Genomic DNA, 113269 nt, shown 5'->3' with positions numbered 1-113269 from the left:
CATGGGACGACCGCTATAACACTGACGAATACGTTTACGGTACGACACCAAACGACTTTTTAGTCGAACACGCAACAGATTTATTAGCTGGCAGAGAAACCGCACATGTGTTGTGTGTTGCCGACGGCGAAGGTCGTAATTCAGTTTATTTGGCTGAGCTAGGTGCTCAAGTCTGTGCCATGGATATTTCGGCAGTAGGCCTAGCCAAGGCTGAAAAGCTCGCTGCGCAGCGCGGCGTCTCTATTCAAACTGAAGTGGTCGACCTAACTCAAGTTGAGTTACCCAAAGCACACTACGATGGTGTTGTTGCGATTTTTTGTCACCTGCCAAGCCAAGGCCGAGCGCACCTCTACGAACAAGTTTTAGCAAGTCTCAAGCCCGGCGGTTTTTTCTTGGTTGAGGGATATACGCCCGCTCAGATCGGACGTGGCACAGGCGGTCCTGATAGCGCCGATTTAATGCTCAGCAAAGCCGAGCTCGAAAAAGTATTTAAGAGCTTTGAGCTACAAGTGAGTCAAGAAACCGAACGCGACATCCATGAGGGCGATCGCCATAACGGCGTCGGGGCAGTGTGTCAGTTCATCGCGCAAAAACCACAGGTGCGCCAGCAGAGCTATCAATTTAGTGCCAACCGTGACAAAGCCTCCCACCGCATGCGCTACGTGGAAGGCTCGTCCGCAAATGATGGCGAATGCACCCTATGTAAAGGACCACTCACCAGCGACGATTAACTCTGCTTAGCTGCACCAAGGGTGTAGCGGTCGTAGCTGCGCAGGTAAAACAAAGCAAAGCAAGCTGCCCACATCGGCCATGCAGCAAAAAACAATAAATTATTAAACGCATCAACGTATTGCGGCATTGACGACAGCGTTGAGACGCCATGTAAGACAAATATAAGTCCGTAGGTGATGGTTTTCCAAAGGCCTAAAACAAATGCCACGCATAGAGCAATCTGTAAACCACCGAGCACGGCAGCAAGGGGAGCGGACAGATCGCCAATCCCGTAAAAGTTCTCAAACACTGCGGCGGTATGCCCAGGATTCACAAACTTATCGAGCGCCCACACGAACATCACAATAAAAATACCAACCCGCAGCGCGAGTAGGCTCAGTGCCAACTTTTTGGTTAAATCAGTTGCTGTCGTCATAACCACCTCAGGCAAAGTCTTGAAACGCGTTATCGATTGGCGTTTCAGCGACATGGTTGGTGTAATTACTCATGGTCTTTTGCGCAATACCTAGGATCACTGCCAATACATGCTTTGGTTCGTAACCCGCCTCGGCAAAAGCTTTAAAGTCGTCTTGATTTACGGCGCCGCGTGCATCCAACATCCGTTCGGTAAAGGTTCGTAACGCTTGCAGTTTGTCGTCATCAAGTGACTCACCGGCTTTGATTTGGGTGGTAATTGCATCATCCGCACCCATTTGCTTAGCAATGGCAGTATGCGCAGGTACGCAATAATGACAGTCGTGATAGACATTGATGGTCTGCCAAACGACCGTTAATTCGTTCTTATCAAAACCAGACTTTTGGAACAGACCATCAAGTGTTTGGTAGCCCTCTAGCAGCTGAGGTGAAGTCGCCATCACCGCGAACAGATTAGGGATCATGCCCATGTTGTCTTGCGCAGCTTGCAGGATTTGCTTACTACCATCAGGAGCCGACTCAATTGTGTGAAGCTTAAATTTCTGCATAAAACCTCCGTTACATTTGCGATAACAGAAGCCTACTGCACATCATCTATGGACGCGATAAGCACCGACCATTATCGGTGATTTGGTGGTGAGGAGCGTTGATTTAGTTGGTTAATGCTGATCACGATAGGCTTGTGCGCTACACTCGAGGTAACGCTTGAAGAATCGACCAAACGCTGTGACCGATTGATAACCTACCTGCCAAGCGATGCTCTCTATTGGCAAAGCGGTGCTGCGTAGCAAGTATTTGGCGCGTTGTAAGCGTAGCGCATCGAGCAACTTTTTCGGACTTAGCTCGGTTTTTTTGACGCATCGCTCGGCAAAAGCGCTGACCGATAAATGCGCGTGTTCGGCCATAACTTCTACACTCCAGTCTTTCGCCGGATCCGCCAGGATTCCCACTACCACCGGCGCTAAAGCACGATCTTGCACTGCTGCAAATAGGCCTATTGGCGCCTTTGACGATGCTAAAACTTCACGTAACAACTGTACCGCAATCACTTCACTCAAGCGTTGCAGCACCGACCGATAACCCGGCTGTTGTGCTTGTGTTTCACTGCGCACCATCTGCAACAGCTGCGCCAATTGGGTCGACTGCTGGCTAGCGGGTATGACTAGCCAGGGCGGCAATAAACGAAACAGCAGGTCACTTGCTTCACCACGATCTTGCATTTCATAGCAGACAATTCCTTGTTGCGAATGATCGGCGATGCAGTGTTGTGCCAGCTGCTCAAAATCCATATCCGTAGGCAACTGTTGTTCACTTAAAAAGTGCGAGACGCCTTGATTGACAAAGACAATGTCACCGCCCCGCAGGGCCTGACTGCTCGGTTCGACACCAGTGACACCAAACCAACAATGGCCCTGGGTCAGCACATGAAAGCCCACCTTTTGTGGGTCGCGCGCCTGAATTGACCAAGCACCACACAATCCCGACTCGAAGTGCAGTTCGGTGCCCAGCGCCACACTATTGAGTAATGACTCTAGGGATTCCGGTGTTTCGATGGACTGCTTCGGCGTTTCGGTCATTTACCTATTACTCTTAAATCACTGATACTATGCACGATACTAGTAAACTTAATCGAGCGTCTACTCGTAGTCTAAACCTAATCATCATCGTTGGAGAGTTTTCGTTGAAAATACAGCCATTATCCGCCGCTATTCTTATCGCCTTGAGCTCCTCAGCGAGTGCGCAACAGCAGCATCAGCCTGATGAGATTATTGAAGTGCGCGGCGAACAACGCGAAATCGTGTTACCGAGTGAGCAAGCGGTTGCAGGACTTTTTGGTGCCAACGACCAACTGCAAGATATTCCGCGCGCCGCGACAGTCATTACCGAATCACTGCTGCGCGATGCCAACATCGACGATCTCCATGACATTGCCAAGTTTGCGCCTAACAGCCACGCCGCTGCTGGGTTTGGCAACCCGTCACTGCCGAGTATGCGCGGCCAACTGGGCGAGCTCTTTAGCGGTGGTATGCGCCGCCAAGCGGGCAATAACGGGTTAGGCATTCCACTCTCATTAAATGCGTATGACAGTATTGCGGTGGTCAAAGGTGCGCCGCCGGTGATGCTGGGCACCACGCAACGCGTTGGCGGCTTCGTCAATTTACTGCCGAAGCGCGCGCGTACGGACGAAGATCGCACCGAATTACGGGCGCGCTTGGGTGAATGGCAGCAGTACCGCTGGCAAGCCGACCACAACGCCGTCATTGTCGAAGGCGAGCAGGCCTTTCGCGCCAGTGTTGAAGTGATTGACGAAGACAGCTTTTACGACTACACCCATTTGCGCAGCGATGACTTAACACTGGCCTATGAGTGGACGCCCTCAGCAAGCACGCGTTGGTCACTCAACTTTGAGTATTACAATGTCGATTGGACCGATAACGCCGGCATCAACCGACCCACTCAAGCCTTGATTGATGATAACTTGTACATCACTGGTCAAGGACAACAACCCAACGGCTCATTCGTGCCGGGAGCAGGTGCTGTCATCAGCCCTACGGGACAAGTTGAAATCGACCGCAGCACCGTGTTGACCGATCCACTCGATACCAATACGGCCGAAACCTACCTTATTCATTCAGTTGTGGAGCAGCAGTTAGCAAGTGACTGGCTGCTGGTGAACCGTAGTTACTATCAGTACCTTGAGCGCGAAGGCATCAATCAAAACAGCTTTGTCGAAATTGTCGATGGTGCGCATACCTTTGAGCATCGCGTTGAACTGCATTACCAAGATCACACTACTGTCGGCGTCAACTTGCGCTACAACGATGTGCTTGGCTACAGCCAATTTACCACTGAAGCCGACAATCCTATCGATTTAACGGGCACTTTGGCGCAGCGCCGGATTCCTTTGACGCCCGAACAACAAGCGCGCTTGGTGGAATTACGTCCGGGCGTATTTGTCTCGCCGGGTGCACAGTACGATCTGAATAACGACGGAGTCGGCGACTTTAACTTATCCGACACCACCGACTCGACCAGCTATCAATGGGGAATATTTGCGCAACAACAGTGGGCCGCAACTGAGCAGTTGCGCTTTACTGTTGGGGTGCGGGCCGACTACTACGATGTTGAAGCGCGTGATCCTATTGCGCCTGCAGGTCAGACGGCGAAACAAGATAGTCATAGCGATTGGCTTACCGCGGCCAATGTTGCCGTGCAGTATTACTGGTCGCCTGATTTGACCTTCTTTGCCACAGCCTACGAAAGCGATTCGACGTCAAATTCGATGGCGGGAGGCAACGTTCTCAATGCTGCGGGTGTCATCGATCCACAGAATTTTGCGACCGAGAACAGTCTTTACGAAGTAGGCGTGAAGTACGCACCCGCTGGCGCGCGTTGGTATGCCGATGCGGTCTGGTTTGATCAAACGCGCAGTTTGCGTAATCGCGATGGTTCGAATAGCGGTATTGCCAGTGAAGGCATCGAACTGCAATGGCACTATCGCCACGAACAGGGCTTTTGGGCGACGTTAGCAGCAAGCTATATTGATGCGTATTGGGATAACTCTGTTGCCTCACAAGGTACAGGCCAAATCGCCGACGCTTTTGATAATTCACGTCCCGATATTATCAACGGTACCGGTGTTGGCTCGCCTAATTTCACTGCGTTTGCCGCCTCGAATCAGCAGCTGCAGGGAGTTCCCGAGGTACAGGCCAGCGCGGTCGTTGGCTGGCAGGTTGCTGAAAGCTGGTCGATAGGTGGAGATCTTAACTACACCAAGGCGTATCCGTTAGATTTTTTGCAGACGGTGATGATTCGCGATCAGCATCACCTCAACCTGCATGCGCAGTATCAGATTACTCCGCGGTTGCAAGCGCGGCTTGATGTTATCAATGTGACCGACCAAGATAACTGGGCACCGGTATTTGAAGGTGGCTATTTTGGCGCAACCTTGGCGTTTCCATCGTTGCCACGTCACGCTCAGCTCAGCTTCAGCTATCGCTTCTAATAGGACGGATTCATGTCGTTGAAAAAACTACTGTTTGTGGTTGTGCTGGCAGCATTGATTGCTAGCGTCTTTATATTTGACTTGACCCAATATTTGACCTTGGAGCAACTCAAGCAACAACGCGAACAGCTGGTGACCCTGGTTGCTGAACAGCCATTGCTAATGTTTGGTGGCTACTTTTTGCTCTACGTACTCTGTACCGCGCTGTCGATTCCAGGTGCGACCGTCTTGACCCTTGGCGCAGGGGCGATTTTTGGTCTTGGCTGGGGTTTACTGCTGGCATCATTCGCCAGCTCAGTCGGCGCTTTGTTAGCCTTTTTAAGTGCGCGCTGGTTGTTACATGATTGGGTGCAACAGAAATTCGGCAAACGTTTGCAAACCATTAACGAGGGCGTTCAACGCGACGGCGCTTTTTACCTGTTGAGCCTCCGCTTAGTTCCATTATTCCCGTTCTTCGTCATTAACTTGGTGATGGGTCTGACCAAAATCAAAGCTTGGACTTACTACTGGGTCAGCCAACTGGGGATGTTTTTGGCGACAGCGGTGTACGTCAATGCTGGCACCCAGTTAGCTGAAATTAGCCGCTTGCGTGATGTATTCTCGGCTGACTTACTCGGCGCCTTGGTGCTGCTGGGCATTGTTCCTATTGTTGCCAAGATCCTTTTAAAGGTGCTGAAGAAACGCCGCGCCTACCGTGGTTTTGATAAGCCTAAATCCTTCGATAACAACTTGATTGTCATCGGTGGCGGCTCAGCTGGGTTAGTGAGCGCTTACATTGCTGCAGCCGTAAAAGCGAAAGTGACACTGATTGAAAAAGCTGAGATGGGTGGGGACTGTCTGAACACTGGTTGTGTGCCATCGAAAGCCCTGTTGCATGTCGCCAAAACCATTCGACAAACGCAGCACGCACGCGAGCTTGGTGTCCACACCACTATTGAGAAGGTTGATTTCGCGCGGGTCATGGATGAAGTACAGAAAGTCATTCAACGCATCGCTCCACACGACTCTGTCGAGCGTTACACCGATTTAGGTGTTGACGTCATCCAAGGCGAGGCTACGATTGAAAGCCCTTGGCAAGTGCGAGTCAAAACCCTAGATGGTGAACAACGTCTTAGTACCCGTAGTATTGTGATTGCCACAGGGGCAAAGCCGCTGGTGCCAAAGTTCGAAGGCCTCGAACACATCGATTATTTGACCTCTGACTCATTATGGCACTTGCGCACCTTACCCAAACGTTTGTTGGTATTAGGTGGCGGGCCGATTGGTTGCGAGTTAGCGCAAGCGTTCCAATTGCTTGGTAGTCAGGTCACTATTGTCGAAATGGGCCCGCGCTTGCTCGCCAATGAAGATCCCGACACCAGTGCTTTGTTACAAAACCAACTACGTGCAGACGGGGTCGACTTACGCCTTAATCATAAAGCTGAGCGTTTTAGCGTCAACGCAGACGGCGAAAGCCAATTGCATACAGATCATGAAGGCGAAGCTGTGGCGTTGGCCTTTGATCGCGTGTTGATAGCGCTTGGGCGACAACCGAATACGCAAGGCTTTGGGTTAGAAGAAATTGGCATCGAAGTGGATAAAACAGTACAGGTGAATGCCTTGCTGCAAACCAACTTTCCCAACATCTATGCCTGTGGCGATGTTGCCGGTCCTTACCAATTTACCCATGTGGCGTCGCATCAAGCGTGGTATGCCGCCGTGAATGCCTTATTTGACCCGTTTAAGACCTTTAAGGCCGATTATTCGGTGATCCCTTGGGTCACCTATACCACCCCCGAAATAGCCAACGTGGGGCTCACTGAGCAAGCCGCACAGCAGCAAAACACTGATTATAAAGTAATTGAGTATGACATCAGCGATATGGACCGAGCGATTGCCGATCAACAGGCCTATGGCCGCATTAAAGTGCTTACGGCGCCGGGTAAAGACACAATTCTCGGCGTCAATATTGTTGCTGCTCAAGCGGGTGAATTGTTGGCTGAATATGTATTAGCAATGAAGCATGGTATTGGTTTAAATAAAATCCTAGGCACTATTCACAGCTATCCGACCATGTCAGAGGCGAATAAATATGTCGCTGGACAATGGAAGCAAGCACACAAGCCGGAAAAGTTGTTGGCATGGGTGGCGAAATTTCACCGTTGGCGCCGCCGTTAACGAGGACTTACAACAGGGTGTGGGTGATGTGCTCGATCTGGCCTTGCCACACTGGCGCGAGACGGTTGTTGACGTACCAACCGACTTCGCCGAAAAATGGCACGTGCACAGCGCCCTCGGTGCGATAATCACTAAATCGACCTTCCCAAGGTAACAACCGATAACCTTTGCCCTGCTTGGCATAGCGGCCTTCGGTGAACGCCTTAGTGATCGCGCCGTTGGCAGCAAAGGTGAAAGTGATGGATGCTGCATTGGCGCCATCTCGCAATGTCGCCACTGCATGATCGTCATCTATCGGCGACCATTCCACCCCCGCTTCCGGCGTCAGCACCCAAGGATTCCACGGCCCTTCGGCGAGATAGCGTTGTAATGCTGCAGTATTGAGTTCGTGGCCACCCACTTGTGACGCCAGCGACACTACATTAAATAACTTAATGCTGCCACTGCCTTGTTCATGGTGATAGCTATCTTTCACCGTCAGACGCACGCCCAAGCCCATCAGCACTGATGCCTGCCAAACAAAGTGACGCGTAGTGATCAGCTGCCGCGCAGTAAAAGGTAACCAGCGTTTGGCTGTGGTCGATGTTCGTAGGGTACCCGTTTGGTTTAGCTTTGCCTGCATAGGCGCGGGCTCAGAGTCGGCAAAAACGAACTCAAAATAACGATTTACAGGGGTGGGTAATGTCATAGCGATCACCAATACCAAGACCAGCTCAACGCGAGCGTGGACGCGTTTTGATGGGCTAAGCTTAGGCGAAAATCTTGATTTTTGCCAAGATGAAAAGCAATTTCACAACCAATAAACCATTGTTTATCAAGTCGTTGAGAAACATCCCATTCGTAACGCGTTCGACATTGGCTGCGCGCGCCTGACCAATCAGCAAGCCACGTCAGCTGAGGACTCAACACCATACTACCCACGTCAGCGGTGGGATCACGCAACTCCGCACGCAACGCAGCATCGAACCAATGTGCGTCACTCGCCTTGAACGCTTTGCCATAACTGCCTAGCAACTGCGGACTTAAATCATCGACCGTTTGCCGAAGGCGGTCCCGTTGCCAACCCAGATTGAGCCCCCATGAGGCGCCGCCATCTCCCGGCATGCCCGATGAGCTGTAATTCAGGGTATGCAAGCGCAGTAGCCAGGCATGCTCAAGTTTTACCTCGTGCTCATTCAAGCTGACACCCACTTCCGCCATCGTCAGCGTAGCGTTCTTGAGACGGCCTTGCTGGCGCTGTAAGACATCGTAATAAGCTGGGCGAAAGCTCAGGGTTAACGCGTTGTCATGCGCAGCATTCAGGTCTGACTGTTGCCAACCCAAGCGCAACATACTCGGCTCTTGTCCGGTTTCCGGCGCTGAACTCTCACGCTGTTGCCACTCGGGATTCGCTCCCATTGGCATCACCATTCGCGCCCTTAGCAGTGCCGTTTTCTCGGCCTCCAATTGCTGCTTAACTTCAGGCGCGTTGTGCTCCTGGCTCACTCGATAGGCATAAAAGTCGGCCAAGGTTGCGATAACACGTAACTGCGCGGCTGGCGCAGCCGCTGCTAGGGTGGTCGGTTGCGGACTGCGCAGCCAAGCTCTTGCCAAAGCTTGCTCATCGGCATGCAACTGCTGCCACTTTTGTTGAAAACGATGCAACCGTGAGGGCTGCAACGTTCGCTTTTGCACCGCTGGCCGCCCCTCAATCGTCGCCCCACTTAAACGCTTAATAATATCTGCCGGCAATACAAATGGATCGCCACTAGCGACCAATGGCAGGTCCGTCACCAACTCCAAAGCGCGTGCCATGTGATAAGCGCAGTTGCGGCTACTGAAAAAATAGGTGTAATCGGTTTCTAGCAATTCCCACAAATGCCAAATCAATAATTGGCTCTGCTGTGCGTCAGTGGCTAAGTCGTAACTCCACAAGTCGCGGAGCTCTGCTTCAGCGTAGTTAATGTCGTAGCGATAGTAATGACTGGTTGAAAATGCGGCCTGATAGCCACCAAACAGGCCCTTAGTAATGTAAACAACTGGATTCTCATCGTCCGGCACGCGCGCACCGAAATTAAAGCTATTTGCGAGTAACTTTTGCGTATCATCAGCGCTGCGATCGCCGACTCGGATCAGCATATGACCGTAGAAGCTAGCGGGGTTATCGAGAAAACCGTCGGCAAAAATAACACTGACGTGATCGGCCGCTTGACCATTCAGCCATTTTTGCAGCGCCTCGCATTGCTGTGGCTCAAAACCACTGACGAAGCCTTGTTGCTGCAACCAGGCCGCGCGGGCAGGGTAGCGACACATTTGTTGAGGCTGTTGGGCGAACGTCGCGACCGTCGCTTGAAGTTCAGCCAATGGTTGCGATGCACCGTTTTCGGCAAGAAAAAATGCTGCTGTTTCAATTTCGCTGTGACCAGTTCCGGCGGGCACATGCAGCAACGCACGCCAAGTCTTACTTGCCGCTAACGACTCGGGCGTGGCGCCGTGAGCAACAGAGCTCAAGGCAGTAACGATTAGCAGTAAAAGCCAAGGATACATAGGCAAATAAAAAGCCCCGCATACTTGGCGGGGCTCTTCCCTTCAGTCTTTACGCGTTAGCTTGCTGAGCAAGCAGTTACAGCATCAGCTGCTGTGTAGTAAAGCGACTCAGCTTTTTGCGCTTGGTCTTTTGCCGCAAAATCCGCCGCAGCCATGTTCTGTGCGTAATCTGCACGCAATTTTGCGATTGCCGCTGGACGTTGCTCAGCTGCACAGCCCATCAGTTGCAGCATGGCATTCAGGTGTTCACCCTCGCCATAAGCAAGCTGCTCTTCGATTTGTGCGTAAGATTCAGTAACAAAGATTGCGGTGAATTGACCAGAACCTTCACAAGTCTCGGCAGAAACGGTTGCCGAGGTCACAGCAGTTGTACCCAAATCCCAAATAATGTTTGAGATGGCTGCCGCAAGACCGTGATTTGGGAAAATCATGGCACCGATACCACACTGTTGCCAAGGATTCAGACCATTGAAAGCTTCTGCTTTCGCTGCAGGCGCAGCCACCATGTTCGCTGCTAACAAAGTACCAGCCGCTGCTAAAATAAGTTTACGTGCCATCTCATGATTCCTTTTTGTTGTTATTAACACTTCATTGTTTAGCTTGCGTCATAGCTATTTCACCATGACTTTTCCGCCGACAATTTTGTAGGCAGGCGCGCCGCGTATCATAGTCTCTCGAGCGAACTCCTGTCCACAACTAGGACACACACCGACAACATTGGTGTGATCCTCAACGATACGTTCTAGGCTTTCTTCAGTGCGCGTACGATAACTAATAACACGACCGCACCTATCGTCGCGACAACGATACTCCAAATGATGCCACCGCCGCTGTTGACGCCGAGTAAGTCAAACAAAAAACCACCCAACATCGCGCCGATAATACCGATAACGATATTTCTGAGAATCCCAAAACCACCGCCTTTCACTAGCGTTCCTGCTAACCAACCGGCGACCAAACCTACCAACAAAAACCATAAAAAGCTCATTGGATGTTCCTTCTTATTATGAATTGAGAGTGCGATAACGCACTCTTAAACATAGCAAAGAACTGCATTTTTGATAGGCGTTGATAGATTCTTAACGTTTCAGAGTGATAACTTTTGCGAGCAACTGATCGCCTTCATCAGTGTTGATTGCGTAAAGTGTCCAAACAAATGCCAATCCCCACACAATGGCATGGGTCTGCCAAGCATCGAAGGAGATACTGAAAGCAAAGCTCAACAACCACGCGATGACGTAAACAAATAGGGCTGAAGGAAGGCAAATAAACGCAAAGCCAAGCAAAAAAATAGCTGCGGCAAGCGGCTTTTGAAAAATAGGATGCATTAAAAACTCACTCATCGGTGTTTCGCTAACCACCTTGGGCCGCGAAAAAATCATTGATGCGTTGAATGTCAGCCTGCAGTGTAGCCTGAGTACGCTCGATTTGCAGCCGTTCTTCGTCGCTTAATTCGGCATGGAGCAGCAATAGATCGATTTGTTTCAAGCGTTGCTCGTGCAAAGCGATAATGTTGCGTTGCAACATCGCTCGTTGCTCGGGCTTGCTCCGCTCATAAAAATCTCGCAAGCTCTCATCTGTGAGACTTTTGTTACCGATAACCCCTTCTTTGATGCGCTCGGCCGTAGCACCAGAAAAGGTTAGCTGATCGAATTTGCCGCCTTTGGTTTCCAGAATAAAATCCACAAACGCCATATTGCCGGCTTGCAAGGCTTCGTTGAACAACTGCTGATGATGTTCGGGCCCCAAGCCAGTCGCCTCATACCACGTTTCCAAGACGGCAAGGTCAGATTGGCGCGCCATCACGCGCCGCCATTCGTCATTACTTTCCATGCGCGAACCCAAATCAAGAAAACGATTGAGCATCTCCGCATCCATGTTTTCTGATGCCATCAGCGCAAAAAACAAAGGTGAAAAACCTTCAAATCCACGCCGCGTGACAAAAGAATCATTGGCTTCTAAATAGCCTTGTTCCAACATGACCAACAGAATGTCAGCGATTATATCTTGTGCGAGAGGGTCATTCGACAATGCCAGCAACAAGTCTCGATCGCGTAAATCTTTGAACTTTTCAACCGCTTCAAGCACGCGTTGTTCGCGTTCCGTCAGCGCTTCTCCTTCAGGTGTCAAAGTTGCTTTCGGCTCGCTCGCAGGTGGATACCCAACTGCGACAGAAGCCTTAACGGCGCGTGCGTCAGGCTCAGTTTTATTGGGGAGAGCAGGTGTTCTGGGAGTAGCTACTGGCTGGGGTGTGGCCTCGTTCTGCGCTGCCCAATACTGCAGCCCCAAGAAAGCAAAAAAAAGTGCAACTAACCCAGCAATCGCCCACTTCATTCGCGTACCGTGACTCGCATAGTGAGTTGACCGATACTGACCTCTGCAGGTTGATTCGCTTCGACCACAAGTGTCGGGCTCATATTCGCCCCTGCAGTCGACACCTCACTTACTAAGCGATAGCGACCTGGCGTATTCTCTGCTGTTACCGTAAGCGCCAACGAATAGCCTTCGACACCACTCACTTCGACCGATGCTGGCTCAGCATCGCGCACCTGAAGCACGGGTTCGCCGACCACTTTGCCGTTACTCAATAATGTGGCATGCACTGTATAGCTGTTTTCGGCAGCAGCTGCTGCAAAGGTGATTAGAGCCATCATTGCAATCATCAATGTTTTCATAAGCTTTCCCATTCATCTTGTTTTTGTAAACGGACGCTATTAGTGGTGTTGGTTTTATGTGAATGATTTACGTTTTACGGGCTTCTAAAGCGCTTGTCAAACCTACAAATAGTTACGAAATCACCTCATTGACGAATTCGCGATGTGTATCTATCATCTATTTTATACACATCACAACATTATCGCGGGAGATCCTCTGATGCGAACAAATATTGAAATCGATGACGACCTTATGAATGAAGCGCTCAAGATTGCCGACGTAACAACCAAAAAAGAAGCCGTTGAACTGGGCCTACGCGCGCTCATCAAGATGAAAAAGCAAGCCTCGATTAAATCCTATCGCGGTAAACTCTCATGGTCTGGTGACTTAGACGATATGAGAACCGCATCGTGATCATGGTAGATTCGAGTGTGTGGATTGATTACTTCATTGGCAAAGTGAATAGCGCCACCAACAAACTCGATGCCTTATTAGGCGAGCAGGAAGTCGTTATAGGCGATCTTATTTTGACCGAAATACTTCAAGGCTTTCGCTCAGACAAAGACTACGAAACAGCTAAACGCTTGCTAGAAAACGTCACCACCTTTGAGCTCATTGGCAGAGAGCAAGCTTTAACCAGCGCAGAGAACTATCGTACTTTGAGGAAGAAGGGCGTCACCGTGCGCAAAACTGCCGATGTCATCATCGCGTCCTTCTGCCTGAGCCACAACCTCCCTTTACTGTTCACTGACAGAGACTTTTTACCTTTTGTTGAACACCTTGGTCTGCGCGACGCAAGCCTCTCAGAGTGACGCTACTGCGGCGTAATCTTTGTTACGCGTGTTGATACGTTCACCAACGTGGATCTTGACTGCCCGCGCTCCACACCCCAACGCCAGCTCACGAAATACCCGCAGTTCAATATCCGTAAGACCACCTTCGAGCTTCTCCAACGGGTGCATTATCAGTCGTGGCGCAGGGCGGATACGACTGTTACTTAGTTCTTTTACCCCCCACAACAGCAGTTTTTCGGCGAGCTGAAAGTTGGCAACCAACACGCGAGGGTGCGCAAAGGGATTGACGATTTCCACTCCTTCGCTTGCAAAGCTGCGAGCCTGCGCGCCAACCGCTTTGATCACCTGTTGACCGCGCTCCGTGGCGAGCGCCAACAAGGGTTCATACTCGAGTACCTCGTGCGTCTCGAATTTACGCAAGGAAATGCGATGCTCGGCAAGCTCAACCACCGCATCATAGGAAAAGAGACTTTGCAGCGCTTTGAACACCGTTAGCCCTGCTCGGCTTCAAGCTGTTGCTGCGGTGGATTGCTCGGATCAACTGGGGTTAACTTAAACTTAATGCCGCCGGTTTTACGTGCGATTAAGTTGTAGACCCACGCCAAAATCAATACGCCGATATATGTCATGATGAAATAAACCAATGGTGCAAATACGAATGCCACTAATGAAAGACTAAAAGTAATCATCACCGACTCTCCGGTACCATCAGCCAGGGTCGCTAAGTACATCAACGCCGCCAGGGGTATAAAGAAAATCGCAGTGGCAACTGCCACAACTAAGCCACAAACAACGGCTGTTCTGTGCGGTGCGATATAGGAAAGTTGGTTCATAGGTTGCATGTCCTTATTGCAGTTTGTAGATGACATTGATGGTTTTCTGAATCTCGATAAATTTCGGAATAAAAATTGAGTTTCCGCGCGACCCGGTCACGCTTATGCCGGCCATATTCCCGTAACCATTGCTTAAACCAAAAGTCGCGAAAAACGAACTAAATGATCCTGAGTCATTGAATGCAAATACTGAACCAAGCTCAACGTTTAGACCTTTCGCCATAATTGCAGCTTTTTCACGCGCCTTATTCGCCGCCTCAGCAATCAGTTCAGCCTCAACTTCACTGCGTTTTGCTGAAGAGAATTCCGTGCCGATACCTTCGACATGATCCATGGTCAGCAATTTTTCCATTAATTGCACGTAGCGATCGAGATCACTCAATTTGATGCTAACGCTGCGACTGAACTCATAACCCAAGATCTCGAGCTCGTTATAATCGTCATCGCGTTGCCGTTTGGCACGTTTATCGACCTCATAGGCGGTGATGGCCTCAGGCGCTATTCCCAGCTGTTCAGTGAGCGCTACCACGGCGTTCATCGTCGCCACCATGGTCGCATTCGCTGGCTCGGCTCGCTGCGCAAAGGCGACAATTTCAAAACTGACTAATGCTTCGTCCGGGCGCACATTCCTCGACGCGCTTTCTTCGACGGTGACAAACGGAAAATCGGGTAACGACGACGCCTGACTTGAGTTACTAGACACCGTGAGTAATAGCAATGCGATAACGACCTGATACATCGCTTTCATTTTGTAACACCTTCGGCAGTAGGGGATGTGTGTTTTTGTGTGTAAGTTTGCTCAAACGACACCACCGCCGCGCAAATACCGCTGATCACCAGCAGCACGATTGAACCTACGATGCTCCACACGCCGCCAATGACCGCCAACAAGCGCGCCACGTAAAGTAAAACTATCAGATTTTCAGACTGTAGACGCGAGTAAGGTATAAATTTCATAGGTGAATCGCTTTGTTGTAATTGTGTAAACAACTTAACGACTCTAGCAGTGAATTGCAATGAAAAAAGGGCGCCGTAGCGCCCTTGATATTTCATTTGAGTTTGACCTTTTCGTGCTTCTATACCAACATATATTAATTATTGGTATTTTAGCGGCGAGCAGCGAGGCGAGTATGGCTAAGAACACTAGCGTCAGCTTGGGACATCATTTTGAACAGTTCGTCGATGAACTCATCGCTAGTGGTCGCTATGCGTCGGCGAGTGAAGTGGTGCGGGCAGGTTTACGCAAACTTGAAGAAGAGCGCGACCGTATGGTCTTAGGTGAAGGTTTAGCTTGCGGCACAGCAATTTACAATTACCAAGTCCTGTTAAGAAAGCTCGATAACGAACGTGAACAATGGCTACAAGACAACGCTAAGGCAATTGAAGCTTATAACGAAAAGGTAGCTGCAAAGGGTGCATTTAGCGATGGCGTAAGGAAGTTCTAATGTCTCAATTTTGGGCATATCATAATCCGAACTCTCGAACATGCGCTGAATACCCTTTTTTACTCGAGGTTCAAAGTGACTTATTGAGCGACTTGAGAACAACCGTGGTGATGCCTCTAACCGCAATGCAAAATGCCGCTACAAGTCGAATGGCAAAACTGAATCCACTCTTCATTATCGACGGAAAACACTACATTGGGCTGGTACAAGAGATAGCTGGGCTGGAGCGCAAGCACTTAGGGGAGCCGGCAGTAGATTTAACCGACTACCATGCCGATATTGTTGCCGCGCTTGATTTCTTGATCAGTGGTATTTAACTCCACAGATGCAATGAAAAAAGGGCGCCGTAGCAAGTTGTGTCATCGTTTCACTTATCTCATTTGTGATAACCAGCCAACCTAACAGTGCCACATGACGTTTTTATGACGGAAGATGCGTTAGCGCTTCAACGTTAACATTTTGGAGAGTTCTTCGCTGCCTTCTTTGCTATTGATGGTAGCTAATGTCCAAATAGCCGCAAGAACCAAGAGCACACCGTGAGTGATCGCACTGTCGAAATTGATATCAAACAGGAAACTTAGCAGCCATGCCAATAAATACGTAAAGCCAATAGCCGGTAAGCTGAGCATTGCAAAAGCTAGCATAACTATTACAAACGCACCCACATGCTGCAGTAATTTTTTAAGCATCAATACTCCAATGATTAAATGATTAACTTATACGTTTTTGTGTCCACCTAACCTCCCCCAAGTAAGGAGCGACAAGGTTCATGGGGTACCTATACATAACGCAGAGCGCAGCGGTGACCTTGACGTAGCGAAGCGGAGACAAGGGCGTCCGAGTGCCGTGTTTGGTTAAATTGCTATCGTTCACCCTCAAGACCATGCCACACTCGGAGAATAATGATGGCACTGGCATGAACTGAATATCGAACGACGTATTTTCCGAAAACCATATCTCGAACAGAGTCAGGCACCGGTGCCATTTCAACTGGCGCGCCCATTTTGGGGAAGTCTGGAAGTAATTCGACTTTGCCAACCAGTTCGGCGGCAATCCTGACTGCCGACGACGGGCTGTGCACCGCAATGAACTCCCTGAGGCGTTTCAAATCATCAATGGCTTCGTCCGTGTAAACCAGCTTCACTTACCTGACCTCGGCGCATCTTGCTCGTTTTCGGTTCCCCAGCTATTAAGCCAACTGTGGACCTCGCTGGCATCAACAACCTTGCCTTGGGCAGCAGACTCCATTGCCTCTAACGTTTGTTTCCACCGCTCTTGCTCAAGCTGCTGCTTTTCTATGTATTCCGACAATGCTTGGTTAATTACCCAGCCTTTGCTACGGTGTAGCCTGTTGGCGATTGCTTCCAGATGCTGTTCAATTTCTGCTTGAAGGCGAACTGTGGTGACGCTCATGACTATACCCCTCATACCTAGTGACTACAACGTATTACAGCATAGTCTGCGAGGTTAGGCAAAAAATTTTACGCTGAAATAAGCGGCGGCCCGACAGGGGCGTCGGGTGGAGGCCGCCGGCCGGAACGAACTTAATTGACTGGTTAACTGGCGCTGCCACCATAATAAGACCTTAGCACCTGATGACGGTGCTTAAAGATGAACCGGTAAACAGGTGCCAGAACATATGCCAACACGGGCAACCTAAACTGAAATTCGACGGTATCGGTGACCCGGCATGATGTCCCGTTTCTACTAATGTCCCGTCGATGGTGCCAGAGCCTATTGGTTAAAGAGCTCGACGCCTCCGCAAAACCACTTTGGCGATCAATGGATTGAAAGAAGAACGTGTGCCGATCAATGGGAAGAATGCCGAAAAGGAGTATCCAGCTAGAGAAGAGCACGTTACCCGTAGGCCATTCAAAGATTGGCTTGCTTGACCATTCTGAGGGAACCGTCATGCGGATGAAAGGGTTCAACTCCGTATTCACGCCCTTCATGGTGAGCAATCCATCGATATCTTCCGGACTGATTTTAAGATTACTCGATACTTCAAATTTCACTGGTGCCTTCCGTGACAGTTAACGACCGCCATAAGCAGCCGAGTGAAACGAGGTCCGGTGCACGAAGTGTGTGAACTTAATGGCTTGGTTATACATGTCAGAGATCTCCTGCTTGATGAATTACTTCAGACCAAGATTTACCTGAGTGCCAGTCTCTGTATTTTGCCATCATGGGTAGGTAATGCTCAGGAATATCTGATTCCGGCGCGCCACTGTACACATACGCCATGCCTTCTCTAAACCAGTTCGGTTTCATCATGGTCGAAACTGCCCCAATTTCGGAAAACTGAAACCAATGAATCAATTCATGCTGAGTGATATAACTTTGCCAAGACTCGGGAGCTATTACCGTACCAAGAAAAGGATATGAAATGGCCCGCTCACTGCCTCCTCCGAATGACTCATAGCACTCTGCAGTAGAGCAGTAAATGAAGTTGGGGCTCGCGCTGAGAGAAATGCGTACAGCAGCTAGATTTGCTACGGCGGACTCATACAGGTCAGCTGCTTTATCTATTTTCTTGGGATCCTCGACGCAAATAGCGCCGTTACATTGCATCCCATTTAAATTGGGTAAAAGCAACCTAATCGGCTTTGCATACGACCAAGCCAGTGCAGGTATTAGAACAACGACAAAAATCAAAACTACCTTCTTAACCACATCGAGTCCTTTTTGCATAACGCTTTGCTAATTGGCTGCCGCAGCGTAGCGTAGGCAGTCCAGTGGAGGCCACGCTTTTTGTGGCCGGAACGAAATTAAGCAATTTGTTATATTTCATAAACTACTGACAAAATAAAGACCAAAACCAAGGTGAAAATTATTGAATACAAGGGCATTTTCCTAAGAACATAATTTCTTGCATCACCTGGTCGAGTCATCCAAGTTAATAACTTTGCGATGAATGAAATTCTCTTTCTCTCTACTTTGTCGCCTTTCGCGACGAAGTGGTACTTCTTACTTACGAACACGCCACCATAATTCCGCAAATCTGTTTCTAACTCGCGTTGCTCGTGATCAATTGCGGCTTCGTTATCGGCGATTATTTTTGTTATGCGCAGTAATACTTTGCCGTCATCGGTTTCCTTCATTGAGCATTCTACTGGGTTTGCCCTTTCATGAACGTACCTGAAACCACCCCGCGCCGACCAGTCAGATTGAAATAGGAATATAAACATTATCGGCACTTTGTTTGTTTTAACGCTTTTCAATCAGTTGTACTCATGAACTCTCAAGAAATATAACGCCCGCCACAAACGCGAGCAACTTGTTGTGAGTCGAGCCGCGAAGCGGCGTTTTGATGGCGATTGTTAGAGCTCACAGCTTGATGATTGCCAACATATCTTCACCATCTTCATCCAACCCCACTTCCTGAAAGCCAAAACTCGAATAAAAATCTTTGGCCACTGGGTTTTCAGGGTCATAGCAAATTTCGATTTCTTTTACTTTGTCACTGGCTTTGATTTCATTGAGTGCCAAATTTAGCGCAGCTCTACCAATACCAGCTTTTTGAAAACGTTGATCCACCATAAAGCGCCAGATAGACACTTTTTCAGGTGTTTCAGATACCCACATGAAAAAACCGACAGGTTTATCGTTTTGATAGATCGCTCTGCAGGTATGCCCTTGGCAGTAATGTGACTCAACCAAAGACCACATATTACTCGCAACATATTCCTGTTGCTCATCCGTGACATCTAAGTCACATACAGCTTCATAATTTGAACTTGTTATTTCTTCCAGTGTGATACTCATGACTTTCCTTAGCTCTAACGCCGTGCTAAGCCGGCCGAACCGAGAGTGTAGCACAGCGCGTACAATGGCGAAGCCATGCGCTGGGCGGAGCGTAGGTGAAGGTTCAGCTTGAGCGTCTTGTTGGGTGCCTGCCAGTTAGAACCTACCCACTTCCAGCGAACTAACTTAGCCTTGCAAAGACTGGCACGCTTTTAGGCTGCTTGCGATGTGAAACCCCAAGGACAGCTAAAGTATAGAACACCGTTTTTTGCGGGAACACCACTGTTTTGCAAATGAAAATAAACACGGCTTGTGAACTGGTACGACGACGATATTCGCCGCTCTAACTTAGGTTAACCCTGTTCCCCAACCTGCAGGAAAGATAGCTTTGGCCCTCTGACTTCCGTTATTAAAAACGTTCTCGCCTCGAACCACCACGATTAATAATGCCAGGCTTCTGCACATTTAGAACCAAGATGTTTTTTTACACCCAACGCCGTGCTAAGCCGGCCGAATCGAGAGTGTAGCACGGCGAGATATAATGAGCGAAGCGAACCAGCCTGCGCAACGTAGGTGAAGGTTCGGCTTGAGCACCTTGTTGGGTGCATACCACTAACGCTGATCCCAGTGACGCTGCATTTCGAGATAGAGAAACGAAGCTGTCCAAGTAATAAGTACCAACCCTGCTATTGACTCAATGCCTGTAAGATAGCGAATATACCCTAAAGGCTCAATATCACCAAAGCCGACTGTTGTGTAAACCGTAAACGAAAAATATACGCAGTCCAACAACGTACCATCAAAATTGCCTTCTAAACTACCCCAACCCGAACCTTGAGATTTAAAATAGTAACCTAAAGCAAAAATCCATATTTCTATAACATGAGCAATCAAGGCGCCAAAGACTCCGAAAACTATCCGTAGGCTATGAGCGAAAGTAAAACGTGGTAGGATTTTAACGATCTGGTGCAATATGCCGTAATGCACCATGACCACTACGGCGACAAGCAAACTATTGATTACAAACGCGAGAAGCAACTGCATTACAAATTTACCCAGAAATTACTGTGATCTACTTTAGCACCCAACGCAAAGCACACGGGCGACGAGCCGCGCAGCGGGTTGGCGTCCCAGCGACCAACGGGAGCGAGTGATGCGCATTGTTAGCCGCCCAACTCCGTAATGTGTAGTAGTTCACCAACTGGCCCCCACAAATAAAATACCTTACCCCACGACTCACTCTGAACTGGAGTGATTTTTGTTTTGTGCTTTGATTGAGAGCAAAGGCTGTATGCTGTATCGATATCTGAAACGCAAACCTGAAGCATAAAATTATTAGCCAAGTCTTCGTTGAAAAAGCGCTGCAAGAAGAAAAGACAATCTCCGTTTTGAAAAAGGGTTAAGTCCTCAGAAACGAACTCTGATTCAAATCCGATCTCTGAATAGAAAGCCTTTGAAATTTCATAGTCTTTACTCGGAACAAAAGCTTTTATATCGACAACATCCATTGTTTTCTCCTGAACATGGGAAACTCAAGCGGCTAACATTTGTATATTGTGCGTGCGCATTTAGGAACTCGTCCAATTGATAGCTTCCATACATTAATTTACTGATAAATAAGTAATCTTTACTTTATGGGTCCCAGGTTGGCAATGGCAATTTGAGCATGCACAGTTACACTCTACCGAGCGCACAATATCTAACCTTTATTTTTTTGTTATATTATTGACAGTAAACGACTTCAATAAACAACACAACCACAAAACGCGCAATATTGCCGAAGTTAACGTGCCGTGACTCATTTTCATCACTCACACATACTAGCTAGGGGACGGCAGTCATTCGTTGAAGCAGACCGAAAAGCCAAAAGGTCCGCTTATCGCTCTTAGCAGACCACAAAATTATCCTATCAGGCGGCTTCGTGCCAATTGCGGACGTTAACGCTTCGCGTAACCGGCGGCCGGAAGTGGCAGAGCGAAGCGGCGCCACTTTTGGCTGTCCGTGTTCACGCGATTGTTAGCCAGTGTTCAGCCATTTGACGGTCGCACCTCCACAAGCTCTATGTATAGCAGCGGCCTACTTGAAGCCAACGTATCCACTTTGGTGGCCGCGATTTTACCGGTGTATTTTACTTGCTGCCCTATTGAAACGTCCTGCCATTCTTCGGCATCCGCTGGCGTGGAATAGTACATAACCCGGGCAGCCTTCATGCCTGGTTCAATCAACGCAAAGCTTTCATTGAAATAAAGTCGCTCATCTCGAACAGCTCGAACGGTGCCTACCCATTCGACCTCACCTGCCAAGGCGTCCGACAATTGACTAAGATACGATGCGCGATCCTGAGCAGCCGCTAGTTCGGCAGAGGCGCAGTCCATTAAAGACATAAACACGTGAAAGTCAGAGCGCCATGCTTTGTGCGCGTTCAAGCACGAGTCGCTTGCGCTCGCCAGGGAGCAGAATAGGAGCGCAAAAATCACGAATAATGTCCGCATCGGTTTCTCCTGGACGGCTAACATTTGTGTAGTGTGCTGACACGTGTCGTAATCGTTCGTTTAAATTGGTAACTCACCAAAAACAATACAAAAACCATCTAAAAAGTCGCCTTTTACTGTCAGCAAAGTAAGCACGCACACTTTGCTGTTCGACTACGCCTGGTAACACTATTTTTGTTTAAATTATGTAATTGAAAATAGGACATATTTATCCTACATGCAAGCTTTAAGTGTGCGACTTTGAGCCGTGAAGCGTGCCGATTGATCGATTATGCTTAACTCACGATTATCAAAAATCATGGATGTTAATGATGGCGAGCCCTTTTATTGAAAAACTTCGCGCTGATATGCGATTACGTGGCTATAGCTTAAAAACTGAGAAATCTTATTTAGGTTGGATACGGCAGTTTATCTATTTTCATAATAAACGACATCCTATTGATATGGGAGCGGAAGAAGTGAAGGCCTTTTTAAGTTGGTTGGCGAATGAGCGCCATGTTGCTGTTAATACGCAAAAAGTTGCTCTAAATGCTTTGGTGTATCTTTATCACAAAGCGCTGAATCAAGAACTAGGTGATCTTAATTTTAGCCTTGCTACTAAACAGCGTCAGTTGCCTGTAGTGCTCACACCTGAGGAAGTTCAGCGCATTTTAAACCAGCTTAGTGGTCGAAATAAGCTGATTATTGAACTCCTATACGGTAGTGGTTTAAGAGTAAGTGAGGCGCTTCGTTTGCGGGTTCAAGATATCAATTTTAGTCATTCTGCACTTACGATTCGTGACGGTAAAGGCAGGAAAGATCGGCAAACCCTTCTCAGCCAAAGACTCATTGAACCATTACAACAAGCCATTGAAACGGCTTTAACTGTTCAGATCGAGGATAACAAGAATGGACTTGGCCCATCGATGCCTAATGCGCTCGATAGAAAATATCCAAATGCTTATAAACAACCGGGATGGATGTTTGTCTTTCCGGCAACGAGCCTATGTAAGCACCCATATTCTGGGGTTCTTTGCCGTCATCATTTGCATGACAGCGTGGTTCGCAAGGCGCTACAACCTGCTGTGAAGGCAGCGAAAATATTTAAAAAGGTGAATTGTCATACGTTTCGACATTCGTTTGCCACCCACTTATTACAAGCGGGATGCGACATTAGAACAGTGCAAGAACTACTAGGGCACAACGACGTGAGTACAACTCAAATTTATACACACGTCATTGGTCAACATTATGCGGGCACAGCTAGCCCACTTGATAGGCTTATCAACAACCAATAGAACGGTGGAATTACTCCACCGTTACCGATTTAGCAAGGTTGCGCGGCTGATCGACGTCGGTGCCTTTGATGATGGCAACGTAGTACGACAGCAACTGCAATGGGATGGTGTAAACGATTGGGGCGATGAGTTCATCGCAGTGGCCAACGTTCATCACGCGCATGGTGTCGTCACTCTTGAAGTGGGCATCGCGATCGGCGAATACATACATGATACCGCCACGGGCGCGCACTTCTTCGACATTTGATTTGAGCTTCTCGAGCAGCTCGTCATTCGGTGCAACCACGATAACCGGCATCTCGGCGTCAATCAGTGCCAATGGACCGTGCTTAAGCTCGCCTGCGGCATACGCTTCGGCATGAATGTACGAGATCTCTTTCAGCTTCAACGCACCTTCCATTGCAATCGGGTATTGCGAACCACGACCAAGGAATAAGCTGTGATATTTGTCAGCAAATTCTGGCGCTAAAGCTTCAATGTCATCACTCAGCAGTAGCGCTTCTTCGAGTTTCGCCGGTAGCGTTTTCAGACTCGCTACGATTTGTTGTTGTTTATCACCGCTCAGGCCGCGTGATTGGCCCAGCGCTAACACCAACATCAGTAAACCTACCAATTGGGTGGTGAAGGCTTTCGTTGAAGCGACGCCAATTTCAGTACCTGCGCGGGTCATGTAGGCTAAGTCTGACTCACGCACCATGGAAGACGTAGCAACGTTACAGATGGTTAATGAGCCTTTATAGCCAAGCTCTTTCGACAAGCGCAATGCCGCTAAGGTATCTGCCGTTTCGCCTGACTGCGAAATGGTCACCAACAAACTGTTGGCATGCACGTGCGACTGGCGATAGCGGAATTCAGAAGCAATTTCGACATTGCACGACACTCCCGCTAACGATTCGAGCCAATAACGCGCCACCATGCCCGCATGGTAAGAAGTACCACAGGCGACAATTTGCACGTGTTCAATGTCTTTCAGCAACTGCATCGAACCTTCGCCAAAAGCATTCTCGGCCACACGTCCTTCGACCAAACGGCCTTCGAGGGCGTTACGTACCGCCGCTGGTTGTTCGTGGATCTCTTTCAGCATGAAGTGGCGATAATTACCTTTACCACCAGCATCGTATTGACCGTCTGACTCGTGGATCGCTCGCTCAACGCGTTGACCTTTGGCGTCATAGACTTTCACGTCAGTACGCGTAATGTCCGCCATGTCACCTTCTTCGAGGTACATGAAGGTGTGCGTGACCGGTAACAGCGCCAATTGGTCAGAAGCGATGAAGTTCTCGCCAATACCCAGGCCAATCACCAGTGGACTGCCTGAACGGGCGACCACCAGACGGCCCGGCTCACGGCAATCCATCACCACGGTGCCATAGGCACCTTCAAGCTGCTTCACGGCAGCCTGTACCGCTGCAAATAAATCACTGTGCGATTTCTGCTCGTGATGCACCAAGTGGCAGATCACTTCAGTATCGGTATCCGATTGGAATTGGTAACCCAACGCGCGCAGTTGCTCGCGTAACTTGTCGTGATTCTCAATAATGCCGTTATGCACCACGGCAATACAGTTATTCGAAACATGCGGGTGGGCGTTGGCTTCGGTAACCCCACCATGCGTCGCCCAACGGGTATGAGCAATACCCGTGGTGCCCGCTAGCGGATGTTCACCCACGGCGTCTTTCAATGCTTGCACCTTGCCCGTGCGACGAACAGTTTCAATGCGGCCGTCTTCGCTCAATACCGCTAAACCGGCAGAGTCATAACCACGGTACTCAAGGCGTTTGAGGCCCTCTAATAGAATTTCGCTGATACGGCGCTCAGAAGTTGCACCTACAATCCCACACATACTGCTTATCCCTTTTTCTGTGGCCGTTGCCAGCCCGTAATGTTGCGTTGCTTACCGCGCGCAATGCCCAATTCGTCATCCTCGACGTTTTTGGTAATAGTTGAGCCAGCACCGACGGTGGCTTGTTTACCTACGCGTACGGGCGCGACTAATGAACTGTTTGAACCTATGAATGCGCCATCGTCGATTTCAGTTACCGATTTATTGACGCCATCGTAGTTGCACGTGATAGTGCCAGCGCCAATATTGACGCCATCACCGACAATTGCATCGCCCAGATAGGTCAAATGATTGGCCTTTGAACCTTTGCCTAGGCGGGTCTTTTTCATTTCGACAAAATTACCGACTTTCGCACCCTCGGCAAGCACTGACCCTGGGCGCAAACGCGCGTAAGGGCCAACCTCACAACGCTCAGCCACGTCCGCTTGCTCAACAATGCTGTGTGACTTAATTTGGGTATGCGCGCCAATGCGGCAATTTCGCAAGATACAGTTGCTTTCGATCACAACCCCTTCGCCCAGTTCCACTTCACCTTCAAAAATAACGTTTACGTCGATGACCACATCATTGGCAATTTTTACTGAGCCACGCACGTCCACACGCGCAGGGTCGAGCAGGGTGGCACCGTCAACCATCAATTGCTGGGCTTGGCGTAACTGATAAGCCCGCTCTAACATTGCCAGCTGCTGACGATTGTTCACCCCTTGCACCTCAGCAAACTCCTGCGGCTGAGCGTAAGCAATCTCCACGTTTTCCGCGGCCGCCATTTGCACGATGTCAGTGAGGTAATATTCACCTTGCGCATTATCATTGGAGAGCTGACTCAACCAACGTTTTAACGCTTTACCACTGGCCATCATGATGCCGGTATTAATTTCGGTAATTTGGAGTTGCTCGGCTGACGCGTCTTTATGTTCAACAATGCCGACGATGGCATTTTTGCTGTCGCGAATCATGCGGCCGTAGCCAGTCGGGTCGGGGACATCCACGGTAAGAATGGCAAAATCAGTGGCTTTTCCCACCTCAACGAGCTTTTGTAAGGTTTCAACACGCGTAAGTGGTACGTCGCCACACAAAATCAATACGTGTTCATCGTCGTTCAGATACGGCAATACTTGCTGCACGGCGTGGCCGGTACCCAATTGCTCTGCTTGTTCGACGAAATTAAGTTGCTGCCCACCAAGCCGCTCAAGAAGCGCCTCGGCACCATGGCCGTAAATCACATGAATGGCATTCGCATCAAGCTGACGAGCGCTATCGATCACATGTTGCACCATGGGTTTATGGGCAACAGGATGCAACACTTTTGGCAATGCTGAACGCATGCGGGTGCCCTTGCCGGCGGCAAGTACCACTACACTCAAAGACATGAATCCTTCCATTTGTTGGTGGTTAATAGTTAGTGCTCTATTTTAACGCCATTACAGTAAATTAACAGGCGAAAAATAGCGTTGTAGCGCCTAAGCTTAGCGACTTTGCAGAATATTTGCACAAACAAAAAGCCCAGCACAAGGCTGGGCTTTATCATGTACTCGGCTGGAGCAAATTATTTGCGGATTTTGCGAATAATCTGCAATTGTGCCAACGCCCGCGCAAGTTCGGCAGCCGCTTCTGCGTAGCTGAGGTCCGAACTTGAATCGGCGATTGCTGCTTCAGCGCGTTTTTTCGCTTCAAGCGCTTGTTGTTCATCAAGCTCTTCACCGCGAACCGCTGTATCAGCCAGAACCGTGACGTTGTGAGGCTGCACTTCCAGCACACCACCCGCAACGTAGATGATTTCTTCATCACCGCCTTGCTTCACGACCCGCACCATACCTGGTTTGATTTTCGTGATTAACGGCGCGTGACCAGGGTAAATACCCAACTCACCTTCGCTACCGGTCACTTGCACGGTCTCAACGGCGCCAGTAAACAAACTGTCTTCAGCGCTGACCACGTCAAGGTGTACAGTTTTTGCTGCCATTTAAACCTCCCGGTTCTTACATTTTCTTGGCTTTTTCGACCGCTTCTTCGATGCTGCCAACCATGTAGAACGCTTGTTCTGGAAGGTCGTCGTAATCACCGTTTAAGATGCCTTTAAAGCCAGCAATGGTGTCTTTCAATGCAACGTATTTACCAGGTGAACCGGTGAATACTTCGGCAACGAAGAACGGCTGCGACAAGAAACGTTGAATCTTACGCGCACGTGATACGGTCATCTTGTCTTCTTCTGACAATTCGTCCATACCCAAGATCGCGATGATGTCTTTCAGTTCTTTGTAACGCTGCAACACCGACTGTACGCCACGGGCTGTCTCGTAGTGTTCTTTACCGATCACTAACGGGTCCAACTGACGTGAAGTTGAATCGAGTGGGTCAACCGCTGGGTAGATACCCAAAGACGCGATATCACGTGACAATACAACTGTCGCATCCAAGTGCGCGAAAGTGGTCGCTGGTGAAGGGTCAGTCAAGTCATCCGCAGGTACGTATACCGCTTGGATTGAGGTGATTGAACCGGTCTTGGTTGAAGTAATACGTTCTTGCAATACACCCATCTCTTCAGCAAGTGTAGGCTGATAACCTACCGCTGATGGCATACGACCCAACAATGCAGATACCTCAGTACCGGCTAGGGTGTAACGATAGATGTTATCTACGAAGAACAAGACGTCACGACCTTCGTCACGGAACTTCTCTGCCATGGTCAAACCGGTCAACGCGACGCGCAAACGGTTACCTGGAGGCTCGTTCATCTGACCGTAGACCAATGCTACTTTGTCGAGGACGTTTGAATCTTTCATCTCGTGATAGAAGTCGTTACCTTCACGGGTACGCTCACCAACACCTGCGAATACTGAGTAGCCGCTGTGTTCGATTGCGATGTTCCGGATCAACTCCATCATGTTTACGGTTTTACCTACACCGGCACCACCGAACAGACCGACCTTACCACCTTTGGCGAACGGGCAAATCAAGTCGATAACTTTGATACCTGTTTCCAAAAGTTCAGTCGCGTTTGACTGTTCTTCATACGAAGGTGCAGCGCGGTGAATTGACATGCGCTCTTCTTCGCCGATGTCACCCGCTTCATCAATCGGGTCACCTAATACGTTCATGATACGACCGAGGGTCTGTTTACCCACTGGTACCATGATAGGTTCACCGGTATTTTCAACGCTAGTGCTACGACGCAATCCGTCGGTAGTACCAAGTGCGATTGCGCGCACGATACCGCCGCCTAACTGCTGCTGTACTTCCAGGGTCAGACCCTTGAGGTCACCGTCGGTCACCTTCAGCGCGTCGTAGACCTTTGGCACTGACGATTGTGGAAATTCGATATCCACAACGGCGCCAATTATTTGCACGACCTTACCTTGACTCATGACATTTCCTCTAACTCTAAAATTCTTGCAAGCTTCGCCTTAAACCGCTTCGGCGCCCGATACAATTTCCGAAATTTCCTGCGTAATCGCTGCCTGGCGTGCTTTGTTGTACACCAATTGCAACTGATCGATGAGGTCTTCGGCGTTGTCGGTAGCGGCTTTCATTGCCACCATCCGCGCTGCCTGCTCACTCGCAATGTTGTCCACTACACCTTGGTACACGGTTGATTCAACGAAACGACGAATCAAGGTATCAAGAATTGACTGTGGATCTGGCTCGTACAAGTAGTCCCAGCTACCTGACTGTACGCGTTCACGCTCTTCACCGTCAGCTTTTGGCAACGGTAGCATTTGCGCTATCGTTGGCTCTTGCTTCATGGTGTTGACAAACTTGTTGTACACCACGTAAAGACGGTCGATGCTGCCCTTATCGAACGCATCTAGCATGACTTGTACCGTACCGAGCACATCATTCACGCTAGGCTTGTCACCAAGTCCTGACGTTTGTGCGAGTAAACGGCCTCCAAAGCGTTTAAAGAAACCCGTTGCCTTGCTGCCAATAGCTGCAAAATCAACTTCGACGCCGTTATCTTGTTGTGCTTTAGCATGCTTCACCACCGCTTTAAATTCGTTGGTGTTCAAGCCGCCACACAAACCGCGGTCAGTTGAAATCACAATGTAGCCAACTCGTTTCACTTCGCGTTCTTCTAGGAACGGATGCTTGTATTCCAAGTTAGCGTGGGCAACATGGCCGATCACCTTGCGAATGCTGTCGGCATACGGGCGGCTTGAAGCCATCCGTTCCTGCGCCTTTTTCATTTTTGACGCAGCAACCATCTCCATTGCGCTGGTGATCTTCTGAGTATTGTTAATACTCCCGATCTTGGTTTTTATCTCTTTACCGCCGGCCATGATAATCTCCTGTTAACTCAACGACGTGTGGCCACTCTTTCGATGTGGCCACTTCGGTTTACCAAGTTTGCGTTTGTTTGAAGGTTTTTAAGCCTTCATGCAACTTGGCTTCGATGTCGTCGTTATAGTTGCCAGTTTTATCAATATCAGCCATCAGATCGGCGTGCTCGCTACGCATGTAGCCGATTAATGCACGTTCGAAGTCGAGGATCTTGTCTTGTGCCACATCTTTCAAATAGCCTTTTTCAGCCGAGAAGATAGACACAGCCATGTCCGCAACGCTCATTGGCTCATATTGGTTCTGTTTCATCAGCTCAGTGACGCGCTGACCGTGTTCTAGCTGTGCGCGTGTTGCTTCATCAAGGTCAGAAGCAAACTGGGCGAACGCCGCAAGTTCACGATACTGGGCCAAGGCCAAACGAATACCACCACCAAGTTTCTTAATGATCTTGGTCTGTGCAGCACCACCTACACGCGATACCGAGATACCTGCGTTAACAGCAGGGCGGATACCGGCGTTGAACAAGTCAGTTTCTAGGAAGATCTGACCGTCGGTGATGGAGATAACGTTGGTCGGTACGAATGCCGATACGTCACCTGCTTGGGTTTCGATGATTGGCAACGCGGTCAACGAACCGGTTTGGCCTTTCACTTCACCGTTGGTGTATTTTTCAACGTAGTCAGCATTCACTCGTGCTGCACGCTCAAGTAGGCGTGAGTGGAGGTAGAATACGTCACCAGGGTAAGCTTCACGACCTGGCGGACGACGTAGCAACAATGAAATTTGACGATAAGCAACAGCTTGCTTCGACAAGTCATCGTAGACGATCAACGCGTCTTCACCGCGGTCACGGAAGAATTCACCCATGGTACAACCAGAGTAGGCTGCCAAGTATTGCAACGCTGCTGATTCAGAAGCAGATGCTGCAACTACGATGGTGTTTTCTAACGCACCGTGCTCTTCAAGTTTGCGAACCACCGCAGCGATGGTCGATGCTTTCTGACCGATAGCAACGTACACACACTTGATGCCAGTGTTTTTCTGGTTAATGATGGCGTCAACGGCCAACGCGGTCTTACCGGTTTGGCGGTCACCGATCACCAACTCACGCTGGCCACGACCGATTGGAATCATCGCGTCAATTGATTTGTAACCAGTTTGAACTGGCTGATCAACCGATTGACGTTCGATAACGCCAGGTGCGATTTTCTCAACAGGTTCAAAACCTTCCGCATCAATTGGACCTTTACCATCGATTGGCTCACCTAGGGTGTTTACGACACGACCTAACAGAGCGCGACCTACTGGTACTTCCAAGATACGGCCAGTTGATTTTACTTTTACGCCTTCTTGCAGGTCCGCATATGGACCCATAACAACGGCGCCTACAGAATCACGTTCTAAGTTCAACGCGATAGCGTAACGATTGCCAGGAAGCTCAATCATTTCACCTTGCATACAATCAGCAAGGCCATGAATGCGGATGATACCGTCGGTTACAGAAACGATAGTACCTTCGTTACGAGCTTCACTGACCACTTCGAACTGTTCAATTCGTTTTTTGATCAGCTCTGCGATTTCATTTGAATTCAGTTGCATGCTCAAGTCCCCAATTAGGATTGCAGTGCGTGGGCAAGCCGTTCGAGCTTACCGCGCACCGTACCGTCAATAACGGTGTCACCAGCTTTAATGTATAAGCCACTGACAATCGCTGCATCGACACTGCAATTCAGCTTAACTTTGCGTGAAAAACGTTTTTCCAACGTTTGCGCTAGATTGTCCTGCTGTTGCTGCGTCAATTCAGTCGCAGCGGTCACCTCTACTGTCACTTCCTTCTCGTATTCGGCGCGAAGGTCAGCGTAGAGCTGTACCACAGCTGGTAATGCCTTTAAGCGTTCGTTTTCTGCCATTAAGCGGACAAAATTCTGGCCGTTTTGGTCCAGTTGTTCACCACAGACATTAATGAAAACGTCGACTTTTTTCTCTAGCGTTTCGGCGCTACTCAAAAAGGCTGACATTACTTCGTCTTCTGCTACCGCAGCAGCAAAAGCGATCATCTCATGCCATTTTTCGATAGCGCCTTTCTCTAATGCAAAATCAAAAGCTGCTTTTGCATAGGGGCGAGCAACCGTAGTCAATTCTGACATTTGCACAAACCCCTTTGGTTAGAGTTCAGCGACCAGTTTTTCAACGATGTCACTGTGAGCGTCTTTATCAATTTCACGCTCAATGATTTTGCTTGCACCAGCAACGGCAAGTACCGCCACTTGCTTGCGCAATTCTTCACGTAAACGGTTACGCTCTGCGTCGACTTCGGCGTGACCAGCAGCAACGATTTTCTCGCGCTCTTGCTCACCACGCTTTTTGCCTTCTTCAATCGTTTCGTCCGCGCGTTTTTTCGCTTGGGCGATGATTTCAGCAGCTTGCGCTTTCGCGTCTTTAAGTTCGTCAGCTACTTTAGCCTGCGCTTCTTCAAGACGCTTCTCAGCTTTTTCACCAGCAGCAAGGCCGTCGGCAATTTTCTTCTGACGAGCTTCAATCGCATTGTTCAGCGGTGGCCAAACAAACTTCATGCAGAACAGCACGAAGACGATAAACGCGATTAATTCACCGATCAGGGTCATATTTAAACTCATAGACCCACCCTCCTATTCGTTCAGTTGTTCGAAATGATGTAACGAGCCTTACAGAACGAACAACAGAACCATGGCGATACCAACACCGATCATTGCTACCGCATCGATCAGACCCGCCAAGATGAACATTTTAACTTGCAGAGAAGGCGCTAATTCTGGCTGACGTGCACACGCTTCCAAGAATTTACCACCCATGTTACCGAAACCAACTGCAGTACCGATTGCACCGAAACCGATCAAAAGTGCTACAGCGATATATTTAAGACCTAACATTAGTTCCATTGTTTTCTCCGATATTTCAAAGGTTGAAGTTAAAAATAAAAGTTAATACCAAAACTAGTGACTTTCTGAGCTAGCCATACTTAAGTAAACGATGGTCAGCATCATAAATACGAACGCTTGCAGCACGATTACCAGAATATGGAATACCGCCCAAACGAAGTGCAATGGCAACTGCAATAGGCCAATGGCACCAATCAAGATGAAGATCAATTCACCCGCATACAAGTTACCGAACAGACGCAGCGCGAGCGAGAATGGCTTCGCTACTAACGCGATGGTTTCAAGCAACAAGTTGAACGGAATCAATAAGATTTGTACAAAGGTGTTGCTAGAGTTGAACGGATGCAAAGTAAGCTCTTTGATGAACCCACCGATACCTTTCATGCGGATACCGTAGCCAATCATCAATAAGAATACACCCAGTGCCAATGCCGCTGTCATGTTGATATCGGTAGTTGGTACGATCTTCATGTACACGTCGTGAGAGTCGACGCCGAAGAAGGTTTCTCCGGTCCAACCGGCAAACGCAGGTAAGAAGTCGACCGGAATCAAGTCCATCAGGTTCATCAGGAAGACCCAGACGAAGATGGTCAACGCCAATGGCGCGATCAATTTACTCTTGCCGTGGAAGGTATCGCGCACGTTGTCAGATACGAATTCAACGATCATTTCGATGAAACACTGGAGCTTGCCAGGTACACCGGTGTTCGCTTTTTTCGCCGCGCTACGGAATATCATCAAGAACAGAATGCCCAGTCCGATAGACCAAGCGAGTGTGTCAATATGCCACGTCCAGAACCCGGCTTCACTACACGCTTTATTAAAGGCAAAACCGTCATCGGTCATGCACATTTTAGCGTTCGTCAAGTGGTGCTGAATGTGGCTTTGGAGCGTTAACTCTTCTGCAGCCATCTTAATTCCCACAATTTTAAGTTGATTTTAAAAACAAAATCGGTGCTAGCCATTGCACGATCAGAACTGCGATGTAGCCGCTACAAACCGCTACTAGCGGGAGCGTTGTAAACACCAACAGTGCTACGAGCAACACTACGGTAAAGATTATTTTTAATGCTTCACCGGCAAAAAAATTGCTGACGACTTGCGTTGCCGCCCGCGCGCCGCCTGCAGCAAAAGCGCGCCATGCAAAGAGTGCGGTTGGAATCATCACGGCCATGCCGCCGCCAACAACACCCCAAAAATATTCGTATGAGGTCGCCATGGAAAAGAAACAGGCCAGCAGAAAAATTGTTCCTGCTTGGGCTCGCAATAGCTTTATCGCTAGTTGTTTTCCGGCGCTATTTAACGTCACACTCACGGGCTAAGAACCTCAAGGTAAAAGCCCGCGATAGTATAAAGATTTGCGCTCTAATTGCAACAAAATGCAAACTGCTTTAGGCGTCTTCACTTAATTGAAAGTGCGTAAGGATGCCATCGAGTTCGTCTAAACTACTGTAATTAATCACCACTTTACCTTTACCTTTGCGGCCGTGATTAATCGCAACAGCTGCACCTAAGCGCTCACTTAAACGTTGCTCAAGGCGCTGAATATCAGCGTCTGGCTGTTTCGGAGCGGTCGGTTTTTTCGGCTCTAAGGTCAAACGGACGAGCTTCTCAGCTTCCCGCACGGTCATTGCTTTAGCGGCAATAGTGCGCGCGATCTCGCTTTGTTGTTCGCCTTGCAGTGCAAGCAGAAGTTTGGCGTGGCCATGTTCAATATCGCCACGTTCAAGGAGAGTTTTGGTTTCTTGTTCTAAATTATTCAAACGCAACAGGTTGGTGACGGTCGCGCGTGATTTACCAACAGCATCCGCTACTTCTTGATGGGTAAGTTGGAATTCATCGAGCAAACGCTGCAACGCCGTTGCTTCTTCCATTGCATTTAAATCTTCACGCTGAATGTTTTCAATCAGCGCAATGGCTACTGCGGCTTCATCAGGCACGCTTTTCACTAAGCAAGGAACTTCGCTTAGACGCGCCATTTGAGCTGCACGCCAACGGCGCTCACCGGCAATGATCTCGTATTTATCGGTTTCTAACTCACGCACCACTATCGGTTGAATGATGCCTTGCGCTTTCACCGAGGCGGCGAGATCTTCAAGCGCCTCAGGCGACATATCTTTGCGTGGTTGGTATTTACCTGGTTGCAAAAATTCGATGGGCAGTTTCTGCAGTTCACCTTTGGTCAGGTCAACATCCTTGACTGCGTCATCACTGCTTTGTTCTTGATCACGTGCATGCTTGCTAGTGGTCAGTAACGCATCTAATCCGCGTCCAAGTCCTCGTTTTTTGGCAGACATAGTGCTTGCTTCCCTCAGGCTTCAGCCGCTGATTCGGCTTTTTTTAATTGTTCTGCGCGGCGAATGAGTTCACCAGCTAGCGAAAGATAGGCTTTGGCGCCTGTCGACGACTTGTCATAATACATGGCAGGCGCGCCGAAGCTTGGTGCTTCAGCTAAGCGCACATTGCGTGGAATCACGGTACGATAGACTTTCGCACCAAAGTGCGCCTTCAACTGCTCGGAAACGTCATTGGCCAGACGGTTACGCGGATCGTACATGGTGCGCAGAATGCCTTCGATTTGTAATCGTGGATTCACCGCTTCAGCAAGGCGTTCAATGGTGTCCATGAGCGCTGTGAGGCCTTCAAGGGCGTAATATTCACACTGCATCGGCACCAATACAGAGTCGGCAGCCGCCATCGCATTGACGGTCAACATACTGAGTGAAGGCGGGCAATCGATAAAAATAAAATCGTAGTTGTCTTGCACCGGTTTCAGCGCATTGGCTAAGCGTTGCTCACGTGCAAAGGTTTCCATGAGCTTGACGTCAGCGGCGGTGACGTCGCCATTGGCGGCAACAAGGTCATATTTACCATTGGTTTCGGTAACGATAACTTCGCTCGCTGGCTTCTGATCGACTAACAGTTCGTAAGCTGTATTCTCGACTTCATACTTGTCGACACCACTCCCCATAGTGGCGTTACCTTGCGGATCTAAGTCGATGAGCAATACTTTGCGTCGGGTTGCCGCCATCGAGGCAGCCAAATTCACTGCAGTGGTCGTCTTACCGACGCCGCCTTTTTGATTTGCGATTGCAATGATTCTACCCACGTGACGCTAACCTCTTGTTTTTATAATAAGTAAATGACGCTCGGCAGCGACGTCTGGCACTTTAAGTGGAATGACGTCGGTCACAGTATAGTTGGCTGGTAAAGCCGCTATTTCTGCTTCGGGATAGATGCCTTTCAAGGCATAAAATGCGCCTTCAGCAGAAGGTAAGTGCGCACACCAAGTGAGCATATCACTAAGCGAGGCGAAGGCTCTACTTATCACACCATCAAATTTAGTCGGGTCTTGGTAATCTTCCACTCGACTTTGCACCGCTTTAACATTCTTAAGCCCCAGCTCGTGACAGACCTGGCGGATAAAACGAATGCGCTTGCCTAAGCTATCTAACAATACAAATTCGCGATCAGGACAGACGATGGCCAGCGGTAATCCTGGTAAACCAGGCCCGGTGCCGACATCGATAAAGCGTTTACCCTGTAGATGCGGTAACACTACCAAACTATCGACAATATGGCGACTGAGCATTTGCTGCGGATCGCGCACTGAAGTTAAATTGTAAGCCTTATTCCATTTGTCGAGCAAGGCGACCAATTGCAACAGTTGTTGCTGTTGCACTGCCGGGATATCAAGACCAGCAGCATCAATAAGTTGAGCTAATTTTGCTTGCATGCTTATGCGCTTTTCCGTAGCAACCCTTGTTTTTTCAAATGCACCAACAGCATCGAAATAGCCGCCGGTGTGATCCCCGAAATACGTGCCGCTTTGCCGACAGTCTCGGGCTGATGCGCGTTCAATTTGGCGATAACTTCGTTCGACAAGCCCTTGATGCTGGCATAGTCGAAGTTCAACGGTAACTTGGTGTTTTCGTGACGTAATTGTTTCGCAATTTCATCTTGCTGACGCGCAATATAACCAGCGTATTTGGTTTGAATTTCAACTTGTTCAGCGGCTTCTTGGTCGCTCAAGCCGGGGCCTAAATCGCTAATTTGCATCATCGCAGCGTAAGTGATTTCTGGCCGACGGAGTAAATCTTCTCCGTTGACCTCTTTGGTGATTGGCGTTTTCACCAACTCGTTTACCGCCGTTACAGCTGGATGATCTTTGTGGATCCAAGTGCTGCGCAACCGTTGTTGCTCTTGTGCGATGGCTTCCATTTTTTCGTTGAATCGTGCCCAGCGTGCATCATCGACTAAGCCCAAGTTACGACCTTGTTCGGTCAAACGCATATCGGCATTGTCTTCGCGTAGCAACAAGCGGTATTCAGCACGTGAAGTGAACATCCGATAGGGCTCTTTGGTGCCTAAGGTTGAAAGATCGTCGATCAATACGCCCATGTATGAATTATCACGACGTGGTGCCCATGGTTCTTTGTCTTGCGCTTGCAAAGCAGCATTGAGACCTGCAACCAAACCCTGTGCACCGGCTTCTTCGTAGCCCGTGGTACCGTTAATTTGCCCAGCAAAGAACAAACCTTGAATGTATTTGGTTTCCAGCGTCTGCTGCAGATCACGAGGATCAAAATAATCGTATTCGATGGCGTAACCAGGGCGCGTAATATGCGCATTTTCGAAGCCTTTGATCGAACGCACCAATTCTACTTGCACGTCAAACGGCAAACTGGTTGAGATACCATTTGGATAGACTTCATGAGTATTCAATCCTTCAGGTTCAACGAAGATCTGATGCGAGTTCTTGTCGGCAAAGCGCATGACTTTGTCTTCGATCGACGGACAATAGCGCGGACCGACACCCTCAATAACACCGGAATACATCGGCGAACGATCCAGACCACCACGAATAACATCGTGGGTACGTTCGTTAGTGTGCGTGATGTAGCAACTAATTTGCTGCGGATGATCTTCAGGTTTGCCCATAAACGAGAACAACGGCGTGGGTGTGTCACCAGGCTGTTCTTGCATCACTGAAAAATCGATCGATTTGGCGTCAATCCGCGGCGGTGTACCGGTTTTTAACCGGTCCACTCGTAGTGGTAACTCACGTAAGCGTTTGGCCAAAGCATTGGCTGGAGGATCGCCTGCACGTCCGCCTTGATAATTATTCAAACCAATGTGAATTTGTCCGCCTAAAAACGTCCCTACGGTCAAAACAACGGTTTTCGCACTGAATTTCAAACCCATTTGAGTGACCACACCAACGACACGATCATTTTCGACGATCAAGTCATCGCAGGCTTGCTGGAACAAACTTAGGTTTTCTTGATTTTCAAGTAGATTACGAATGGCAGCTTTGTACAGCACGCGATCAGCTTGGGCACGTGTGGCTCGAACTGCTGGGCCTTTCGATGAATTGAGCGTGCGAAATTGAATCCCTGCACGATCAGCAGCTATTGCCATGGCACCGCCTAGGGCATCAATTTCTTTCACCAAATGACCTTTACCAATACCACCAATGGCTGGGTTACATGACATTTGTCCCAGTGTCTCGATATTGTGCGTCAGCAACAATGTTTGACAGCCCATGCGAGCTGCAGCAAGCGCTGCTTCGGTGCCGGCATGTCCTCCACCAACGACAATAACGTCGTAATGCTGATGGTAAGAAGCGTGGTTTGACATAAAGCTTTCCAGATAACCTAAGTGAAAAAATGTAGCCGTATAGTTTAACGCTAAATGGCTTAGATCGAAACGGTTAAATTTCGTTCACTAGTGCTTTTTCATTTTTGACGAAAAGGCTTTAAAGATCATTAAAAAAAGAAAAGGATCTTTTGTTTAGATCTTTTATTGCTATTACTACTAGCATTGAGAATTCTGTGGATAACCGACTGCAAGTCAATTGGATCAAGGATCAAAACGATCCATTAAACTGTGATCAATACCTGATCCTTGTTCTGATCAACCGGTGGATAACTTAGGTGTTTATCCACAGCTAGAGTTATACACATAGTTGTACAGTGAGTATCTACAGATCTCAGATGATCTTATACAGGCTTTACTCACAGATGCGTCAGTATAGATCCTAACCATGTTGATGCTTTTTTCTCCGGATCGTCTTGCGACATATCAATTTCAAGGGTTGGAATCAGCCGTTTGGCACCACATTTTTCCAGTAATTGATCAAAATCACGGCCTGCTGCGCAGTAGGTATCGTAGCAACTGTCACCTACGGCAATAACGGCATAACGGAGATCAACCAGTGACGGCAGTTTACGGTGCAGATCGGCAGCAAAATCAAGCATGCTATCGGCGTATTCACCAGCACCATGGCTAGCGACACAGCCTAACCAGATACTCTCAGCGTCGAGTGCGCCGATTAATTCACCGTAATCAGGTTCGTAATGCATGCGGGTTTGGAAACCTGCGTTTTGTAGTTGTTCGCTGAGTTGATCAGCTAAATACTCAGTGTTGCCAGAGGTGGTTGCAACAAGGATGTCGATAGTTGGCATAAGACTTACTCTGTCGATATTTGAAGACGTTAATGATGCTTATGATACCACTTGATTGCGGCCTTTGCGTTTAGCTTGTAACAAGGCGCTATCGGCACGTTGTAAGGCGTCTTGTAAGGTCTCGTTGTGGCTAATTTCGACAATGCCGAAGCTCGCATAGAGTTGCACCGATCCTTTGGGTGTAGCTACCGCAGGTAAGCTTTGGCGGAGGCGATCAACGGTCTCATGGGCTTGTTGCAGATCTTGATCGTGCAATAACAGCAGGAATTCGTCACCGCCAAAGCGCCCGAGTAAATCGCTTTGGCGGATCAAGGCACGAATGGTTTGTGCCGCCAACACTAAGGCTTGGTCGCCAACAAGATGCCCATACTGGTCGTTAATCGCTTTAAATGCGTCGAGATCGAAAACCACTAAAGCGAGTGGAAAATCTGAGTCACGCCGGCCCTGTAATTGACGTTCGGCGAGTTTAAAGAAGTGTGCGCGACTGGCAACTTGGGTTAGGTTGTCGATTCTAGTTTGTTGTTCAAGATCGCGATTTTGCTGCAATAATGATGGAACAGATAGTCCAAAGTAGGCATTTGCAGCAATCACACATAGGGCAAATTGGTAGGTGAGTGCATGTTCGTCGACGCCGTAAAAGCCGAACCAAAGGGCAATCACTAAGCTAATTATCGCAAGACTCACCAAGGTTCGTTCGAGTGACTCGGTAAAAACAATCCACATTTGCGGCAAGCTGACAAAAAAGATGAAGTAGGCCACGGCCGGATGGTTGTAGTAGTAATCAGAGGTAATCACCAGGCCGACAATTGCGATCATGATAAATAGCTTACGGTGCCATAGATGTTGCCATAAAGGCATATGGCTGCGCTTGACGGTCAGTGGCCGTAACCAACTTGAGTCGTAATCCCAGATCCGTGATAACACTAGGATGAAAAAGGGTGTTAACACCAACGCCCCGGCTAAGTCGCCAATCCACCAGAGGAGCCAGCTACTGGCAATATTGTCGGCGCTCATGCCGCCGATTAAATAGAAACCGGTAAGCCCAGACCAAGTGCCGAGCAGGGTTGTCAGAATGATAATTGAGAGAAAAGACAACACCCGTTGAGGAGCTTGGTGAAGCTCCCATTTGCCAATGGTGGCATGAAAATAGAAACCACCGATGGCGTAGGCAAGGGTATGCGCAGAGCCAAGAATGAGGCTATTCCAGAGTTGTGTACCGAGCGGCGGCGGTTGTGATTGCTCTAAATACATCCACATGCCAGCGCACAGGGTTGCAGCAAGTATCGGTAGAAAACCGCGGCGACCAATGAGTATAAAAGTAGCGAGTGACAAACCAGCAGGCGGATACCAAAGGCTAATATAGGGTTGGTATTCGAGTAGTCGAGCAGCCCACCAAACCAGTAGCCACAGGCATATCAAGGAAAAATAGCGAAATGAGCTACTGGCAAATGAATGTAGAGGTCTCGTGTGCAACTTCAGGATCCACTATTGTTCTTATTTTTCCGTGTTACTTTAATGTAAAGCACAAGAAGCGACAAAAGGAAACTTTTTACGACCAATGCGATGGTGATGATGCCTGAAGTTTGATACTTTTCATTCATTATTTCAGCAAAAAGAGAATTACTATGCAGCGTTCGAGTATTTGGCTTTCGGTAGCAGCTGTTGCCGTAGTCAGTTTTGGTATGGGTGATGTCTATGCTTCGGCGATCAAACAGACCAAAGGCGACTACGAAGACAAGTTTCGTCAACTTGATGAAGTGCTTCCAACCCCCAACGTTTATCGCAGTGCGGCCGGTGAACCAGGTGAAAACTATTGGCAACAGCGCGCTGATTATGAAATCAACGTTCGCTTAGATGAAGAGAAGCGTCGTCTCGATGCCTCTGAAACTATTACTTATCACAACAATTCTCCGTACACGCTGAAATACATTTGGTTTCATTTAGATCAAAACATCTTTCGCAATGATTCTATAGCTGAGCGTACCGATACCTTTGGCAGCCGCCCTGACGTCGATTTGAACGGTATTGATAAACCGGCACGATTATCGCTTGGACAATTGCGTCGACAGCAGTTCATGAGTGATAACGAACTTGGTTTTGAAATCAAGAAAGTTGCAGCTGATGGTGGTGACGCGTTGAGCTTCACTATTGTCGGCACCAACATGCGGGTTGATTTACCGGAGCCTTTGGCACCAGGTGAAAAGACCGAAATCGCCATCGACTTCGGTTATAACATCGTTGAAGAAGACGCGGTTGGCGCTCGTGCGGGTTATGAGCACTTCCCTGACGATGCCCGCGAAGGTGGTAACGATATCTTCCTAATCGCGCAGTGGTACCCACGCGTGACAGCATTTACTGACTACGAAGCCTGGACTAATAAAGAATTCTTAGGCAGCGGCGAATTCACCATGGAATTTGGTGATTTTGAGGTCAGCATCGATGTTCCAGCAGATCATATTGTGTCTGCCAGTGGTGTCTTGCAGAACCCGCGGCAAGTGCTTACAGCTGAGCAACGTGAGCGTTTAGAGCAAGCCCGTACGGCTGATGCGCCAGTGTTTGTTGTTACCGAAGAGGAAGCATTGGAGAACGAGAAAGCCGGTACCGATGAGCGTAAAGTGTGGCGATTCAAAGCCGACAACGTGCGTGATTTTGCGTGGGCGTCCTCGCGTAAGTTCATCTGGGATGCGCAAGGCTATCAGCAAGGTGGTGACGTACAGCCAGAAGTCATGGCCATGTCATTTTATCCGAAAGAGGGTGGCGACTTGTGGAAGAAATATTCGACCGCATCGGTCATTCACACTATGGAAGTTTATAGTCGTTTCTCGTTCGATTATCCGTATCCAACTGCGCAATCGGTGAATGGTCCGGTTGGTGGCATGGAATACCCGATGATCACCTTTAATGGTCCGCGTACAGAGCTGCAAGATGATGGTACACGCACTTATTCACTGGCGGAGAAGCGCTTTTTGATCGGAGTGGTGATTCATGAGATTGGTCACATTTACTTCCCGATGATTGTGAACTCTGACGAGCGCCAATGGACCTGGATGGATGAGGGCCTTAATAGTTTCCTCGACGGCGTTGCAGGGCGTGAATGGGATCCCCAGATTCCATGGGGTGTTGAGCCTCGCGGCATCATTGATTATATGAAGTCATCGGTACAAGTACCGATTATGACCCAGTCGGACAGTGTGTTGCGCTTAGGTCCAAATGCATACACGAAGCCAGCTGCAGCATTGAATATCTTGCGCGAAGTAGTCATGGGTCGTGAACTCTTTGACTTCGCTTTCCGCGAATTTGCGCAGCGTTGGATGTTCAAGCGTCCAACGCCAGCTGACTTTTTCCGCACTATGGAAGAAGCTTCAGGGGTAGATCTTGACTGGTTCTGGCGCGGTTGGTTCTACACTACCGATCATGTCGATTTGAGCCTGGATCGGGTTTATAAATTGCGCTTAGACACAGAAGACCCAGATATTGATTGGCAGCGTCATCGTGAAGCTGAAGCTGAAAAGCCAGTCTCGTACTTTGTGCAGCGTAATGAAGCCGAAGGTCGCAAAACGTGGGTAGAAATGAACCCAGATGTACGCGATTTCCACGACGACAACGATCGCTTTACGGTGACGAACAAGCAACGCAACGCCTATCAGTCGTTCCTCGAAAAGCTTGAGCCTTGGGAGCGTCGCGTGTTTGATCGTGCGGTGGCCGAAGACAAAAACTACTATGTGCTCGACTTCTCGAACGTCGGTGGTTTGGTGATGCCGATTTTGTTGGAAATGACCTATGCTGATGGCAGTACTGACAGTTATCACATTCCAGCTGAGATTTGGCGTCGTAACGCCAAGCAGGTGAGTAAGTTGATTGTGACCGATAAAGAAGTGGTGAGCTTTGCGGTAGACCCGAACTGGGAAACTGCAGACGTGGATATCGCCAACAACTATTATCCGCGCCGCTTTATCGAATCACGGATTGAAGCGTTTAAAGCAACCCGTGGCACCGATCACATCAGTCGTGACTTGATGCAAGAAGCCAAAACTAAATTGAAATCTGAAGCGGCTGAAGACGAGGAGAGCGATGAGAACTAAGTTCTTTTTGCTGGCCGTCGCCTTGTGTTGGGTGGGTAGCTTAGCTGCCCACCAACTCAAGTCTGGGGTTACGACCATTCTATTTAACGAGCGTACAGGCAATATTGAGATTATGCATCGCTTTGTGTTGCATGATGCTGAGCACGCCGTTGGCGAATTGTTTAATAAAAAGCAGGCCGATATTCACACCGATGAAGAAACCCGCGCACTGTTTGCTGCGTATGTGTTGGAAGCCTTTGCCTTGCAAACCGCAGATGGGCAGCCGTTAACGTTAGAGAGCGTGGGCTATCAGGTTGAAGGACGCGATTTTTGGGTTTATCAGGAGGTCGCCATGCCAACCGCACTAAACGGTCTGCGCGTGAAACAAAAAGCACTGCAAGAATTGTGGACGGAGCAACAGAATTTGGTCAATATTGAGCGTGATGACCAAGTGCAAAGCCTGCAGTTCAATGCACAGGACGATTGGCTAAGCGTTTCTTTTTAATTAATCCCACGCCGGAGGTGGCATGCTGCGTACTTTAATCGCCTTTGTGATAGCCGTAGTAGGAGCCGCCATTGTTGGCAGCATTATTCAAACCCAATTCAATTTGGCCGCGCTTGTTGCGCTATCTGTTCCTGTTCCGTTCGATGTCAGAATTTCGACGATAATTCACGATATTACTCATTTTTCGCCAATTTTCGCTGCAATTGTTGCTGCTGTTATGATTGTTGCTTTACCGCTTGCAGCCGCGCTTGCGCGTTGGCGCAGTGCCGCCGAACGCTGGTGGTTCGTGGTGGCCGGATTTGTCGGTTTATTGGTGGCATTCACATTGGTCAACAGTATTGCGCCAATGCCAACATTGATCGCGGCAACTCGTGAGTGGACGGGATTATTAGCGATGGCCGCAACGGGTGCACTGGCCGGCTGGTTGTTTGATCGGCTGTGGCGACCAACGCCCCGTGAATTAGAGGAGCCGATGGTATGAGTATGCTGCTATTGCTAGGCCTAGCCCTGAACGAAGTGGTGTTGGCGAATGACTTGAACTATCCGTGGGACCTCACTGAACTACCGGAACAACCGGGTAGCTTTTTGGTGACTGAGCGCAACGGGGGCTTTAAACATATTTCTGAACTTGGCTTTGTCGATGACATCCCCTTAGCATTGCCGGAGCTGTTCGTATCGGGGCAAAGCGGTTTATTTGCGGTAACTTTGGCTCCTGACTTTGCCGAAAGTCGCGCAATCTACTTCAGTTATTCTTGCGGAACGGTGAAAGCTAATACCACCTGTGTAGCGCGTGGTGAGCTATCTCGAACCCGCCCCTTACGAGTGACGGAGCTGCAACAAATTTTCGCCGCAGATGCGCAGCGTGAGGGGGCAGCGCACTATGGTGGACGCATGGCTTGGCTTGCGGATAATACCTTGATACTAACTCTCGGTGATGGCTTTGACTGGCGTGAACAGGCGCAAGTGCTCAGTAACCACTTTGGCAAGACAGTGCGGATGAACGCCGATGGCAGCGCCGCTGCTGACAACCCGTTCCCAGACAAAGCCGGTGGGTATATTTTTAGCTACGGCCATCGCAACAGTCAGGGCATCGTCTACGACGCGCAAACGGATACACTCTGGCAGCATGAACATGGTCCTAAAGGTGGAGATGAAATTAACCGATTGCAGGCGGGCAAAAATTACGGCTGGCCAATCGTCAGTTACGGCATTGATTACACTGGGGCTATGGTGACGCCTTATCAGCAACTGCCCGGCGTTGTCGAGCCGGTCTATCAATGGACGCCATCGCTGGCACCATCGGATATGGCGCTGTATCAACACAGTTTGCTAGCGCAGTGGCAAGGGCACTTATTGGTCACGCAGTTGGCCGGTAAACGCTTACAAGTGTTTGCACCAACGCCCGAGGGCTGGCGCTTAGCTGATGAAATTGAGGTCGCCGACGGCAGTCGTTTGCGCGCGGTCACAGTGAGTGCAGACGGTCATGTGTACGTGTTAACCGACAGCGAAAGCGGCCAACTGATTCGGCTGGAGCCTTAATTTTTGGTAAAGGGCATACGCTAATCTTACACATATGCTACTTTGTAAAGACACTCATTTGCTTAATTAAGAGGTTGTGTCATGAACAAATGGATTCCAGTTATTGCCGCAACAGCTGTTTTTGTAGCTGGTTGTCAAACACCAATGACCAATACGCAAAAAGGCGCAGCCATTGGTGCTGTAGCGGGTGCATTGCTTGGTAAAGGCACCGGTGATCATGACAAGAGTCGCTATGTTTGGGGTGCTGCAGTAGGAGCGCTGGCTGGCAGTGCAATTGGCTCGTACATGGACCGTCAAGAAGAGCAATTCCGCGAAGAACTATCGGGTAGCGGCGTACAGGTTATTCGAGATGGCGATACCATTCGCTTGCAATTGCCGAGTAACATTACCTTTGCCACCGACAGTGCGGTCATCGCGTCGAACTTCAATCCAGTGCTGAACGATGTGGCACGGGTTTTGAACCAGTACGAAAAAACCACGATGATCGTTGAAGGTCACACCGATAGCACCGGCTCAGCGGAATACAACCAACAATTGTCGCTGAACCGTGCCAATGCGGTGCGCAACCATTTGGTGGGTAATGCGGTGGATTCACGTCGCGTAACCACTATGGGCTTTGGTGAGACGCAACCGGTGGCCACCAACGAAACCGAAACAGGGCGTCAGCTAAACCGTCGCGTTGAGTTGCGGATTGTGCCGAATACAGTGGAATAAGAGCACGTCTTTAGAACGCCAAGCGCACTCTCTTGAGTGCGCTTTTTTTATGTCTGTTGATCAAGTGCCTGCTGCACCCGAATGAGCCAGCGAGCAGCCGTTAGTTTGGCGTTGAAGTCGAGCTTGTCAGCGATTTGATAGAGTTTAAACAAGCGATGATAGAAGCGCGCACGATAGCGCAGCAATTGTTGTTCCGAAAGTTTACGTTCGTTCAGTTCGTTTAACTCACGCTCCAGCGCTTGCAGCAAATGTCGCTGGCGGCTTCGCAAATTGGTCGGAAATACCAACCGATAACTGGCCATGGCCAACAGTGGTGCCGCGATAACTGCAAGCGCAATACTGACCGATTGAAAAGCGTCAAATTCATAATGCAAATTGGGCTGCATTAACAGTAGAAATACTAAGATAGCGTCCATCGAACCCGGTGCGGTGCGGTTATGCGCCATGGGGATTCCCGCCAACAGCACTACCGGTAATAAACACAGCAGCATGGTGAAAATGCTGTCGGTATGCGGCCATAAGAAAGCTTGAATCAACAATGCCAAGCTGGCGCCTGCCGTTTGTCCCAAGAACACGTAATACATGGTCTTCGCCGGATTTTCTGCGGTCGAAAATAGGGTCAGCATTACGGATGCACCCAGTAGCAAAAAGCCAATTTGCGGCCAGCCGGTGATCGCCCAAAACATGCTTATGAGTCCCATCACCGCAAAAGTGCGTAGCGCAGTCTCTTTGGCGCCACGCCAGTCACGATGCAACAACACCGAAGGAGCACGCACCGATTGCGCGGCGGCGCCACTTTCACGGAAGGCTAGACGTTCCGTTGCCGCTTGCTCAAACTCGGCGAAAGCGGCGGCCAGCGGTGTTTCGACAACCAAAGGCTGTAATGCTGCGATACTTGTGCGCATGGCGTTGATGTCATTATCAATAATGGCTTGCGCGCAGGTGTTCAGGGCCTCACTGAGGGGTTCTGACGCAGTTAAACCTTCGCCGCTAAAATAGCGCGTCTCCAGTTGTGCAAAAATACCTAATTGCGCGTTCAGTAAGCGTCGAAACAAACGCGCCGATAAATGCGCCGAAGGCGAACCAGTGCCGTGCTCGGCAAGCTGGGTTTCTAAGTGCGCCAGTTGGGTGATCTGCTCGTGGATCGGTAACTTATCAATACTGCCTTGGGCAAAGGCTTTAGCAAGTAGTTGCAAGTTCGCCGCAGTGTGTCGACGCACACGGTTGACGAGGGTTTGTTCAGCACGTTTATAAGTGAACAAATAGCCGATGATAAGGGCAGTAAAGATACCCAGCATCACGGTGATCATGCGGTCGATGCCGAGCGGGAGTAACGCATCGGTGGTGCGCGTTAGCAGTACCACCATGGAAGCTGAGTAGCCAGCCAGCACGGCACCATAGGAAATCAAACCATGCAGCAAGGTCGAGGTGTAGACGCAACCCACGACCCACAGCGTCAGTAATAATCCAGCGTAAAAGGTCGCATCAAGCGTCAGCGTTACGATGAGGATGCCGACAGTGGTACCAATAATGGTACCTAGCGCTCGATAGCCGGCCTTTTCTAGCAGTAAGCCTCGGGTAGGCTGTGATACCGACCAAACGGTCATAGCAGCCCATTGTGGATGTTCTAGGCCAAGTGCCCAGGCCAAGAATAACGCCAAACAGGCAGCGCTTCCGGTTCGAATACCGAACCGGAAACGGGTGTAGTCAAAACCAAATTGCGCGAACTTAGTTGTTGTTGCGGTCATCCACTAATAACGCGATTGCGCCGTCTCCTGTGACGTTACATGCGGTACCAAAGCTATCTTGCGCCATATACAAGGCGATCATCAGCGCGACAGCGGTTTCACCAAAGCCTAGCATAGAACCGAGTAGACCTACTGCAGACATCACCGCGCCACCAGGCACACCTGGCGCTGCCAGCATGACCACACCTAACATCATGATAAACGGCAAAATAGTGAAAAACGAGGGAATCGCTAGCGAATCATGGAGAAACATGACCGCCAGCGCGCAACTGACAATAGTAATGGTTGAGCCAGCTAAGTGAGTCGTTGCGCAAAGTGGAATGACAAAATCCGCGACGTCGTCGTTCACCTTGTTCTCGCGCGCGCAGCGCAGCGTTACAGGAATGGTTGCAGCGCTCGACATGGTGCCTAAGGCAGTAAAGTAGGCCGGTAGCATGTTCTTGATCAGCATTAGCGGGCTACGGCCTTGACGCAAGCCAGCGAGCACGTACATAGCGCTGAGATACACCCAGTGTAATGCGACTGCCATCAGCAGCACGACACCGAAGGTTTGCAGGGTTTGGAACACAGTTCCGGCATGCGCCATCCCGGCAAAGACACCGGCAATGTAGAACGGCAATAGCGGAATAATTACTTTCGCCAGCAAGCGCTCGATGATATCTCGCCCTTGGTCAGACAGCTGCTTAAGCGCGGTTGCCTGAGTGGCGGCGATGCCTAAGCCAAAAATAAAGGCCAAAACCAGTGCCGTCATGATGCCGAACACTGGCGGAATATCCATAGTAATGAAGGGCTCAAGCACTTGTGTAGCGGTACTAGCATCGGTGCCAGCGGCGGTTAGCATGGGGACCACTAAACTCGCGATGAAATAAGCTGCGATGCCCGCCACAATGGTCGAGAGATAAGCAATCACCAGCGTGCGGCCCAACAATTTGCCGGAATTCTGCGGCAGCCCAGCAATACCGCTGGTGATAAAGAACAGAATTAATAGTGGAATGGTGAAAAATAGTAACTCACCAAACAGACTTTTAAAGGTGAGCAATAATTGCGTGAACCACTCCGGCATGTACAAGCCGATTAAAATACCAAAAACAATACCTAGGACTAGCTTAACGATAAGACCCATGTTGTTACTCTCGTTGTAGGGTGTGAGGGTGAGGCTTAGTCAACAGAGACCTGCAGGCGTTTTCCCATGACCTCTAGTGCTCTGTTCAACGTGTCGATTTTGGTATTATGCCCTAAATTGATCACGCGTTGCATTTCCTGTTTACGTGTTCCCATTCGTTTAGCGAGTTCAGCTTGGCTAATCCGTTGCTCCAACATTGTATTTAGCACTAGCACCTTAACCCAAACACTTGCCGGTACATTTACCGTATCTCGACCCTGTGCGGGTGAAGGTAAAGGCACACTACGTTGATCTTCAAAGTAAAACTCAAAGGCAGTAAGTAACGCGTCTTGGGCTTGAAGCAAGGCGTCTTGATAAGTTTTGCCACAGGTCAATGCCTCCGGAATATCCGGAAAGCTTGCCATGTAATTGTTACCATCGGGCTCAATTATGACTGGGTATTGCATTTATCTAGCCCCAATTGTTTGATAATGGCTTGGCGTAAAGCAGTGCCGATTTCCTTGCTCGGGTGTTGTGGCATCACACTTTGTTTTCCTCTGAAATAAAGTTTTAAGTGATTTTTGCCCTGTCGTATTTCGACACCCTGTCGTTGAAGCCAACGTTGAAATTCACGTTGTTTCATTTCACATCCTTGTGATGAAGTTAAAATGTAATCAAAAATGTTTACTTTGGCAAGTGACGAGTCTAATAAGTATAGCTCTTGGCAAACCTACCGAGAGCTCCGAAAGTCATATTTTAAGGCGAGGTTAAACGTCATTTCATGTGCGAATTGTGTGCAACTGAAATTGTCGCTCGAGTGCAGCATGATGGCAGTGTCTAAGCCCAAGGAGAGAAAGTTATGGAATGGCGCGCTTTGTTTGGTTTACCGACGAAGGAACAAGAGATCATCGCCGAAGGAGAGGCTGCAATTCAAAATGAGTTAAGCATGTTGAGGCTAGGATCACTATGCATGCAACAGGATGACGAATGGCTCACCGAGTTTCTTCAAGTTTTAGGTAAGTCAGTTACGGGTGAACTAACGATTGGAATGGCCTGTGTTTTAATAGAGGACGGTAAAGTTACGGACGTCGAGACTTACTAGTCTCGATGGGGGGCGGTTATTTACCGATGCAAAAGGAGCTAAAGATCTTACCTAGCAAATCATCGGAGGTGAATTCTCCGGTGATTTCATTCAAATGTTGCTGCGCTAAGCGTAGCTCTTCAGCCAGAATTTCACCAGCAACATGCTGCTCTAATGCTTCTTGTCCAGTAAGTAAGTGCTCACGTGCTTTTTCTAGCGCGGTTAGATGACGACGGCGCGCCATGAAGCTGCCTTCGCTGGTGGCTTGGTAGCCAACGCATTGTTTCAAGTGCTCGCGGAGCAGTTCAATACCGTGGCCGGTTTTGGCTGACAAATGCAGCACAGGGATGCCAGCAATGGTTTCAATTTGCACTGGTTCGGCATTTAAATCGACTTTGTTGCGAATCACTGTAAAGGGCAATTCGGCCGGCAACTGCTCAAAAAACTCAGGCCAAATATCGGCTGGATGGACGGCGTCTGTTTCGGTGGCGTCGACCATAAAGAGTACCCGGTCAGCGCCTCGGATCTCGTCCCACGCGCGTTGAATACCAATGCGTTCGACTTCATCAGGGCTTTCACGCAAGCCGGCGGTATCAATGATATGCAGTGGCATACCGTCAATTTGAATATGCTCGCGTAAGACATCACGCGTGGTGCCGGCAATGGCGGTCACGATTGCGGATTCACGTCCAGCGAGGGCATTCAATAAGCTGGATTTGCCAGCGTTGGGGCGTCCAGCAATGACCACCTTCATGCCTTCTCGCAGCAACGAGCCTTGCTTGGCTTGCACCATGACGCTGTGCATATTGTCGAGAATGGCTTCCAAGTCTGCAGCGACTTTGCCGTCACTAAGAAAGTCGATTTCCTCGTCGGGAAAGTCGATGGCGGCTTCAACGAACATGCGCAGCGCAATCACCGCATCGACCAACTGGTCGATCTCGTGTGAGAAACCGCCCTGTAAGCTTTGTAGGGCAGCTTTGGCAGCTTGTTCCGAGGTAGTGTCGATAAGATCGGCAATGGCTTCAGCTTGGGTTAAATCAAGCTTGTCGTTTAAAAAGGCGCGTTCGCTAAACTCACCCGGGCGTGCGGGGCGCACATCGGGTAAGTCGAGGATCGCTTTAATAATCATATCAATAAGTACAGGGCCGCCGTGTCCCTGCAGCTCAAGGACATCTTCACCGGTAAAAGAATTGGGGCCAGCAAAAAACAGCGCGATGCCTTCGTCTAGCAATTGACCTTGGCTATCACGAAATGGCGTGTATTCGGCTTTACGCGGGGTAGGGCAATGGCCGAGCAGAGTTTCGGCGACGCGCCGTGCTGCTGGGCCACTGACGCGAACGATACCGACGCCACCACGCCCGGGAGGCGTGGCTTGCGCAACAATGGTATCGTTCGAGAGTTCTAGACTCATTTTTTCTTACGGCGCTCCATGATGCCTTTCTTCTCAAGGCCACGGTAGATCCATTGCATCTGGCCGATAGTGATCAAGTTGTTGCTTAACCAGTACAGTACCAGACCTGATGGGAACCACAGGAAGAACACCGTAAAGATAACCGGCATATACTGCATGATCTTCTGTTGCATCGGATCTGTGGCCGGCGTCGGCTGTAGTTTTTGCATGAACCACATCGACACACCCATCAACAATGGCAAGATGTAGTACGGGTCTTTCGCCGATAAATCTTCAATCCACAGGAACAGCGGCGCGTGACGTAATTCGACACTCTCCAACAAGACCCAGTACAAGGCCAGGAAGATTGGTAATTGCAGTAGCATCGGCAAACAGCCGCCGAGTGGGTTTACTTTCTCTTCTTTGTAGAGCTTCATCATGGCTTGCGACATTTTTTGACGGTCGTCGCCATAGCGCTCTTTCAAAGCCTGCATTTTCGGCTGCACCATGCGCATTTTTGCCATAGAGACATATTGTGCTTTGGTCAGCGGGTAGAGTACGGCTTTGATGATCACGGTGACTGCGATAATCGACAGACCCCAGTTGATCAGGAAGCTCTGCAGAATTTGCAGTAATTTAAAGATCGGCTGGGCCAACCACCACAAGAAACCATAATCGACGGTTAAGTCGAGGTTCTCGGCAACATTGGCCATCGCGTCTTGGTCTTTAGGTCCAACAAACAAGGTGGCGCGAATATCAGCGCTGCTGTTTGGCGCAACGGTCGCGGTAGGATACATGACACGCATCAGCGCCTGATTGTTCGACAGAATACTTGAAGAAAGTTGTTTGGTTCCTTCTACACGAGGAATCCAAGCACTGACAAAGTAGTGTTCCAGCATCGCTACCCAGCCGGTTTCAGTGGCACGGTTCAGCGGCGAATCTTTCATGTCATCGAAAGCATATTTTTCATAGCGATCTTCGTCCCATGAGTAAGCACCACCTAAGTAGGTAGGCATCATCATGTTACCGCCACCTTGAATCATAACTTGCTTCAATTGTGCGTAGAACTGCACTTCTTTATGTTGGGCGCCGGCGTTTTGCACGGTGTAAATCACGTCAATCGCATAAGAGCCTTTGTTGAAAACGAAGGTTTTAGTGATTTTCGAACCGTCTTCTAAAGTGTAGGTCATTGGCACACGAAGGCTATCACCCGACATCTCGTAGCTGTCACGTTCCACGTAGAACAGCGGACGACCAGCGGCAGAGTCTGTGCCATCGCGTCCGACTAGGCCTGATTGTGCAATGTACAGGCGCGCTGGGTCATCGTGGAGGAGTTCGAAACGCTCTTCTGAGTCTTGAGTTCGCGCGAATTCAAGTAGTTGCGCGTTGACGATATCACCACCGCGAAGCGCGATAGATACCTCAAGAACGTCAGTTTTAACATTGACTCGAGCACTTTGTGGAGCTTCAGCCGTTGGTGTTGCACCAGGTGTCGCTGATGGAATGCTTTCATCGGCGTGTAGTTCACTGTTGCTGTTTGGCACTGCACTTTCGGCTTGACCTCCCGGAGTCGGTTGGCTCGCTTGTTGTGTGGCTTTTTGAGTTCCAGCTGGCGGGGTGTCTGCCACCCACGTTTGGAAGAGGAAAAAGCTGACCACCAAAAAGGCGATAAACAATATAGAACGTGGCGAATTCATAAGTCCTTCGTCTCTGTTTTACTTTCGTTCGTTGATTCCGATGCATTATTGTTTGGCACCGGGTCGTAGCCGCCCGGGTGCCCGGGATGACATTTACTAATGCGTTTACTGGCAAGCCAGAAGCCCCGCATCATACCATGCTTTTGTATCGCCTCGATGGCGTATTGCGAACAGGTTGGGTGGAACCTACAGCGCGGTCCTAACAGTGGGCTTATGAACCACTGGTAGAGTCGGATGCAGCCGATAGGAATTGCACGCAACGCTTTGTTAATGTTCGCCATAAGTAATCGAGCCGTTGTTGTAGAACATCACTTTCGAGATCGACGATACCGCTCTTGGCTATAACGATAATATCGAATGGCGGTATTTTATGCTGTTTTAGGCGAAAATTCTCGCGAATCTTGCGTTTTATGCGATTTCGATCAACAGCTCGTTTAGCACGTTTCTTAGAAATCGTGACACCGATGCGAGGATGGTCTAACTGATTGGGTACTGCGAGCATGGTGAGTTCAGCTGTGACAGCTTTCACCGGGGGATGATTGAAGACTTGCTGAAATTGAGCGGGAGTTAACAGGCGTAACTCCCGACCATATGAAAACTGCTTCAATTACGCAGACAGGACTTTACGGCCCTTGGCACGACGACGCGCCAAAACTTGACGACCGTTTTTTGTTGCCATACGAGCACGGAAACCGTGAGTGCGCTTGCGCTTCAATACGCTTGGTTGAAATGTTCTTTTCATGACGTTACTTCCGTAATCGAGTTACCTAAAAATTTAGAGCGAGAATTCTACCTATTAAAAGGATCAAAGTCAACGTGAAAAGGTATCCACAATTAGCAAAAGCGAATCATTTTTATTGTGGATAACTTTTCCGCAATTGGTCGCATAATTTGCCCCCGAGGCTAGCCTATTCGGTGTGACTTCAGTACAATCAATGGAATCAAATTATACAAAATAATCCGTACAAAACTCGTTGTTTTGGTGCAAAAGTGGGTGCGCCAATGAGGATCGTGCGAGCTATAAGAATAAGCAGGGGTGAAGGGTGAGCAAATCGCTCTGGCAACAATGTACTGATCGGCTACAGGGTGAATTGTCGACACAGCACTTTAACACATGGATCAGGCCATTACAGGCGGATCAAAAAGATGGCACGCTTACGTTGTACGCGCCCAATATGTATGTGGTGGACTGGGTCAAAGACAAGTACCTGAGTGTGATCAACGACTATCTAGCCGACGCGGCAAAAGAAAAAGGAGCGCAAGCGCCCAATGTTTCTTTTGTCGTTGGGGGTCTTGAGCAAGCAAAAAATGGCAGTGATCGACCAGCGGCACGCTCAGAGATTCGTCGTCAGGCGGTTGAGCGTCCAGCACGTCGGCAAAGTCCCTGGGATGAAGATACCCCCGCGCCGGCGTTCGAATGTAATATCCATCCCGAATACACGTTTGATAATTTCGTTGAAGGTAAATCGAACCAGCTAGCGCGCGCTGCTGCTTTGCAAGTTGCCGAAAACCCGGGTGGGGTCTACAACCCATTGTTTGTCTATGGTGGGACAGGTTTAGGTAAAACACACTTGCTACATGCAGTGGGCAACGCCATCATGGCCAACAAAAAAGGCGCAAAAGTGTTTTATATGCGCGCTGAGCGTTTTGTCCAGGACATGGTGAATGCGCTCAAGAATAACTCCATCAACGAGTTTAAGCGCTATTATCGGTCAGTCGATGCATTACTGATTGACGATATTCACTTTTTTGCCAATAAGAAGGGTTCACAAGAAGAATTCTTCCATACTTTCAATGCCTTACTTGAAGGTAATCAGCAAATTATTATGACCAGTGATCTTTATCCGAAAGAAATCGAAGGGGTAGAGGATCGCTTACGTTCGCGCTTTGGTTGGGGACTCACCATTGCGATTGAGCCACCGGAACTGGAAACCCGAGTCGCGATTTTGATTCGCAAAGCGCAAGAGCGTGGTATTACCTTGCCGCATGAGGTTGCATTTTTTATTGCTAAACGCCTGCGCTCAAACGTTCGTGAACTTGAAGGTGCATTGAATCGTTTAGCCGCAAACGTCAATCTAACAGGACGTCAAATTACCATCGACTTTGTCCGCGAGGCGTTGCGCGATTTGATTGCAGCGCAAGAAAAACTGGTAACCGTTGATAACATACAGAAAACCGTTGCTGAGTATTACAATATTAAGGTTGCTGACTTATTGTCTAAGCGCCGCACGCGTTCGGTAACGCGGCCACGACAGCTAGCCATGGCATTAGCGAAAGAGCTGACAAATCACAGCTTGCCAGAAATCGGTGATGCCTTCGGTGGTCGTGATCACACAACGGTTTTACATGCTTGTCGCAAAATACAAAAACTTAAAGACGAGCAGCATGATATAAAAGAAGACTATCGAAACTTAATCCGCACGTTGTCAGCCTAAAAGCGTTTGGTTACAGGCCGGTGCTGTATATAAAAAGAAAAGGGGAATGACGGGATGAAATTCATCATCAATCGCGACGCGTTTTTAAAACCTCTTCAGGTCGTAAGTGGGGCAGTGGAACGCCGCCATACGATTCCAATTTTGTCGAACGTGCTGATTCAAGTTGCCAGCGATCACATTCGACTCACTGGCACTGACTTGGAAGTCGAGTTGGTATCTGTTTGTCCAATTGAGAACGGCGAAGAAGGTCAGGTAACGGTGCCGGCGAAGAAGTTGGTCGATATCGTTCGCAGTCTGCCGGAAGGTGCACAAGTTGAAGTAAGTGCCAGCGCTGAGAAAGCGACCATTCGTTCGGGGCGGAGTAAATTTACGTTAGCGACCTTGTCAGCCGATGACTTCCCTAATATTGATGATTGGGATAGCGACATCCAGTTGGTAACGACGCAAGGTGTCCTTCGTGAGTTGATGGAGCGCACCCACTTTTCGATGGCTAACCAAGACGTGCGTTATTACCTTAACGGCATGCTATTTGAAACCGATGCGAATATTTTGCGCACGGTTGCCACCGATGGGCATCGCCTCGCTATGAGCTCAGTTGAAGTGCCGCAACCGAATCTAGCCGGACGCCAAGTGATTGTCCCGCGTAAGGGTATTCTTGAATTGATGCGGCTACTTGATCATGCCGACAACGAAGCCAAAGTCGCGATTGGCGCGAATCACATTCGTGTCGAGACGAACGGTATGTCGTTTACCAGTAAGTTAGTAGACGGCCGCTTCCCGGACTACCGACGTGTATTGCCACAAGGCGGTGACAAGTTTGTGGTTGCAGAGCGTGATGTGCTTAAGCAAGCCTGCTCACGTGCTGCGATTCTTTCTAATGAAAAATATCGAGGCGTGCGCGTTACCTTGAGCAATGGGGAAATGTGCTTAACGGCAAATAACCCAGAGCAAGAAACAGCCGAAGAAGTTGTGGAAGTCGAGTATCAAGGCGAACCTTTAGAAATTGGCTTCAACGTTAGCTACTTGATTGACGTGCTGAACACCGTACATGGTGAGAAAGTAAAAATTACCCTTTCGGGTCCAGATGCGAGCGGACTTATTGAAGATAACGAAGACGATTCATCACTCTATGTGGTGATGCCGATGCGTCTTTAGTTCGCGGTTGGCTGTTTAGTTAAGTATGTATATTGACGCTCTTGCGCTGACGAATTTTAGAAATTTTGCCGAAGCAAAGATAACGCCGGAGCGTCGCATCAATTTGTTTATTGGTGCCAATGGCAGCGGGAAAACAAGTCTACTTGAATCGATTTACTGTCTGGGAGCAGGGCGCTCTTTTCGCCCAGGGAACTACAAGCAGCTCATCAAACACGACATCAATGACTTCGTTATTTTCGCAAAAGTAACCGCACAAGATGACTCAAAGCACACTGTTGGGTTTCAACGCAGCCAACAAGGCGATGTCAAAATTAGAGTCGATGGTGAGTTATCACGAACCTTTGGTCCAATGGCGCGTTTAGTGCCTGTTCAGCTGATGACGCCGGAAACCATCGAACTCATTTTAGGGGGACCGCGCATTCGGCGACAGTTCATCGATTGGGGAGTGTTCCACGTGGAACATTCATTTATCGAATACTGGACACGCTTTATGCACGTACTTAAACAACGAAACAGTTTACTGAAACGTAGGCAGCGTTCCAGTGAAAATGCGTATTGGGATAAGCAGTTTGTCGACTATGGCGAGAATGTGGCGGCCGCAAGAGCTCGCTACATTGAAAATTTCGAGCCTGTGGTACAACAACGACTTGCACACTTCTTACCCCAATACTCATTTAGCATTCAACTTAAGCAGGGCTGGGAAGCCGGTTTGCCCCTGGAAGAGGCGCTCGAAAAACATCAGGAAAGTGATTTTCGTTATGGGCACTCAACAGTTGGTCCTCATAAAGCTGAGTTGAAAATGACAGCTAATGGCGAGGACGTTAAGAACGTCTTATCACGGGGGCAGATGAAACTTTTGGTGGCAGCGCTAAAGGTTGTGCAAGGGGAATACTTGCGTACCCAAACGGGTGTACAATGTATCTATCTCGTTGACGACATCACTGCTGAATTGGATGTACAGAGTAAGGAAAAATTTTGCGAAGCGTTGTTAGCAACCGAGTCGCAGATATTCGTCTCAGCGATACATAAGGGCGAGTTGCCCGATATAATAACAAACGCTGAAACAAAAATGTTCCACGTGGAACATGGAACCGTCAAGGAACTATAGAGAAGCTTGTTATGGCAGAAAATAATTACGATTCGTCCAGTATCAAAGTCCTAAAAGGACTCGATGCCGTTCGTAAACGACCAGGCATGTATATCGGTGATACCGATGACGGCACAGGTTTGCACCACATGGTTTTCGAGGTCGTAGATAACTCGATCGATGAAGCCTTAGCTGGCCACTGTAAGGATATTATCGTCACTATCCATACCGATAACTCGGTATCGGTTAAAGACGACGGCCGTGGTATTCCTGTCGATTTACATCCCGAAGAGGGCGTTTCGGCCGCACAGGTCATCATGACCGTATTGCACGCCGGCGGTAAGTTCGACGACAATTCATACAAAGTTTCGGGCGGTTTGCACGGCGTAGGTGTATCGGTAGTGAACGCGTTATCTGACAAATTGCAGATGACGATTCGCCGACAAGGACACGTTTATGAGCAGTTTTACAATCTCGGTGATCCAGTAGAACCGCTCAAGCAAATCGGTGACACCGACAGAACCGGAACCGAAATTCGCTTTTGGCCAAGCCCGACCATTTTTACCGGTATTGAATTTCATTACGATATTCTCGCAAAACGCTTGCGCGAATTGTCGTTCTTGAACTCTGGCGTATCTATTATCTTGCAAGATGAGCGCTCAGACAGAAGAGACCACTTCAAATATGAAGGTGGTATTGCCGCCTTTGTTCAGTATCTAAATGATAAGAAAACTCCAATTCATCAGGGCGTATTCCACTTCTCAACTGAGCGTGAAGATGGCATTACTGTAGAAGTCTCGATGCAATGGAACGATACTTTCCAAGAGAATATCTACTGCTATACCAACAATATTCCACAACGCGATGGCGGCACTCACTTAGCCGGTTTCCGTGCAGCGCTTACGCGTACGCTCAACTCTTACATGGACAAAGAGGGGCTAAGCAAGAAGTTCAAAATGACAGCAACGGGTGATGATGCTCGTGAAGGTCTTGTGGCGGTCGTCTCAGTAAAAGTTCCAGATCCAAAATTCTCTTCGCAGACCAAAGAAAAGCTTGTGTCTTCAGAAGTGAAAACTGCAGTAGAGCAGTCAATGAACGAAAAGTTCAGCGACTTCCTACTTGAGCACCCGAACGACGCTAAGATTATCGTCGGCAAGATTATTGATGCGGCGCGTGCGCGTGAAGCTGCGCGTAAAGCTCGTGATATGACCCGTCGTAAAGGTGCGCTGGACCTTGCGGGATTACCAGGCAAACTTGCTGATTGCCAAGAGAAAGACCCTGCGCTTTCTGAACTCTACATCGTGGAGGGTGATTCTGCGGGTGGTTCTGCGAAGCAGGGCCGCAACCGCAAGTTCCAAGCGATTCTACCTTTGAAAGGTAAGATCCTGAACGTTGAGAAAGCTCGTTTTGACAAGATGCTTGCATCGCAAGAAGTGGCAACGCTCATCACTGCATTGGGTTGTGGCATTGGTCGCGACGAATATAATCCAGACAAGACGCGCTATCATCGCATTATTATCATGACCGATGCTGACGTCGACGGCTCGCACATTCGTACGCTGCTGTTGACCTTCTTCTATCGTCAAATGCCAGAATTGATTGAGCGTGGTTATATGTACATTGCGCAACCGCCACTGTACAAGGTTAAAAAGGGTAAGCAAGAAACCTATATCAAAGATGATCCAGGTTTGATTGCCTACTTGACCAGCTTGGCACTTGAAAACGCGTCTTTGCATGTGAATGCCGACGCCCCGGGTATCAGCGGTGCTCATTTAGAAACTCTGGTTAATGAATACCAACTGGTACAAAACGCGATTAAGAATCGCTTATCGCGTCGTATGCCAGAAACCTTCTTGCAGCGTTTGCTCTATGCACCGCGCTTGAGCGACGAACTCTTGAAAGATGGCGCTGCTATGCAAGCATGGGCGGAGCAGTTGCAGGGCGACCTGACGTCACGTGAAATCAACTCAGCAACCTACACTGTGAGTGTCGTATTTGATGAAGAGCGCAAGATGCACTTGCCAGTTGTAACTGTGCGGATGCACGGTATCGACACCGATTACCCGCTGAACTATGAGTTCTTGATGTCTCGCGATTATGACCAACTGGTCAGCATTGGTGAGAAGATCAATGGTCTCGTCGAAGAGGGTGGCTATGTGCGGCGTGGTGACAAAGAGAAACCTGTAGACGACTTTGTTGATGCAGTTGAATGGTTGATTAATGAGTCGAAGCGCGGAGTCTATATTCAGCGTTACAAAGGTCTTGGTGAAATGAATCCTGATCAATTGTGGGAAACCACTATGGATCCAGAAACTCGCCGCATGCTGCGTGTAACCATAGAAGATGCAATTGCAGCGGACCAGCTCTTCACTACCCTGATGGGTGACGAAGTTGAACCGCGTCGTGACTTTATCGAAACGAACGCATTGAAAGTTGCGAATCTCGACGTCTAGTCTAGAGCGATCCAAAAAAAAGGAGCCAAAAGGCTCCTTTTTGTTTTAAAATCAATAACTTAATCAGTTTAAAACTGATATGTCCGCAATCTGTAAGAAGAGGTTTCGTAGACGTTGCAAAATCGCTTGGCGATTGCCACGTACTGCGACATCGTCAGCGTTGACCATCACATTATCAAAGAACGCATCTACAGGCTTCTGTAACGCTGCTAGCGCCTTTAACGCACCAGTGTAGTCGTTCTGCTTTAATGCAGCAGTCGAACGTAGCTCAGCTTCCTCAAGCGCTTTAACTAAGCTAATTTCTTCGCCAGCATTGAGTAAACCACTATCGATTTTATTTGGAATGGTCTCTTCAACCTTCGCCAGAATGTTTGCGACGCGTTTGTTGGCGGCCGCAAGCGCCTCTGCTTCGGGTAAATTACGGAATGCCGCGACCGCATGCACGCGCTGGTTGAAATCTACTGGTCGTGTAGGACGGCGGGCGAGTACCGCTTGAATCACATCAACACTCACACCTTGCTCTTGGTACATTGGACGATACCGACCTAGCAAGAATTCAAGCACCTCGTCCGCGACATTGTCATTGGTCAACAGTGCACCGAAGCTTTGCTTTGACAAGTCGATAAGGTCGGCTAAATCAAGCGGCAAATCTTTCTCGACAATGATACGCAGTAAACCAATGGCCGCACGGCGCAAAGCAAATGGGTCGCGGTCACCTTTGGGTGTTTGCCCAATACCAAAAATACCCACTAACGAATCTAGCTTATCGGCAATCGCCACCGCACAGCCGGCAATCGACTGTGGTAATTGGTCACCGCTAAAGCGTGGCAGGTAATGCTCGAAAATGGCTTCTGCAACGCCGGTGGGTTCGTTGTCGTTACGCGCATAATGCATCCCCATCACGCCCTGAGTTTCTGGAAACTCCGAGACCATCTGCGAAACTAAGTCAGCTTTACAGAGATAACCGGCGCGGGCGGCGACGCTTCCGTCCTTGCCAAGTAATTTGGCGATACCTTCTGCGACTTGTGCAATCCGGTCTGACTTATCTTTGATGCTTCCCAACTGCTTTTGGAACAATACATTTGCGAGCGCCGGTACACGGTCGGCAAGACTGGTTTTTTTATCCGTATCGAAGAAGAACTGCGCATCCGCCAGACGAGGGCGAACCACACGTTCGTTACCACCGATGATCTGCTCAGGGTCCTTGCTTTCGATATTGGTCACGAAGACGAATTTCGGCAACAGGTTGCCATCGGCATCTTCTAACGGGAAGTACCGCTGATCGTCCTTCATAGTGACAATCAGAGGTTCTTTGGGCACGTTCAAAAAGGCTTTGTCGAAGCTCGCCGTAAGCGCTACAGGCCACTCCACTAATGCAGTGACTTCATCAAGCAGTGCTTCATCTTTACGTATGGTGCCATTGGCGGCTTTTGCAGCGGCGGTGATACCATCGACAATTCGCTGACGGCGTTTGGCGAAATCGGCAACGACCCAAGCTTCTTCTAGGGTTTTCTCATAGCTATCGGCGTGGGTTAGTGTTGCACCTTGCGGGCAATGGAAGCGATGGCCTAGCAAGTGATTCGACGAAGCAACGCCCAACACTCTACCTGGAATCAACTGATCGCCGTGCAGCATAGTGATGGTATGCACCGGACGAATAAATTGAACGTTGCTTGCGCCCCAGCGCATCGGCTTAGGAATCGGCAATTTAGCTAACGCCTTCTCGACAAAATCGGGCAGCAATTTAGTCAGCGGTTGGCCTTTTACTTCGGCCTTGAAGAGTAGCCATTCACCTTTATCGGTCTTCAAGCGTTCGGCGTCGGCAACCGTAATGCCGTTGCCACGGGCCCAGCCTTCTGCTGCTTTGGTTGGGTTGCCGTCGGCGTCAAATGCGACATCAACCGAAGGTCCGCGTTTTTCAACCACTTGGTCGGCCTGTTGCGCTGCAACATCGGCGATTTGTACTGCAAGGCGACGTGGGCTGGCGAACAAACGTGCGGCACCGGCGCTGATGTTGTGCTCTTGCAACAGTTGCTCAAGCGCACTCCCGAACGCTTCACTTAAGCTTTTCAGCGCCTTCGGTGGTAGTTCTTCGGTACCAATTTCTACGAGTAGGGTAGCTGTATGCACGACTTAGGCTCCTTGCTCTGCCAGTGGAAATCCAAGCGCTTCTCGCGCTGCATAGTAGGCCTCAGCACAACCTTTGGCCATAGTGCGGACGCGCAAAATATAACGTTGCCGTTCAGTGACCGAGATAGCATGACGCGCATCTAGCAAATTAAAGGCGTGTGAGGCGCGCATGACTTGTTCGTAAGCAGGGAGCGGCAAATTCTGCTCGAGCAAATGCTGACATTCTTTCTCACAGGCATCAAAGCGCGCGAACAGCACATCGACATCGGCATGTTCAAAATTGTAGGTTGACTGTTCGACTTCGTTTTGGTGGAACACGTCACCGTAAAGTATTTTACCGCGTGGGCCGTCCGTCCAGACTAAGTCATAAATGCTGTCAACGCCTTGAATGTACATAGCTAAGCGTTCTAAGCCGTAGGTGATCTCGCCGGCAACCGGTTTGCACTCGAGTCCGCCAACTTGCTGAAAGTAAGTAAATTGGGTCACTTCCATCCCGTTCAGCCAAACTTCCCAACCTAGACCCCAAGCGCCCAGCGTTGGCGACTCCCAGTTATCTTCAACGAAGCGAATGTCGTGTACGAGCGGGTCAAAACCAAGCATTTGCAACGAGCCTAGATAGAGCTCTTGAATGTCTTTTGGCGATGGCTTCAAAATGACCTGAAACTGATAGTAGTGCTGTAAGCGGTTTGGATTCTCACCGTAGCGGCCATCGGTAGGTCGACGACAAGGTTGTACATAGGCGAAATTCGCTGGCTCAGGGCCAACGGCACGAATAAAGGTCATGGGGTGGAAGGTACCTGCACCCACTTCCATATCCAACGGCTGCACAATCGCGCAGCCTTGTTGCGCCCAGTAATCTTGCAGCGCGAGGATGAGCCCCTGAAAGGTTTTTACATCATAGCTAGCCATGCGTTGGTCTCGTACTTAGATCTTTACGGAAAATTGGCGTAAATTATAACCTTTATTCAGCCTTGGTGACAGGGCATGGCGTAGGAGCCGATGGAAAAATGCAAGCTTCACTGAATCGTTGCAGTTGGTGTGGGACTGACCCACAATACGTGCAATATCACGATGAGGTCTGGGGACGTCCCGTGACCGACAGTCGGGAGTTGTTTGCCAAGCTGTGTTTAGATGGCCAGCAGGCGGGGCTAAGCTGGATCACGATTTTGCGTAAGCAGGCAAATTATGAACAGGCTTACTGTGATTTCGACCCGGAGCAGATCGTGCAGCTGCCTGAGAGTTATAAAGCTAAGTTGATGCAAAATGCAGGCATCATTCGCAATCGTCTGAAAATTGAGTCGATATTTAAGAATGCACGGGCATTTTTGGCGTTGCGTGAGCAAGGTATCGAGTTTAACCAATTTCTTTGGCAATTTAGCGATGGAACGCCGCGGATCTTCGCTCGGCAGGGGGGGGATATACCGACTTCCGATGCGGTTTCTGATACTATGGCGAAGGCTCTGAAAAAAGCGGGTTTTAGCTTTGTTGGCACGACTATTTGTTACGCATTTATGCAGGCGGTGGGCATGGTTAATGATCATGTGGTGAGCTGCCATTGTTATGACGACGTTTGTCGTGAGATGCGTGATTTTTCCTTAACGGTACGAGAGCATCATGGTTGAAATTACTTTAGCTGATTATCAAAATCCGAAGCATCGCCAAGCGGTGGTCGCTATGTTAGATGACTACGCACGCGATCCTATGGGTGGTGGCGAGCCATTGCCTGAGGAAACGAGGGAAAACTTAGTGGACGAGATGGCGAAGCGCGACTATGTGTTTTCGCTGTTAGCATTTGTGGATGATCAGCCGGTGGGTTTGGCGAACTGCGTTGAAGGCTTTTCGACCTTTGCGGCAAAGCCCGTGATGAATATTCACGATATTGCGGTGATCAAGGAGTTCCGTGGTAAAGGTATTGCGAAACGCTTGTTGCAAGAGGTAGAAACACTAGCTCAATTTCGTGGTTGTGTAAAACTAACGCTGGAAGTACTGCAAGGCAACGAGCCGGCCAAAATCGCCTACGATAAATTTGGCTTCAAGCCCTACCAACTTGACGCGGGCAACGGCATCGCCGAATTCTGGCAAAAATACATCTAACACCCGCGTGGCTCCGGTGTTGCGGCCTTTGTGCGGGGGGCGCGTTTGTGTATCACGGGACGCCGTGAACCCTTCCCTGGGGGCTTGGCTGCCGCATCCATGCGGCAGACACCCGTGCTCCACAAACGCAACCCCCACACTCGGCCTCCGCCCCTCGAACAGCGAAGCGCACGAATCCCGAATCCCGAATCCCGACTAACCGCCTTTCCGAATCACATACCGATAGGGCACCGCAGCCGTTTCCGCGACTACCAACTCATGATCCATAAACCGACAGAAGCTCGGAATATCACGCGTGGTAGCTGGATCGTCAGCGAGCACTTCGAGTAAGTCGCCATCGTTGAGTTTGCGAATGGCGGCACGGATCAGCATGACCGGCTCGGGGCAGCGCAGGCCAAGGGTATCGAGGGATTGGGTGATAGTGTCTGCCACAGTTATTCCTTTTAAATCCGCTATCCAAACAAAAACGCCGCTCCGGTTAAGGAACGGCGTTTAGTTTACGGCAAAACCGTGAAGCTCAAAAGCGCTGCTTAGTCGAGGCGCTCGAACACGGTGGCGATGCCTTGACCGAGGCCGATACACATGGTGGCGAGGCCGAGGGTAGCGCCTTTGTCTTCCATCAGGTTGATCAGGGTGGTGGAGATGCGCGCGCCTGAACAGCCGAGTGGGTGACCGAGGGCGATGGCGCCGCCGTTCAAGTTGACTTTTTCGTCCATCTTGTCGAGTAAACCAAGGCCTTTGAGGACTGGCAACGATTGGGCGGCGAAGGCTTCGTTGAGCTCGAATAAATCGATGTCGTCGATGCTGAGGCCGGCACGTTGCAAGGCTTTTTTGGTCGCTGGCACGGGGCCGAAGCCCATAATTGATGGATCGCAACCGGCAACTGCCATGGCGCGGATTTTTGCGCGTGGCTTTAAGCCAAGTGCTTTGGCTTTGTCAGCTGACATGACGAGCATGGCCGCAGCGCCGTCAGACAATGCTGACGAGGTGCCCGCGGTCACGGTGCCGTTAGCCGGATCGAATACCGGACGCAACTGCGCGAGGCCTTCGACGGTGGTTTCTGGACGAATGACTTCGTCATCTTTAATAAGGCGCAAAATACCATCGGCATCGTGGCCCTCGATCGGCAAGATTTCTTTGGCAAAGCGGCCGTCAAGGGTGGCTTGGTGGGCGCGTTGATGTGAGCGCGCACCGAAGGCATCTTGGGCGGCACGGTCAATCTCAAACTTACGTGCGAGCAATTCAGCGGTCATGCCCATTGAGCCAGAGGCGCGAGCAACTGACTTGTTCATGCCTGGGTGAAAATCGATGCCGTGGGTCATGGGGACGTGACCCATATGCTCGACGCCACCGGCGATAAAGATATCGCCGTCGCCGGCCATGATGGCGCGGGCGGCGTCGTGCAATGCTTGCATGGACGAGCCACACAAGCGATTCACGGTGACGGCTGCAACGTGGTGCGGTATGCCGGCGATTAAAGCGGCGTTGCGGGCAACGTTAAAGCCTTGTTCGAGGGTTTGTTGGACGCAACCCCAATAGATGTCTTCGAGTTCGTTGACGTCCACTTGAGGGTTACGTTCGAGCAAGCCTTTCATTAGGTGTGCAGAGAGGTCTTCGGCGCGAACATTACGGAACACGCCATTTTTCGAGCGCCCCATTGGGGTGCGAATACAGTCGACAATTACTACGTCTTTCATAATATCCTCCGTTAGCCTGCGAAGTAAGATTTACCGGCTTTAGCCATTTCACGCAGACCGTCGGTAACTTGGTACATTTCGCCTAGATGTGCGTACTTGTCAGCAAGTTCGACGAAGTTCTGCAATCCGACGGTTTCTAGGTAGCGGAAAGGCCCGCCACGGAACGGCGGGAAGCCGAGGCCGTACAGGAGTGCAATATCACATTCAGCGGCACTGTTAACGATGCCTTCTTCGAGGCAGCGTACGCATTCATTCACCATTGGCACCATGGTACGTGCGATGATTTCATCAGCGCTGATTTCTTTACCTGTGATGCCAAGCATGTCGTAAACTTCCGGTGCCTTTTCTTTGCTCGGGCGACCTTTCTTGTCAACGCCGTAATTGTAGAAGCCTTTGCCATTTTTCTGGCCGTAACGTTCGGCTGCGGCAAGTTTGGCAATGGCGCTACTCGTATCACGCGGCATGCGTGATGGGAAACCATCAGCCATGACGACGGTGCAGTGGTCCGCGGTATCGATACCGACCACATCCGACAGGTACGCCGGACCCATCGGCCAGCCGAACTGACGTTCCATCACTTTGTCGATAACAGCGAAGTCTGCGCCTTCGTCGACCATGCCTGCAAAGCCGGCAAGATAAGGGAACAAGACGCGGTTCACTAGAAAGCCCGGGCAATCGTTGACAACAATCGCGGTTTTGCCCATGCGAGAGGCATAAGCCACCACTGCGGCAATGGTTTCATCGGAGGTTTTTTCACCACGAATCACTTCAACCAGCGGCATTTTGTGCACTGGGTTAAAGAAGTGCATGCCACAGAAGCGTGATGGATCTTTTAAATTCTTCGCGAGGCGATCGATAGAGATGGTCGACGTGTTTGAGACGATAATGGCATCGTCAGCAACGACTTGCTCCATTTGCGCAAGCACCTTGCCCTTAACGTCTGGGTTTTCAACTACGGCTTCCACTACGATATCGACGTTCTTAACTGCCTCATCGAGTAAGGTTGGGGTAATGGCTGACAAAATTTTCGCCATTTTCTTGTGGTCAATTTTGCCGCGCTCGACGAGTTTGCCTAATATTTTGCTAGCCTCGCCCATGCCTTGATCAAGTGCTTCTTGACGGATGTCTTTCATAACGACCGGCACGCCCTTGTAGGCTGATTGATAGGCGATACCACCACCCATGATGCCAGCGCCAAGTACAGCGGCAGTTTTGATTTCTTTGCTGGCTTGTTTCGCGGCTTTTTTCGCTTTGCCTTTGACCAGTTGGTCAGCCATAAAGATGCCAACTTGCGCATGGCAAGCGTCCGTTTGAGTTAGGCCAACGAAAGCTTTGTTTTCGGCATTGAGCGCTTCTTCACGCGCATGGCGAGCGCCTTTTTCAATGGCTTCAATGGCTGCATGCGGTGCTGGGTAATGCTTGCCTGCTTTGGCTGCGACCATGCCTTTGGCGGTGACCAAGGTCATCGTTAATTCGGTGTCGTTGGCTTTCAGTGCTTCTAGTTTAGGCTGGCGCTTGGCCTGCCAGTTGAGGTCGCCAGCGATGGCTTGCTTGACCATTTCGAGTGCGGCATCGCGCAGTTTCTCAGGTGCGACAACGGCATCTACGAGACCAACTTTTTGCGCATCAACAGCGGAATTGTTCTTACCTGTGGTAATCCATTCCAGGGCGTTGTCTGGGCCGATGATACGTGGCAGACGCATGGTGCCACCGAAACCTGGAATCAGTCCAAGCTTCACTTCTGGTAAGCCGATGGTCGCGGTGGTATCAGCAACGCGGTAGTCACAGGCGAGGGTAGCTTCACAGCCGCCGCCGAGGGCAAAGCCGGTGATGGCTGCAACGGTCGGCACTGGCAAATCTTCAAGTTGGTCGAAAACGCGTGATGCTTTGTGCACCCATTTTTTCGTTTGTTCGAGATCTGCGAATAAGGTTTGGAATTCGGTGATGTCGGCGCCTACAATAAAAGTAGGTTTGCTGCTGGTGACGATAACGCCACGAAGGCCATCGGTGGTCGCGAGTTGCGACAAGGCTGCACTGAATTCTTCCAAGGTTTTCTGGTCGAATTTGTTGACGGAGCCGGCTGCAGCAAACTGCAATTCGGCAATGCCGTCGGTGACAAATTCGACCCGAATGCTTTCACCCTGATAAATCATATATGGTCTCCTGATTTCCAGATTGCTTTCGGTTAGCGTATGATTCTTAGTCACTAGAGTTTCGCCCGATTGGGGCGATTTTTCAATGTTTTTTAAACGTGCGTTTGAAATTATGCGGTTCTTACGAACAACAGTCTGTGCACTCAGCTTGACACTGCTTCCACTTGGGAATGCAGTTGCCGAGCCGAAAATCTTCGATCCTCAATTAGCTGGGGGCGATAGTCGTGAATTGCAACGGCAAGCATTCCGCAAAGCGGAATATGCGGCTAAGCGAGGACGGCTGGTGGAATACAATCAGCTACTCGGGCAGCTACAAGATTATCCATTGCTACCCTACCTCGAACTTGAACGGTTGCTGCAAGTCGGCTATCTCGCCAACGAAGACCGCGTGCTTACTTTTTTGGAAGTACTCGATGACACGCCTTTAGATTGGCAATTACGCGGACCGTGGCTTGACTATTTGGCGCGGAATAACGAACAGCAGCGCTTCATTCGCGATTTCCAACATCCAGGACGTATCAGTCATCGTTGCTATTTTTGGCGCTTTTCGCTCGAACAAGCCACCCAGCCGCGTGACGCAGTGCTGCGGGCGGTTGATCAGCTCTGGTTAACGGGGGAGTCGCTACCGAGCGAATGTGATCCGCTCCTCGAAACTTGGGCCGACGCTGGTAAACGCACTGAGCAAATGGTCTGGCGCCGCGCGCAGCTAGCGGCGGAAGAAGGTAAGCACTCGTTGTTGCCTTATCTGTCACGGCTAGTAGATAGTCCAACTAAAGAGCTCATTCTAAGTTATCGGCAAGTACGGCGTAACCCTGCCAATTTGGTCCGCGAATTGCCAAGTCTTGCGAATCAACAAGGTCGTGCTGCGAGTCGTGCAGCTGATATTGTGAGCTATGGGCTAGGGCGATTGATTTGGCGTGATCCTGATCTGGCGATACGAACGATGCAGCAATTACCGGCAAGTATTCCGTTAACGGCTTCACAGATTACCGAAATCGAGCAGAAATTTGCGGTGGCGCTAAGCGCCAAAGACCATCCTGCTGCGCATACCTGGCTGCAGCGATTAACGGTTGCCGAGCATGACGTGCAAACTATGCAGTGGCAATTGGCTGAATGGGTACGTGAGGGGCAATGGCAAGCATTTATTGAGCATCCACTGGCGCAAATGGCGGTGGCCGCTGAGCAAGCGCAATGGCAATACTGGCAGGCGCGCGCTCACGAGGAACTTGGCAATCATGAACAAGCGCAAGCAGGCTTTGAGGCGATAGCCGAGCAGCGCAGCTATTACGGATATCTGGCCGCAAGTAAGGTCGATAAGCCGCTGTCGCTGAACCGTGACCCCATTGTCTACACGGCTGAAGAGTTAGCTGATATTCGCGCGTTGCCCGGCGTGCAAAGAGCGTACGAATTCCTGCAACTGCAGCGCTATATCGATGCGCGACGTGAATGGTTTCAGTTGTTGCAAATCACTGATGCGCGACAACAAGAATTGATGGCGGTGCTGGCTTCCCAGTGGGGTTGGCATGACCAAGCAATTTACACATTGGGGCAGTTGGGCGAATTCGGTGCGATTGAGCAACGCTTCCCGCAAGCTTATGCTGAGGAGCATCGCGAGTTTGCACAACAAGCCGGTATCCCGGTCGAGTGGGCTTTGGCGATTTCACGCCGCGAAAGTGCGTTTCGTTTTGATGCTTCCTCTGGTGCGAATGCTCATGGTCTTATGCAGCTACTTCCGAGCACGGCAAGCTACATTGGCAAGCGTCAATATGACCGTTATGACCTCATGAGAGTGAGTACTAACATACAGCTTGGGACACGCTATATGGCTGATCTCAAGCGACGCTTGGGAGACAACTGGGTGGTGGCAACGGCGGCATATAACGGCGGCATTTATCGCGTTATCGATTGGGTTCCTGAGCAGCCGATTGCGATTGATCGCTGGGTTGAAATGATTCCCTATAAAGAAACACGTGACTACGTAAAGAACGTGCTGGCTTATGAACAAATCTATTTGTTGTTGGAGCATCCTGAAGCGCCCCGCAACCGTTTCGCTGATTTAAAGGATATGACGATTAGCAAGCAATCTTTAGGTATTTGAATGCAAAGCTATTTAATTCCTGCTGCAAGCGCGGTTGCCGAAATAGCGGTTAAGCAAAGCCGCTTTATTTGTTCGGTCGCGCCGGTCACCAGTTCCGTCGAGCATCAGCAACATATTCACGCCTGTCAGCAACAGTGGCCAAACGCGAGCCATTATTGTCACGCAGCCATTTGCGCTGCACCTAGTGCTTCCTCGAGTTATGTGATGAGTGACGATGGTGAGCCAAGTGGTACGGCGGGGCGACCTATGCTAACGGTTTTGCTGAATAGCGGCCTTGGCGAAGTATCTGTGGTGGTAACCCGCTACTTTGGCGGCACAAAACTCGGTACCGGAGGGCTGCAACGCGCTTATACACAAGCGACGCTTGTGGGCTTGGAAGCAACCGAGAAAATCGAGAAAAAAGTTCGCAAATCAGCGTATTTACACTACGATTATGCAGATCAAAATGTTGTATCGCACTGGTTAGCACAGTACGATGCCATCATCGAACAACAAGATTTTGGCGCCACCATTTCGCAGCGTGTTGCTCTACCTGAAGCACAATTTCCGGACTTGGCAGCGGCGCTTAAAAACGCGACACAAGGGCGTGTCACCTTAGCAAAAACATCTGGGGATTAGTGGTGCGCACACGAGGCATTTTACGGATTTTAGGGCTGCTAATTTGTTTATTCAGTGCCACTCTGTTACCTCCTGCAGTGGTTGCGCTGATCTATGGTGATGGTGGCGGCACCGCCTTTATCCTTGCGTTTGCGATTAGTCTTGGGATCGGTTTCTTAGTTTGGTATCCACAACGTAATGTGCGGCATGACTTAAAAGTTCGCGACGGCTTTTTGTTAACTGTCTTGTTCTGGACGGTGTTGGGGATGGTCGGGGTAATGCCTCTGTATTTCGCCGAAGAGCTGCCCTTGTCGTTCACCGACGCGGTGTTTGAATCCTTTTCTGGCTTGACGACGACCGGCGCAACAGTCATTCAGGGCATTGAGACCCTGCCACATAGTTTGCTGTTCTATCGTCAGCAACTGCAATGGCTTGGTGGTATGGGTATCATCGTGCTCGCGGTAGCTATCTTGCCGATGCTCGGTATCGGCGGTATGCAGTTATATCGCGCTGAGATTCCGGGCCCCTTGAAAGACGCGAAAATGACGCCGCGTATCGCCGATACGGCCAAACATCTCTGGTACATCTACGTTGCACTGACTGCTGTTTGTGCCATCGCCTATCATTTGGCGGGTATGTCTTGGTTTGATGCCATCGGCCATGCCTTTTCGACCATAGCTGTCGGCGGTTTTAGTACCTATGACGCGAGCATGGGTTATTTTGACAGCGCGACGATTAATACCATTTGTGTGGTGTTCCTACTGCTGTCGTCGATCAACTTTGCGGTGCATTATGCAGCAATAACCGGGCGCTCCATTTTGCCATTATTGCGTGATCCCGAAACGCGCGCGTTTTTGGGGATTCAAGCGACACTTATCTTCATTGTGTTTGCGACGGTGTTGGTTCACGACGTTTACAGCGACACTGGAACCGCGTTCAATCAAGCGTTGTTTCAAGCGGTTTCGATAAGCACTACCGCCGGTTTTGCAACGACAGACTTTGCCAGTTGGCCGCTGTTTTTACCGATCCTACTTATTTTTGCCAGCTTTATTGGCGGCTGCGCCAGTTCAACTGCCGGTGGTTTGAAAGTTGTGCGCGTGGTGTTGTTATTCCGCCAAGGAGTGCGAGAACTCAACCGTTTAGTGCACCCATCGGGAGTGTACTCAGTGAAATTAGGTCAGCGGATATTGCCACAACGTGTGGTCGAGGCAGTATGGGGATTTTTTGCTGCTTATGCATTGGTGTTTGTGGTGATTATGCTCGGCTTGTTGGCAACCGGACTGGAAGATATTACAGCATTTTCAGCAACCGCTGCTGCGCTCAATAATTTAGGTCCAGGTTTGGGTGAAGTTGCGGCGAACTACGCAACCATTCCTGACGGGGCGAAGTGGTTGCTGGTATTGGCGATGATTTTCGGTCGTCTAGAAGTGTTTACCTTGTTAGTGCTACTCACCCCAACTTTCTGGCGCTCTTAAAGCTTAGAAGAATAGGGCGCTGGGCTGGAATAAACGCTCTACTTCACGAATATACTTCTTATCGACCAAGAACATGATGACATGGTCGTCGGCTTGAACGATGGTATCGTCATGCGCAATCATCACTTCGTGACCACGCACAATCGCACCGATAGTGGTGCCGGGTGGTAGCTTGATTTCATTGATTGCTTTACCCACCACTTTTGAGGTTTTCTCGTCGCCGTGCGCGATTGCTTCAATGGCTTCCGCAGCGCCCTTGCGCAGCGAATAAGCATTCACGATGTCGGCTTTACGAATCAGCGAGAGCAGCGCTGAAACCGTTGCCCGTTGCGGCGATATGGCAATATCAATGACGTCATCTTGCACCAAATCAACGTAAGCTTGGCGTTGAATCAGCACCATCGTCTTCTTGGCGCCCATTTTCTTCGCCAGCATTGCCGACATAATATTCGCTTCATCGTCGTTGGTCACCGCAATAAACACATCGACATCTTCAATATGTTCGTCAGAAAGTAAGCGGTGGTTAGACGCATCACCGTTCAAAATTGTGGTGTGGCTGAGGCTTTCGTTGAGTTGTTCAGCGCGCTCTTGATTGCGTTCAATCAGTTTCACCTGATGGTTGTCTTCGAGCATGCGTGCCAATCCTGCACCGACATTACCACCGCCGGCGATCATAATGCGCCGATATTGGTGTTCAAGCTTTTGCATTTCTTCCATCACCATGCGCACGTAGCGAGTATCGGCAATGAAAAACACCTCGTCACCGGCTTCGATGATAGTGGTACCCATAGGTTTGATGGCTTTGCCTTGACGGAAAATTGCCGCGACTCGCGTTTCGACGTTGGGCATGTGATCTTTCAACGAGGAAATGGCATGACCGACCAATTTTCCACCGTAGTATGCTTTCACCGCAACCAAGCTGGCGCGCCCACCGGCAAACTCCATGACTTGCAAGGCTCCGGGATAGTCAACTAAACGTTTGATGTATTGTGTGACTTTTTGCTCGGGCGAAATAACATGGTCAACTGGCATATCATCTTTATGAAAGAGCTGATCACGAAAATCGATGTACTCTTCAGAGCGCACCCGCGCGATGCGCTTCGGTGTGCGGAACATGGTATAGGCGATTTGGCAGGCCATCATGTTGGTTTCATCGCTTTGCGTTACCGCAATTAGCATATCTGCGTCTTCACAGCCTGCGTTACGCAACACTCGCGGGTAAGAGGCATGCCCCTGTACGGTACGAATATCATGATACTCGGCGAGCATTGCGAGTTTGGTCGGGTCGTTGTCGACAACCGTAATATCGTTATCTTCCCCAGCCAAGTTTTCAGCTAGGGTACCGCCAACTTCACCACCACCGAGAATCACTATTTTCATTGTGCTTTGTCCACGATTGCGTAGTAAAAACCATCACCACCTTGTTCGCCGGGTAAACGTTGCCAACCAAACTCGCCATTGGGCGCCGTTGGCTGCGGCAGTGCGTCTGGATGACGTACTACGAAAGCATCCATCTGCTGCTGATTTTCTTGCGGCAGAATCGAACAGGTTGCGTAAACTAACCTACCACCGGGTCGAATTAATGACCAGAGGGCATCTAAAATCTTCGTTTGTAACTGCACCAATGCGCTAATATCGCTCGCGCGCCGTAACCATTTAATATCAGGGTGTCGGCGAATGACGCCGGTGGCCGAGCAGGGTGCATCAAGCAAGATGCGATCGAAGAGCTCGCCATTCCACCATTGATCAGGTGCTGCAGCATCGCCGCATAGTACCTCGGTAGATAGTTGCAGTCGCGTAAGGTTTTCGTAAACGCGCTCGAGCCGCTGTGGATCGACATCAAGCGCAGTCACTTTAGCTTGTGGCGCAAGCTCGAGAATATGAGCGGTTTTACCACCGGGCGCGGCACAACAATCCAAGACCCGCTCCTGCGCCTGCGTTGCTAGCAGCGGGGCGGCATGTTGTGCGGCAATATCTTGTACCGAAAACCAACCTTGCTCGAACCCGGGTAACTGACGGACGTCGACCGCGTGGTTGAGTTTGATAGCGGTTGGTAGCATTGCCACGCTAGCGGTATCGATGAGTTCAGCGTCGAAAGCATTCAGCGCATCGATAAATGCAGGAACCGACGTCTGCCGAGTATTGACGCGCAACCACATGGGCGCTTGCTGATTGTTGGCGGCAAAAATCGCTTCTGCTTGGTCGGGGTAAGCCGCTTGAATGGCATCGGCGAGCCAACGTGGATGCGCATGCGCTAAATCTTGCCGCTGTTGCAAGCGCGGAAGTAACTGTGTGCGTTGCCGTTGTAGATTTCTTAACACCGCGTTGACTAAGCCTTTTTGGCGGCGCTTCTTGAGTGCGACTGTGGCTTCTACCGTGGCCGCGACCGCGGCATGATCAGAAGTGCTCATCAATAGAAGTTGGTAAGCGCCCACTAACAGCAGGTAGTGCAGAATAAGCAGATCTTTCTTCAGCGGTTTATCGAGAAACTCACTTAGCGCGGCATTGAGTAAAGGCAGATTTCGCAGTACGCCGTAGGCGAGCGACTGCACGTGCGCACGATCGCGTGGTGCTAAATTTTTACTATGTAGGGGTAATGCCTGATTTACCGAGCGACCTCGTTCCAGCACGTCTGCAATGACTAACGCGGCGGCGGCACGGGAATCCGCACCTTTACTCATGTTCAACTCCAGGCAGAACGCTGTCTAAAGGGAACCATTCACTGCGACCGTTCAAAAAGTCGTTGACCGGCATTGGTTTTTTGCCTGGCGGCTGCAACTCGGTAATGCAAAGGGCGGCATCTGTCGTTTGAATCACAATACCTTGTTTATCGGCGCGCAAAACGGTTCCGGCTGCTTTGCTGCTAGCACCGGTGCAGACTTCGGTACGCCATACTTTCACAACCTGTCCCGCTGCGGTCGTTAACCAAGCGATCGGCCATGGGTTAAACGCGCGGACATTACGCTCGAGCTGCGCCGCGGGTAAGTGCCAATCGAGTTGAGCTTCTTGTTTACTGAGCTTTTTCGCATAGGTGACCTGATGCTCGTCTTGCACTTGCGCGTCGGCCAGATACTTAGGTAAATCAGCCAAACACTCGATTAATGCCTGAGGGCCCAAGTCGGCGAGTTTGCCGTATAAGCTAGCTGATGTTTCATCTACCGCAATTTCAATGCTGCGACTGAGTAATACCGGACCGGTATCAAGCCCGGCTTCCATTTGCATAATCGCAACACCAGCGTGCGAATCGCCTGCCCAAATAGCGCGCTGAATCGGCGCCGCCCCCCGCCAGCGTGGCAGTAAAGAGCCGTGTACGTTAATACAGCCATACGTTGGAATGTCGAGTGCCGCTTGCGGCAACAGCAAGCCATAGGCAACTACGACCATGACGTCAGCATGGTATTGCGCAAGCTGCGCTTGTGCATCGACATCTTTGAGCGTTGATGGTTGCTCTACCGGTATCGCGTGTTTGAGCGCGAGTTGCTTGACTGCACTGGCGTGCAGTTTCTTACCACGTCCTGCAGGGCGGTCCGGCTGCGTATAAACAGCAACCACCTCGTGTTCGCTGCTCGACAATAACGCAGCCAAATGCTCAGCTGCAAACTCAGGAGTACCGGCAAATACAATGCGCATGGCGTTAAACTGCCTGTAACTTAGCTTCTTTCTCAAGCTTTTTGCGAATGCGATCACGTTTCAACGGCGATAAATAATCCACAAATAATTTGCCGTTTAGGTGATCAAGCTCGTGTTGGATGCAAATCGCGAGCAAGCCATCGGCCGTAAGGCTGAAGCTTTCGCCATGTCGATCAAGGGCTTGTACGGTTACTTTTTGTGCACGCTCAACCTTGGCATAGACGCCCGGAAACGATAAACAACCCTCTTCATTGGTGAATAAACCGTCTTTTTCTGTAATCTCTGGATTGATAAAGACTAACGGTTCGTTCTGATCTTCGCTACAATCAGCTACAAAAAGGCGTTTATGAACATTGACTTGCGTAGCCGCTAGACCGACGCCGTTTGATTCGTACATAGTTTCGAACATCGCATCGATTGTGTTGCGCAAATCATCATCTACACTAGTAACTGGTTCCGCGACAGTGCGTAAGCGCTCGTCTGGATACTTTAAAATGTTTAATTTAGTCATAACTCGTTCATCGCTAGTTTCATCTTTGCTAATTTTAACGTAATTTGGGGATGAAAACACGAGTTTACAATGGAGCTCACTATGACTATGTGGCGATTCCCAGCGATTGCGGTCATCGGATTTTTGCTTGTTGTTCCAGCAACGGCGCTCGCAACGCAACAGAACGAATCTTCTGCGACCTCAACCACGCAGGGTGACGTCATTCGTTTACGTGAAGATGCACCACGCGAATATGTGGTCAAAAAAGGCGATACCCTTTGGGATATTTCCGAAATGTTTCTCAGCGACCCTTGGCTTTGGCCCGAGTTGTGGCGGGTGAATGATGATATTGCGAATCCACACCTTATCTACCCGGGTGACCGTTTGTATTTAAGCTGGGTGAATGGGCGGCCGCAGTTGTCGCGCAAAGCCTATCGAGCGATGACGCCTGAGGGTAAGATTGAACCTAAAGGCAACCCAATCCCAACCTTTGATTTAAGTGAATTGGAACCGTTTTTGGATGGTTTCCATGTCTTGTCTGAAGCGGATTTGCAAAATGTACCGCAGATCTTAGGTGACAATCGTGGCGCACCGCGCATTAACGGTATGACGCCGGTGTTTGTCGAGGGCAATGTCGAGGTCGGTGAGCACTACAGGGTTTATGCGCGCATTGAACAATTTGCGGACATGCACCTGCTGCGTGATGTCGGCGGTATGCGCATCAATATGCAACACGACCGGACTGCAGAAGGAGACCTGATCGATCCAGCCCGTGAAATTCGCCGAGGCGATGTGGTGATGGCACGCCAAGCGCTAGATCTACCAGACATTATCGTGCCAAAAAGCGGCGCTAATGTAGACGGTACTATCGTTGCTTCGCTTAACAGTCGCGAAAAACATGGTAAGTATGACGTGATGGTCATCGACCGTGGTAGTGACGATGGCGTGGAAGTTGGGCAAATGTTCCAAGCATTACGTCCTGGGACGGCGATTTTTATGGATGAAGAGGTTCCGGAAGCCGCTAACTTATATAAACCTTATGATGATCTGTCCCGTCGTTGGCGCGAGACATTGAATTTGCCACCACAGGCGACCGCGGAAATGTTGGTCTTAAAAACCTACGCTAAAGCAAGCGTGGTGATGGTGGTGGATGCACAAGAGTGGTTTGAGGTGGGCGCTTATTTTGTGCCCAAACAAATAGCCGCTAATTAATTTTAAAAAATTTTCGCACAAGGATGTGCTATGCAAGCTACTATTCCAGAATTGCTGGCACTGAGTTGGTTGCCCGCCGATCAGCGTCGCAGTGTCTTCAAGCAAAGCTCTTTTGCTGCCGTACGACTTTTTATTGCTGACTTTGTAAAACAAGTTCGCCCGCGCCAAGTGCAACTCACTGAAAGTTGGCTCGCGGGTCATTCGAAACGGCGCATCATGCACTGGTTCGAAGCTGACTTTCCTGAACGATTGCGCACCATTAAACGACCGCCGTTAGTGTTATTTTTGGCCGGTAACGTCGAATTACTAGAGCGGCCGCAACTAGCCATCGTCGGCAGTCGTAAGGCAAGCGCCGTGGCGCAAACTAACGCGGATTACTTTGCCGAGCAGCTCACCCAAGCAGGTCTATTAATATCGAGTGGGCTTGCGCAAGGCGTCGATAAACACGCTCATCAAGGTGCGTTGCGCAATGGACCGACGCTGGCAGTGCTTGGCAATGGTCCTGACATTGCTTCGCCAAAACGGAACCAGCAGTTGCAGCAGCAAATCGAGCAGGCTGGGCTGGTGGTGACGGAATATCCGCCTGGCACGCCAAGCAAGACTGAACATTTTCCGTTGCGGAACCGTATCTTAAGTGGCTTAGCAAAAGGCGTGTTGGTGATTGAAGCGCAACCGCGTAGTGGTTCATTAAACACCGCGCGGCACGCGCTAGAACAGGGGCGGAGCGTTATGGCGTTACCTGGCAGCATTTGGGATGCCCAAGTCAGCGGTAATTTGCAGTTGTTGCGCCAAGGCGCGACACTGGTCCGCGATGCAAACGATGTATTGCATGAATTGAATCTAGAACCTTGTTATCAGCAGGGCTCGTTGTTGGATGAAAATAAATCCGCCGGAAGCTTGGCAAACCAGCAATTGTTGGCTAATGTGGGCTATGAGGCTACATCGTTAGACACTATCGTAGCGCGCAGCGGACTACCGGTCGCTGTGGTTTCTGAGCAGTTGGTGTTATTAGAATTAGAAGGTCGAGTAGCTTCAATCGCCGGTGGTTTTATCAAAGTGGGGAGGCGCTAACGATGTTTGATATCCTCATGTACCTGTTCGAGAACTTTATCCACTCGGATGTTGAGGTGGTGGTAAACCATGATGAGCTTACCGATGAACTCACGCGGGCGGGTTTCCGCCAGCAAGAGATTCACAAAGCTTTGGCATGGTTAGAACGCTTGGCTGACTTGCAAGAGAGTCAGAGCAAGCCGTATCTCAATCGTTCTCAAAGCAGTGCAACGCGTGTGTTTACTGCCGAAGAAAATGCCCGTCTTGATTGTGCAAGTCGCGGTTTCTTAATCTATCTTGAAAACCTTGGTGTCCTTGATTTTGCGACTCGCGAAATGGTCATGGATCGGGTGATGGAGCTAGATTTAGCCGAAGTGACAATCGACGATCTGAAGTGGGTGGTGTTGATGGTGCTGTTTAACGTGCCAGGCTGTGAAGATGCCTACAATCAGATGGAAGGCTTATTGTTTGAGGAACCAGAAGGTCTATTGCATTAAATGACCGACAACTTCCTTGAGCCACAACCACTGGGCGTTCCTTGCCCCCGGTGCCAGCGAGAACTGCAACTGAAGAAAGGCCGGTTCGGCCTTTTTGTTGGTTGTAGCGGTTATCCCGAATGCGATTACATGACATCAGCGGATTTCGACCCTGGCACTGATGTTTCGTGCCCTGAATGCAAGCAAGGCAAGCTGGTGCAGAAAACGAGTCGCTTTGGTCATTCTTTTTATGCCTGCGACGGCTATCCAAAATGTAAGTTTTCCGTTCCGTTGCCACCTGTGGCAGAATCCTGTCCTAGTTGCGATTATCCGATATTGTTGCGCAAGAAAACCAATGCGGGTGAGCGTTTGATTTGTGGTAATCCAGATTGCGATTACAAATCTAAAATACGTTAGTCGACGAGGGTAAAGATGGATTGGGATGCAGCACGCACGGCTTTCAGCGCTGGTGAGTTATTGGCTTATCCAACCGAGGCGGTGTTCGGCCTTGGTTGTGATCCGCGCAACGAAAAAGCAGTGCAAAAATTGCTTGAGCTTAAGCAACGGCCACTCGAGAAGGGCGTGATTCTGCTAGCTGCGGACTATAGCCAGTTAGTAGCCTACGTTGCTGACTTGAAAATTCCACAAGATAAACGCTTCAGTGTCTTTTCCCACTGGCCTGGACCTATCACCCTTGTCCTGCCAGCGAGCGAGCGCACGCCGAAGTGGCTCACTGGCGGTCGTGATACGATTGCAGTGCGCGTCACCGCACATGAACCGGCGCGACAACTTTGTAAGGCACTGGGTAGTGCTATCGTCTCGACCAGTGCGAACGTGACGGGCGAAGCACCGTTAACCACAGCGAGCGCAGTGCGGGAAGCCTTCGGTGAGCAAATCGCTTGGGTCATGGACGCGCCTGTCGGTCATCTTGCGACACCGACCAAAATCATCGATCCGTTAACCAACTCAGTCGTACGAGATTAATATGAGCCACCCTGCTTTAACACAAGTCATTGATTATTTAAAAAATCTTCAGGACCGCATTAGCTCAGCTTTAGAGCAAGCAGATGCCGGTGCAAGCTTCCGTGAGGATGCTTGGCAACGCCCTGGCGGTGGCGGTGGCCGCTCGCGAGTCTTACGCGATGGTGCTGTGCTCGAGCAAGGTGGAATTGGCTTTTCACACGTTTTTGGCGAGCAAATGCCAGCCTCCGCAACGGCTCATCGACCTGAGTTGGCAGGGCGTAACTTCAACGCCTGTGGCGTGTCGTTGGTGATGCATCCGCGCAATCCGTATATTCCCACGAGTCACGCCAATGTACGCTTTTTCATCGCCGAAAAAGAGGGTAGTGAGCCCGTCTGGTGGTTTGGTGGTGGTTTCGATTTAACACCGTTTTATCCATTTGACGACGACATCAAACACTGGCATCAAGTTGCGCAACAAGCGCTGGCGCCCTTTGGTGATGACTTATATCCCAAATTTAAGGCTTGGTGTGACGATTATTTTTGGCTGAAGCATCGCGAAGAAACGCGTGGTGTAGGTGGTTTGTTTTTCGATGACTTAAATGATCGTCCGTTCGAAGAGTGTTTTGCGATTATGCGTGCGGTCGGTGATGCCTACCTTGAGGCTTATTTGCCAATTATCGAACGCCGCAAAAATAAGGCATACGGCGAGCGTGAACGTCAGTTCCAACTCTATCGTCGTGGTCGCTATGTTGAGTTTAACTTAGTTTGGGACCGCGGCACTTTGTTTGGTTTGCAAACCGGTGGTCGCACCGAGTCTATTTTGATGTCAATGCCACCTTTGGCGCGTTGGGAATATGGTTTTCAGCCTGAGCCAGGTTCACCAGAGGAGCGGCTGTACCATGACTATTTGCGCCCTCGTGATTGGCTCGCCGAGCTTTAATCGGTATTGATCATATGGTGTGCGAGCGCGGTAAAACGCTGCTTCAATTGCATATGCACGAGTGGGTCTTCGACCTGTTCATCTAACACTTGATACATACACAGTAGCCACTGGTCACGCAATTTGACATCGATACGAAAGGGCAGATGACGTTGGCGTAATCTTGGATGACCGTACTTTTCGACGAATAACTGTGGGCCGCCAAGCCAGCCACTCAGAAACTCGAAGAACTTTTGTCGAATCGCGGTAAGTGGGAGTGCGTGGATAGCAAGCAGATCATGCGCACGCGGATCTGTTTCCATGATATCGTAGAAGCGTTCTGCAAGTTTTCGTACGCCGGCTTCTCCACCTAGCTGTTGATAGAGCGAGGGCGGTTCGGCTGCTGATTTAGATCGTTTAAGAAATGACAACATGAAGCATTTTACAGTCTTTGGTAATCCGATTTCACACAGCTTATCACCGCAAATTCACCAAGCTTTTGCTCAGCAGTTTGGGGTTGAGCTGCAATATACCCGCAGTTTAGCATCAAAGGCTACATTTGCTCAGCACGTGGCAGCGTTTTTTCGTAGCGGCGGTGCAGGGGCGAATGTCACCGTACCCTTTAAGCAACAAACGGCACAGCTGGTGACGCATCTGACCGATCGTGCCGCGCGCGCGGGCGCAGTGAACACACTCATTCCACTCGGCTGCGGCCAATTGCTTGGCGATACAACAGATGGCGCTGGATTGCTGAATGATCTGCGCTTTATTACCCAGCGAGAGCGACCTGCTGCAAAGGTTTTGATTATTGGTGCAGGCGGTGCTGCGGCGGGTGTCATTGAGTCGCTACAAAAGAGTGGGATGGAAGTAGCGATGACGAACCGTACCTCGGCTAAGGTGACGGAATTACAGCAACGCTTTGTTGGCCTGCAGGGACTTGAATTTGCAGATCTAAACCAACAAAGACCGAGCTCTTGGCAGGCCGGTGACTACTTGCTGGTGAATGCAACATCGGCATCCTTAGGACAGCAGCACCTTGCGGTTCATGATTCTTGGTTTGAGGGTGCGGCACTCGCTTACGATATGATGTACGCAAAAACCGACACGGTTTTCATGCAACGAGCTCAGCGTGCGGGTGTCGCGAAAACGGCTGATGGCTTAGGAATGCTGATAGAACAAGCTGCCACGGCATTTGCGCTATGGCATGAAGGAATGCTGCCAAATACCGAAAAGGTTCGTCGGCAGCTCGTTAGTCGCGGATAACAATATTAGGGCGGAGATTAACTTCGCCAGAGTGACTGACCGTTGCGTAATCCTGATTACGACGCACTACCGCGAGTGGGCCTGCATCGGCGAGGTTACGAATAAATGCGAGCTCATAACCGAATTTCGCTAGTTGATAGACACCAAATTTTTGGTCCATCGACAAACGTTCCCACCACTGAGTCGCATCGAACAAACCACGTCGACGTTCACGCACCGGTTTTACAACGTTTTCACTGATCATTGCCTTCATATCTCGATTCCCATCTGAATCAACTAACGTGCATGAAAAGTATGCAAAGCAGTTCTAATATGACGATCTTCATAGTAAACATCAAGAACTTTTTCTGATTACCTATTCATCTAATGGATTACTTTTATATGCGAAAAACATACTAAAAAAGATGATTCAAAAACTGGTTTTCATGAAACTTTGTGGTAGTCTTAATCTCCGGTCGAAAAAACAAACAGTGATCGACCAAGGATTCGCCAACCAGTTCGTTATCAGTATGATGAGTTACGGCAGAGTCCAGTTTTAAGATCAGTTTCCACAACTGACACAAAATAAAAAAAACAAAGCTGTCAGGGTTTTATCTAAGAATAACCCCCTGTAATAAAAGAGTTTTTTAATCTATCCTGCTGCAACTCCGTCTCTCGGTTTGCGGCTATCAGTGCTGTTGTCAACAGACTTATCCACAGTATATGCACACTATCCTCCAATGCTTGAACTAGCGCCCATCAACCGCCTGTGGCATGCTTACCCCTATCTGAATCCGCAACCTGCAGTGAGCTATTATGGCTAGCAAGACAAACCCAGAAGTGCCCGCAAATCCGTTTATTCTTGTGGATGGATCTTCGTATCTCTTTCGAGCGTTTTACGCGCCTCCGCACCTTACCAATTCGGCCGGTGAGCCGACTGGCGCTATCTACGGCGTCGTCAACATGCTGCGTAGCTTGATAAAGAAATACCAGCCGTCACATATGGCGGTGGTGTTCGATGCCAAAGGTAAGACTTTTCGCAACGATATGTACGCGGAATACAAAGCCAACCGACCACCGATGCCCGACGACTTGCGTTCACAAATTGCACCACTGCACGCCATTGTGAAAGCTTTAGGGTTGCCGTTACTGTGTATCGACAATGTAGAGGCTGATGATGTGATCGGGACGCTCGCACGCCAAGCTGGTGAACAGGGGCGTTTTACCCTGATCAGTACCGGTGATAAAGATATGGCGCAGTTGGTCAATGAGCATGTGATGCTGATCAACACGATGACCGACACCTTGCTCGATAGCGATGGTGTGGTTGCTAAATATGGCGTCAAACCAGAGCAAATTATCGATTATCTAGCACTCATGGGAGATAGCTCTGACAATATCCCAGGTTTGCCGAAGGTCGGTGAAAAAACGGCTTTAGCCATGCTGCAAGGGATGCACTCGATAGATGCTATGTATGAACGACCAGAAGCCGTTGTTGAGCTTGGTTTTCGCGGTGCTAAAAGCATGCCGGAAAAGCTGCTTGAATACAAAGACCAGCTTATGTTGTCGCGGGAACTGGCCACCATTAAACTCGATGTTGAGCTTGATGGTATAGAGCCTGAAGAGCTGGTCATTTCAGAGCCTGATCGTGAGCAGTTGATTGAACTTTACAAACAGTGTGAGTTCCGGCGTTGGCTCGATGAAGTATTGCAAGAAGGTCCGGTAACGACGCAAGCAAAACAACAACAGACGACGGAACCGGCAAAAAAGGTAGATGCTGATTATCAGGTCATCACCGACAAAAAAGCTTTTATTACGTGGCTAGAGAAGCTGCAGCAAGCAAAATGTTTTGCCTTCGATACTGAAACCACCAGCTTAAATTACATGGAAGCTGAATTAGTCGGTGTATCTTTCGCCGTCAGAGCGGGGGAAGCGGCTTATGTTCCAGTAGCGCATGACTACCCTGGTGCTCCGGAACAGCTGGATCGTGGTTGGGTGCTCACGCAATTGAAGCCGCTGCTCGAAAGCGCAAGCATTGGTAAAGTCGGACAAAACTTAAAATACGACAGCCATATTCTTCGCCGCTATGATATTCGCCTAAGCGGCATCGCCAACGATACGATGCTCGCGTCTTATGTCTTTAATAGCGTTGGCTCGCGGCATGACATGGACACGCTTAGCTTACAGTACTTAGGCCATCGGCCGATTTCGTTTGAGGATATTGCCGGTAAAGGCGCGAAACAGCTCACGTTTAATCAAATCGGTCTTGAAGAAGCTGCTCCTTACGCGGCTGAAGACGCGGATGTGACATGGCGTTTGCACGAAAAACTCTGGGGTGAAGTCAGCCAAGACGCCAAGCTGTTAAAAGTTTTGACGGACATTGAGCTGCCATTAGTGCCTATTCTGGTCGATATGGAACAGCATGGAGTGCAAATTGATGCCCAATTGTTAGCGAAGCAAAGCAATGAAATCGCGCTCGAGTTAGCGCGACTCGAAGAACAGGCTTATACCATTGCTGGTGAAGAGTTCAACTTGGGCTCGCCGAAGCAATTGCAAGCCATTTTGTTCGAGAAACTCGAGTTACCGATTATCAAGAAAACGCCGAAAGGCGCACCATCAACTGCAGAAGATGTATTACAGGAGTTGGCGCTCGATTATCCGTTGCCTGATGTCATTATGCGCCATCGCGGCTTGAGTAAGTTGAAGTCGACCTACACGGACAAGCTACCCAAAATGGTAAATCCGCGCACTGGCCGTATACATACCTCGTATCATCAGGCGGTAACTGCGACTGGACGCCTGTCATCGAGCGATCCTAATCTGCAGAATATTCCGATTCGAACCGAAGCTGGACGGCGTGTTCGTAAGGCATTTACCGCGCCCGCAGGTTATCGGATTATGGCTATCGACTATAGCCAAATCGAATTACGCATTATGGCGCATCTGTCGCAAGACAAGAATTTGGTCGAGGCGTTCTCGAAGGGCCGCGACATTCATAAGGCGACGGCGGCAGAGGTTTTTGGTGTCGATCTTGAGTCGGTGACGAGTGAGCAGCGCCGTCGCGCGAAAGCGGTCAACTTTGGGCTTATTTATGGCATGTCTGCTTTTGGTTTGGCACGCCAACTGGACATTCCGCGGCATGAAGCTCAGCAATACATGGAAAAATACTTTGAGCGCTTCCCTGGCGTGCAAGATTATATGGAGCGCACGCGGCAACAAGCGAAGCGCGACGGTTACGTTGAAACGCTGTTCGGTCGACGACTACAGCTACCGGAAATCCGTGCGCAAAATGGAGCCCGCCGTAAAGCCGCCGAACGCGCTGCAATTAATGCACCGATGCAAGGAACCGCGGCCGATATCATTAAGTACGCAATGATCAAAGTAGCTGATTATTTGCGCGCAAACGTACCGCAGGAGGAAGCATGGATGATCATGCAGGTTCATGATGAATTGGTTTTCGAAATAAAAGAGGATCAAGTTGAACCATTACAGCAAAAGCTCGTCGAATTGATGGAAGGTGCGGTGAAACTTGATGTGCCATTGATTGCCGAAGCAGGCGTCGGGCTCAATTGGGATGAAGCGCATTAACCTAGAGCTAAGCTGAGAGGCATGCTAGCGTTGGCTTTCACAACAAATTCAGATTTTTTTATTTTTTTTTGAACTTATCAAAAAATGACCAGTCTGAATTATTGAAAGGCGCATTAAACGAGTTATTTGCTCTGTTTGCGAAGTCCTTTCAGAGATGTTCTCTCCCTGGATTGTAAGTTTTTTGCCCGGCCACTGGCTGGGCTTTTTCTTTTCTGGCTCAAGATGAATTTCCAGCTTGTCTAACTAGCATCCATCCCATTAACACAAACGCCACTAATGAAATGATTGAAGCTCATCCGAGCAAGGGCTCAACGGTCTCGCGCGCCGTGTATCCACCGTACAAGATAAACAAACCGAGCAAACCATAGATAAAAGCCGAAAGTAAAAATTTACGATCCATACTGCAGTCTCCTGTTATTTGAATAGGAAATTAGGAACAGCAGTGACAGGACAACTAGACGAGTCGATTTAAAAGTAGACGATGGCGACTGTTTTGCAATTATCGTTGGGTATTGAACGGCTGCTTTTTGCGGCGGTTGGCGATCCAAACACCACCTAAAATAGCGGCCATGCCAAATCCGTGTTGCAGGTAGAAGGGTTCACCGTCAAGAATACCAAGAATGAGGGCAACGATGGGGATTAGATAAGTTACCGAACTGGTAAAGGTGGTATCGGTCATTTTCACTACCGTGTTAAAAATGATAAGCGCCAAAGAGGTGCCAACGATTCCTAACACGAGAATCGCCGCCAACGGGAACCAATTGTCTGCCACCGTTACTTGCTCTGCGAAAGGCGTCGCGAACAATAGATAGAGAAGTGCGGGGGGTGCGACCAAGAACAATGAAACACCGGTAATCGTGAGAGCGCCAAGATCGGGAATATGGTGTTTAATCAGATTGAGATTCAGACCATAACAAATCGTCGCAGCAATAATCAGTAAACCGAAGCGATTGAACTCAAGATCACCGTTAGCACTTGCGGTCACCAGCAGCACCGTACCCACCAAACCGATCACCACGCCGATCCACTGTTGCGAACGCGCGGTTTGCTTAAAAATCAGTACGCCAATGATGAGTGTCGCAAGCGGCGTAAAGGTATTCAGTACTCCTGTCACCCCAGAGGGTAACTGGGTTTGCGCAAAGGCAAACAAGAAAGCAGGAATAAAGCTGCCGACTAAGCCTACTGATATCAACTTGGGCCAGTGGTGCGCGCGAACGGTTTTAAACCGTCGGAGAATAAAGGGCAGCAAGAAAAAACCAGCTGAAGCAATGCGGATAGCGGCCAGTTGGTCGGGGCTAAAACCGAGCAAGCCTTTTTTTATCAACAGAAACGAGCTACCCCAAATCAGCGCGAGTAGGCCGAGTAATAACCAAGCTTTTAGCGGTGGTACATCACTCTGCATCAGCCATCAGCCACTCGGACAGTTTCGCCTCAACTTGCGGCAAGCCCAGTTTATTTAGCGATGAGAACATTTCGACAGCGACATCTCCACCAAACACGAGAGCGGCTTCGCGGGCTTGTAAAAGCGTTGCTTTACGCACACCGGGCTTTAACTTGTCAGCTTTAGTTAAAAGTATTAATACAGGAATTTCTGAGGCCGTCGCCCAATGCAACAATTCTTGGTCGACATCGCGATATGGGTGACGAATGTCCATCAATAACACCAAACCACGCAAGGACTCACGTTTCTGTAGATATTCGCTTAGAGCACGATTCCACTTCTCTTTAACAGCAAGAGGGACTTTCGCATAGCCGTAACCAGGTAAATCGATTAAGCGTTTACCAGGTAACACCTCAAACACGTTGATCAATTGCGTGCGTCCGGGCGTTTTACTGGTACGCGCTAAGTTTCGCTGCCGCGTTAAGGTATTTAATGCGCTTGATTTACCGGCATTTGAGCGACCCGCAAAGGCGATTTCAACGCCCTCATCAGCAGGCAATTGGCGAATGTCTGCGGCGCTGGTAACGAACACGGTCGGTTGGAAGTTAAGGATTGCGTCAGTCATAGTGTCTATAAAGCCTTACAGGAAAGCGTATACTATCATGATTAGACGTTTAATCCTTAGAAGTTTTGTGTAAAATAGCGTCTGTTACAACATTTTCCAGAGCAGAGAATTCGATCATGAAAAAACTTGCAATGTTCGTTGGGCTGTATCTTGGTCTTACTGGCGCAGTTATGGCGCAGACCGGTGATGCAGAAGCCGGCAAGGAAAAATCAATGGTGTGTGCTGCATGTCACGGTCCTACTGGGAATTCACCGTCAGACATGTACCCGAAGCTAAATGGCCAGCACGCTTCATATTTGATGAAGCAGTTGCACGATTATCAGTTGGCGGGTGAGACCGGCGGTGAAGAAGGCCGTGCGAATGCCATTATGCAGGGGCAAGCAGCGTCTTTGAGTGATCAAGACATCGCTGATTTATCTGCTTACTTTGCCGCGCAAGATCCAATGCAAGGTTCAGCTCCTGAAGATGTGGTTGCCGCAGGACAGAAGTTGTACATGGGGGGCGATGAAGAGCGTGGCTTAACGGCTTGTGTTGCCTGTCATGGCCCGCGTGGTGATGGTATGGGGCTGGCGAAGTTCCCAGATATCTCAGGCAACCATCCGGCGTATATTGCGCAGCAACTTGAAATGTTCCGCGATGGTTCACGAGCTAATGATATGAACGGCATGATGCGTGATGTAGCTGCGAAACTGACCGACGAAGATATCGAAATTTTGTCGCAATACCTCGCTGGACTGTATTAAAACTGTCGAAAAGCGGACAAAAAAGCAGCACCTGAGTGCTGCTTTTTTTGTTTTTATGTTACAGAAAACGCGAAGAAAGCCTTTAAAAATGAACCCATAAACCATATGGGTATAAAAAAAAGTTTTTTTAGACCATAAAAATCATTGATAAAAAATGACGATTCAGTAGTCTGAATGCCATTCAAGATTAGGGAAACCGCTGAGACAGCGAGTTCTGACGGTTGCCAAGCAACTTACGTTTTTAATCCAGGGAATAACAACAGGCCAGGAGGCCATCCTTAACCAAGCAAATAAAAACAAAAGCTAATGCTCGGTTGATGCGCGAAAAGATAACAATAACAATAAAAAAACTCACGGAAGTTATAATAAAGTACACGGATGAATTGACAACCGTTCTCGTGAATCGCACGTGCGCTGTGTGAGTAAGAGAGAATACACTAGGCGATGCTTCGGCATCGCCTTTTTATTTTCTGCGTTGCTCGGTTACACTATGCATTATCTTTTGCCACAACATGAAGCCTACCTATGACGCGCAAGAAAAAGACTCGCAAAACTGGCCCGCTCGCAGCCTCCAAAAAGCCTAGAGATGAAGTCCAACGCAAAGCCCCAGAAGGGACTAAGCACAAAGGCAAAGGGCACAAGCCCGGCTCGCGCTTTAATCCGCAACAGCAAACAGCTAAAACGGTAGCAGGTAAACCGACAGCTGATGCACGTTTGGGCAGCAAAAAACCGATTACCTTGGTCACTGCCAACACGCAAGTAGCAGCACAGCCGAGTTTTGACCGTGCTGCGGCAGAAGCCGAGTTGCACGCGCTCGAGAACGACACACGGCTGCAAACACTGTTGGATCGTATCGATAGTGGCGATGAGTTAAACCCTAGCGAAGAACGTTACGTAGACGAACGAACAGAGCGTTTTGAGCAGCTCGCTGAGTTGCTCGGGTTAAACTTCGACGATGATGAGGACGATGATGATGAGTAATTTCCCATGGTGGGCATGGCTATTAGTTGTGGTCGCGGTGATAATTGTCGCCGTGCTGGCATTTGTAGCTGGGCGCCTGCTAGGACGGTTACAAGATCAGAATAAACGCCGCGATGCGGCAATTCAGAAACGTAATGAGCGTTTGCACGAGAGTATTGTGACCATCGCCAAAGCGATGGACCAAGGTCAGTGTGCGCTGTCTGAGGGCGCGTTGCGATTAGTCGTGTTGCTAGACTTACGGGTGGAAGAGGGGAAACCGGTTTACAGTGAACGCTATCGAGGCCTGCATACCATGTATGAGCGAATCAAGCACATGCCCACCCACGAGGCGCGTAAGCAATATCCGAAAAGTGAAATTCGCAAAATGGATGATGAGCGTGAAGGTTACGAGAAAGAACTGGAGGACGTCATTTTGGCAGACGTCCGCCAGTTACTGAAGGACTTCAATTAGCAGTGTTTTTATAGACCTGCCCGTCTTTCATTACGAAGTCGATATCGGCAAGTACAGTAATGTCAGCTAAAGGATCCGCTGAAACCGCAACGATATCGGCGCGCTTGCCAACCGTTAATGTACCAAAGTCGTCAATCGTACCGAGTAGGGTCGCAGCTTCATGAGTTGCGGCCTTGATTGCCTCTAGAGCCGGCATGCCTGCTTCGACCATGTAAACGAATTCACGATAGTTTTCGCCGTGATCAAAGACGCCTGCGTCGGTACCAAAAGCAATATTCACACCTGCTTTATAGGCTTCGGCAAAAGTGCCTTGAATCTTCGGCCCAATTGCAGCCGCTTTCGGGCGCACCAGCTCTGGGAAAAAGCCATCGATCTTGGCGCGTTCGGCAACCGATTTACCAGCGGTGATGGTTGGAATGTAATACACGCCTTTCGCTTTCATCGCCTCCATCACTTCGGCATCCATGTAAGTACCGTGTTCAATGGAGTCCACGCCAGCTTCAATAGCGCGCAGCATGCCTTCTTTACCATGGGCATGCACGGTAACTTTCATTTCATAATCGCGTGCCGTGTTTACAATTTCATTGAGTTCGTCTTGCATGAATTGCGGATTCTGACCACTCTTAGCCACGCTTAAAACGCCACCCGTGACGGTTAGCTTAATCAAGTCAGCGGTGTCTTGATAACGCGCGCGAACCGCTTTACGAGCGTCGTAAGGTCCATCAACTACGCCATCTGCTGGGGTTGGTGACGGATAGAGGTCTTCTTTCGCGCCATTGGTTGGATCCGCATGACCGCCAGTAGTGGCAATTGATTTACCGGCGGTAAAAATACGCGGACCATCTACTTTGCCAGCTTTAATCGCATTGCGTAGAGCGATACTGGCGTTGTACGAATCCCCTAAATCGCGCACGGTGGTGAAGCCCGCCATCAACGTTTTACCGGCAAAATTGACCGCATCGAGGGTGACATCTGGACCGCTCTTGGTGAATTTATGCATATAGCTGCCCGGCGCGAGTTGTGAGGTGAGGTGCGTGTGCATGTCAATGAAACCCGGCATGACGGTGCCTTCACGGCGGTCAATGACGACATCGTCAGCAGCGGCTTCTTGGAAACCATCGACAATTGCAGTAATGCGACCTTCATCGACGACAATGGTTTTATTACGTTCTGGTTCCGCACCGGTACCGTCAATCAATTGCCCAGCATAAATCAGGGTATCGGCCTGCGCAGCGCTGCAAGCTAATAGTAAGCTGGCGCTGAGGTGGGTCAGCATTAGAGTTGTTTTTGTTGATTTTGCCATAGCTTCCTCGATTCTGGGTTAGACACTTTATTAGACAAATAATGCACGAAGCTTCACCATACGCCCAGCGTAACTGGCAAATCAAGTTTGTCGATGCACATAGACCGCATAAAAACGCTGAATTAACGCATCAGCTATTAAATTGATATAATTAGGACACTTACCAACAGTGGAAAGAGTTTTCATGTTCAAACGCCTACGCGAAGACATCAACAGTGTGTATGCCCGTGACCCTGCTGCGCGCAACTGGTTTGAGGTACTAACGACCTATCCAGGATTGCACGCAATTTGGTGGCACCGCATGAATCACCGCTTATGGAATTGGCGTTTTTACTGGCTTGCACGCTTTTTATCGACCGTCGCGCGGTGGTTAACCGGCATTGAGATCCATCCGGGGGCGCGTATTGGACGGCGCTTTTTCATTGATCATGGTATGGGTGTGGTCATCGGCGAAACCGCTGAAATTGGTGATGATGTGACCATTTATCATGGTGTCACTTTAGGCGGAACCAGTTGGAACCAAGGTAAGCGACATCCGACACTTGAAGATGGTGTGGTCATTGGTGCAGGGGCAAAAGTCCTCGGGCCTATCATTGTTGCGAAAAACGCGCGTATCGGCTCGAACGCGGTAGTGGTAAAAGACGTACCAGCGGAGGCCACGGTGGTGGGAATCCCTGCCCGTGTGGCAAACTCGAAAGTGGCTCCCGAAGTCAGCAAGCGTCGCGCAGAAATGGCCAAGCAGTATGGTTTTGATGCTTATGCCATTTCGCCCGACAATCCAGACCCTGTCGCAACAGCGATTGGTCGCATGCTCGATCATGTGCATTTACTTGATCAAAAAGTCGCTGATTTATGTTGCGCGGTGAATAAACTTGGCGGTAATGTGTGTGAAGAAATACCGGAAGTTGAATTGGACGATATGGACTTCATCACTGCAGAGCAAGAAGCAGCTGAACGACGCAAACGCGACCAATAACATCAATCTATTGCGCCAGGGCAGTTGCCACAGAGGTAACTTGTTATGGCAATCTTACGATACATCACGCCGCTTTTAATTTTTACGCTGCTTGGTTGCGCTGGGCAGCCAACACAACTGCGCGAACAAACGTTGGTGCATCAGCAGTTAAGCCCGCCAACATTTAATGATGCCTTGTTTGATAAAACGCCAGAGGTAACCTCACCAGCACAGTTGTTTGCGCTCAGTGACGCGCAGCAACAGGCGTTTTTACGTGTCTTCAATGGGCACTTGAGTCATTTACCCGCCAATGAGCGCATTAGCCGCTATCTGAGCGATCTGACCCATGGCTTTAGCTACAAAGAACAGACTTACACCGCAAGTGAAGCTTTGGCGTTGCAGGCGGGCAATTGTATGGCGTTAGCTATCGTCACGAAAAGTTTGGCTGATTTAGTCGATGTCGAGATTAAGTTTCAACAAGTGACGAATGCGCCTGTTTACGATCGCATCAACGATACGGTAATGGAATCGGATCATGTGCGCGCGCGCTTGTACCGCCCGGTGCCCAGCGAAGAAAGTCGAGATGTACTTTATGAGCGTCAGTGGGTGGTGGTAGATTACTTCCCCGCAAAGGACACCCGTAGTCGCGGTATCATCAGTGAAGCCAAGTTCCTTGCGCTGTACTACCGTAACCGAGCGGCCGAGTTTATGTTAGCTGAGCAACCTGATTTGGCTTTTGCGTATGCGAAAACTGCTTTGCGCTATGCGGCGAACGATGGGGATGCGCTCAATATTATCGGCTTGTTGCATCGACGGGCGGGTGATACGCAGACAGCGCAACGGATTTATGACTACGTATTGCAGCTTGAGCCAACTAACTTGAATGTGCTGCATAATGCGCTCGCACTAGCACGATCAGGCAATAACGAAACGGCTATAACGGAGTACGAGCGACGTATTCAGGCGCTACCGGACCCAAACCCCTACACTTGGATTGTATTAGCCGAGCGCGCCTTTGCGCAGAGCCGATTTGAAACTGCGTTAGCCATGTACGAGAAAGCTGCGTATTACGCTCCTTATTTGCACGAAGTTTATTGGGGACAAGCAAGTGTTTATGCGGCGCAAGGGGATACAGTGCGGGCCAAGCGGGCCCTCGCCGAGGGCTTGGAGCAGGCGAAGTTATCAGCAACCAAGCAGAGCTATAAAGCAGGATGGTATAGCTATCGTCACTAACAGGCTGAAGGAAAGCATAAAAAAAGCCGCTCAAGGAGCGGCTTTTTAGGATTCTATTAATCTAGGCTGCCGAAGCAACGTGATTACATAGGTACCACGTTCTCAGCTTGAGGACCTTTAGGACCTTGAGCAATAGTGAACTGAACGGTTTGGCCTTCAGCCAAAGTTTTGAAACCATCAGATTGGATAGCGCTGAAATGTACGAATACGTCTGCGCCTTGCTCTTGCTCGATGAAACCGAAACCTTTAGCTTCGTTAAAGAACTTTACTTTACCAGTTACTGTAGACATGCTGAAATTCCTCGTATGCATGTGAAAATCTAGGGTGTTGCTAATAAAAATCGTGTATAACTTGGGACTTACAAAACGAGGTACAGCAATTGACTTCGTAACAGGCCACAATGAGACAGCCAATTTTTTCTAGCGCGGTCAGTATACGCTCATTGAAACGGCTGTCAAATGAACTTTCTTTAGTCAAGCCTAAATTTATCCACGAATCCAATTTTTAGTGATGTGCCGAAACTCATCGGTACCACTTTTATAAAGCCACTCATAAGCCGCCATTTCACTGCTAATAATGTTGACGCCGGCTTGTCGTAATCGCGCTAAAGCCGTTTGTTTATCAGAGTCTCGTCGCGATCCAACGGCGTCCTCGACAACATAGACTTGGTAACCCGCTTGTGCCATATCCATAGCGGTTTGTAAGATACAAACGTGAGTTTCCATACCCATTAAAATAATTTGGCGTTTGTCGTGGTTTTCAACAGCTTCGACGAAATTAGGTTCTTGCCAGGCACTAAAGTGCAGTTTCTCAACCACTTGGGCATTTTCAATCACACCACTTAGGGCGTCGACACTAATCCCTAGCCCTTTCGGGTATTGTTCGGTGACGAGCACGCCAACATTAAGTTCGTTAGCAATTTCACCGAGCCAGCGCATGCGTGCTATTAATTGGTCGCGTTGGTTGATGACCGGTGCGAGTTTTTCTTGCACATCAATGATGACCAATAAGGACTGCTCTGCAGTGAGTAACATTAGCCTACTCCTTGAACTATGAAGTTAATCTCATTGTGCCTGAAACGGCTTGCCTTTCCTATCCTTAGGGTCTAGCTTGTTGTTGAATGGAATGAAAGAGTTCGCCAATGCATAAAACGGAAACAAGCCCAGCAAATAAGTCGGCAGACGAATTATTACAAGGCTTTAAAATCAAAGTTACGGGCAACATTGTCTGGGCTGGAGCTATTATTGAGCTCGTCTTAGCACTAGCGCAGTTTGTCATCGGCAATCACATACTGGCGAGCATCATCCTCGGCGCGAGCGTGTTGTTTGGCATTGTTGCCTGGTATTACCGCGGCCAACGTATTCCACTCCCATTTCGAATCGTTTTTATCACACTATTAGCGAGTATCACTGCGGTATCGATGCACTTTAATGCCTATCTGGGTGTGTATTGGACTTATCCGCTCCTTACCGCGTGCTTTTTCTTATTTTCAGGTACGGCAGGGATTATCGCAGCAGCATCGTTAGTGGTAGTGTTTGGTGGAACAGCCGCATTCTCGCTGCCGCTCGATGATGCATGGCGACTCACGGCAACGCTCACCATTATTCTAGTGCTGGGTTCGGTATTTGTGGTTTTGCTACGGCAACTACAGGAATTGTTAAGACAACTTGTCGTTACCGATACGTTAACGGGACTCAATAATCGCCACTTGGTTACCGCGGTGCTCGAAGATGCGTTGTCGAGATGGCAGCGCTATCAACGACCGGCAAGCGTCATTATTATCGACCTTGATCATTTCAAACCGCTCAATGATAAGTATGGACACCTGTTCGGTGACCAAATTCTCAAGCAAGTCGCGAAGCGTTTGCGCGCAGTATTACGCAAAAACGATGATATTTTTCGGGTGGGCGGCGAAGAGTTTTTAATTCTACTGCCCGAAACTAATGAAGACGCCGCCATGGTAGTGGCGCATAAATTAAGAGATTTAATCGCCGAGCAACCGTTTAAAGGTAAGCAACACGAAGTCACGGTCACGATTTCGCTTGGAGTCGCACAAGTTGCTGCTAAACAGTCTTGGGCCGAGTGGCTTAATGCCGCTGATCAGGCGCTATTGAAAGCCAAGCGAGAGGGCCGTAATCGCGTATGTAGCGCAAGCACTCGTTAAGGTGTACAGTAAATAAAAAAATAACGGATAAAGCCTATGAACCAGAGCTATTCACCTTCATCAGCCGCAACATTTGATTTATGGCAGCATTTTCGCCTGCTGGCGATGCGCGGGATTTATTTCGGCTCCGGTATTGTGATTGCGGGTACATCTATTTACGCCGCCATCCAAGGCAGTTGGGCTGCCGCCGCCGCTTTATTTTGTATTGCCGTCGGCTTTATTATTATCGGCTATCTCTATCGCAACGAACTTGCGCCGCAATGGATTAACTTTCTAGTCATTTGTTGTCTCGGTACCTTAGTGAGCGTCTCGATGAAGAGTGCAGGGATTCTGGGCGTTTATTGGATGTATCCGATCCTTGCGATGGTCTTTTTTATGTTCGACAAGACCATCTTCGTGCTCGTTATCATGTTAATTTATGCCTTGTTCGCTGCGGTAATTTATCAAGTGCTGCCGTTTGAGTATGCTTGGCGCGTAGCAATTTCAATGCTGGTGTTGATTGGCGTTGGCGCGGCATTCTTGATTATGATGAGCAGCATGCAACGCAAGCTATTCAGTGCTGCTGCTACCGATTCTTTAACTGGGTGTGTGAAACGCGAGTACCTAAGTGACATGGTGCAGCAGGCAGCAAATAAAGCTGAGCGGGCAAAACAGCCGGCAAGTTTGGTGCAAATCGACATGGACTCATTCCAAAGCGTTAATGACCGTTATGGTTACTTGTTCGGCGACAAGGTACTTGAAGAAGTTGCGCGTCGCTTGCGCAGTGTTGCACGTGTTAACGATACTGTGGTGCGTTCGAATGGTGCTGAATTCGTAGTCATTTTTCCAAACACTGCAACTGACGAGGCGAAGGAGCTTGCAACCCAGATGCTCGATCGGATTCGTCACGATCCGTTCTCGGTGAAATCCCTTACCGTGACAGTAACAGCCAGCGGTGGTTTGGCTGAATATAAAACTGGTCAACAGTGGGGTGAATGGCTTGGCGCAGCTGACTCAGCGCTCTATCAAGCGAAAAGCCAAGGGCGTGATCGACTAAAAGTCGCGCAATAAATTTGCACCTTTCTGACTAACTGGTAAAATTCGCTGCTTTCTCAAAAGGAGCAGCGTATGGCACCTGTACTTATTCTGATGGGCTCGCAGTCTGATTGGCCGGTAATGCAACACGCCGCGAAAATGTTAAAAGACCTTGGCGTCGAGTGGCGCGCTGAAGTAGTGTCCGCTCACCGCACCCCCGATTTATTGAAATCTTCAATGCAACAAGCAGAACAAGATGGCGTGCCCGTAGTTATTGCTGGCGCTGGCGGTGCCGCGCACTTACCGGGCATGTTGGCCGCTTATACGGCAATTCCAGTGTTGGGCGTTCCAGTACCAAGCAAACAATTGAAAGGCCTTGATAGCCTGTTGTCGATTGTGCAAATGCCAAAAGGCGTTGCTGTGGGTACTTTAGCGATTGGTCAAGCTGGTGCTGCGAATGCTGGCTTGCTAGCTGCGCAAATCATCGGTACGACCAACGCCGATGTTCGCGCAAACGTAAATGCATTTCGCACCGCACAACGCGACAAAGTCATGAACGGTCCAGATTTGGAGTTGCCTGACGCATGAAGCTATTGTTCTCGGGTGACGGTCAATTAGGTCAAATGTTGGGTGCAAGTGCGATCAGCCATGGCCATGAATGCCTGCTGTACAGTACCCGCACCGAAGAAATTAAACCGCTGTCGGCACAAGTGAGTTTGCCCTGGTCTTTGCAAGACGCCGTGGCTTGGGCTGATGTGGTCAGCTGGGAACATGAAGCGATTCCTGCCAATGTTATGGCGGCGGCGCGCGATAAGTTTTTGATGGACCCTGCGCGCATTCAAAGTTTGACGGATCGTCGCGCTGAGAAAAAGCTCTTCGATGATTGCCGCGTGGCAACCTCACCTTGGCAAAGTTACAACACCCCAACTGAACTAGAGAAGATTCTACGTCAAGCAGAGCGCGGGGTGGTGATCAAAGCCGCTCGCGGCGGTTATGATGGCAAAGGGCAGTGGCGCTATCAGCCAGGCGATGACATCGCAGCTGTAGTGAGCGAAGCAGGGCAAGCGCCGGGCATCGTTGAAGATCTCATTCCATTCATCAAAGAAGTTTCTTTGGTAGGTGCGCGTGCCAAAGACGGCAGCACCTGTAGTTATCCGTTGATCACTAATGTGCATCGCCAAGGTATTCTTAGTTACAGCCTTGGTGGCATCGATGAGGTGCCAGCGGCCATCGCCGAGCAAGCCACAGAAGCCTTCCAACGTCTTACCGACGCGCTTAAATATGTGGGTGTGTTCGCGATTGAATTTTTCGTGGTCGGTGAGGGTGCAAACGCGCAATTGTTGATTAATGAAGTAGCGCCGCGCGTGCATAATTCGGGTCACTGGACGATGTTAGGTGCAACCTGCAGTCAGTTTGATTTGCACATTCGAGCGCTGACTGGCATGCCATTGCCGCAACTGTCGATTGCGCCAACGTTGATGCTCAATGTGATTGGCGCACAACAAATTCCTGTCGGTTTATGGCATCACCAAGACGCCCAGTGCCATTGGTACAACAAAACGCCACAACCGGGTCGCAAAGTAGGCCATGTCAACATTCGTACCGCGAATCACGACACAGCCATGCAATGGGTTGCGCAGTGGGCCGACAAACTACAAGTGCTTGCTTAACCAAGTATTGATGGCGGCGATCTGCTCGCCACAGACTTGGTGTTGCATTGCAAAGCTTTGGAACTCTACTGGATACCCTTGATCAGCTAGCCAGTTGTAGGCCAGTTTACCTAGCGATTCGGGAACCACAGGATCTTGGCTGCCGTGCTGAATAAGAATGGGCAGGTCGCGATTGGCATTACTCAATGAGATGCTCTCATAAGTCGCTAAATAGGTCGACAACGCCAACAAGCCACCGAGTCGTTGCGCATGGCTGAGAGCCACTTCATAAGCCACCGCACCGCCTTGTGAAAAGCCTGCAAGGATAATGTGCTGAGGTTTAACGCCGCGTTCTTGCTCGCGTTCTATCAGCTTACGGATCTCGGCAGCAGATGCTCGTAATTGCTCAGTATCCACTTTACGCTCAATCGACATCGATAAAATGTCATACCAAGCAGGCATACGCATACCGCCATTGATGGTAACTGGCATTTGTGGAGCGTGGGGAAACACAAAACGCACGTGACAGCCTGCTGGCGCCTGCAGATGCGGAACAATTGGAGCGAAGTCATTACCGTCTGCGCCTAAGCCATGTAACCAGATAACACTGCGGTTAGCGGTCTGTTCAGGATTGATTTCTACACAGGGTAAATAACTCATTCACGCTCCCTAATTTTCTTTTTACCTAGGCCGCCACTGATAGTCAGTTGTAAGGCATCGGCCGGACTCATATCTAGCGGTTCAATACAGCTGCGCGGTACCATTACCATGTAGCCACCGACATTGTAACTCATCGGCAAAAACACCGCGACGTGGTCATCATCAAGGGCTTCAGAAAGTTTGTCGCCGCTAATGCCGCTTTTTTTGGTAACAATACCAATGAGTTTAAGTTCGCCACCCGGCATGGTTACCATGACCACCGATTCTTCAGCAAAGTTTTTACCGGACATCATTTCGAACACATCGTTGACGGTGCCGTATAGACTATTGAGCAATGGCATCTTATCCATAAGTTTGCCGGGTAATGCCCACAGGCTATTCATAAAGCCCCAGCGCGTGCTAAACCCAATCAGCACTGCGAGTAAAATGAAACTGATAAAGGCGAGGCCCGGGAAATAATAATCCTCGCTAAGTAAAGCTATCCAGATAGGGCGCAGCCACGTTTCGATGGTGACTAACAGCCATTGCGCCAGGGCGATGGTCACAATAATTGGTAACAATATCGCAAGGCCTTTAAGTAAATACTGTATGGCTTTTTTCATTATGCTAATCTCTTTGCAGTTTGTTCTAGCTTAGCGTTTTTCAGGAACCGATATGAAACTATTTGGCAGTTATACTTCACCATTCGTACGTCATTGTCGCATTGTCTTGGCACAGCATCAGCATGACTATGAGTTTGTACCAACAGACTACACTCAGAGTGCGCAGCAAACGCCGACCAAACGGGTACCTTACTTTTCTCATGATGGCCTAGAATTGCATGATTCGTCGTCGATTTTACGTTATCTTCGCACTTTAGCGGGTGAGGGATTCTGTGAGGACCCAGCCACCTTTGACCTTTATTGCACGATCAATACAGCTTTAGATGCCACCGTAAACATCTTTATTTTAAGTATGGATAACCTTACGGCTGAACAAGTACCTTACTTAACGCGCCAACAAGATCGTGTGAACGCGATACTTGACGATTTAAATAGCCGCGAGTGGGGTGAAGTTGACGAGAAAAATGACGCCCATCTGCGGCTAGCATGCTTTTTGAGCTGGGCACAATTTCGTAACCGTATTGATATTCAAAACTGGCCGAACCTGCAGCAATTCTTGGCGGGTATGAATCAACAGGCGTGGTTTGCAAATACCCACCCAGCCTTGAGCTAATAACAAAATAATAAGGGAGAGAATCCATGAAAAAATGGTTATCAGTGTTGAGCGTAGCCGTATTGGCGGCTTGTTCACCACAAGAACAAACATCGAGTGATGTTGAATTGAGCAAAGAAGCGACGATGACAGCGAATCAGTTAACCTATCCAACGACGTTCCGCGGTAATGTTACCGACAATTATTTTGGTACGGTCGTTGCCGACCCCTACCGCTGGCTTGAAGATGATCGCAGTGTTGATACTGAGGCCTGGGTACAAGCACAAAACGAGGTGACGTTTAAGTACCTTGAGCAAATCCCCTATCGTCAACAAATCGAAGAGCGTTTAAGTTCCATGTGGAACTATGAGAAAGTCGGCGCGCCTTTCAAAGAAGGCGATTACACCTACTTCTATAAGAATGACGGTCTACAGAACCAGTACGTGGTTTACCGTACGGATGCTGAGGGCAATACTGAAGTCTTCCTTGATCCAAATACTTTCAGCGAAGATGGTACTACTTCTTTGGCTAGTTTGAGTTTTTCAAAAGATGGCTCAATCGCTGCGTATGCAATCTCTGAGGGCGGTAGTGACTGGCGCAAGATCATCATTATCGATGTTGAAACCAAAGAGCAGCTTGAAGATCCAATCGTTGATGTGAAATTTAGCGGTATTTCGTGGTTTGGTAACGATGGCTTCTACTATTCAAGCTATGACAAACCAGAAGGCAGTGAGCTGTCAGCGAAAACTGACCAACACAAGCTTTACTATCACAAGCTGGGCACTGCGCAAGCGGATGATGCAGTCATCTTTGGTGGCAACGAAGCAGAAAAGCACCGTTATGTTGGCGGCTACGTCTCTGAAGACGATAACTACTTGTTTATCAGCGCCGCTAACTCAACGTCAGGAAACAAACTGTTCTTGAAAGATTTGAGTAGCCCAAACAGTGAACTTGTTGCTATTACTGACACCTTTGATGCTGATACTTCAGTGTTAGACAACAAGGGTTCGAAGTTGTATCTAGTGACTGACCTCGATGCGCCGAATAAGCGCGTAGTTACGGTTGATGCAAGTGCTCCCGAACCTGCTAACTGGCAGGATTTTATCGCCGAGACTGATAACGTACTAAGCGTTGGTACTGGCGCGGGTTACATTTTTGCTGAGTACATGGTCGACGCGATTGCCAAGGTCGAACAATACGACTACGACGGCAACAAAGTACGTGATGTTGAGTTGCCGGGCGTGGGTAGTGTGAGCGGTTTTGCTGGCAAAGACGATGCTGAAGAGTTGTATTACACCTTCACCAATTACAACACGCCAGGCACCATCTATAAGTACGCGCCGGCAACCGGTGAATCGGAAGTGTATGAGAAATCAAAAGCCGACTTCGATAGCGATGCTTATGAATCGAAGCAGGTCTTCTATACGTCGAAAGATGGCACCGAAGTACCGATGATCATCACCTACAAGAAAGGTCTTGAGCTTGACGGTACAAATCCGACCATGCTTTATGGTTATGGTGGCTTCAATATCAGCTTGACCCCTTCGTTTAGCATCACCAACGCGCTTTGGCTCGAAATGGGCGGTGTTTATGCGGTGGCAAACCTGCGCGGTGGCGGTGAGTATGGTAAAGCATGGCACTTAGCAGGTACGCAGCTTAACAAGCAAAACGTGTTTGATGACTTTATTGCGGCGGGCGAATATCTGATTGACCAAGGCTATACCTCAAGCAACCGTTTGGCGATTCGTGGCGGCTCAAATGGTGGCTTGTTGGTGGGCGCAGTGATGACACAACGCCCAGATTTAATGCAAGTTGCCTTACCAGCGGTAGGTGTACTTGATATGTTGCGTTACCACACCTTCACAGCTGGCGCAGGTTGGGCCTACGACTACGGCACTGCCGAAGACAGCAAAGAAATGTTCGAGTACTTATACGGTTATTCACCGGTGCATAACGTGGAGCAGGGCGTCAACTATCCAGCGACCATGATTACCACTGGTGATCACGATGACCGTGTGGTTCCTGCACATTCATTCAAGTTTGCAGCTGAACTGCAAGCGAAGGCAGGTGGCGCAAATCCGCAGTTGATTCGTATCGAGACCAATGCGGGTCATGGTGCAGGTACGCCGGTATCAAAAACCATCGAACAGTACGCTGATATCTATGGTTTTACATTGTGGAACATGGGTGTGAAAGAGTTGGAAGAGCTGCAATAACAACTGCAGTTAACGCAAAATAATGAAAGCCTCGGCGCACACCGAGGCTTTTTTATGCGCGCTGCGGACCGTGCAAGGTTACCGCTGACACATAGTTATCCTCTATGGCGCGGGCTAAGTCGGTATCGAGGACTTTATGCGCCTGCTCGTAGGGAACGTTCAAACTGACGATACCCCACGCCTGATTGCGGCCATGAACTTTGCCTGCATACAGCGCTTTATCTACGAGTTGTAACGTCGCTTCCCAATCCATTTGTTGCTGATTGAGGTCGGCAAACGGGTAACTGATGAAGCCAGCGGTACAGGTAATGTCGATTTGCTTACCGTTCTCGGTGGTGACGGGTTTACTGGCAATTTGCTGCAGTAACCGCAACACAAATCGTGGTAAAGCGTCGTGGCTGGTCTCCGTGAGATAAATCAGGAACTCTTCGCCACCCCAGCGAATCACTTTATCGTTGTCGCGACAGACGTCGATGAGGCGTTGGGCTACGGCTTTAATGACCTCATCGCCAGCGGCATGACCGTGATGATCGTTGATGCGTTTAAAGTGGTCGATATCAATCAACACCATGGCATCGGAACGCGCTTTAGGGTGCGCCTCTTGGCGCTGCAGTTCTTGCTGCATTGCGCGACGATTAAGGAGTCCGGTAAGTGGATCGCGAATCGACTGGTCGGCTAGTTTCGCGTTTGCGCTCTGCAAGGCCAAGTTGGAACGCCGCGCTGCACGATATAAATAAAACACCAGGGTCGACAGCAGCAGCGCAACAACGACGCCAAGAATCAGAATGAGTTGGCGCTGGCGCTCGTTTTCAAGCTGCTGGGCATTGAGGTCATTCTGGCGTTCGAGCAACTCTATCTGTTGTGCTTTATCTTGCGAGTCGTAAAGGTTCTGCAGCTCGGTCACGTTCTTCTGCAAGTTGGTATTAAAAATCTCTTCCCGTAACCCACGTTGTTCGAGCAACACCTGATTGGCCTGTTGGTGGCGACCCGCCATCGTTAACGCTTCGGCAAATTCGCCCAGTAAGGGTTCAAACTCACTGTCAAGCCACGTATCTCGAGCCTGCTCAACAACTTCTTGCATGGCGTTCAAGCCAACATCAAAGTTATCAAGGTGCACCTGGATAAAGCCTAAGTTAAAGCGGATCATTTGCTCGGTGATGACGTCGTTTTGCGCTTCGGCGACGGCTAATGCTTGCTGTAGAATTTCGGTACCCGACTCGAAGCGTTCGGTGCGTATCGCTAAGTCACCTAAATTGTTTAAAACTGTAGATTCTAATGCTACCCAAGTCGGATCATCTTTTATCTGGCTTTCGAGATCTTTATAGATTTCGAAGGCGCGGTCGTATTCCTCCATCATCGAATAGACATAAGCGCGTTGGAATTCGATTTCTGGTATAAACATGGCCTCAAGGCCAGCTTGTTGCACCGCTTGCGTCGCTTCATCTAAACGCTGCAAGGCTTGCTCGTAACGCCGTTGTTGCGTATCAATCGCGGCCACCCGCAGGCTTAAATGGGTGCGGCGAATAGGAGTGCGCTCATCATTGGTTTCATCGACGGCTTGCGCGGCGGCAATCAAATGTTCGAAGGCCCGTTCAGGTTTGTTTTTCGCAGTGTAAACACTGGCAATGAGGTTGTGTACAAAATAACGAACCCGCGGTAATTGCGCACTTTCTAAAGGTACGATTGCGGTATTGAGTAGGGTATAGGCTTCCGTTAATTTGTTCTCAAGGGTTTTGACCAAAATACGTGTGCCTGCGACTTCGGCAAGCGCATCTGGCAACGCACTTTTCAGCGCTAGCTGCTGTGCATCATCAAGTTGTTGGTAGGCAAGTTCTACTTCGCCTAAATAGGCATTTGAAAGTGCAATGTAAGACATCAAACGAACGCGCGACATAGCTGGCGCTCGTGCGTCTAGGGTTTGTTCAAGCGCCACCATTCGAGAGCGCATTTCTTCTTCTGACAAATTGCTATTCAGCATGTCGTCGAGTTGCTGCTCGATTTCACTGTCTAAAACAGGTGCTTGGCTTACACTCTGAGCCACTGCCTCCTCTTGCCATAAGGAAGCATGCGCTAAATGACTCGCGAAGGCTAAGTAGCCGAGTGTGGCGAGCATAATGGAGGTCGCTGTAAATGGGCGCACAGGAATCCTTCGCGTCTAAAAAATATGCAATAACTTACCTTCGTGGTCCGAGCAGTGCAACTAATTTCGATGAATGCTCAATATAATTGTCAGCATGTTTTATTGTTATAAAAAGATCAAAAATAAAGTTCACGCGCCGTGTCACCGATTCACAGCAGCTAAAGCGCTTGACCCGACTGACAAAATCATCAACAGTTTGATGGCTTACTAAATCTAACAGGGTAATGACCATGTATTTAACCAAGCCTATTTCGAAATATGCACTTACAGCACTTGCTGTATTTGCCTTAGCTGCGTGTCAGCCAGCACCAGAAACCACCGCTACAGACGCTGCTCAGAGTGACGCGCCGGTTGCTAAGCGCGAACCTTATACTGTAGTTTCACCGCATGGTGAACGCGTCGATTACTATTATTGGCTGCGTGATGATGAACGTAAAGATCCTGAGGTTCTGGCCTATCTTGAAGCCGAGAACGACTATTACGATGCCTATCGCGCGGATTATCAAGCGGTTACCGATGAAATCGAACAAGAAATCCTGGGTCGTGTGAAGCAAGACGATAGTAGTGTTCCTTATCGTCGCGGTGACTACATGTACCAAACAGTCTACGAGGCGGGTAAAGAGTATCCCATTTACACCCGAACGCCGGTTGATGGCGGCACAGCTGAAACCATTCTTGACGTGAATGAGTTGGCCGAAGGCAAATCCTTTATGCAGGTCTCGAATCTGCAAATCAGTCCAGACCAGACTAAAGTCGCTTTTGTGGTTGATGACATGGGCCGTCGTCAGTACGAACTGCAAGTCAAAGATCTGAGCACTGGCGAAATTACTGCGACCGGTATTACCGGAATCTCAGCGGCGATTGCTTGGGCGAAAGACAACGAAACCTTGTTTGTCATTGAAAACGACCCACAAACACTGTTATCCAAGCGCGTAATGAAGTATCAGCTGGGTTCGCCAGCAGAGAGTGTCGAAGTCGTCTACGAAGAACAAGACAACACCTTCTACATGTGGGTCGATAACACCACAGATGGCGAGTATGTGGTGATTAACTTGGATGCGACGGTATCTGACGAAATGCACGTACTCGATGCTGATACTCCAGATGGAGAGTTTCAAGTGTTAGCGCCGCGTGAGCGTGACTTCAAGTACTCTGCGGATCACATCGATGGCCGTTGGATTATTCTGACCGACTTGAATGCGCCGAACTTCCAAGTCATGCAAGTCGCGGCTGATAAGATTGGTGATAAAGCGAATTGGGAACCTTTAGTTGCCCATGATGAAGCCGTATTTATCCACAACATTGCTGTGTTCAAAGATTATTTAGCGCTTAATCAACGTCGTGAAGGCTTGCGCCAAATTCGTGTGGTGCCTTGGGCGGAGCCCGAAACCAGCTATGTCATAAGTGCCGATGAAGCAACGTACGTGATGACATTTGCCACTAATGTTGAACAAGATACCAGCGAGTTGCGTTACAACTATACGTCATTGGTAACGCCAACCGTCACCTACGCGTTTGATATGGCGAGCCAAGAACGTGAAGTACTCAAAGCGACCGAAGTACCGAACTACGATGCTGCACAATATGCAACTTCGCGTACTTGGGCAACGGCCGACGATGGTACGCAAATTCCAGTGTCGTTGCTGTATAAAAAGGACTTTAAACAAGATGGCACGGCGCCGTTGTATCAGTACGCTTATGGTTCTTACGGCTCTACCTCTGAGCCTTGGTTCCGCCAAAGCGTGTTTTCACTTGTCGACCGCGGCTTCGTGTATGCCATTGCCCACATTCGTGGTGGTCAAGAGATGGGGCGGCAGTGGTACGAAGACGGGAAAATGTTTAATAAGAAGAACACTTTCACTGACTACGTGGATGTGACTGACCACTTAGTTGCCGAACAATATGCTCATCCTGATAAGGTCTTCGGTATGGGTGGGAGTGCCGGTGGTTTGTTGATGGGTGCAGTGGCAAACTTAGCGCCTGAAAAGTATCGGGGCTTAGTTGCTCATGTTCCATTTGTCGATGTGGTCACCACCATGCTCGACGAGAGTATTCCGTTGACGACGAACGAGTTTGACGAATGGGGCAACCCGAAGAACAAAGAAAGTTATGAATACATGCTTTCTTATTCACCGTATGACCACGTTGAAGCAAAAGAGTATCCGGCAATGCTCGTGACTACGGGTTTGCATGATTCGCAGGTGCAGTATTTTGAACCCGCGAAGTGGGTCGCGAAACTGCGCTACACGCAAACCGGAGACAATCCGTTGATGTTCCGTACCAATATGGAAGCTGGGCATGGTGGTGCGTCAGGACGCTTTTCACGACTGAAAGAAGTCGCTGAAGAGTATGCGTTTATTCTGGATTTACTTGAAGAAGAAAACTAATTGCAGCCCGTACTTCTAGTACGGGACCACCATGCATCCGCGGTAATGCTAGTCGTTAGTATTACCGCGGGTTGCTCACCGAGCTCCTACCACTCCGCGTTGTGATAAACGTTTTGCACGTCGTCACAGTCGTTGAGCATATCGAGAAACTTTTCCATCATTGGTACGTCGTCGCCAGCAATGGTCGTCATGATCTGTGGTAAGTACTGGACTTCGTCTACCTCAAACTCGATACCTTCGAAGGCCTCTTGCAACGCCACTTTGGCTTTATGTGATTCGGTATGCGGCGCAAAAACTGTCAACTTACCGTCTTCAACTTCAATATCAGTCACATCGACGTCGGCCATCATGAGTGCTTCTAACACCGCGTCTTCGTCGTCGCCAGCGAAAGCGATAATGGCACAATGATCGAACATGTGCGCAACGCTACCAGGGGCCCCGATTTTCGACTTGGTTTTCGTGAAACAGTTACGCACTTCACCAAAGGTCCGGGCAGGATTGTCGGTCAAACACTCGACCATCACCATACAGTTGCCAGGACCAAAACCTTCGTACACCGCAGGTGCATAATCTTCACCTGCACCGCCTTTGGCTTTATCAATCGCTTTTTCAATAACATGGGCAGGAACTTGGTCTTTCTTTGCGCTGTCGATAAGACCACGTAACTGTAGATTCGCTTCGGGGTCAATACCACCCTGTTTCGCGACAACATAAATTTGACGACCGTATTTGCTGTACACTTTACTTTTTGCCGCCGCTGTTTTTGCGATCGACTCTTTGCGGTTTTGATACGCGCGACCCATAGTGAACTCTCATTTGTAAACAGAAAGGCGCAATTTTATACGCAGAAGGTGTTGTGATCCAGTTTAACTCTCGCGCCGAATAACGTAATTTAGAAGTCGCTAATTTAAAAATTTGCATCATTAAGTAGGAGAAATGGCAATGAATGCACCAAGCCAAGCTCAAATCACGCCGTTCTTGGACCCTGACAGCGAAACTTTCAGCTATGTTGTGGAAGATCCGAGCAGTAAAAAAGCGGTCATCATAGATCCGGTACTCGATTTTGATTACAAATCAGGCCGTACAGCGACACATGGTCCGCAACGTTTAGTCGACTTCGTTAAAGCGCATGACTTGCAAGTTGAGTGGATTCTAGAAACGCACGCACATGCCGATCATCTTTCGGCGGCACCCTTTATCAAGCAACATTTGGGCGGCAAGATTGCCATTGGTAACAGGATTTGCGAAGTACAGCAAATTTTCAAAGACGTATTCAATCTAGAGAAAGAGTTTCTGCCAGACGGTCAGCAATTCGATCATTTGTTTGCCGATGGTGAAACCTTTACCGTTGGCAGTCTGCATTTTCGTGCGCTGCATTCTCCGGGGCATACCCCAGCGGATATGGTTTATGTACTCGATGAGCAAAAAGTGTTCGTTGGCGACACTTTGTTTATGCCGGATGTTGGCACCGCGCGTTGTGACTTCCCAGGTGGCAGCGCGACGACTTTGTACCGTTCTATTCAGCGGTTGTTAGCGATGCCGGACAACACCGAATTGTATATGTGTCATGATTATCCGCCAGAGGGCCGTGATTATCAGCATAAGACCACCGTTGCCGAGCAAAAGGCGCACAGCAAACATGTGCGTGATGGCGTGAGCGAGCAAGAGTTTGTGAAAATGCGTGAAGAACGCGATGCCACACTAGAAATGCCGCGACTGATCTTACCTTCGATTCAAGTGAATATTCGAGCTGGTGAAATGCCGCCCGCAGATGACAAAGGTAAAGTATACTTGAAGCTACCTATCAACCAGCTTTAAGGGTTCTATGCTTGCTAAATTATACGTCAGTGCGATTGCTGTCGTTGCTGGAGTTGGGTTGCTTAGCTCGCCCTATGCGCTGCTTCTTGGTTTTATTGGCGCAGGGTTTGGCTTGTCGCCCACGCACTTCAATCCGGCACAATGGGCAAAACATCTACTCGGCGTAGCTATTGTGCTATTGGGTTTTGGTGTACACCTACCGAGTGCTATGCAAGTTACTGGCGATGCGCTGGGATTAATGGTGATGTCTATGCTCGCCACCCTTGCGTTGGCATTGCTATTGGCGAAAGCAATGCGAATGGAACTGACGACCGCCCATTTAATCGGTTCCGGTACGGCAATTTGTGGTGGCAGTGCGATAGCCGCGGTTGGCCCCGCCATCCGCGCCCGCAGTGACCAAATGGCACTCGCTCTGGCGGTCGTGTTTATTCTTAACTCGGTGGCGCTCCTCGTCTTTCCACTGATCGGTAGATTGCTTGAACTGGACCAGCTAACTTTTGGTTTGTGGGCGGCGATCGCCATTCACGATACTTCATCTGTGGTCGGTGCCGCCGAAGCTTTTGGTGACGAGGCTTTACAAATCGCCACCACGACTAAACTAGCGCGGGCGTTGTGGATTATTCCGCTGGTGCTGCTTTCCGCGTGGTGGTATCAGCGTTCTGCGCAGAAGCAAAAACGTATCAGCGTAAGCGTGCCTTGGTTTATTGTCGGATTTGTTGCAACAGCCGTATTTGCCAGTTACTTTAATGATACAAGTTCAATTTTTGGCAGCTTATTTGAGCTCGGCAAACGCTTATTGGTGTTTTGTTTGTTTTTAATTGGGCTAAGCTTAACCTTAAAAAGAGTTCGTGCCGCAGGACTCAAGCCGATGATATTGGCTATCATTCTGTGGTTATTTATCGCAACGAGTAGTTTGTTGTGGTTGCTCAACTTCTAAAGATAATAAATGACAATACCAGCATCAATTCGTCAGCAAACCTGCCGTGACTGCCTTGCCGGCAAAGATCTTGGCTTTGAGATCAGCATGGCATTTCAACCTATCGTCGATTGGCGGGCACAACGTATTTGCGCATTCGAAGCACTTGTCCGCGGCCCCAATGGCGAGGGCGCCGGTTGGGTATTCGACCAAGTGACCCACGATAACCGCTACTATTTTGACCAAGCCTGTCGCGTTAAAGCCATCGAGTGGGCCTCGAAGTTAGGTTGTAGCAACTATCTTCACATCAATTTCTTACCGAATGCCGTCTACAATCCTGAAACCTGTATTAAAGCCACTATTGAAGCTGCTGATTTATACCATTTTGATTTACGCAAACTGGTTTTTGAAGTCACCGAAGGCGAGGAAATTATCAGTAAGTCACACTTGCAGCGGATATTCTCAAGTTACGCGGCGCGCGGCTTTCAAACGGCTATCGATGACTATGGCTCGGGCTATGCAAGTCACGAATGGTTGGTTGAATTGCGACCCCATATTCTCAAGCTCGACCGTAGTTTGATCATTGATATCGACCGAGATAAAGAGCAGCAAGCCGGAGTCAAACAGGTGGTTGCCCAATGTGAATTGCAAGGCACTCGAATTCTCGCTGAAGGTATTGAGACAGTGGCAGAATTGCAAACCCTCCTGGGCTTGGGAGTCAATTTCGTGCAAGGTTACCTATTTGCTTATCCAGGCTTTCAAGAACTTCCCGATGTCGATTTTGCGCAATTAGAGAAAATGTTATAGAACATTTTTCGTAATATGCGGTTCAACAGATAGCCAATTGTTAAATATCATCTAAACTTAGTCAAAACATCATTGCATTTGATAGGGATAGTCAGTTCGACTATCCCTATTCTTTATTTGCAGTTTTGCAACAATATTTTCAACTTTGAGATGACATAGGCTGTGTATGACTTGGTTTGACGTCTTCGTCTTGTACCTCTATGGATTGAAATGGTTAGCGATCTTCGTCATGGTCGTACTGTTTCTGTTCGGTCTCGACGACTTGTTTATCGATTTCTATTACTGGGTCCGGTGGATATATCGCAAACTGACGGTGTATCGGAAATATGATTACGCTGATCCTGATAAACTTTTAAACGAACCGGAAAAGCCACTCGCTATCATGGTGCCAGCATGGCAGGAAGTGGGGGTGGTCGATAAGATGGCGGCAAACGCTGCTGCCTCTTTGGATTATGAGAATTATCAGATTTTCATTGGTACCTATCCAAATGACCCCGAAACCCAAGCAGAAGTCGACCATGTGGTTGAGCATTATCCTAATGTGCATAAAGTCATTTGTGCCGAGCCAGGACCCACCAGTAAAGCTGACTGTTTAAATAACATCATTGCTTCTATTGTCGAATTTGAGAAGAAAACCAAAATCGAATTCGCCGGCTATATTTTGCACGATGCCGAAGACGTTATTTCAAGTATGGAATTGCGCTTGTTCAACTTTTTAGTTGGCCGCAAAGACATGATCCAGTTGCCGGTCTATCCGTTTCCCCAGCATTGGTACAATTTTACTGCTGCCCATTATTTAGATGAATTCGCGGAACTGCACGGCAAAGATATCGTAGTGCGGGAATCTCTCGCTGGCCAAGTGCCAAGTGCAGGGGTTGGCACCTGCTTTAGTCGCCGCGCGATTTTGAAACTCCTTAAAGAAGGCGATGGTTTGCCGTTTGATGTGCGCTCGTTGACTGAAGACTATGACATCGGTTTTCGCTTGAAGAGTTGGGGTATGGAAGAAATTTTTGTGCGCTATCCGGTGAAAATGGAGCAGGCACAATTGCGCGAACGCAGTGCTGGGGTGAGTAAACGCGATGGTAATGTGGTATGCGTGCGAGAGTACTTTCCAACCAGTTACAAAGCTTCAGTGCGACAAAAGACCCGTTGGATTATCGGCATTATCTTTCAAGGTTCTCGTAAACTGAAATGGACTAAAGATTGGAAGATTAATTATTTTCTGTGGCGCGATCGGCGCGGTGCTTTCGCCAACGTTATAAGCTTCATCGCGATGGCGTTGTTTATTCAGTTATTCATTATTTGGGTTGTTGAAAAAGTTTCGCCGAGCACCTACCGAGTATTATCGGTGTTCGATGATGAGCCGCTGATCGTATTTTTACTCATGGCCAACTTGTTCTTTTTGGTCAATCGCTTAGTTCATCGTTTTTATTTCGTTAAGCAATATTACGGTTGGTTCCAGGGCTTTATGTCGATTGTGCGCATTTTCTGGGGCACCTTGATTAACTTCGTAGCGAGCTTGCGTGCTTTGAAGCAGGTGATTCAACATGGTGACCCACGCAAAGTCGCTTGGGATAAAACCTCACATGTATTTCCAGTGGTGGCGCCGCCGCGTAAACAGCCATTAGGTGGCATTCTGATCACCAATGGCAAGCTCACCGAAGCAGAGCTTGAGCGGGCATTATTGGAGCGTCCCGCGGGAATTCGCTTAGGCGTGTACCTAGTCACTGCTGGTTTTGTGACGCTAGATGAACTCAGTGAAGCAATTGCCGAGCAAGAATACAGTTCGTTCCAAGCCTGCGATCCGTTCACATTGGATCCGGCATTGATTGAGACCTTGCCCGCGGAAATAGCCTTCAAATACTCGATTATTCCGTTAGCTGAAGACGGCAAAACACTGATTGTTGGCCGTGAATACGCTTTGAGTCCGGTTGCTGAAGCCGCGATTAGTCGTCGATTAAAGCGTCCAGTGCGGGGCTGTGTGACCACCCAAGGTGCAGTCACACTCGGTCTGCGTTATTGGTACATGGACGATAAAGACGCTGACCCGAGGCCATACCTACAACAGGCACAAGAGAGTGGAACTTTGCAAGAAAGTGACATCCGACTAATGCGCGATGCCTACTTTATTCGCCAGTTACCCTTTGGCACTGCGCTAGTGCAATCACACGTAATTGATCCAGCGGTGATGGCACAGGTCATGATGGCATATGACCGTCGTAACGAAGTGCGGCTGGGCGATTACTTGGTCAGCGAAGGTATTATTTCTGATGCACAGCGCGATGAAGCTTCGGCTTATCAAAAGCGTCACCAGATCGAAATGAAAGAATTATTAGCAGAGGCGGTTGCAGGGCAACCGGGTATCACATGCGTATTTTAGGGTTTATCGCTGCGGCGACAGCACTTGCACCGCAAGCTATCGGCGATTCCATATTCAATGGTTTATCCGACTACGAGGAATTTCGGACCTATCCCTATGTCGATAAAGCCTATCGCTTGCAGCAAGAGGAACAATATCAAGCGGCGGTAAAGGAACTTGATATCGCGATTAAAATTGCACCAGAGCACGTCGCTTTTTATGAGTATGCATTTGAACTCGCGCTTGCGGGTGAAGATTTAGCGCGAGCACAGATCTACTTGCAAGGGATCCCCCTTGAGCGCAAGGCGAATCTGCATCAGCGTATGTTACGCAAAGCGATTGCGCGCGAAGTGCCAGCAGCAACATCGATGCTTACCCTATTGCAAGGAGTGCCGGCCGCGCAGCAGCAAGAATTGATCGAACAGAGCCTCTATCAATTAGAACAAAGCCAGTCCAAGCAAGCAGCATGGCAATGGCTGGCGGCGCTACCGGTAGAGTTGTACACACCGGAATTACATTTAACTGCCGCGCGAGTGGCAGCTGATGTTGGTGAATTCAAAGCGGCGGCAGAGCAGTTTGCCGCCTATGCTAGCCATGCTGAACTGAGCTCAGAGCAAATTGCTGAGTTCGGCTATGTGCTAGTAGAGGCTAACGATGAAGCAGGCGCTTTTCGCTTAGCGCAGCGTTATCCAGAAGCCGCGGGCGGCGTCATTCGCGAGCTCGCCTACCAAGCATTAGGTCGCGATGATAACGCGGCTGCGAGTAAATATTTTGCTTGGCTGCAACAGCATGAACACTTGTCGTCTGCAGACGCGAAGCAATATTACTTCGTGTTGGAAGCGGAAGGTGAGCTGGAGGCAGCCATGGCGCTCGCTGATGAAGCGCAAACCAGCTGTCTAGAGCAAGTCCAG

At 49.4% G+C, this 113269-nt stretch carries 119 protein-coding genes (3 of these 119 cut by a window edge); 49 read left to right on the top strand and 70 right to left on the bottom strand.

Going from position 1 to position 113269, the window contains the following annotated elements:
• Positions 1–19, top strand: the final stretch of a protein-coding gene (locus IDAT_RS11170; protein WP_051986758.1) for a putative bifunctional diguanylate cyclase/phosphodiesterase. It extends 1289 nt beyond the left edge of the window; the window shows 19 of its 1308 coding nt (coding positions 1290–1308); the start codon falls outside the window, past its left edge; it ends in the stop codon at positions 17–19.
• Positions 1–731, top strand: the 3' portion of a protein-coding gene (locus IDAT_RS11165; protein ID WP_081909830.1) for an SAM-dependent methyltransferase. The gene continues 10 nt to the left of window position 1, outside the view; the window shows 731 of its 741 coding nt (coding positions 11–741); the start codon falls outside the window, past its left edge; it ends in the stop codon at positions 729–731. Before IDAT_RS11170 ends, IDAT_RS11165 begins: the two co-directional genes overlap by 29 nt.
• Here the strand turns inward: IDAT_RS11165 and IDAT_RS11160 are convergent.
• The 3 genes from IDAT_RS11160 to IDAT_RS11150 form a co-directional block, all read right to left on the bottom strand.
• Positions 728–1147 carry a hypothetical protein gene (locus tag IDAT_RS11160; RefSeq protein ID WP_034733640.1) on the bottom strand — a complete coding sequence of 140 codons (420 nt, stop codon included), beginning with the start codon at positions 1145–1147 and terminating at the stop codon, positions 728–730. The two genes, IDAT_RS11165 and IDAT_RS11160, sit on opposite strands and share 4 nt — an antisense overlap.
• A gap of 7 nt (positions 1148–1154) precedes the next feature.
• Positions 1155–1694 carry a carboxymuconolactone decarboxylase family protein gene (locus IDAT_RS11155; RefSeq protein ID WP_034733638.1) on the bottom strand — a complete coding sequence of 180 codons (540 nt, stop codon included), beginning with the start codon at positions 1692–1694 and terminating at the stop codon, positions 1155–1157.
• A 111-nt stretch (positions 1695–1805) separates the two neighbouring features.
• Positions 1806–2723, bottom strand: coding sequence for an AraC family transcriptional regulator (locus IDAT_RS11150; protein WP_051986757.1), 918 nt, complete (start codon positions 2721–2723; stop codon positions 1806–1808).
• 104 nt (positions 2724–2827) lie between these two features.
• Here IDAT_RS11150 and IDAT_RS11145 point away from each other — a divergent pair, with 104 nt between their 5' ends.
• Positions 2828–5152: a TonB-dependent receptor gene (locus tag IDAT_RS11145; protein ID WP_034733635.1), complete on the top strand. Its 2325-nt coding sequence runs from the start codon at positions 2828–2830 to the stop codon at positions 5150–5152.
• A 12-nt stretch (positions 5153–5164) separates the two neighbouring features.
• Positions 5165–7309, top strand: a complete 2145-nt coding sequence (gene lpdA, locus IDAT_RS11140; protein WP_034733633.1) for a dihydrolipoyl dehydrogenase — start codon at positions 5165–5167, stop codon at positions 7307–7309.
• A 7-nt stretch (positions 7310–7316) separates the two neighbouring features.
• Here lpdA and IDAT_RS11135 read toward each other — a convergent pair whose 3' ends face one another.
• From IDAT_RS11135 to IDAT_RS11105, 7 genes are all read right to left on the bottom strand, one after another.
• Positions 7317–7997 carry a DUF6920 family protein gene (locus IDAT_RS11135; RefSeq protein ID WP_034733630.1) on the bottom strand — a complete coding sequence of 227 codons (681 nt, stop codon included), beginning with the start codon at positions 7995–7997 and terminating at the stop codon, positions 7317–7319.
• A gap of 5 nt (positions 7998–8002) precedes the next feature.
• Positions 8003–9835: an Lnb N-terminal periplasmic domain-containing protein gene (locus IDAT_RS13035; protein WP_051986752.1), complete on the bottom strand. Its 1833-nt coding sequence runs from the start codon at positions 9833–9835 to the stop codon at positions 8003–8005.
• Between the two features lie 56 nt (positions 9836–9891).
• Positions 9892–10392 (bottom strand): DUF3015 family protein, encoded by a 501-nt coding sequence (locus tag IDAT_RS11125; RefSeq protein WP_034733628.1) that lies wholly within the window; start codon positions 10390–10392, stop codon positions 9892–9894.
• Between the two features lie 185 nt (positions 10393–10577).
• Positions 10578–10823: a GlsB/YeaQ/YmgE family stress response membrane protein gene (locus tag IDAT_RS11120; protein ID WP_034733626.1), complete on the bottom strand. Its 246-nt coding sequence runs from the start codon at positions 10821–10823 to the stop codon at positions 10578–10580.
• A 91-nt stretch (positions 10824–10914) separates the two neighbouring features.
• Positions 10915–11178 carry a hypothetical protein gene (locus tag IDAT_RS11115; protein ID WP_034733623.1) on the bottom strand — a complete coding sequence of 88 codons (264 nt, stop codon included), beginning with the start codon at positions 11176–11178 and terminating at the stop codon, positions 10915–10917.
• 10 nt (positions 11179–11188) lie between these two features.
• Positions 11189–12169: a hypothetical protein gene (locus tag IDAT_RS11110; RefSeq protein WP_034733621.1), complete on the bottom strand. Its 981-nt coding sequence runs from the start codon at positions 12167–12169 to the stop codon at positions 11189–11191.
• Positions 12166–12510: a hypothetical protein gene (locus IDAT_RS11105; RefSeq protein ID WP_034733619.1), complete on the bottom strand. Its 345-nt coding sequence runs from the start codon at positions 12508–12510 to the stop codon at positions 12166–12168. Before IDAT_RS11105 ends, IDAT_RS11110 begins: the two co-directional genes overlap by 4 nt.
• 199 nt (positions 12511–12709) lie before the next feature.
• Between IDAT_RS11105 and IDAT_RS11100 the strand changes: the two genes are divergently transcribed.
• Positions 12710–12904, top strand: coding sequence for a type II toxin-antitoxin system VapB family antitoxin (locus IDAT_RS11100; protein WP_034733617.1), 195 nt, complete (start codon positions 12710–12712; stop codon positions 12902–12904).
• Positions 12905–12906: 2 nt separating this feature from the next.
• Positions 12907–13302, top strand: coding sequence for a type II toxin-antitoxin system VapC family toxin (gene vapC, locus IDAT_RS11095; protein ID WP_244441647.1), 396 nt, complete (start codon positions 12907–12909; stop codon positions 13300–13302).
• Here vapC and IDAT_RS11090 read toward each other — a convergent pair.
• The 4 genes from IDAT_RS11090 to IDAT_RS11075 are packed head-to-tail and all read right to left on the bottom strand — an operon-like array spanning position 13294 to position 15170.
• The gene (locus IDAT_RS11090) at positions 13294–13773 is read right to left on the bottom strand and encodes a hypothetical protein (RefSeq protein ID WP_034733613.1); all 480 of its coding nucleotides are present in this window, start codon (positions 13771–13773) and stop codon (positions 13294–13296) included. The two genes, vapC and IDAT_RS11090, sit on opposite strands and share 9 nt — an antisense overlap.
• A gap of 2 nt (positions 13774–13775) precedes the next feature.
• Complete coding sequence (locus IDAT_RS11085; RefSeq protein WP_034733611.1) at positions 13776–14117, bottom strand: hypothetical protein; 342 nt, start codon at positions 14115–14117, stop codon at positions 13776–13778.
• A gap of 13 nt (positions 14118–14130) precedes the next feature.
• Positions 14131–14865 carry an SIMPL domain-containing protein gene (locus tag IDAT_RS11080; protein WP_034733609.1) on the bottom strand — a complete coding sequence of 245 codons (735 nt, stop codon included), beginning with the start codon at positions 14863–14865 and terminating at the stop codon, positions 14131–14133.
• The gene (locus IDAT_RS11075; protein WP_244441646.1) at positions 14862–15170 is read right to left on the bottom strand and encodes a hypothetical protein; all 309 of its coding nucleotides are present in this window, start codon (positions 15168–15170) and stop codon (positions 14862–14864) included. The genes IDAT_RS11080 and IDAT_RS11075 overlap by 4 nt, the downstream gene beginning before the upstream one ends.
• Before the next feature lie 77 nt (positions 15171–15247).
• On the opposite strand from IDAT_RS11075, the gene IDAT_RS13575 reads away from it, so the two are divergent.
• On the top strand, positions 15248–15562 hold the full coding sequence (locus tag IDAT_RS13575; protein WP_081909833.1) for a type II toxin-antitoxin system ParD family antitoxin: 315 nt from the start codon (positions 15248–15250) through the stop codon (positions 15560–15562).
• Positions 15562–15879, top strand: a complete 318-nt coding sequence (locus IDAT_RS11065) for a CcdB family protein (RefSeq protein WP_034733604.1) — start codon at positions 15562–15564, stop codon at positions 15877–15879. The genes IDAT_RS13575 and IDAT_RS11065 overlap by 1 nt, the downstream gene beginning before the upstream one ends.
• Positions 15880–15999: 120 nt before the next feature.
• Here IDAT_RS11065 and IDAT_RS11060 read toward each other — a convergent pair whose 3' ends face one another.
• From IDAT_RS11060 to IDAT_RS11015, 10 genes are all read right to left on the bottom strand, one after another.
• Positions 16000–16251 carry a hypothetical protein gene (locus IDAT_RS11060; protein WP_034733602.1) on the bottom strand — a complete coding sequence of 84 codons (252 nt, stop codon included), beginning with the start codon at positions 16249–16251 and terminating at the stop codon, positions 16000–16002.
• Between the two features lie 173 nt (positions 16252–16424).
• Entirely contained in the window at positions 16425–16706 is a 282-nt protein-coding gene (locus IDAT_RS11055) for a type II toxin-antitoxin system RelE/ParE family toxin (RefSeq protein WP_034733600.1), read from the bottom strand.
• The gene (locus tag IDAT_RS11050) at positions 16703–16975 is read right to left on the bottom strand and encodes a CopG family ribbon-helix-helix protein (protein WP_034733599.1); all 273 of its coding nucleotides are present in this window, start codon (positions 16973–16975) and stop codon (positions 16703–16705) included. The genes IDAT_RS11055 and IDAT_RS11050 overlap by 4 nt, the downstream gene beginning before the upstream one ends.
• Positions 16976–17118: 143 nt before the next feature.
• Positions 17119–17577 (bottom strand): hypothetical protein, encoded by a 459-nt coding sequence (locus IDAT_RS11045; protein ID WP_034733596.1) that lies wholly within the window; start codon positions 17575–17577, stop codon positions 17119–17121.
• A 97-nt stretch (positions 17578–17674) separates the two neighbouring features.
• Positions 17675–18253, bottom strand: a complete 579-nt coding sequence (locus IDAT_RS11040) for a hypothetical protein (RefSeq protein ID WP_034733594.1) — start codon at positions 18251–18253, stop codon at positions 17675–17677.
• An 89-nt stretch (positions 18254–18342) separates the two neighbouring features.
• Positions 18343–18663, bottom strand: coding sequence for a hypothetical protein (locus IDAT_RS11035; protein ID WP_156099522.1), 321 nt, complete (start codon positions 18661–18663; stop codon positions 18343–18345).
• A 226-nt stretch (positions 18664–18889) separates the two neighbouring features.
• A complete protein-coding gene (locus IDAT_RS11030) occupies positions 18890–19327 on the bottom strand; it encodes a GNAT family N-acetyltransferase (protein ID WP_034733590.1) in 438 nt (145 codons plus the stop codon).
• Positions 19328–19918: 591 nt separating this feature from the next.
• Positions 19919–20350, bottom strand: a complete 432-nt coding sequence (locus tag IDAT_RS11025; protein WP_228759564.1) for a potassium channel family protein — start codon at positions 20348–20350, stop codon at positions 19919–19921.
• A gap of 119 nt (positions 20351–20469) precedes the next feature.
• Positions 20470–20814 (bottom strand): VOC family protein, encoded by a 345-nt coding sequence (locus tag IDAT_RS11020; protein WP_034733588.1) that lies wholly within the window; start codon positions 20812–20814, stop codon positions 20470–20472.
• A gap of 519 nt (positions 20815–21333) precedes the next feature.
• On the bottom strand, positions 21334–21798 hold the full coding sequence (locus IDAT_RS11015) for a hypothetical protein (RefSeq protein WP_034733587.1): 465 nt from the start codon (positions 21796–21798) through the stop codon (positions 21334–21336).
• A 302-nt stretch (positions 21799–22100) separates the two neighbouring features.
• Between IDAT_RS11015 and IDAT_RS11010 the strand changes: the two genes are divergently transcribed.
• Positions 22101–23075 (top strand): integron integrase, encoded by a 975-nt coding sequence (locus IDAT_RS11010; RefSeq protein ID WP_034733585.1) that lies wholly within the window; start codon positions 22101–22103, stop codon positions 23073–23075.
• Positions 23076–23085: 10 nt separating this feature from the next.
• Here the strand turns inward: IDAT_RS11010 and glmS are convergent, their stop codons facing one another.
• The 17 genes from glmS to IDAT_RS10925 form a co-directional block, all read right to left on the bottom strand.
• Complete coding sequence (glmS, locus tag IDAT_RS11005; RefSeq protein ID WP_034733583.1) at positions 23086–24918, bottom strand: glutamine--fructose-6-phosphate transaminase (isomerizing); 1833 nt, start codon at positions 24916–24918, stop codon at positions 23086–23088.
• Positions 24919–24923: 5 nt separating this feature from the next.
• Positions 24924–26288, bottom strand: coding sequence for a bifunctional UDP-N-acetylglucosamine diphosphorylase/glucosamine-1-phosphate N-acetyltransferase GlmU (gene glmU, locus IDAT_RS11000; protein WP_034733581.1), 1365 nt, complete (start codon positions 26286–26288; stop codon positions 24924–24926).
• A gap of 176 nt (positions 26289–26464) precedes the next feature.
• Complete coding sequence (locus IDAT_RS10995; RefSeq protein ID WP_034733580.1) at positions 26465–26881, bottom strand: F0F1 ATP synthase subunit epsilon; 417 nt, start codon at positions 26879–26881, stop codon at positions 26465–26467.
• Between the two features lie 16 nt (positions 26882–26897).
• The gene (gene atpD, locus IDAT_RS10990; protein ID WP_034733578.1) at positions 26898–28283 is read right to left on the bottom strand and encodes a F0F1 ATP synthase subunit beta; all 1386 of its coding nucleotides are present in this window, start codon (positions 28281–28283) and stop codon (positions 26898–26900) included.
• Positions 28284–28322: 39 nt separating this feature from the next.
• Positions 28323–29195: a F0F1 ATP synthase subunit gamma gene (gene atpG / locus IDAT_RS10985; RefSeq protein ID WP_034733575.1), complete on the bottom strand. Its 873-nt coding sequence runs from the start codon at positions 29193–29195 to the stop codon at positions 28323–28325.
• A 58-nt stretch (positions 29196–29253) separates the two neighbouring features.
• Entirely contained in the window at positions 29254–30795 is a 1542-nt protein-coding gene (gene atpA, locus IDAT_RS10980) for a F0F1 ATP synthase subunit alpha (RefSeq protein ID WP_034733572.1), read from the bottom strand.
• Positions 30796–30809: 14 nt separating this feature from the next.
• Entirely contained in the window at positions 30810–31343 is a 534-nt protein-coding gene (atpH, locus tag IDAT_RS10975; protein WP_034733571.1) for a F0F1 ATP synthase subunit delta, read from the bottom strand.
• An 18-nt stretch (positions 31344–31361) separates the two neighbouring features.
• Complete coding sequence (gene atpF / locus IDAT_RS10970) at positions 31362–31832, bottom strand: F0F1 ATP synthase subunit B (RefSeq protein WP_034733569.1); 471 nt, start codon at positions 31830–31832, stop codon at positions 31362–31364.
• Positions 31833–31880: 48 nt separating this feature from the next.
• Complete coding sequence (gene atpE / locus IDAT_RS10965; RefSeq protein ID WP_034733567.1) at positions 31881–32114, bottom strand: F0F1 ATP synthase subunit C; 234 nt, start codon at positions 32112–32114, stop codon at positions 31881–31883.
• A gap of 54 nt (positions 32115–32168) precedes the next feature.
• The gene (gene atpB / locus IDAT_RS10960) at positions 32169–33026 is read right to left on the bottom strand and encodes a F0F1 ATP synthase subunit A (protein WP_034733566.1); all 858 of its coding nucleotides are present in this window, start codon (positions 33024–33026) and stop codon (positions 32169–32171) included.
• A gap of 16 nt (positions 33027–33042) precedes the next feature.
• Complete coding sequence (locus IDAT_RS10955; protein ID WP_034733565.1) at positions 33043–33429, bottom strand: ATP synthase subunit I; 387 nt, start codon at positions 33427–33429, stop codon at positions 33043–33045.
• Positions 33430–33505: 76 nt separating this feature from the next.
• On the bottom strand, positions 33506–34411 hold the full coding sequence (locus IDAT_RS10950; RefSeq protein WP_034733564.1) for a ParB/RepB/Spo0J family partition protein: 906 nt from the start codon (positions 34409–34411) through the stop codon (positions 33506–33508).
• 14 nt (positions 34412–34425) lie between these two features.
• Complete coding sequence (locus tag IDAT_RS10945) at positions 34426–35223, bottom strand: ParA family protein (protein WP_034733563.1); 798 nt, start codon at positions 35221–35223, stop codon at positions 34426–34428.
• A 6-nt stretch (positions 35224–35229) separates the two neighbouring features.
• Positions 35230–35850 carry a 16S rRNA (guanine(527)-N(7))-methyltransferase RsmG gene (gene rsmG / locus IDAT_RS10940; RefSeq protein WP_034733562.1) on the bottom strand — a complete coding sequence of 207 codons (621 nt, stop codon included), beginning with the start codon at positions 35848–35850 and terminating at the stop codon, positions 35230–35232.
• A gap of 2 nt (positions 35851–35852) precedes the next feature.
• Entirely contained in the window at positions 35853–37754 is a 1902-nt protein-coding gene (mnmG, locus tag IDAT_RS10935; protein WP_034733561.1) for a tRNA uridine-5-carboxymethylaminomethyl(34) synthesis enzyme MnmG, read from the bottom strand.
• Between the two features lie 377 nt (positions 37755–38131).
• Positions 38132–38581, bottom strand: coding sequence for a flavodoxin domain-containing protein (locus IDAT_RS10930; RefSeq protein WP_034733560.1), 450 nt, complete (start codon positions 38579–38581; stop codon positions 38132–38134).
• Positions 38582–38620: 39 nt separating this feature from the next.
• Complete coding sequence (locus IDAT_RS10925) at positions 38621–40054, bottom strand: GGDEF domain-containing protein (RefSeq protein ID WP_034733559.1); 1434 nt, start codon at positions 40052–40054, stop codon at positions 38621–38623.
• 209 nt (positions 40055–40263) lie between these two features.
• Here IDAT_RS10925 and IDAT_RS10920 point away from each other — a divergent pair, with 209 nt between their 5' ends.
• The 5 genes from IDAT_RS10920 to IDAT_RS10900 all read left to right on the top strand — a co-directional run bounded on the left by IDAT_RS10920 (position 40264) and on the right by IDAT_RS10900 (position 45400).
• Positions 40264–42663: a M1 family metallopeptidase gene (locus IDAT_RS10920; protein WP_425277398.1), complete on the top strand. Its 2400-nt coding sequence runs from the start codon at positions 40264–40266 to the stop codon at positions 42661–42663.
• Positions 42653–43147, top strand: coding sequence for a DUF6702 family protein (locus tag IDAT_RS10915; protein ID WP_034733555.1), 495 nt, complete (start codon positions 42653–42655; stop codon positions 43145–43147). The genes IDAT_RS10920 and IDAT_RS10915 overlap by 11 nt, the downstream gene beginning before the upstream one ends.
• A 22-nt stretch (positions 43148–43169) precedes the next feature.
• Positions 43170–43628, top strand: a complete 459-nt coding sequence (locus IDAT_RS10910) for a hypothetical protein (protein ID WP_051986748.1) — start codon at positions 43170–43172, stop codon at positions 43626–43628.
• The gene (locus IDAT_RS10905; protein ID WP_034733553.1) at positions 43625–44686 is read left to right on the top strand and encodes a PQQ-dependent sugar dehydrogenase; all 1062 of its coding nucleotides are present in this window, start codon (positions 43625–43627) and stop codon (positions 44684–44686) included. The genes IDAT_RS10910 and IDAT_RS10905 overlap by 4 nt, the downstream gene beginning before the upstream one ends.
• Positions 44687–44767: 81 nt before the next feature.
• Entirely contained in the window at positions 44768–45400 is a 633-nt protein-coding gene (locus IDAT_RS10900) for a YiaD family glycine zipper/OmpA-like lipoprotein (protein WP_034733551.1), read from the top strand.
• Between the two features lie 47 nt (positions 45401–45447).
• Here IDAT_RS10900 and IDAT_RS10895 read toward each other — a convergent pair whose 3' ends face one another.
• The 4 genes from IDAT_RS10895 to IDAT_RS10880 are packed head-to-tail and all read right to left on the bottom strand — an operon-like array spanning position 45448 to position 48893.
• Entirely contained in the window at positions 45448–47148 is a 1701-nt protein-coding gene (locus IDAT_RS10895) for an FUSC family protein (protein ID WP_034733548.1), read from the bottom strand.
• Complete coding sequence (locus IDAT_RS10890) at positions 47129–48271, bottom strand: dicarboxylate/amino acid:cation symporter (RefSeq protein WP_034733546.1); 1143 nt, start codon at positions 48269–48271, stop codon at positions 47129–47131. Before IDAT_RS10890 ends, IDAT_RS10895 begins: the two co-directional genes overlap by 20 nt.
• Before the next feature lie 35 nt (positions 48272–48306).
• On the bottom strand, positions 48307–48717 hold the full coding sequence (locus tag IDAT_RS10885) for a type II toxin-antitoxin system HicB family antitoxin (protein WP_034733544.1): 411 nt from the start codon (positions 48715–48717) through the stop codon (positions 48307–48309).
• Positions 48699–48893, bottom strand: coding sequence for a type II toxin-antitoxin system HicA family toxin (locus IDAT_RS10880; protein WP_034733542.1), 195 nt, complete (start codon positions 48891–48893; stop codon positions 48699–48701). Before IDAT_RS10880 ends, IDAT_RS10885 begins: the two co-directional genes overlap by 19 nt.
• Before the next feature lie 216 nt (positions 48894–49109).
• On the opposite strand from IDAT_RS10880, the gene IDAT_RS10875 reads away from it, so the two are divergent.
• On the top strand, positions 49110–49352 hold the full coding sequence (locus tag IDAT_RS10875) for a hypothetical protein (protein ID WP_034733540.1): 243 nt from the start codon (positions 49110–49112) through the stop codon (positions 49350–49352).
• A 16-nt stretch (positions 49353–49368) separates the two neighbouring features.
• On the opposite strand, the gene mnmE is transcribed toward IDAT_RS10875, so the two are convergent.
• From mnmE to rpmH, 5 genes are read right to left on the bottom strand one after another with little or no spacing between them, the layout of a single operon-like run.
• On the bottom strand, positions 49369–50742 hold the full coding sequence (gene mnmE / locus IDAT_RS10870) for a tRNA uridine-5-carboxymethylaminomethyl(34) synthesis GTPase MnmE (protein WP_034733538.1): 1374 nt from the start codon (positions 50740–50742) through the stop codon (positions 49369–49371).
• Positions 50739–52418 (bottom strand): membrane protein insertase YidC, encoded by a 1680-nt coding sequence (gene yidC / locus IDAT_RS10865; protein WP_034733536.1) that lies wholly within the window; start codon positions 52416–52418, stop codon positions 50739–50741. Before yidC ends, mnmE begins: the two co-directional genes overlap by 4 nt.
• Positions 52415–52699, bottom strand: coding sequence for a membrane protein insertion efficiency factor YidD (gene yidD, locus IDAT_RS13205; protein ID WP_081909828.1), 285 nt, complete (start codon positions 52697–52699; stop codon positions 52415–52417). The genes yidC and yidD overlap by 4 nt, the downstream gene beginning before the upstream one ends.
• The gene (gene rnpA, locus IDAT_RS13200) at positions 52630–53025 is read right to left on the bottom strand and encodes a ribonuclease P protein component (protein ID WP_081909827.1); all 396 of its coding nucleotides are present in this window, start codon (positions 53023–53025) and stop codon (positions 52630–52632) included. The genes yidD and rnpA overlap by 70 nt, the downstream gene beginning before the upstream one ends.
• Entirely contained in the window at positions 53026–53160 is a 135-nt protein-coding gene (gene rpmH, locus IDAT_RS13195; protein WP_055439485.1) for a 50S ribosomal protein L34, read from the bottom strand. It abuts the gene before it with no gap.
• A 301-nt stretch (positions 53161–53461) separates the two neighbouring features.
• On the opposite strand from rpmH, the gene dnaA reads away from it, so the two are divergent.
• Genes dnaA through gyrB form a run of 4 tightly spaced genes read left to right on the top strand, consistent with a single transcriptional unit; the run spans position 53462 to position 59548 of the window.
• The gene (dnaA, locus tag IDAT_RS10860) at positions 53462–54853 is read left to right on the top strand and encodes a chromosomal replication initiator protein DnaA (RefSeq protein WP_034733534.1); all 1392 of its coding nucleotides are present in this window, start codon (positions 53462–53464) and stop codon (positions 54851–54853) included.
• Positions 54854–54907: 54 nt separating this feature from the next.
• Entirely contained in the window at positions 54908–56008 is a 1101-nt protein-coding gene (dnaN, locus tag IDAT_RS10855; RefSeq protein WP_034733532.1) for a DNA polymerase III subunit beta, read from the top strand.
• 25 nt (positions 56009–56033) lie between these two features.
• A complete protein-coding gene (gene recF, locus IDAT_RS10850) occupies positions 56034–57116 on the top strand; it encodes a DNA replication/repair protein RecF (protein ID WP_034733530.1) in 1083 nt (360 codons plus the stop codon).
• 11 nt (positions 57117–57127) lie between these two features.
• The gene (gene gyrB / locus IDAT_RS10845; RefSeq protein WP_034733528.1) at positions 57128–59548 is read left to right on the top strand and encodes a DNA topoisomerase (ATP-hydrolyzing) subunit B; all 2421 of its coding nucleotides are present in this window, start codon (positions 57128–57130) and stop codon (positions 59546–59548) included.
• Positions 59549–59611: 63 nt separating this feature from the next.
• Here the strand turns inward: gyrB and glyS are convergent, their stop codons facing one another.
• Positions 59612–61678, bottom strand: a complete 2067-nt coding sequence (gene glyS / locus IDAT_RS10840; RefSeq protein ID WP_034733526.1) for a glycine--tRNA ligase subunit beta — start codon at positions 61676–61678, stop codon at positions 59612–59614.
• Positions 61679–61681: 3 nt separating this feature from the next.
• The gene (gene glyQ, locus IDAT_RS10835; protein WP_034733524.1) at positions 61682–62587 is read right to left on the bottom strand and encodes a glycine--tRNA ligase subunit alpha; all 906 of its coding nucleotides are present in this window, start codon (positions 62585–62587) and stop codon (positions 61682–61684) included.
• A gap of 98 nt (positions 62588–62685) precedes the next feature.
• Here glyQ and IDAT_RS10830 point away from each other — a divergent pair, with 98 nt between their 5' ends.
• Complete coding sequence (locus tag IDAT_RS10830) at positions 62686–63300, top strand: DNA-3-methyladenine glycosylase I (RefSeq protein WP_034733521.1); 615 nt, start codon at positions 62686–62688, stop codon at positions 63298–63300.
• Positions 63293–63772 carry a GNAT family N-acetyltransferase gene (locus tag IDAT_RS10825; RefSeq protein WP_034733518.1) on the top strand — a complete coding sequence of 160 codons (480 nt, stop codon included), beginning with the start codon at positions 63293–63295 and terminating at the stop codon, positions 63770–63772. The genes IDAT_RS10830 and IDAT_RS10825 overlap by 8 nt, the downstream gene beginning before the upstream one ends.
• A 195-nt stretch (positions 63773–63967) precedes the next feature.
• Here the strand turns inward: IDAT_RS10825 and tusA are convergent, their stop codons facing one another.
• The 3 genes from tusA to fadB all read right to left on the bottom strand — a co-directional run bounded on the left by tusA (position 63968) and on the right by fadB (position 67622).
• Entirely contained in the window at positions 63968–64204 is a 237-nt protein-coding gene (gene tusA, locus IDAT_RS10820) for a sulfurtransferase TusA (protein ID WP_211250603.1), read from the bottom strand.
• 98 nt (positions 64205–64302) lie between these two features.
• Positions 64303–65469, bottom strand: a complete 1167-nt coding sequence (fadA, locus tag IDAT_RS10815) for an acetyl-CoA C-acyltransferase FadA (protein WP_034733514.1) — start codon at positions 65467–65469, stop codon at positions 64303–64305.
• An 11-nt stretch (positions 65470–65480) separates the two neighbouring features.
• On the bottom strand, positions 65481–67622 hold the full coding sequence (fadB, locus tag IDAT_RS10810) for a fatty acid oxidation complex subunit alpha FadB (RefSeq protein ID WP_034733512.1): 2142 nt from the start codon (positions 67620–67622) through the stop codon (positions 65481–65483).
• A 112-nt stretch (positions 67623–67734) separates the two neighbouring features.
• Between fadB and IDAT_RS10805 the strand changes: the two genes are divergently transcribed.
• The 3 genes from IDAT_RS10805 to IDAT_RS10795 are packed head-to-tail and all read left to right on the top strand — an operon-like array spanning position 67735 to position 71792.
• Positions 67735–69720 carry a transglycosylase SLT domain-containing protein gene (locus IDAT_RS10805; protein WP_162178402.1) on the top strand — a complete coding sequence of 662 codons (1986 nt, stop codon included), beginning with the start codon at positions 67735–67737 and terminating at the stop codon, positions 69718–69720.
• Positions 69721–70338 (top strand): YigZ family protein, encoded by a 618-nt coding sequence (locus tag IDAT_RS10800; RefSeq protein WP_034733510.1) that lies wholly within the window; start codon positions 69721–69723, stop codon positions 70336–70338.
• Between the two features lie 2 nt (positions 70339–70340).
• Positions 70341–71792 carry a TrkH family potassium uptake protein gene (locus IDAT_RS10795; RefSeq protein WP_034733508.1) on the top strand — a complete coding sequence of 484 codons (1452 nt, stop codon included), beginning with the start codon at positions 70341–70343 and terminating at the stop codon, positions 71790–71792.
• Between the two features lie 3 nt (positions 71793–71795).
• Here IDAT_RS10795 and trkA read toward each other — a convergent pair whose 3' ends face one another.
• The 4 genes from trkA to def are packed head-to-tail and all read right to left on the bottom strand — an operon-like array spanning position 71796 to position 75933.
• Positions 71796–73172 carry a Trk system potassium transporter TrkA gene (gene trkA, locus IDAT_RS10790; RefSeq protein ID WP_034733506.1) on the bottom strand — a complete coding sequence of 459 codons (1377 nt, stop codon included), beginning with the start codon at positions 73170–73172 and terminating at the stop codon, positions 71796–71798.
• A complete protein-coding gene (rsmB, locus tag IDAT_RS10785; RefSeq protein WP_034733504.1) occupies positions 73169–74473 on the bottom strand; it encodes a 16S rRNA (cytosine(967)-C(5))-methyltransferase RsmB in 1305 nt (434 codons plus the stop codon). Before rsmB ends, trkA begins: the two co-directional genes overlap by 4 nt.
• Positions 74466–75422, bottom strand: a complete 957-nt coding sequence (gene fmt, locus IDAT_RS10780; protein WP_034733502.1) for a methionyl-tRNA formyltransferase — start codon at positions 75420–75422, stop codon at positions 74466–74468. The genes rsmB and fmt overlap by 8 nt, the downstream gene beginning before the upstream one ends.
• A 4-nt stretch (positions 75423–75426) precedes the next feature.
• On the bottom strand, positions 75427–75933 hold the full coding sequence (gene def / locus IDAT_RS10775; protein WP_034733500.1) for a peptide deformylase: 507 nt from the start codon (positions 75931–75933) through the stop codon (positions 75427–75429).
• A gap of 81 nt (positions 75934–76014) precedes the next feature.
• Between def and IDAT_RS10770 the strand changes: the two genes are divergently transcribed.
• From IDAT_RS10770 to hemF, 6 genes are read left to right on the top strand one after another with little or no spacing between them, the layout of a single operon-like run.
• Positions 76015–77124, top strand: a complete 1110-nt coding sequence (locus IDAT_RS10770) for a LysM peptidoglycan-binding domain-containing protein (RefSeq protein ID WP_034733498.1) — start codon at positions 76015–76017, stop codon at positions 77122–77124.
• A 30-nt stretch (positions 77125–77154) separates the two neighbouring features.
• Complete coding sequence (gene dprA / locus IDAT_RS10765; RefSeq protein ID WP_051986743.1) at positions 77155–78195, top strand: DNA-processing protein DprA; 1041 nt, start codon at positions 77155–77157, stop codon at positions 78193–78195.
• Between the two features lie 2 nt (positions 78196–78197).
• Positions 78198–78671, top strand: coding sequence for a DUF494 family protein (locus IDAT_RS10760; RefSeq protein ID WP_034733495.1), 474 nt, complete (start codon positions 78198–78200; stop codon positions 78669–78671).
• Positions 78672–79067, top strand: coding sequence for a DNA topoisomerase family protein (locus IDAT_RS10755; protein ID WP_051986741.1), 396 nt, complete (start codon positions 78672–78674; stop codon positions 79065–79067).
• Positions 79068–79082: 15 nt separating this feature from the next.
• Positions 79083–79634, top strand: coding sequence for an L-threonylcarbamoyladenylate synthase type 1 TsaC (gene tsaC, locus IDAT_RS10750; protein ID WP_034733493.1), 552 nt, complete (start codon positions 79083–79085; stop codon positions 79632–79634).
• Between the two features lies 1 nt (position 79635).
• A complete protein-coding gene (gene hemF, locus IDAT_RS10745; RefSeq protein ID WP_034733491.1) occupies positions 79636–80553 on the top strand; it encodes an oxygen-dependent coproporphyrinogen oxidase in 918 nt (305 codons plus the stop codon).
• Here the strand turns inward: hemF and IDAT_RS10740 are convergent.
• Positions 80550–80966 (bottom strand): group II truncated hemoglobin, encoded by a 417-nt coding sequence (locus IDAT_RS10740; RefSeq protein ID WP_034733489.1) that lies wholly within the window; start codon positions 80964–80966, stop codon positions 80550–80552. The two genes, hemF and IDAT_RS10740, sit on opposite strands and share 4 nt — an antisense overlap.
• Between IDAT_RS10740 and aroE the strand changes: the two genes are divergently transcribed.
• A complete protein-coding gene (aroE, locus tag IDAT_RS10735) occupies positions 80965–81795 on the top strand; it encodes a shikimate dehydrogenase (RefSeq protein WP_034733487.1) in 831 nt (276 codons plus the stop codon). The genes IDAT_RS10740 and aroE overlap by 2 nt on opposite strands.
• Here aroE and IDAT_RS10730 read toward each other — a convergent pair.
• Complete coding sequence (locus IDAT_RS10730; RefSeq protein ID WP_051986739.1) at positions 81782–82048, bottom strand: hypothetical protein; 267 nt, start codon at positions 82046–82048, stop codon at positions 81782–81784. The genes aroE and IDAT_RS10730 overlap by 14 nt on opposite strands.
• Positions 82049–82590: 542 nt before the next feature.
• On the opposite strand from IDAT_RS10730, the gene polA reads away from it, so the two are divergent.
• Positions 82591–85362: a DNA polymerase I gene (gene polA / locus IDAT_RS10725; protein WP_034733485.1), complete on the top strand. Its 2772-nt coding sequence runs from the start codon at positions 82591–82593 to the stop codon at positions 85360–85362.
• 499 nt (positions 85363–85861) lie between these two features.
• Here the strand turns inward: polA and IDAT_RS10720 are convergent, their stop codons facing one another.
• Both IDAT_RS10720 and yihA read right to left on the bottom strand, forming a co-directional pair.
• Positions 85862–86764, bottom strand: coding sequence for a DMT family transporter (locus IDAT_RS10720; RefSeq protein WP_034733484.1), 903 nt, complete (start codon positions 86762–86764; stop codon positions 85862–85864).
• Positions 86754–87368: a ribosome biogenesis GTP-binding protein YihA/YsxC gene (yihA, locus tag IDAT_RS10715; RefSeq protein ID WP_034733482.1), complete on the bottom strand. Its 615-nt coding sequence runs from the start codon at positions 87366–87368 to the stop codon at positions 86754–86756. Before yihA ends, IDAT_RS10720 begins: the two co-directional genes overlap by 11 nt.
• Before the next feature lie 116 nt (positions 87369–87484).
• Here yihA and IDAT_RS10710 point away from each other — a divergent pair, with 116 nt between their 5' ends.
• From IDAT_RS10710 to IDAT_RS10700, 3 genes are all read left to right on the top strand, one after another.
• The gene (locus IDAT_RS10710) at positions 87485–88111 is read left to right on the top strand and encodes a c-type cytochrome (RefSeq protein ID WP_034733480.1); all 627 of its coding nucleotides are present in this window, start codon (positions 87485–87487) and stop codon (positions 88109–88111) included.
• A gap of 525 nt (positions 88112–88636) precedes the next feature.
• Positions 88637–89092, top strand: coding sequence for a Der GTPase-activating protein YihI (gene yihI / locus IDAT_RS10705; RefSeq protein WP_034733478.1), 456 nt, complete (start codon positions 88637–88639; stop codon positions 89090–89092).
• Positions 89079–89543 (top strand): DUF2489 domain-containing protein, encoded by a 465-nt coding sequence (locus IDAT_RS10700; RefSeq protein ID WP_244441645.1) that lies wholly within the window; start codon positions 89079–89081, stop codon positions 89541–89543. Before yihI ends, IDAT_RS10700 begins: the two co-directional genes overlap by 14 nt.
• On the opposite strand, the gene IDAT_RS10695 is transcribed toward IDAT_RS10700, so the two are convergent.
• Positions 89536–90846: a metal-dependent hydrolase family protein gene (locus tag IDAT_RS10695; protein WP_034733474.1), complete on the bottom strand. Its 1311-nt coding sequence runs from the start codon at positions 90844–90846 to the stop codon at positions 89536–89538. The two genes, IDAT_RS10700 and IDAT_RS10695, sit on opposite strands and share 8 nt — an antisense overlap.
• A gap of 184 nt (positions 90847–91030) precedes the next feature.
• Here IDAT_RS10695 and cysE point away from each other — a divergent pair, with 184 nt between their 5' ends.
• Positions 91031–91822, top strand: coding sequence for a serine O-acetyltransferase (gene cysE, locus IDAT_RS10690; RefSeq protein ID WP_034733471.1), 792 nt, complete (start codon positions 91031–91033; stop codon positions 91820–91822).
• 45 nt (positions 91823–91867) lie between these two features.
• The gene (locus tag IDAT_RS10685) at positions 91868–93034 is read left to right on the top strand and encodes a tetratricopeptide repeat protein (RefSeq protein ID WP_034733470.1); all 1167 of its coding nucleotides are present in this window, start codon (positions 91868–91870) and stop codon (positions 93032–93034) included.
• An 83-nt stretch (positions 93035–93117) separates the two neighbouring features.
• On the opposite strand, the gene IDAT_RS10680 is transcribed toward IDAT_RS10685, so the two are convergent.
• Both IDAT_RS10680 and IDAT_RS10675 read right to left on the bottom strand, forming a co-directional pair.
• Positions 93118–93324 carry a cold-shock protein gene (locus IDAT_RS10680; RefSeq protein ID WP_034733468.1) on the bottom strand — a complete coding sequence of 69 codons (207 nt, stop codon included), beginning with the start codon at positions 93322–93324 and terminating at the stop codon, positions 93118–93120.
• Between the two features lie 195 nt (positions 93325–93519).
• Positions 93520–94068 carry a hydrolase gene (locus tag IDAT_RS10675; protein ID WP_034733466.1) on the bottom strand — a complete coding sequence of 183 codons (549 nt, stop codon included), beginning with the start codon at positions 94066–94068 and terminating at the stop codon, positions 93520–93522.
• A 107-nt stretch (positions 94069–94175) separates the two neighbouring features.
• Here IDAT_RS10675 and IDAT_RS10670 point away from each other — a divergent pair, with 107 nt between their 5' ends.
• Genes IDAT_RS10670 through IDAT_RS10655 form a run of 4 tightly spaced genes read left to right on the top strand, consistent with a single transcriptional unit; the run spans position 94176 to position 97882 of the window.
• The gene (locus IDAT_RS10670) at positions 94176–95198 is read left to right on the top strand and encodes a GGDEF domain-containing protein (protein ID WP_051986737.1); all 1023 of its coding nucleotides are present in this window, start codon (positions 94176–94178) and stop codon (positions 95196–95198) included.
• Between the two features lie 36 nt (positions 95199–95234).
• On the top strand, positions 95235–96248 hold the full coding sequence (locus IDAT_RS13030; protein ID WP_051986735.1) for a GGDEF domain-containing protein: 1014 nt from the start codon (positions 95235–95237) through the stop codon (positions 96246–96248).
• 57 nt (positions 96249–96305) lie between these two features.
• Entirely contained in the window at positions 96306–96800 is a 495-nt protein-coding gene (purE, locus tag IDAT_RS10660; protein ID WP_034733464.1) for a 5-(carboxyamino)imidazole ribonucleotide mutase, read from the top strand.
• Positions 96797–97882, top strand: coding sequence for a 5-(carboxyamino)imidazole ribonucleotide synthase (locus IDAT_RS10655; RefSeq protein WP_034733462.1), 1086 nt, complete (start codon positions 96797–96799; stop codon positions 97880–97882). Before purE ends, IDAT_RS10655 begins: the two co-directional genes overlap by 4 nt.
• Here the strand turns inward: IDAT_RS10655 and IDAT_RS10650 are convergent.
• Positions 97865–98521, bottom strand: a complete 657-nt coding sequence (locus IDAT_RS10650) for an alpha/beta hydrolase (RefSeq protein WP_034733461.1) — start codon at positions 98519–98521, stop codon at positions 97865–97867. The two genes, IDAT_RS10655 and IDAT_RS10650, sit on opposite strands and share 18 nt — an antisense overlap.
• Positions 98518–99123: a DUF502 domain-containing protein gene (locus IDAT_RS10645; protein WP_034733459.1), complete on the bottom strand. Its 606-nt coding sequence runs from the start codon at positions 99121–99123 to the stop codon at positions 98518–98520. The genes IDAT_RS10650 and IDAT_RS10645 overlap by 4 nt, the downstream gene beginning before the upstream one ends.
• 52 nt (positions 99124–99175) lie before the next feature.
• On the opposite strand from IDAT_RS10645, the gene IDAT_RS10640 reads away from it, so the two are divergent.
• Both IDAT_RS10640 and IDAT_RS10635 read left to right on the top strand, forming a co-directional pair.
• Positions 99176–99736 (top strand): glutathione S-transferase family protein, encoded by a 561-nt coding sequence (locus IDAT_RS10640; protein ID WP_034733458.1) that lies wholly within the window; start codon positions 99176–99178, stop codon positions 99734–99736.
• A 26-nt stretch (positions 99737–99762) separates the two neighbouring features.
• Positions 99763–101931 carry a prolyl oligopeptidase family serine peptidase gene (locus IDAT_RS10635; RefSeq protein ID WP_034733456.1) on the top strand — a complete coding sequence of 723 codons (2169 nt, stop codon included), beginning with the start codon at positions 99763–99765 and terminating at the stop codon, positions 101929–101931.
• 52 nt (positions 101932–101983) lie between these two features.
• Here the strand turns inward: IDAT_RS10635 and IDAT_RS10630 are convergent, their stop codons facing one another.
• Positions 101984–104071, bottom strand: coding sequence for a GGDEF domain-containing protein (locus tag IDAT_RS10630; RefSeq protein WP_156099521.1), 2088 nt, complete (start codon positions 104069–104071; stop codon positions 101984–101986).
• 230 nt (positions 104072–104301) lie between these two features.
• On the opposite strand from IDAT_RS10630, the gene IDAT_RS10625 reads away from it, so the two are divergent.
• Complete coding sequence (locus IDAT_RS10625; RefSeq protein WP_034733453.1) at positions 104302–106458, top strand: S9 family peptidase; 2157 nt, start codon at positions 104302–104304, stop codon at positions 106456–106458.
• An 86-nt stretch (positions 106459–106544) separates the two neighbouring features.
• Here IDAT_RS10625 and IDAT_RS10620 read toward each other — a convergent pair whose 3' ends face one another.
• A complete protein-coding gene (locus IDAT_RS10620) occupies positions 106545–107261 on the bottom strand; it encodes a YebC/PmpR family DNA-binding transcriptional regulator (RefSeq protein WP_034733451.1) in 717 nt (238 codons plus the stop codon).
• 139 nt (positions 107262–107400) lie between these two features.
• On the opposite strand from IDAT_RS10620, the gene IDAT_RS10615 reads away from it, so the two are divergent.
• The 5 genes from IDAT_RS10615 to IDAT_RS10595 all read left to right on the top strand — a co-directional run.
• Positions 107401–108276 (top strand): MBL fold metallo-hydrolase, encoded by an 876-nt coding sequence (locus tag IDAT_RS10615; protein ID WP_034733449.1) that lies wholly within the window; start codon positions 107401–107403, stop codon positions 108274–108276.
• Between the two features lie 7 nt (positions 108277–108283).
• Positions 108284–109213, top strand: coding sequence for a YeiH family protein (locus IDAT_RS10610; RefSeq protein WP_051986732.1), 930 nt, complete (start codon positions 108284–108286; stop codon positions 109211–109213).
• 9 nt (positions 109214–109222) lie between these two features.
• Positions 109223–109999, top strand: coding sequence for an EAL domain-containing protein (locus IDAT_RS10605; protein WP_034733447.1), 777 nt, complete (start codon positions 109223–109225; stop codon positions 109997–109999).
• Positions 110000–110165: 166 nt separating this feature from the next.
• Entirely contained in the window at positions 110166–112379 is a 2214-nt protein-coding gene (locus tag IDAT_RS10600) for a glycosyl transferase family protein (RefSeq protein ID WP_034733445.1), read from the top strand.
• Positions 112367–113269 carry the 5' end (the start) of an NfrA family protein gene (locus IDAT_RS10595; protein WP_034733444.1) on the top strand. 2118 nt of this gene lie beyond the right edge of the window, so 903 of the gene's 3021 nt are visible here — the first part of the coding sequence; the start codon lies at positions 112367–112369; the stop codon falls past the right edge of the window. The genes IDAT_RS10600 and IDAT_RS10595 overlap by 13 nt, the downstream gene beginning before the upstream one ends.

It is taken from the genome of Pseudidiomarina atlantica (assembly GCF_000753735.1).
Lineage (GTDB): Bacteria > Pseudomonadota > Gammaproteobacteria > Enterobacterales > Alteromonadaceae > Pseudidiomarina > Pseudidiomarina atlantica.
Note: the sequence above shows the minus strand (reverse complement) of the source record. Positions and strands in the feature narration are given on the sequence as shown.

Coding starts and splice junctions, on each gene's coding strand:
- IDAT_RS11160 (WP_034733640.1), bottom strand. CDS start 1,147: ATGACGACAGCAACTGATTTAACCAAAAAGTTGGCACTGAGCCTACTC.
- IDAT_RS11155 (WP_034733638.1), bottom strand. CDS start 1,694: ATGCAGAAATTTAAGCTTCACACAATTGAGTCGGCTCCTGATGGTAGT.
- IDAT_RS11150 (WP_051986757.1), bottom strand. CDS start 2,723: ATGACCGAAACGCCGAAGCAGTCCATCGAAACACCGGAATCCCTAGAG.
- lpdA (WP_034733633.1), top strand. CDS start 5,165: ATGTCGTTGAAAAAACTACTGTTTGTGGTTGTGCTGGCAGCATTGATT.
- IDAT_RS11135 (WP_034733630.1), bottom strand. CDS start 7,997: ATGACATTACCCACCCCTGTAAATCGTTATTTTGAGTTCGTTTTTGCC.
- IDAT_RS13035 (WP_051986752.1), bottom strand. CDS start 9,835: ATGTATCCTTGGCTTTTACTGCTAATCGTTACTGCCTTGAGCTCTGTT.
- IDAT_RS11125 (WP_034733628.1), bottom strand. CDS start 10,392: ATGGCACGTAAACTTATTTTAGCAGCGGCTGGTACTTTGTTAGCAGCG.
- IDAT_RS11120 (WP_034733626.1), bottom strand. CDS start 10,823: ATGAGCTTTTTATGGTTTTTGTTGGTAGGTTTGGTCGCCGGTTGGTTA.
- IDAT_RS11115 (WP_034733623.1), bottom strand. CDS start 11,178: ATGAGTGAGTTTTTAATGCATCCTATTTTTCAAAAGCCGCTTGCCGCA.
- IDAT_RS11110 (WP_034733621.1), bottom strand. CDS start 12,169: ATGAAGTGGGCGATTGCTGGGTTAGTTGCACTTTTTTTTGCTTTCTTG.
- IDAT_RS11105 (WP_034733619.1), bottom strand. CDS start 12,510: ATGAAAACATTGATGATTGCAATGATGGCTCTAATCACCTTTGCAGCA.
- IDAT_RS11100 (WP_034733617.1), top strand. CDS start 12,710: ATGCGAACAAATATTGAAATCGATGACGACCTTATGAATGAAGCGCTC.
- vapC (WP_244441647.1), top strand. CDS start 12,907: ATGGTAGATTCGAGTGTGTGGATTGATTACTTCATTGGCAAAGTGAAT.
- IDAT_RS11085 (WP_034733611.1), bottom strand. CDS start 14,117: ATGAACCAACTTTCCTATATCGCACCGCACAGAACAGCCGTTGTTTGT.
- IDAT_RS11080 (WP_034733609.1), bottom strand. CDS start 14,865: ATGAAAGCGATGTATCAGGTCGTTATCGCATTGCTATTACTCACGGTG.
- IDAT_RS11075 (WP_244441646.1), bottom strand. CDS start 15,170: ATGAAATATCAAGGGCGCTACGGCGCCCTTTTTTCATTGCAATTCACT.
- IDAT_RS13575 (WP_081909833.1), top strand. CDS start 15,248: ATGGCTAAGAACACTAGCGTCAGCTTGGGACATCATTTTGAACAGTTC.
- IDAT_RS11065 (WP_034733604.1), top strand. CDS start 15,562: ATGTCTCAATTTTGGGCATATCATAATCCGAACTCTCGAACATGCGCT.
- IDAT_RS11060 (WP_034733602.1), bottom strand. CDS start 16,251: ATGCTTAAAAAATTACTGCAGCATGTGGGTGCGTTTGTAATAGTTATG.
- IDAT_RS11050 (WP_034733599.1), bottom strand. CDS start 16,975: ATGAGCGTCACCACAGTTCGCCTTCAAGCAGAAATTGAACAGCATCTG.
- IDAT_RS11040 (WP_034733594.1), bottom strand. CDS start 18,253: ATGCAAAAAGGACTCGATGTGGTTAAGAAGGTAGTTTTGATTTTTGTC.
- IDAT_RS11035 (WP_156099522.1), bottom strand. CDS start 18,663: ATGAAGGAAACCGATGACGGCAAAGTATTACTGCGCATAACAAAAATA.
- IDAT_RS11030 (WP_034733590.1), bottom strand. CDS start 19,327: ATGAGTATCACACTGGAAGAAATAACAAGTTCAAATTATGAAGCTGTA.
- IDAT_RS11025 (WP_228759564.1), bottom strand. CDS start 20,350: ATGCAGTTGCTTCTCGCGTTTGTAATCAATAGTTTGCTTGTCGCCGTA.
- IDAT_RS11020 (WP_034733588.1), bottom strand. CDS start 20,814: ATGGATGTTGTCGATATAAAAGCTTTTGTTCCGAGTAAAGACTATGAA.
- IDAT_RS11015 (WP_034733587.1), bottom strand. CDS start 21,798: ATGCGGACATTATTCGTGATTTTTGCGCTCCTATTCTGCTCCCTGGCG.
- IDAT_RS11010 (WP_034733585.1), top strand. CDS start 22,101: ATGTTAATGATGGCGAGCCCTTTTATTGAAAAACTTCGCGCTGATATG.
- glmS (WP_034733583.1), bottom strand. CDS start 24,918: ATGTGTGGGATTGTAGGTGCAACTTCTGAGCGCCGTATCAGCGAAATT.
- glmU (WP_034733581.1), bottom strand. CDS start 26,288: ATGTCTTTGAGTGTAGTGGTACTTGCCGCCGGCAAGGGCACCCGCATG.
- IDAT_RS10995 (WP_034733580.1), bottom strand. CDS start 26,881: ATGGCAGCAAAAACTGTACACCTTGACGTGGTCAGCGCTGAAGACAGT.
- atpD (WP_034733578.1), bottom strand. CDS start 28,283: ATGAGTCAAGGTAAGGTCGTGCAAATAATTGGCGCCGTTGTGGATATC.
- atpG (WP_034733575.1), bottom strand. CDS start 29,195: ATGGCCGGCGGTAAAGAGATAAAAACCAAGATCGGGAGTATTAACAAT.
- atpA (WP_034733572.1), bottom strand. CDS start 30,795: ATGCAACTGAATTCAAATGAAATCGCAGAGCTGATCAAAAAACGAATT.
- atpH (WP_034733571.1), bottom strand. CDS start 31,343: ATGTCAGAATTGACTACGGTTGCTCGCCCCTATGCAAAAGCAGCTTTT.
- atpF (WP_034733569.1), bottom strand. CDS start 31,832: ATGAGTTTAAATATGACCCTGATCGGTGAATTAATCGCGTTTATCGTC.
- atpE (WP_034733567.1), bottom strand. CDS start 32,114: ATGGAACTAATGTTAGGTCTTAAATATATCGCTGTAGCACTTTTGATC.
- atpB (WP_034733566.1), bottom strand. CDS start 33,026: ATGGCTGCAGAAGAGTTAACGCTCCAAAGCCACATTCAGCACCACTTG.
- IDAT_RS10950 (WP_034733564.1), bottom strand. CDS start 34,411: ATGTCTGCCAAAAAACGAGGACTTGGACGCGGATTAGATGCGTTACTG.
- rsmG (WP_034733562.1), bottom strand. CDS start 35,850: ATGCAAGCAAAATTAGCTCAACTTATTGATGCTGCTGGTCTTGATATC.
- mnmG (WP_034733561.1), bottom strand. CDS start 37,754: ATGTCAAACCACGCTTCTTACCATCAGCATTACGACGTTATTGTCGTT.
- IDAT_RS10930 (WP_034733560.1), bottom strand. CDS start 38,581: ATGCCAACTATCGACATCCTTGTTGCAACCACCTCTGGCAACACTGAG.
- IDAT_RS10920 (WP_425277398.1), top strand. CDS start 40,264: ATGGGTGATGTCTATGCTTCGGCGATCAAACAGACCAAAGGCGACTAC.
- IDAT_RS10915 (WP_034733555.1), top strand. CDS start 42,653: ATGAGAACTAAGTTCTTTTTGCTGGCCGTCGCCTTGTGTTGGGTGGGT.
- IDAT_RS10910 (WP_051986748.1), top strand. CDS start 43,170: ATGCTGCGTACTTTAATCGCCTTTGTGATAGCCGTAGTAGGAGCCGCC.
- IDAT_RS10905 (WP_034733553.1), top strand. CDS start 43,625: ATGAGTATGCTGCTATTGCTAGGCCTAGCCCTGAACGAAGTGGTGTTG.
- IDAT_RS10900 (WP_034733551.1), top strand. CDS start 44,768: ATGAACAAATGGATTCCAGTTATTGCCGCAACAGCTGTTTTTGTAGCT.
- IDAT_RS10895 (WP_034733548.1), bottom strand. CDS start 47,148: ATGACCGCAACAACAACTAAGTTCGCGCAATTTGGTTTTGACTACACC.
- IDAT_RS10890 (WP_034733546.1), bottom strand. CDS start 48,271: ATGGGTCTTATCGTTAAGCTAGTCCTAGGTATTGTTTTTGGTATTTTA.
- IDAT_RS10885 (WP_034733544.1), bottom strand. CDS start 48,717: ATGCAATACCCAGTCATAATTGAGCCCGATGGTAACAATTACATGGCA.
- IDAT_RS10880 (WP_034733542.1), bottom strand. CDS start 48,893: ATGAAACAACGTGAATTTCAACGTTGGCTTCAACGACAGGGTGTCGAA.
- IDAT_RS10875 (WP_034733540.1), top strand. CDS start 49,110: ATGGAATGGCGCGCTTTGTTTGGTTTACCGACGAAGGAACAAGAGATC.
- mnmE (WP_034733538.1), bottom strand. CDS start 50,742: ATGAGTCTAGAACTCTCGAACGATACCATTGTTGCGCAAGCCACGCCT.
- yidC (WP_034733536.1), bottom strand. CDS start 52,418: ATGAATTCGCCACGTTCTATATTGTTTATCGCCTTTTTGGTGGTCAGC.
- yidD (WP_081909828.1), bottom strand. CDS start 52,699: ATGGCGAACATTAACAAAGCGTTGCGTGCAATTCCTATCGGCTGCATC.
- rpmH (WP_055439485.1), bottom strand. CDS start 53,160: ATGAAAAGAACATTTCAACCAAGCGTATTGAAGCGCAAGCGCACTCAC.
- dnaN (WP_034733532.1), top strand. CDS start 54,908: ATGAAATTCATCATCAATCGCGACGCGTTTTTAAAACCTCTTCAGGTC.
- recF (WP_034733530.1), top strand. CDS start 56,034: ATGTATATTGACGCTCTTGCGCTGACGAATTTTAGAAATTTTGCCGAA.
- gyrB (WP_034733528.1), top strand. CDS start 57,128: ATGGCAGAAAATAATTACGATTCGTCCAGTATCAAAGTCCTAAAAGGA.
- glyQ (WP_034733524.1), bottom strand. CDS start 62,587: ATGGCTAGCTATGATGTAAAAACCTTTCAGGGGCTCATCCTCGCGCTG.
- IDAT_RS10830 (WP_034733521.1), top strand. CDS start 62,686: ATGCAAGCTTCACTGAATCGTTGCAGTTGGTGTGGGACTGACCCACAA.
- IDAT_RS10825 (WP_034733518.1), top strand. CDS start 63,293: ATGGTTGAAATTACTTTAGCTGATTATCAAAATCCGAAGCATCGCCAA.
- fadA (WP_034733514.1), bottom strand. CDS start 65,469: ATGAAAGACGTAGTAATTGTCGACTGTATTCGCACCCCAATGGGGCGC.
- fadB (WP_034733512.1), bottom strand. CDS start 67,622: ATGATTTATCAGGGTGAAAGCATTCGGGTCGAATTTGTCACCGACGGC.
- IDAT_RS10805 (WP_162178402.1), top strand. CDS start 67,735: ATGCGGTTCTTACGAACAACAGTCTGTGCACTCAGCTTGACACTGCTT.
- IDAT_RS10800 (WP_034733510.1), top strand. CDS start 69,721: ATGCAAAGCTATTTAATTCCTGCTGCAAGCGCGGTTGCCGAAATAGCG.
- trkA (WP_034733506.1), bottom strand. CDS start 73,172: ATGAAAATAGTGATTCTCGGTGGTGGTGAAGTTGGCGGTACCCTAGCT.
- rsmB (WP_034733504.1), bottom strand. CDS start 74,473: ATGAGTAAAGGTGCGGATTCCCGTGCCGCCGCCGCGTTAGTCATTGCA.
- fmt (WP_034733502.1), bottom strand. CDS start 75,422: ATGCGCATTGTATTTGCCGGTACTCCTGAGTTTGCAGCTGAGCATTTG.
- def (WP_034733500.1), bottom strand. CDS start 75,933: ATGACTAAATTAAACATTTTAAAGTATCCAGACGAGCGCTTACGCACT.
- IDAT_RS10770 (WP_034733498.1), top strand. CDS start 76,015: ATGACTATGTGGCGATTCCCAGCGATTGCGGTCATCGGATTTTTGCTT.
- dprA (WP_051986743.1), top strand. CDS start 77,155: ATGCAAGCTACTATTCCAGAATTGCTGGCACTGAGTTGGTTGCCCGCC.
- IDAT_RS10760 (WP_034733495.1), top strand. CDS start 78,198: ATGTTTGATATCCTCATGTACCTGTTCGAGAACTTTATCCACTCGGAT.
- IDAT_RS10755 (WP_051986741.1), top strand. CDS start 78,672: ATGACCGACAACTTCCTTGAGCCACAACCACTGGGCGTTCCTTGCCCC.
- tsaC (WP_034733493.1), top strand. CDS start 79,083: ATGGATTGGGATGCAGCACGCACGGCTTTCAGCGCTGGTGAGTTATTG.
- hemF (WP_034733491.1), top strand. CDS start 79,636: ATGAGCCACCCTGCTTTAACACAAGTCATTGATTATTTAAAAAATCTT.
- aroE (WP_034733487.1), top strand. CDS start 80,965: ATGAAGCATTTTACAGTCTTTGGTAATCCGATTTCACACAGCTTATCA.
- IDAT_RS10740 (WP_034733489.1), bottom strand. CDS start 80,966: ATGTTGTCATTTCTTAAACGATCTAAATCAGCAGCCGAACCGCCCTCG.
- IDAT_RS10730 (WP_051986739.1), bottom strand. CDS start 82,048: ATGAAGGCAATGATCAGTGAAAACGTTGTAAAACCGGTGCGTGAACGT.
- polA (WP_034733485.1), top strand. CDS start 82,591: ATGGCTAGCAAGACAAACCCAGAAGTGCCCGCAAATCCGTTTATTCTT.
- IDAT_RS10720 (WP_034733484.1), bottom strand. CDS start 86,764: ATGCAGAGTGATGTACCACCGCTAAAAGCTTGGTTATTACTCGGCCTA.
- yihA (WP_034733482.1), bottom strand. CDS start 87,368: ATGACTGACGCAATCCTTAACTTCCAACCGACCGTGTTCGTTACCAGC.
- IDAT_RS10710 (WP_034733480.1), top strand. CDS start 87,485: ATGAAAAAACTTGCAATGTTCGTTGGGCTGTATCTTGGTCTTACTGGC.
- yihI (WP_034733478.1), top strand. CDS start 88,637: ATGACGCGCAAGAAAAAGACTCGCAAAACTGGCCCGCTCGCAGCCTCC.
- IDAT_RS10700 (WP_244441645.1), top strand. CDS start 89,079: ATGATGATGAGTAATTTCCCATGGTGGGCATGGCTATTAGTTGTGGTC.
- IDAT_RS10695 (WP_034733474.1), bottom strand. CDS start 90,846: ATGGCAAAATCAACAAAAACAACTCTAATGCTGACCCACCTCAGCGCC.
- cysE (WP_034733471.1), top strand. CDS start 91,031: ATGTTCAAACGCCTACGCGAAGACATCAACAGTGTGTATGCCCGTGAC.
- IDAT_RS10685 (WP_034733470.1), top strand. CDS start 91,868: ATGGCAATCTTACGATACATCACGCCGCTTTTAATTTTTACGCTGCTT.
- IDAT_RS10680 (WP_034733468.1), bottom strand. CDS start 93,324: ATGTCTACAGTAACTGGTAAAGTAAAGTTCTTTAACGAAGCTAAAGGT.
- IDAT_RS10675 (WP_034733466.1), bottom strand. CDS start 94,068: ATGTTACTCACTGCAGAGCAGTCCTTATTGGTCATCATTGATGTGCAA.
- IDAT_RS10670 (WP_051986737.1), top strand. CDS start 94,176: ATGCATAAAACGGAAACAAGCCCAGCAAATAAGTCGGCAGACGAATTA.
- IDAT_RS13030 (WP_051986735.1), top strand. CDS start 95,235: ATGAACCAGAGCTATTCACCTTCATCAGCCGCAACATTTGATTTATGG.
- purE (WP_034733464.1), top strand. CDS start 96,306: ATGGCACCTGTACTTATTCTGATGGGCTCGCAGTCTGATTGGCCGGTA.
- IDAT_RS10655 (WP_034733462.1), top strand. CDS start 96,797: ATGAAGCTATTGTTCTCGGGTGACGGTCAATTAGGTCAAATGTTGGGT.
- IDAT_RS10650 (WP_034733461.1), bottom strand. CDS start 98,521: ATGAGTTATTTACCCTGTGTAGAAATCAATCCTGAACAGACCGCTAAC.
- IDAT_RS10645 (WP_034733459.1), bottom strand. CDS start 99,123: ATGAAAAAAGCCATACAGTATTTACTTAAAGGCCTTGCGATATTGTTA.
- IDAT_RS10640 (WP_034733458.1), top strand. CDS start 99,176: ATGAAACTATTTGGCAGTTATACTTCACCATTCGTACGTCATTGTCGC.
- IDAT_RS10635 (WP_034733456.1), top strand. CDS start 99,763: ATGAAAAAATGGTTATCAGTGTTGAGCGTAGCCGTATTGGCGGCTTGT.
- IDAT_RS10625 (WP_034733453.1), top strand. CDS start 104,302: ATGTATTTAACCAAGCCTATTTCGAAATATGCACTTACAGCACTTGCT.
- IDAT_RS10620 (WP_034733451.1), bottom strand. CDS start 107,261: ATGGGTCGCGCGTATCAAAACCGCAAAGAGTCGATCGCAAAAACAGCG.
- IDAT_RS10615 (WP_034733449.1), top strand. CDS start 107,401: ATGAATGCACCAAGCCAAGCTCAAATCACGCCGTTCTTGGACCCTGAC.
- IDAT_RS10610 (WP_051986732.1), top strand. CDS start 108,284: ATGCTTGCTAAATTATACGTCAGTGCGATTGCTGTCGTTGCTGGAGTT.
- IDAT_RS10605 (WP_034733447.1), top strand. CDS start 109,223: ATGACAATACCAGCATCAATTCGTCAGCAAACCTGCCGTGACTGCCTT.
- IDAT_RS10600 (WP_034733445.1), top strand. CDS start 110,166: ATGACTTGGTTTGACGTCTTCGTCTTGTACCTCTATGGATTGAAATGG.